Annotated in this window: 110 protein-coding genes and 3 pseudogenes (2 of these 113 only partly in view); 55 read left to right on the forward strand and 58 right to left on the reverse strand. The window is 68.1% G+C overall.

Annotated features, from left to right (window positions below; genetic code table 11):
• The 7 genes from C7H84_RS01330 to C7H84_RS01360 all read right to left on the reverse strand — a co-directional run.
• Nucleotides 1–9, reverse strand: the 5' end (the start) of a protein-coding gene (locus C7H84_RS01330; RefSeq protein ID WP_121857052.1) for a hypothetical protein. 609 nt of this gene lie to the left of the window's left edge; only the first 9 of its 618 coding nucleotides appear in the window; the start codon lies at nt 7–9; its stop codon lies beyond the left edge, outside the window.
• A gap of 112 nt (nt 10–121) precedes the next feature.
• A complete protein-coding gene (locus C7H84_RS01335) occupies nt 122–742 on the reverse strand; it encodes a hypothetical protein (protein WP_121857053.1) in 621 nt (206 codons plus the stop codon).
• A complete protein-coding gene (locus C7H84_RS01340) occupies nt 739–1,281 on the reverse strand; it encodes a hypothetical protein (protein WP_121857054.1) in 543 nt (180 codons plus the stop codon). The genes C7H84_RS01335 and C7H84_RS01340 overlap by 4 nt, the downstream gene beginning before the upstream one ends.
• Before the next feature lie 55 nt (nt 1,282–1,336).
• On the reverse strand, nt 1,337–2,467 hold the full coding sequence (locus C7H84_RS01345) for a poly(3-hydroxybutyrate) depolymerase (RefSeq protein ID WP_121857055.1): 1,131 nt from the start codon (nt 2,465–2,467) through the stop codon (nt 1,337–1,339).
• Nucleotides 2,468–2,627: 160 nt separating this feature from the next.
• On the reverse strand, nt 2,628–3,074 hold the full coding sequence (locus tag C7H84_RS01350; RefSeq protein ID WP_121857056.1) for a lysozyme: 447 nt from the start codon (nt 3,072–3,074) through the stop codon (nt 2,628–2,630).
• Nucleotides 3,058–3,759, reverse strand: a complete 702-nt coding sequence (locus C7H84_RS01355; RefSeq protein ID WP_240461942.1) for a DUF2589 domain-containing protein — start codon at nt 3,757–3,759, stop codon at nt 3,058–3,060. The genes C7H84_RS01350 and C7H84_RS01355 overlap by 17 nt, the downstream gene beginning before the upstream one ends.
• Before the next feature lie 222 nt (nt 3,760–3,981).
• Nucleotides 3,982–4,674 (reverse strand): DUF2589 domain-containing protein, encoded by a 693-nt coding sequence (locus tag C7H84_RS01360; RefSeq protein ID WP_121857057.1) that lies wholly within the window; start codon nt 4,672–4,674, stop codon nt 3,982–3,984.
• 295 nt (nt 4,675–4,969) lie between these two features.
• Between C7H84_RS01360 and C7H84_RS01365 the strand changes: the two genes are divergently transcribed.
• A complete protein-coding gene (locus tag C7H84_RS01365; protein WP_121857058.1) occupies nt 4,970–5,653 on the forward strand; it encodes a response regulator transcription factor in 684 nt (227 codons plus the stop codon).
• A 101-nt stretch (nt 5,654–5,754) separates the two neighbouring features.
• On the opposite strand, the gene C7H84_RS01370 is transcribed toward C7H84_RS01365, so the two are convergent.
• The 3 genes from C7H84_RS01370 to C7H84_RS01380 are packed head-to-tail and all read right to left on the reverse strand — an operon-like array spanning nt 5,755 to nt 8,332.
• Nucleotides 5,755–6,795, reverse strand: coding sequence for a hypothetical protein (locus C7H84_RS01370; RefSeq protein WP_121857059.1), 1,041 nt, complete (start codon nt 6,793–6,795; stop codon nt 5,755–5,757).
• Between the two features lies 1 nt (nt 6,796).
• Nucleotides 6,797–7,906 carry a hypothetical protein gene (locus C7H84_RS01375; RefSeq protein WP_121857060.1) on the reverse strand — a complete coding sequence of 370 codons (1,110 nt, stop codon included), beginning with the start codon at nt 7,904–7,906 and terminating at the stop codon, nt 6,797–6,799.
• Nucleotides 7,907–7,960: 54 nt separating this feature from the next.
• Nucleotides 7,961–8,332 carry a hypothetical protein gene (locus tag C7H84_RS01380; RefSeq protein WP_240461944.1) on the reverse strand — a complete coding sequence of 124 codons (372 nt, stop codon included), beginning with the start codon at nt 8,330–8,332 and terminating at the stop codon, nt 7,961–7,963.
• A gap of 386 nt (nt 8,333–8,718) precedes the next feature.
• Here C7H84_RS01380 and C7H84_RS01385 point away from each other — a divergent pair, with 386 nt between their 5' ends.
• Nucleotides 8,719–9,165, forward strand: a complete 447-nt coding sequence (locus tag C7H84_RS01385; RefSeq protein ID WP_121857061.1) for a hypothetical protein — start codon at nt 8,719–8,721, stop codon at nt 9,163–9,165.
• A 70-nt stretch (nt 9,166–9,235) separates the two neighbouring features.
• Here C7H84_RS01385 and lysA read toward each other — a convergent pair whose 3' ends face one another.
• On the reverse strand, nt 9,236–10,474 hold the full coding sequence (gene lysA / locus C7H84_RS01390; protein WP_121857062.1) for a diaminopimelate decarboxylase: 1,239 nt from the start codon (nt 10,472–10,474) through the stop codon (nt 9,236–9,238).
• Between the two features lie 108 nt (nt 10,475–10,582).
• Between lysA and C7H84_RS01395 the strand changes: the two genes are divergently transcribed.
• Both C7H84_RS01395 and C7H84_RS01400 read left to right on the forward strand, forming a co-directional pair.
• On the forward strand, nt 10,583–11,497 hold the full coding sequence (locus C7H84_RS01395) for a LysR family transcriptional regulator (protein WP_121857063.1): 915 nt from the start codon (nt 10,583–10,585) through the stop codon (nt 11,495–11,497).
• 87 nt (nt 11,498–11,584) lie between these two features.
• Nucleotides 11,585–12,184, forward strand: coding sequence for a GNAT family protein (locus C7H84_RS01400; RefSeq protein WP_121857064.1), 600 nt, complete (start codon nt 11,585–11,587; stop codon nt 12,182–12,184).
• 97 nt (nt 12,185–12,281) lie between these two features.
• On the opposite strand, the gene C7H84_RS01405 is transcribed toward C7H84_RS01400, so the two are convergent.
• The 4 genes from C7H84_RS01405 to C7H84_RS01420 form a co-directional block, all read right to left on the reverse strand.
• Nucleotides 12,282–12,854, reverse strand: coding sequence for a DUF4142 domain-containing protein (locus C7H84_RS01405; RefSeq protein WP_121857065.1), 573 nt, complete (start codon nt 12,852–12,854; stop codon nt 12,282–12,284).
• 429 nt (nt 12,855–13,283) lie between these two features.
• Nucleotides 13,284–13,907, reverse strand: coding sequence for an HAD hydrolase-like protein (locus tag C7H84_RS01410; RefSeq protein WP_121857066.1), 624 nt, complete (start codon nt 13,905–13,907; stop codon nt 13,284–13,286).
• A gap of 28 nt (nt 13,908–13,935) precedes the next feature.
• The gene (locus C7H84_RS01415) at nt 13,936–14,202 is read right to left on the reverse strand and encodes a Txe/YoeB family addiction module toxin (RefSeq protein WP_011354451.1); all 267 of its coding nucleotides are present in this window, start codon (nt 14,200–14,202) and stop codon (nt 13,936–13,938) included.
• A complete protein-coding gene (locus tag C7H84_RS01420) occupies nt 14,199–14,459 on the reverse strand; it encodes a type II toxin-antitoxin system prevent-host-death family antitoxin (protein ID WP_121857067.1) in 261 nt (86 codons plus the stop codon). The genes C7H84_RS01415 and C7H84_RS01420 overlap by 4 nt, the downstream gene beginning before the upstream one ends.
• Nucleotides 14,460–14,611: 152 nt before the next feature.
• Between C7H84_RS01420 and C7H84_RS01425 the strand changes: the two genes are divergently transcribed.
• Both C7H84_RS01425 and C7H84_RS01430 read left to right on the forward strand, forming a co-directional pair.
• A complete protein-coding gene (locus C7H84_RS01425; protein WP_121857068.1) occupies nt 14,612–15,055 on the forward strand; it encodes a GNAT family N-acetyltransferase in 444 nt (147 codons plus the stop codon).
• Between the two features lie 105 nt (nt 15,056–15,160).
• Nucleotides 15,161–15,379, forward strand: coding sequence for a DUF1653 domain-containing protein (locus C7H84_RS01430; RefSeq protein ID WP_121857069.1), 219 nt, complete (start codon nt 15,161–15,163; stop codon nt 15,377–15,379).
• 103 nt (nt 15,380–15,482) lie between these two features.
• Here C7H84_RS01430 and C7H84_RS01435 read toward each other — a convergent pair whose 3' ends face one another.
• Both C7H84_RS01435 and C7H84_RS01440 read right to left on the reverse strand, forming a co-directional pair.
• Entirely contained in the window at nt 15,483–16,694 is a 1,212-nt protein-coding gene (locus tag C7H84_RS01435; protein WP_121857070.1) for a crosslink repair DNA glycosylase YcaQ family protein, read from the reverse strand.
• A gap of 346 nt (nt 16,695–17,040) precedes the next feature.
• Nucleotides 17,041–18,429, reverse strand: a complete 1,389-nt coding sequence (locus tag C7H84_RS01440; protein WP_121857071.1) for an MFS transporter — start codon at nt 18,427–18,429, stop codon at nt 17,041–17,043.
• A gap of 318 nt (nt 18,430–18,747) precedes the next feature.
• Here C7H84_RS01440 and treA point away from each other — a divergent pair, with 318 nt between their 5' ends.
• Entirely contained in the window at nt 18,748–20,499 is a 1,752-nt protein-coding gene (treA, locus tag C7H84_RS01445; protein ID WP_121857072.1) for an alpha,alpha-trehalase TreA, read from the forward strand.
• A 92-nt stretch (nt 20,500–20,591) separates the two neighbouring features.
• On the opposite strand, the gene C7H84_RS01450 is transcribed toward treA, so the two are convergent.
• Nucleotides 20,592–22,100, reverse strand: coding sequence for a carbohydrate porin (locus C7H84_RS01450; protein WP_121857073.1), 1,509 nt, complete (start codon nt 22,098–22,100; stop codon nt 20,592–20,594).
• A 101-nt stretch (nt 22,101–22,201) separates the two neighbouring features.
• Nucleotides 22,202–22,470 (reverse strand): annotated as a pseudogene (locus C7H84_RS01455) (hypothetical protein).
• A gap of 1,068 nt (nt 22,471–23,538) precedes the next feature.
• On the opposite strand from C7H84_RS01455, the gene C7H84_RS36155 reads away from it, so the two are divergent.
• Both C7H84_RS36155 and C7H84_RS01460 read left to right on the forward strand, forming a co-directional pair.
• A complete protein-coding gene (locus tag C7H84_RS36155) occupies nt 23,539–23,694 on the forward strand; it encodes a hypothetical protein (RefSeq protein WP_162999186.1) in 156 nt (51 codons plus the stop codon).
• A 101-nt stretch (nt 23,695–23,795) separates the two neighbouring features.
• A complete protein-coding gene (locus C7H84_RS01460; RefSeq protein ID WP_121857074.1) occupies nt 23,796–25,442 on the forward strand; it encodes an Nramp family divalent metal transporter in 1,647 nt (548 codons plus the stop codon).
• A gap of 136 nt (nt 25,443–25,578) precedes the next feature.
• Here the strand turns inward: C7H84_RS01460 and C7H84_RS01465 are convergent, their stop codons facing one another.
• On the reverse strand, nt 25,579–26,484 hold the full coding sequence (locus C7H84_RS01465; protein WP_121857872.1) for a LuxR family transcriptional regulator: 906 nt from the start codon (nt 26,482–26,484) through the stop codon (nt 25,579–25,581).
• Between the two features lie 280 nt (nt 26,485–26,764).
• Here C7H84_RS01465 and C7H84_RS01470 point away from each other — a divergent pair, with 280 nt between their 5' ends.
• The 15 genes from C7H84_RS01470 to asnB all read left to right on the forward strand — a co-directional run bounded on the left by C7H84_RS01470 (nt 26,765) and on the right by asnB (nt 43,213).
• Nucleotides 26,765–27,598, forward strand: a complete 834-nt coding sequence (locus tag C7H84_RS01470) for an autoinducer binding domain-containing protein (protein WP_121857075.1) — start codon at nt 26,765–26,767, stop codon at nt 27,596–27,598.
• Between the two features lie 238 nt (nt 27,599–27,836).
• A complete protein-coding gene (sctV, locus tag C7H84_RS01475) occupies nt 27,837–30,050 on the forward strand; it encodes a type III secretion system export apparatus subunit SctV (protein WP_121857076.1) in 2,214 nt (737 codons plus the stop codon).
• Nucleotides 30,047–30,325 carry a type III secretion system export apparatus subunit SctS gene (sctS, locus tag C7H84_RS01480; protein ID WP_121857077.1) on the forward strand — a complete coding sequence of 93 codons (279 nt, stop codon included), beginning with the start codon at nt 30,047–30,049 and terminating at the stop codon, nt 30,323–30,325. Before sctV ends, sctS begins: the two co-directional genes overlap by 4 nt.
• Nucleotides 30,325–32,382, forward strand: coding sequence for a type III secretion system outer membrane ring subunit SctC (gene sctC / locus C7H84_RS01485; protein WP_121857078.1), 2,058 nt, complete (start codon nt 30,325–30,327; stop codon nt 32,380–32,382). The genes sctS and sctC overlap by 1 nt, the downstream gene beginning before the upstream one ends.
• Nucleotides 32,363–33,721 (forward strand): type III secretion system inner membrane ring subunit SctD, encoded by a 1,359-nt coding sequence (sctD, locus tag C7H84_RS01490; RefSeq protein ID WP_121857079.1) that lies wholly within the window; start codon nt 32,363–32,365, stop codon nt 33,719–33,721. The genes sctC and sctD overlap by 20 nt, the downstream gene beginning before the upstream one ends.
• Before the next feature lie 144 nt (nt 33,722–33,865).
• Nucleotides 33,866–34,087 carry a hypothetical protein gene (locus C7H84_RS01495; RefSeq protein WP_121857080.1) on the forward strand — a complete coding sequence of 74 codons (222 nt, stop codon included), beginning with the start codon at nt 33,866–33,868 and terminating at the stop codon, nt 34,085–34,087.
• A 124-nt stretch (nt 34,088–34,211) separates the two neighbouring features.
• Entirely contained in the window at nt 34,212–34,700 is a 489-nt protein-coding gene (locus C7H84_RS01500; protein ID WP_121857081.1) for a hypothetical protein, read from the forward strand.
• 55 nt (nt 34,701–34,755) lie between these two features.
• Entirely contained in the window at nt 34,756–35,640 is an 885-nt protein-coding gene (gene sctJ, locus C7H84_RS01505) for a type III secretion inner membrane ring lipoprotein SctJ (protein ID WP_121857082.1), read from the forward strand.
• Nucleotides 35,637–36,386 (forward strand): SctK family type III secretion system sorting platform protein, encoded by a 750-nt coding sequence (locus tag C7H84_RS01510; RefSeq protein WP_121857083.1) that lies wholly within the window; start codon nt 35,637–35,639, stop codon nt 36,384–36,386. Before sctJ ends, C7H84_RS01510 begins: the two co-directional genes overlap by 4 nt.
• A complete protein-coding gene (gene sctL, locus C7H84_RS01515) occupies nt 36,368–36,997 on the forward strand; it encodes a type III secretion system stator protein SctL (RefSeq protein WP_121857084.1) in 630 nt (209 codons plus the stop codon). Before C7H84_RS01510 ends, sctL begins: the two co-directional genes overlap by 19 nt.
• Nucleotides 36,994–38,385 carry a type III secretion system ATPase SctN gene (gene sctN, locus C7H84_RS01520; protein ID WP_121857085.1) on the forward strand — a complete coding sequence of 464 codons (1,392 nt, stop codon included), beginning with the start codon at nt 36,994–36,996 and terminating at the stop codon, nt 38,383–38,385. Before sctL ends, sctN begins: the two co-directional genes overlap by 4 nt.
• A complete protein-coding gene (locus tag C7H84_RS01525) occupies nt 38,378–39,139 on the forward strand; it encodes a hypothetical protein (protein ID WP_121857086.1) in 762 nt (253 codons plus the stop codon). The genes sctN and C7H84_RS01525 overlap by 8 nt, the downstream gene beginning before the upstream one ends.
• On the forward strand, nt 39,133–39,942 hold the full coding sequence (gene sctT / locus C7H84_RS01530; RefSeq protein WP_121857087.1) for a type III secretion system export apparatus subunit SctT: 810 nt from the start codon (nt 39,133–39,135) through the stop codon (nt 39,940–39,942). The genes C7H84_RS01525 and sctT overlap by 7 nt, the downstream gene beginning before the upstream one ends.
• Nucleotides 39,943–39,966: 24 nt before the next feature.
• Nucleotides 39,967–40,998, forward strand: coding sequence for an EscU/YscU/HrcU family type III secretion system export apparatus switch protein (locus C7H84_RS01535; protein WP_121857088.1), 1,032 nt, complete (start codon nt 39,967–39,969; stop codon nt 40,996–40,998).
• A gap of 247 nt (nt 40,999–41,245) precedes the next feature.
• Nucleotides 41,246–43,213 (forward strand): asparagine synthase (glutamine-hydrolyzing), encoded by a 1,968-nt coding sequence (gene asnB, locus C7H84_RS01540; protein ID WP_121857089.1) that lies wholly within the window; start codon nt 41,246–41,248, stop codon nt 43,211–43,213.
• A gap of 76 nt (nt 43,214–43,289) precedes the next feature.
• Here asnB and C7H84_RS01545 read toward each other — a convergent pair whose 3' ends face one another.
• The 6 genes from C7H84_RS01545 to C7H84_RS01570 form a co-directional block, all read right to left on the reverse strand.
• Complete coding sequence (locus C7H84_RS01545) at nt 43,290–44,096, reverse strand: lytic transglycosylase domain-containing protein (RefSeq protein ID WP_121857090.1); 807 nt, start codon at nt 44,094–44,096, stop codon at nt 43,290–43,292.
• Nucleotides 44,093–44,767: a type III secretion system export apparatus subunit SctR gene (gene sctR / locus C7H84_RS01550; RefSeq protein ID WP_057928844.1), complete on the reverse strand. Its 675-nt coding sequence runs from the start codon at nt 44,765–44,767 to the stop codon at nt 44,093–44,095. The genes C7H84_RS01545 and sctR overlap by 4 nt, the downstream gene beginning before the upstream one ends.
• Nucleotides 44,768–44,770: 3 nt before the next feature.
• Nucleotides 44,771–45,943 carry a type III secretion system cytoplasmic ring protein SctQ gene (gene sctQ, locus C7H84_RS01555; RefSeq protein WP_121857091.1) on the reverse strand — a complete coding sequence of 391 codons (1,173 nt, stop codon included), beginning with the start codon at nt 45,941–45,943 and terminating at the stop codon, nt 44,771–44,773.
• 451 nt (nt 45,944–46,394) lie between these two features.
• Nucleotides 46,395–46,793 carry a winged helix-turn-helix domain-containing protein gene (locus tag C7H84_RS01560; RefSeq protein WP_121857092.1) on the reverse strand — a complete coding sequence of 133 codons (399 nt, stop codon included), beginning with the start codon at nt 46,791–46,793 and terminating at the stop codon, nt 46,395–46,397.
• 530 nt (nt 46,794–47,323) lie between these two features.
• Entirely contained in the window at nt 47,324–49,534 is a 2,211-nt protein-coding gene (locus C7H84_RS01565; protein WP_121857093.1) for a xanthine dehydrogenase family protein molybdopterin-binding subunit, read from the reverse strand.
• Nucleotides 49,535–49,536: 2 nt separating this feature from the next.
• On the reverse strand, nt 49,537–49,998 hold the full coding sequence (locus C7H84_RS01570) for a (2Fe-2S)-binding protein (RefSeq protein WP_121857094.1): 462 nt from the start codon (nt 49,996–49,998) through the stop codon (nt 49,537–49,539).
• A 181-nt stretch (nt 49,999–50,179) separates the two neighbouring features.
• Between C7H84_RS01570 and C7H84_RS01575 the strand changes: the two genes are divergently transcribed.
• A complete protein-coding gene (locus C7H84_RS01575) occupies nt 50,180–51,106 on the forward strand; it encodes an AraC family transcriptional regulator (protein WP_121857095.1) in 927 nt (308 codons plus the stop codon).
• A gap of 335 nt (nt 51,107–51,441) precedes the next feature.
• Here the strand turns inward: C7H84_RS01575 and C7H84_RS36160 are convergent, their stop codons facing one another.
• Nucleotides 51,442–51,594: a hypothetical protein gene (locus tag C7H84_RS36160; RefSeq protein ID WP_162999187.1), complete on the reverse strand. Its 153-nt coding sequence runs from the start codon at nt 51,592–51,594 to the stop codon at nt 51,442–51,444.
• 89 nt (nt 51,595–51,683) lie between these two features.
• Between C7H84_RS36160 and C7H84_RS37035 the strand changes: the two are divergent.
• Both C7H84_RS37035 and C7H84_RS01585 read left to right on the forward strand, forming a co-directional pair.
• A pseudogene (locus C7H84_RS37035) lies at nt 51,684–51,929 on the forward strand (hypothetical protein); the annotation flags it as partial.
• A 38-nt stretch (nt 51,930–51,967) separates the two neighbouring features.
• A complete protein-coding gene (locus C7H84_RS01585; protein ID WP_121857096.1) occupies nt 51,968–53,389 on the forward strand; it encodes a sigma-54 dependent transcriptional regulator in 1,422 nt (473 codons plus the stop codon).
• Nucleotides 53,390–53,497: 108 nt separating this feature from the next.
• Here the strand turns inward: C7H84_RS01585 and C7H84_RS01590 are convergent, their stop codons facing one another.
• The gene (locus C7H84_RS01590) at nt 53,498–53,989 is read right to left on the reverse strand and encodes a hypothetical protein (protein WP_121857097.1); all 492 of its coding nucleotides are present in this window, start codon (nt 53,987–53,989) and stop codon (nt 53,498–53,500) included.
• Nucleotides 53,990–54,421: 432 nt separating this feature from the next.
• Here C7H84_RS01590 and C7H84_RS01600 point away from each other — a divergent pair, with 432 nt between their 5' ends.
• Nucleotides 54,422–55,099, forward strand: coding sequence for a response regulator transcription factor (locus C7H84_RS01600; RefSeq protein ID WP_121857098.1), 678 nt, complete (start codon nt 54,422–54,424; stop codon nt 55,097–55,099).
• A gap of 47 nt (nt 55,100–55,146) precedes the next feature.
• On the opposite strand, the gene C7H84_RS01605 is transcribed toward C7H84_RS01600, so the two are convergent.
• Nucleotides 55,147–56,700 carry a methyl-accepting chemotaxis protein gene (locus tag C7H84_RS01605; RefSeq protein WP_121857099.1) on the reverse strand — a complete coding sequence of 518 codons (1,554 nt, stop codon included), beginning with the start codon at nt 56,698–56,700 and terminating at the stop codon, nt 55,147–55,149.
• A gap of 256 nt (nt 56,701–56,956) precedes the next feature.
• On the opposite strand from C7H84_RS01605, the gene panE reads away from it, so the two are divergent.
• Nucleotides 56,957–57,895, forward strand: coding sequence for a 2-dehydropantoate 2-reductase (gene panE, locus C7H84_RS01610; protein WP_121857873.1), 939 nt, complete (start codon nt 56,957–56,959; stop codon nt 57,893–57,895).
• An 89-nt stretch (nt 57,896–57,984) separates the two neighbouring features.
• Here panE and C7H84_RS36165 read toward each other — a convergent pair whose 3' ends face one another.
• The 7 genes from C7H84_RS36165 to C7H84_RS01640 form a co-directional block, all read right to left on the reverse strand.
• Nucleotides 57,985–58,128 carry a hypothetical protein gene (locus C7H84_RS36165; protein ID WP_162840573.1) on the reverse strand — a complete coding sequence of 48 codons (144 nt, stop codon included), beginning with the start codon at nt 58,126–58,128 and terminating at the stop codon, nt 57,985–57,987.
• 274 nt (nt 58,129–58,402) lie between these two features.
• On the reverse strand, nt 58,403–58,987 hold the full coding sequence (locus C7H84_RS01615) for a nucleotidyltransferase family protein (RefSeq protein WP_121857100.1): 585 nt from the start codon (nt 58,985–58,987) through the stop codon (nt 58,403–58,405).
• A gap of 243 nt (nt 58,988–59,230) precedes the next feature.
• Entirely contained in the window at nt 59,231–59,626 is a 396-nt protein-coding gene (locus C7H84_RS01620; RefSeq protein ID WP_121857874.1) for a type II toxin-antitoxin system VapC family toxin, read from the reverse strand.
• Nucleotides 59,623–59,862: a type II toxin-antitoxin system Phd/YefM family antitoxin gene (locus tag C7H84_RS01625; RefSeq protein WP_121857101.1), complete on the reverse strand. Its 240-nt coding sequence runs from the start codon at nt 59,860–59,862 to the stop codon at nt 59,623–59,625. Before C7H84_RS01625 ends, C7H84_RS01620 begins: the two co-directional genes overlap by 4 nt.
• Nucleotides 59,863–59,981: 119 nt before the next feature.
• Complete coding sequence (locus C7H84_RS01630; protein WP_121857102.1) at nt 59,982–60,665, reverse strand: Fe2+-dependent dioxygenase; 684 nt, start codon at nt 60,663–60,665, stop codon at nt 59,982–59,984.
• Nucleotides 60,662–61,417 carry a tetratricopeptide repeat protein gene (locus tag C7H84_RS01635; RefSeq protein WP_121857103.1) on the reverse strand — a complete coding sequence of 252 codons (756 nt, stop codon included), beginning with the start codon at nt 61,415–61,417 and terminating at the stop codon, nt 60,662–60,664. The genes C7H84_RS01630 and C7H84_RS01635 overlap by 4 nt, the downstream gene beginning before the upstream one ends.
• Before the next feature lie 3 nt (nt 61,418–61,420).
• A complete protein-coding gene (locus C7H84_RS01640; RefSeq protein WP_121857104.1) occupies nt 61,421–63,664 on the reverse strand; it encodes a TonB-dependent siderophore receptor in 2,244 nt (747 codons plus the stop codon).
• 323 nt (nt 63,665–63,987) lie between these two features.
• On the opposite strand from C7H84_RS01640, the gene C7H84_RS01645 reads away from it, so the two are divergent.
• Nucleotides 63,988–64,227, forward strand: a complete 240-nt coding sequence (locus tag C7H84_RS01645) for an Arc family DNA-binding protein (protein ID WP_121857875.1) — start codon at nt 63,988–63,990, stop codon at nt 64,225–64,227.
• Nucleotides 64,224–64,643: a type II toxin-antitoxin system VapC family toxin gene (locus C7H84_RS01650; protein WP_121857105.1), complete on the forward strand. Its 420-nt coding sequence runs from the start codon at nt 64,224–64,226 to the stop codon at nt 64,641–64,643. Before C7H84_RS01645 ends, C7H84_RS01650 begins: the two co-directional genes overlap by 4 nt.
• 141 nt (nt 64,644–64,784) lie before the next feature.
• Here the strand turns inward: C7H84_RS01650 and C7H84_RS01655 are convergent, their stop codons facing one another.
• Nucleotides 64,785–66,077 (reverse strand): aspartate carbamoyltransferase, encoded by a 1,293-nt coding sequence (locus C7H84_RS01655; protein ID WP_121857106.1) that lies wholly within the window; start codon nt 66,075–66,077, stop codon nt 64,785–64,787.
• 236 nt (nt 66,078–66,313) lie between these two features.
• Here C7H84_RS01655 and C7H84_RS01660 point away from each other — a divergent pair, with 236 nt between their 5' ends.
• A complete protein-coding gene (locus C7H84_RS01660; protein ID WP_011659177.1) occupies nt 66,314–66,448 on the forward strand; it encodes an entericidin A/B family lipoprotein in 135 nt (44 codons plus the stop codon).
• Between the two features lie 90 nt (nt 66,449–66,538).
• On the opposite strand, the gene C7H84_RS01665 is transcribed toward C7H84_RS01660, so the two are convergent.
• The 3 genes from C7H84_RS01665 to C7H84_RS01675 all read right to left on the reverse strand — a co-directional run bounded on the left by C7H84_RS01665 (nt 66,539) and on the right by C7H84_RS01675 (nt 69,246).
• Nucleotides 66,539–67,087 (reverse strand): permease, encoded by a 549-nt coding sequence (locus tag C7H84_RS01665; protein WP_121857107.1) that lies wholly within the window; start codon nt 67,085–67,087, stop codon nt 66,539–66,541.
• Between the two features lie 195 nt (nt 67,088–67,282).
• Nucleotides 67,283–68,248 (reverse strand): DMT family transporter, encoded by a 966-nt coding sequence (locus C7H84_RS01670; RefSeq protein WP_121857876.1) that lies wholly within the window; start codon nt 68,246–68,248, stop codon nt 67,283–67,285.
• 203 nt (nt 68,249–68,451) lie between these two features.
• Nucleotides 68,452–69,246 carry an AraC family transcriptional regulator gene (locus C7H84_RS01675; protein ID WP_121857108.1) on the reverse strand — a complete coding sequence of 265 codons (795 nt, stop codon included), beginning with the start codon at nt 69,244–69,246 and terminating at the stop codon, nt 68,452–68,454.
• Between the two features lie 170 nt (nt 69,247–69,416).
• Between C7H84_RS01675 and C7H84_RS01680 the strand changes: the two genes are divergently transcribed.
• Nucleotides 69,417–70,250 carry a molybdenum cofactor biosynthesis F family protein gene (locus tag C7H84_RS01680; protein WP_121857109.1) on the forward strand — a complete coding sequence of 278 codons (834 nt, stop codon included), beginning with the start codon at nt 69,417–69,419 and terminating at the stop codon, nt 70,248–70,250.
• Nucleotides 70,247–71,056 (forward strand): SDR family oxidoreductase, encoded by an 810-nt coding sequence (locus C7H84_RS01685; protein ID WP_121857110.1) that lies wholly within the window; start codon nt 70,247–70,249, stop codon nt 71,054–71,056. Before C7H84_RS01680 ends, C7H84_RS01685 begins: the two co-directional genes overlap by 4 nt.
• A 140-nt stretch (nt 71,057–71,196) precedes the next feature.
• Here C7H84_RS01685 and C7H84_RS01690 read toward each other — a convergent pair whose 3' ends face one another.
• Entirely contained in the window at nt 71,197–71,874 is a 678-nt protein-coding gene (locus C7H84_RS01690) for a dihydrodipicolinate reductase C-terminal domain-containing protein (protein ID WP_121857111.1), read from the reverse strand.
• 330 nt (nt 71,875–72,204) lie between these two features.
• Between C7H84_RS01690 and C7H84_RS01695 the strand changes: the two genes are divergently transcribed.
• Nucleotides 72,205–72,918, forward strand: coding sequence for an SDR family NAD(P)-dependent oxidoreductase (locus C7H84_RS01695; RefSeq protein ID WP_121857112.1), 714 nt, complete (start codon nt 72,205–72,207; stop codon nt 72,916–72,918).
• Between the two features lie 33 nt (nt 72,919–72,951).
• Here C7H84_RS01695 and C7H84_RS01700 read toward each other — a convergent pair whose 3' ends face one another.
• The gene (locus tag C7H84_RS01700; RefSeq protein WP_121857113.1) at nt 72,952–73,362 is read right to left on the reverse strand and encodes a RidA family protein; all 411 of its coding nucleotides are present in this window, start codon (nt 73,360–73,362) and stop codon (nt 72,952–72,954) included.
• A gap of 122 nt (nt 73,363–73,484) precedes the next feature.
• Between C7H84_RS01700 and C7H84_RS01705 the strand changes: the two genes are divergently transcribed.
• Entirely contained in the window at nt 73,485–73,703 is a 219-nt protein-coding gene (locus C7H84_RS01705) for an oxidoreductase-like domain-containing protein (protein WP_121857114.1), read from the forward strand.
• A gap of 80 nt (nt 73,704–73,783) precedes the next feature.
• Here C7H84_RS01705 and C7H84_RS01710 read toward each other — a convergent pair.
• Nucleotides 73,784–75,243 (reverse strand): annotated as a pseudogene (locus C7H84_RS01710) (MFS transporter).
• Nucleotides 75,244–75,408: 165 nt separating this feature from the next.
• Here C7H84_RS01710 and C7H84_RS01715 point away from each other — a divergent pair.
• The gene (locus tag C7H84_RS01715; protein ID WP_121857115.1) at nt 75,409–76,281 is read left to right on the forward strand and encodes a LysR family transcriptional regulator; all 873 of its coding nucleotides are present in this window, start codon (nt 75,409–75,411) and stop codon (nt 76,279–76,281) included.
• A 53-nt stretch (nt 76,282–76,334) separates the two neighbouring features.
• A complete protein-coding gene (locus C7H84_RS01720) occupies nt 76,335–76,655 on the forward strand; it encodes a hypothetical protein (RefSeq protein WP_121857877.1) in 321 nt (106 codons plus the stop codon).
• Nucleotides 76,656–76,704: 49 nt separating this feature from the next.
• On the opposite strand, the gene C7H84_RS01725 is transcribed toward C7H84_RS01720, so the two are convergent.
• The gene (locus tag C7H84_RS01725; RefSeq protein WP_121857116.1) at nt 76,705–77,604 is read right to left on the reverse strand and encodes a LysR family transcriptional regulator; all 900 of its coding nucleotides are present in this window, start codon (nt 77,602–77,604) and stop codon (nt 76,705–76,707) included.
• A 99-nt stretch (nt 77,605–77,703) separates the two neighbouring features.
• Here C7H84_RS01725 and C7H84_RS01730 point away from each other — a divergent pair, with 99 nt between their 5' ends.
• Nucleotides 77,704–78,684 carry an NAD-dependent epimerase/dehydratase family protein gene (locus C7H84_RS01730; RefSeq protein WP_121857117.1) on the forward strand — a complete coding sequence of 327 codons (981 nt, stop codon included), beginning with the start codon at nt 77,704–77,706 and terminating at the stop codon, nt 78,682–78,684.
• Nucleotides 78,685–78,777: 93 nt separating this feature from the next.
• Here C7H84_RS01730 and C7H84_RS01735 read toward each other — a convergent pair whose 3' ends face one another.
• The 5 genes from C7H84_RS01735 to C7H84_RS01755 form a co-directional block, all read right to left on the reverse strand.
• The gene (locus tag C7H84_RS01735) at nt 78,778–79,479 is read right to left on the reverse strand and encodes a DUF2848 domain-containing protein (RefSeq protein WP_121857118.1); all 702 of its coding nucleotides are present in this window, start codon (nt 79,477–79,479) and stop codon (nt 78,778–78,780) included.
• 56 nt (nt 79,480–79,535) lie between these two features.
• Entirely contained in the window at nt 79,536–80,855 is a 1,320-nt protein-coding gene (locus C7H84_RS01740; protein ID WP_121857119.1) for an MFS transporter, read from the reverse strand.
• A 100-nt stretch (nt 80,856–80,955) separates the two neighbouring features.
• Nucleotides 80,956–81,645 carry a DUF4286 family protein gene (locus C7H84_RS01745; RefSeq protein WP_121857120.1) on the reverse strand — a complete coding sequence of 230 codons (690 nt, stop codon included), beginning with the start codon at nt 81,643–81,645 and terminating at the stop codon, nt 80,956–80,958.
• A 99-nt stretch (nt 81,646–81,744) separates the two neighbouring features.
• Complete coding sequence (locus tag C7H84_RS01750) at nt 81,745–82,794, reverse strand: LysR family transcriptional regulator (RefSeq protein WP_121857121.1); 1,050 nt, start codon at nt 82,792–82,794, stop codon at nt 81,745–81,747.
• 189 nt (nt 82,795–82,983) lie between these two features.
• Nucleotides 82,984–83,775 (reverse strand): SDR family oxidoreductase, encoded by a 792-nt coding sequence (locus tag C7H84_RS01755; protein WP_121857122.1) that lies wholly within the window; start codon nt 83,773–83,775, stop codon nt 82,984–82,986.
• A gap of 489 nt (nt 83,776–84,264) precedes the next feature.
• On the opposite strand from C7H84_RS01755, the gene C7H84_RS01760 reads away from it, so the two are divergent.
• From C7H84_RS01760 to C7H84_RS01810, 11 genes are all read left to right on the forward strand, one after another.
• Complete coding sequence (locus C7H84_RS01760) at nt 84,265–85,143, forward strand: neutral zinc metallopeptidase (RefSeq protein WP_121857123.1); 879 nt, start codon at nt 84,265–84,267, stop codon at nt 85,141–85,143.
• Between the two features lie 327 nt (nt 85,144–85,470).
• Nucleotides 85,471–86,202, forward strand: a complete 732-nt coding sequence (locus tag C7H84_RS01765) for a helix-turn-helix transcriptional regulator (protein ID WP_121857124.1) — start codon at nt 85,471–85,473, stop codon at nt 86,200–86,202.
• 226 nt (nt 86,203–86,428) lie between these two features.
• The gene (locus tag C7H84_RS01770; protein ID WP_121857125.1) at nt 86,429–87,931 is read left to right on the forward strand and encodes an aldehyde dehydrogenase family protein; all 1,503 of its coding nucleotides are present in this window, start codon (nt 86,429–86,431) and stop codon (nt 87,929–87,931) included.
• Between the two features lie 52 nt (nt 87,932–87,983).
• Entirely contained in the window at nt 87,984–89,324 is a 1,341-nt protein-coding gene (locus C7H84_RS01775; protein ID WP_121857126.1) for an aspartate aminotransferase family protein, read from the forward strand.
• A 272-nt stretch (nt 89,325–89,596) separates the two neighbouring features.
• Nucleotides 89,597–91,099, forward strand: coding sequence for an APC family permease (locus tag C7H84_RS01780; RefSeq protein ID WP_121857127.1), 1,503 nt, complete (start codon nt 89,597–89,599; stop codon nt 91,097–91,099).
• Nucleotides 91,096–91,695, forward strand: coding sequence for a DUF3156 family protein (locus tag C7H84_RS01785; protein WP_121857128.1), 600 nt, complete (start codon nt 91,096–91,098; stop codon nt 91,693–91,695). Before C7H84_RS01780 ends, C7H84_RS01785 begins: the two co-directional genes overlap by 4 nt.
• Before the next feature lie 60 nt (nt 91,696–91,755).
• Nucleotides 91,756–92,694 carry a helix-turn-helix domain-containing protein gene (locus tag C7H84_RS01790; protein ID WP_121857878.1) on the forward strand — a complete coding sequence of 313 codons (939 nt, stop codon included), beginning with the start codon at nt 91,756–91,758 and terminating at the stop codon, nt 92,692–92,694.
• 168 nt (nt 92,695–92,862) lie between these two features.
• Nucleotides 92,863–94,071, forward strand: coding sequence for a porin (locus C7H84_RS01795; RefSeq protein WP_121857129.1), 1,209 nt, complete (start codon nt 92,863–92,865; stop codon nt 94,069–94,071).
• Nucleotides 94,072–94,381: 310 nt separating this feature from the next.
• On the forward strand, nt 94,382–95,620 hold the full coding sequence (locus C7H84_RS01800) for an ABC transporter substrate-binding protein (protein ID WP_121857130.1): 1,239 nt from the start codon (nt 94,382–94,384) through the stop codon (nt 95,618–95,620).
• A gap of 34 nt (nt 95,621–95,654) precedes the next feature.
• Nucleotides 95,655–96,524, forward strand: coding sequence for a sugar ABC transporter permease (locus C7H84_RS01805; protein WP_121857131.1), 870 nt, complete (start codon nt 95,655–95,657; stop codon nt 96,522–96,524).
• Nucleotides 96,521–97,381, forward strand: a complete 861-nt coding sequence (locus C7H84_RS01810) for a carbohydrate ABC transporter permease (RefSeq protein WP_121857879.1) — start codon at nt 96,521–96,523, stop codon at nt 97,379–97,381. Before C7H84_RS01805 ends, C7H84_RS01810 begins: the two co-directional genes overlap by 4 nt.
• A gap of 9 nt (nt 97,382–97,390) precedes the next feature.
• Here the strand turns inward: C7H84_RS01810 and C7H84_RS01815 are convergent, their stop codons facing one another.
• Nucleotides 97,391–98,413, reverse strand: coding sequence for a LacI family DNA-binding transcriptional regulator (locus C7H84_RS01815; RefSeq protein WP_121857132.1), 1,023 nt, complete (start codon nt 98,411–98,413; stop codon nt 97,391–97,393).
• Between the two features lie 6 nt (nt 98,414–98,419).
• On the opposite strand from C7H84_RS01815, the gene C7H84_RS01820 reads away from it, so the two are divergent.
• Nucleotides 98,420–99,340, forward strand: coding sequence for a phosphatidylinositol-specific phospholipase C (locus tag C7H84_RS01820; RefSeq protein ID WP_162999188.1), 921 nt, complete (start codon nt 98,420–98,422; stop codon nt 99,338–99,340).
• A 151-nt stretch (nt 99,341–99,491) separates the two neighbouring features.
• On the opposite strand, the gene C7H84_RS01825 is transcribed toward C7H84_RS01820, so the two are convergent.
• A complete protein-coding gene (locus tag C7H84_RS01825) occupies nt 99,492–100,103 on the reverse strand; it encodes a LysE family translocator (RefSeq protein ID WP_121857134.1) in 612 nt (203 codons plus the stop codon).
• Between the two features lie 84 nt (nt 100,104–100,187).
• On the opposite strand from C7H84_RS01825, the gene C7H84_RS01830 reads away from it, so the two are divergent.
• Nucleotides 100,188–100,715 carry a GNAT family N-acetyltransferase gene (locus C7H84_RS01830; protein ID WP_121857135.1) on the forward strand — a complete coding sequence of 176 codons (528 nt, stop codon included), beginning with the start codon at nt 100,188–100,190 and terminating at the stop codon, nt 100,713–100,715.
• Between the two features lie 18 nt (nt 100,716–100,733).
• On the opposite strand, the gene C7H84_RS01835 is transcribed toward C7H84_RS01830, so the two are convergent.
• The 3 genes from C7H84_RS01835 to gcvA form a co-directional block, all read right to left on the reverse strand.
• Entirely contained in the window at nt 100,734–101,795 is a 1,062-nt protein-coding gene (locus C7H84_RS01835; protein WP_121857136.1) for an alkene reductase, read from the reverse strand.
• Nucleotides 101,796–101,866: 71 nt separating this feature from the next.
• On the reverse strand, nt 101,867–102,175 hold the full coding sequence (locus C7H84_RS01840) for a helix-turn-helix transcriptional regulator (RefSeq protein WP_121857137.1): 309 nt from the start codon (nt 102,173–102,175) through the stop codon (nt 101,867–101,869).
• 189 nt (nt 102,176–102,364) lie between these two features.
• Nucleotides 102,365–103,264 (reverse strand): transcriptional regulator GcvA, encoded by a 900-nt coding sequence (gene gcvA / locus C7H84_RS01845; RefSeq protein ID WP_121857138.1) that lies wholly within the window; start codon nt 103,262–103,264, stop codon nt 102,365–102,367.
• Between the two features lie 121 nt (nt 103,265–103,385).
• Here gcvA and C7H84_RS01850 point away from each other — a divergent pair, with 121 nt between their 5' ends.
• Nucleotides 103,386–104,090, forward strand: coding sequence for an SDR family oxidoreductase (locus tag C7H84_RS01850; RefSeq protein WP_121857139.1), 705 nt, complete (start codon nt 103,386–103,388; stop codon nt 104,088–104,090).
• 82 nt (nt 104,091–104,172) lie between these two features.
• On the opposite strand, the gene C7H84_RS01855 is transcribed toward C7H84_RS01850, so the two are convergent.
• The 3 genes from C7H84_RS01855 to C7H84_RS01865 form a co-directional block, all read right to left on the reverse strand.
• Nucleotides 104,173–105,312: a patatin-like phospholipase family protein gene (locus tag C7H84_RS01855; protein WP_121857140.1), complete on the reverse strand. Its 1,140-nt coding sequence runs from the start codon at nt 105,310–105,312 to the stop codon at nt 104,173–104,175.
• Nucleotides 105,313–105,428: 116 nt separating this feature from the next.
• Nucleotides 105,429–105,770 carry a cupredoxin domain-containing protein gene (locus C7H84_RS01860; protein WP_121857141.1) on the reverse strand — a complete coding sequence of 114 codons (342 nt, stop codon included), beginning with the start codon at nt 105,768–105,770 and terminating at the stop codon, nt 105,429–105,431.
• A 45-nt stretch (nt 105,771–105,815) separates the two neighbouring features.
• Entirely contained in the window at nt 105,816–106,760 is a 945-nt protein-coding gene (locus tag C7H84_RS01865) for a metallophosphoesterase (protein ID WP_121857142.1), read from the reverse strand.
• Nucleotides 106,761–107,227: 467 nt separating this feature from the next.
• Here C7H84_RS01865 and C7H84_RS01870 point away from each other — a divergent pair, with 467 nt between their 5' ends.
• Nucleotides 107,228–108,982, forward strand: a complete 1,755-nt coding sequence (locus tag C7H84_RS01870; protein ID WP_121857143.1) for an ABC transporter permease subunit — start codon at nt 107,228–107,230, stop codon at nt 108,980–108,982.
• Between the two features lie 11 nt (nt 108,983–108,993).
• The gene (locus tag C7H84_RS01875) at nt 108,994–110,340 is read left to right on the forward strand and encodes a nitrate/sulfonate/bicarbonate ABC transporter ATP-binding protein (protein ID WP_121857144.1); all 1,347 of its coding nucleotides are present in this window, start codon (nt 108,994–108,996) and stop codon (nt 110,338–110,340) included.
• A gap of 27 nt (nt 110,341–110,367) precedes the next feature.
• Here the strand turns inward: C7H84_RS01875 and C7H84_RS01880 are convergent, their stop codons facing one another.
• A protein-coding gene (locus C7H84_RS01880) for a MurR/RpiR family transcriptional regulator (protein WP_121857145.1) crosses the window boundary here: on the reverse strand, nt 110,368–111,242 show its 3' portion. The gene runs 4 nt beyond the window's last position; the window shows 875 of its 879 coding nt (coding positions 5–879); the start codon falls outside the window, past its right edge; its stop codon occupies nt 110,368–110,370.

Raw genomic sequence — 111,242 nt, forward strand, 5'->3', positions numbered from 1 at the left:
GATATCCACGTCGTTGCTCCTTGAGTTTGAAAAAAGCGGCAGTCGGTCTGCCGCACACCTTTCCCGCCGGCCCGGCCGCGAAGCCGTGCCGTCAAGCCGGTTCAAACGGATTCAGGCGGCGCTACGCGCGCACGATGTGCTCGAGCGAGAACGCGAACGGGTGCGCATCGGTGCCGCTGCCGCCGCCCGTCATCACGATGTCGGCCGCGGCGACGCCGGAGAGCGGCAGCAGCGTGTTCGCGCTCGACATCACCGCCGCGTGCAGCGCGCGGCTTTCCTGGACTTGCGACGCGACGCCGATCCACAGCGCCGGCGTGAAACGGAACACGGCCTTCTGCCCGGGCGCGACCGCTTCCTTCACGGCGATCAGCCGACCCGCGCTGTACGCGTTGACGTTCACCGCGCCGCGCCGCATCCGGTTGACGACCTCGATGTCGCCACTTGGCGCATCGGTCGGGTCGGGCACGAGCCGGCCGCGTCCGGTCGGTTGCGCGTCCACGACGAAGCGCACGCCGGCGGGCGCCGTGACGGGCGGCGAGAAGTTGCCGTGCTCGTCGCCCAGCGCGACGTCGATGTCGGTCGAGTAGTCGAACGGATGAAAGCAGTCGCGTCCGCAGTAACGGATCACCTTCCACGCGATCGCGAATGCGTCGAGGTCGGGGATCACGTCGCGCTGGAACAGCACGATTTCGCTGTTGCCGCAGTCGTTCGAGCGATTGACGAAGCGGAGCTTGATGTTCATGACGTTTGCTCCTCATCGGGCGTGCCGCGGTCGTCGCGCAGCGTGCGGTCGGCCCACTGCACGAGCGCCGGTGCGACGCCGTTCGCGAGCGACGCGACGTGCAGCGCATGCGCACGCGCCTGGGCCTGCAGGTCGCCGGCGAAGCGGCCGAGCGCCATCGCGGCATCGGTCGGCCCGCGCGTGCGGCCGAGATCGTCGAGGTATTGCGCGGCCGCATCGGCCATCGCCCCCGCATGCTGCAGGTGGCTCTGCGTGAAGCGCGTCGCGAGATCGGCATTCAGCGCCGCGAGCTCCTTGACCGCGGCGGCCGAACTGCCGAGCGCGAGCCGCTCGAGCTGGCCGCGCCACAGCGCGTCGGTCGCGGCCTGGCAGGCATCCGTGTAACGGTGGCCGGCGAGCAGCGCGGTGTGCGCGAACGCGCGCCACGCGGGGCCGCCGGGCGTGCCGCCGGTGCCGGTCGTCTGCGCGGCGAGCTTGCCGAACAGCTGGAGCGCGTCGGCGTGCGCGCGTTCCCATTGGGCGATGAACGTGGAGAACATGGCGATTCCTCGTGATGAAGGCGTGATGACGGCGCGACGGCGGCAGCCACGCGGATTACTGACGCGCGGCGCCGAGGCGCTGCACCATCCGCATCACGGCGGCCATCTGCGGCGCGTCGCGGCGGTAGAAGCCCGGATGAAGCGGATCGGTGCTCGTGTAGCCCCAGAAATCCCAGCAGCCGAGCGGATTGACGGCCGATTTCTCGACCTGCGGATAGAGCACGATCAGCCGGTTCGTATCGGCGATCTCGTTGTAGCCGACGCCGCGAATCATCCTTTCGCCGACGGTTGCGACGTTCTGCACGCAGCCGTGGAAGACGACGTGCACCGCACACGTCACGCGCTCGCAATCGGCGGGCACGTACACATAGCCGGTATCGCCGAGCGACGCGTTGCGCCGCTGATCGAACGCGCGCTGGTCGAACGCCAGCAGTTTGCCGCGTGCCTGCGCGACCGGCGGGTTGAGCGGCGTGTCGGGCGTGCCGTAGATCCAGCGCACGATGTCGTGCGCCTGCTGGAAGCCGCAGTTGTCGATGTACGGGCTCGCGTTCGCGCTGCACGCGTTGTCCTCGGGGCGGTTCGTGATGAACGCATGCCCGGCGTCCGGCGATTCGCGATACTGAAGGTTCGCGGCCGGCACCTGCGCGAGCGTGTAGAAGCGCGCGGTCTGGTCGACGACGCGCGTCGACACCACCGTATCCTTCGCGCCGCTGAACACGTAGATGCGCTGGCCGCGCAGCGCGGCCGGATCGTCGATTTCGCCGCGCTGCGCGAACGTGCGCGCGGCGCGCCACGCGTCGGCCGCGGACGGCGCCGGGCCGATCGGCTGCATGCACAGCGTGGTCGCGGCTACCGCCGGCGGGATCAGCTCGTTCACGCCCGCGCAATAGAACGGGCCGCCGGCGACGATGCCCGCGCCGATCAGCCGGCTCGAGAATGCGACGTCGAACTGCGCGGCCATGAAGCCGCCGGACGACAGCCCCGACACCGACGTGCGCTGCAGGTCGGCCGCGTAGGCGGGCAACGGATCGGCGGGAGCGGCGACGGCGGCGTGCGGTGCGACCGTCGCCAGGGCGGCAACGGCAACGGTGACGGCGACGCTGGCGGTCGCCAGCGCGCGGCGCAGCGCGTGCGAATCGGTGCGGCGGGGCGGCGTCGTGCGGCCGGGCGAGCGAGTGACGTTCATGCGGGACTCCTGGCGTGATGAGTGGCGAACGGTTGGAACGGAGCGAATGCGGCAAGACTTCAGCGACGATTTCAGCTTACGGACAGCCGACGTCATCCGAAATGGCGCGAACGACACGCGCGGCGACCCGTGACGTTCGGCCGGTGCCGCGTCACGGCGCTCATGACAGAAACAGCGCGCGTTCGGCCTGGCGGCGCTTGGTGAGCCCCGCGAGCGGCTTGCCGCCGGCCTTGTTCCACACAAGGAACTGGTCGGCCGCCCGCGCGCTCGCACCGGCGTTCAGGTAGCGCAGCAGCGTCGATGAGCGCAGCCGTCCCGCACCGAGATTGAAGACGAACGACATCAGCGCATCGAACTGCTGCTGTGTGACGGGCACGTGAAGCAGCTTGCGCAGGTTCAGCTCGGCGCCGCGCAGGTCGCGCCGCAGCAGCGCCTCCGCTTCGGCCGGCGTGAGCGGGCGCGTGAACCGTTCGTTCGGCAGGATCAGGTGCCCGTAGCCGATCGTCGGCTTGCCGACCGCGTCGAGATAGCGCGCGAGCCGCAGCCCCTCGAACTGCTTGATCAGCGCGATGCCCTGCGCACCGGTGCGTTCAGGCTGGTTCGCCATCATCGTTCTCCTTGCTGCCCGGCCGTGCGCGCGGCACCAGGCGATGCGTGTATTCGTCGATCACGCGCATGATCGCTTCGGGGGGCGGCAGTGATGCGAAGTGCATTTCGATGTCGATGTGCTCGGTGTCGCGCTGTCGCGCGTTGCCTTGCGCATCCTTTTTCGCGGAGCGCGGGGCGAACGTCACGTAGAAGCGGCCGCGCTGGTCGTCGTCGCCGGCGACGCCGCCGGCCGGCAGCGCCTCGGTGAAGTCGCCGCGCACGGTCAGGTGCACGATCATCCGGTCGAGCGCGAGCCCGCGCGGGGTGGCGAGCGCGACGAGCGGCACCGGCATCGTGTGTTCAGCGTCGAGCGCGACCGTGACTTCGCGCGGCGCGAGCAGGCCGTCGTCGCGCAGATCGAAAAACTGGTCGAGCACGGCCGTGTACTGATGCGCGAGCAGCTGGTTCGCCGCCGCGGCGGCGTGCTGCATCCCGCGTGCGATTTCGTCGAGCGCGATGCCGCGCGGCGGCGGGCGTTCGTCGTCGGCCGGGGAGCCGGGAGGCGGCGCGGGCGGTGCGGGTGGCGTAGGTGGCGCGGGACGCCCGTCGCCGGGGGCCGAGGCCGCCGGTGTGTCGTCCGGTGCCGATCCGGGGCCGGCCGGCGAGCCGGCGGCATCGCGCGGGGCGAGGTGCGCCGGATCCACGCCCGCCGTCGCCGCTCCAACGCTCCCCGCACCCGCACCCGCACCCGCGAAGCCGCGGCCGTCGGCCGCCGCCGTACCGGCCGGCGGCGGGACCGGCCCATCCGGCTCCGCTCGGGCGCTGCCGCCGCTGCCGCCGCCCGGACGCGTATCCCCGTCGTCGTGTCCGCCGCCGCCCGCGCGGCGCGACCGTCTGAAAAGCCTGAACATGGCCGCCCCGCGCGCTTACGCGTGCGCCGGCTGCTGGGCGCCCGCATCGGCCGCGGCGGGCGCCGCCGCCTTGCCGCCGGCTCCCGATGCGTCACCGACCAGTTGCCCGTCGGTCGGCGTCGCCGGCAACGGCTTCACGTCCTTCGCGTTGCCTTCGGTGACGACCGGCTTGGTCGCGGCTTCGGTCAGGAAGTCGATCACGCGCATCAGCGCTTCGGGCGGCGACTGGCGCTTCACCTGCGTATGGATCGAATATTTCGCGCGCGTGTCGGTGCTGCGCGTCTGCTCGGCCTTGTGCGACACGCGCCCGGACACGCTGACGCTGATTGGCCCCCAGCCGAATTTCGCCTGGAATTCGCCGCCGGCCTCCGTCGTCGACGACGACTTCTCCGACTGCGTGATCTCCATCTCGAAGTCGATCGTGCCTTCCTCGATTGCGATGATCGGGTGGACGATCGCCGCGAGCAGCGGGATGCGCATCGTCTTCTGCACGACGCCTTTCGACACGCCGCTTTCGTCGACCAGCGTCTCGTCGTAGTCGAACTGGACGGCCACGGCCTTGCCGCCCTGGATGCAGACCTGCATCAGGAAATCCGCGTAGCTCTTCGCGGCCTGCGTCTGCGCGCTGATCATCGCCTTTAACGGGCCGGCGATCATTTGGTCCATGGGTAATGCGTTAATCACTGAGCCGATGAAATTCGCGTCCATGAATAAACTCCTCTTCGTGTTGAAGACAACGGAAATTCGCTGTCGTTATTCACGTTAGAAAATTTAAGAGGTTTACCAAATATGACGTCCGTCACGTCCGGCGGCCCGGGCCGGCCCGCGACGGGCGTCGGCACGCGTGGCGCGACACGGCGTGGACGAATTAGGCCATTCGTCACGGAGCGACGGGCCTAGTGCGCGACTTGGAAAACAGCGGTAAAAAAACGCCGGGTAGGGAAGCAAAAAAAGGAAGCAAAAAAACCTAAACCGAGCATCCCGATTTCGAGGAAACCGCGCAATGAACGTTCTGATGATCGATAGCCCGCCGTTATTCGTCGCGGGTGTGGCGGACGTACTGTGTAAACGCGATGTCAACTGGCATGTGTGGTCGGCCCGCCGTCCCGAGGACGTCTTGCGCCTGCGCGACGCGTTGCTGCCCGAGACGGTCGAGGCAATCACGATCGAATGCGACGAGCACGCCGCGCGGCCGAGCTGGCCGAACGTGCTGCACGAGACGTTCGACGGCGCGCCGTGGCTGTGCGTCGTGGCCGCCGTGTGCCGCCGCACGATTGCCGATGCGCTGCTGGCGGGGGCGGCCGGCATCATCGACCGGCACGCGAGTGCCGACGAGTTCGCGGATGCGCTCGGCCGCGTCGCGGCCGGTGCGATTTACGTGCCGTCGAACGACGGCGGCGCGGCGCAGGCGCGCGCCGGTGCCGCGCCGGCGGGCGACGATCGCGCGTTCGAGCGCCTCACGCCACGCCAGCGCGACGTGCTGCGGCTGCTGGCCGAAGGCAAGTCGAACAAGCAGATCTGCCGTGTGCTGAACGTCGCGGAAGGCACGATCAAGAACCACCTGTATGCGCTGTTCCGCCAGATCGGCGTGAGCAACCGGACCGAGGCCGCGTTGTGGCTCGCGCGCCACGTGCCGGCCGAGCCGGCCGGGTTTCCGTTCACGCCCGCGTGCCTTCCGTCCGGCTGATGCGTTCGACGGGCGCACCGGTCGGCCCGGCGCGCCCCGGTGCGGCGGGCGACGACGGGCTTCGCGCCACGGCGGAAGCGGCGCGCAAGCGCGGCGTTGCGCTACTGTCGGGGCGCGTCGGGCGGAAACGGATCGTCCGCGGCCGACGGGGCGGGGTGGGCCGCGAGCATCGCGCGCGTGAATTCGGCGAGGCGCGCGCGGATGATGTCGGCGGACGCGGCACCGTCGAGCGATTGCTGCAGGTCGAGCAGACGGGCCGCCAGTTCGCCCTGCCACTGAGCGCGTTCGTTGGCGGCACGCGCGCGATTCGCGGCGAGCGCCGCGCCGACGTCGGTCGAGCGGTCGCCCTGCACCAGCGTCTCGAGCGTTTCGACGAGCCGTTGCAGCACGCGGTGCACGGCCGTCGCCGAGAAGCCGCCGAGCATCGCGAGCGCCGGCCGCCCGAAGCTGTGCATGCTGCCCTGTGCGAACAACTGCGCCGGCAGCATCTGCACGATGATCAGGCCGGCGATCACGCCGAGAATCAGCCGCGCGCCGTACGATGCGTCGTACTTCGGATCGTAGGTGGAGGCGGCGACGTAGTGGTGCGCCTGGAACAGCGTCGCGAACGAGGCGCCGAGTCCCGCGCAACACAGCAGGAACGTCGTGTTCCACAGCAGCTGCACGCCGTTGGATTGCAGAAAGCCGCGTTCGATGTTCTCCCCCGACACGTGCGGCGACAGGCTCGTCAGCACGACCGCGAGCAGGAAGCCGAGCGCCGATCCGGTCAGCAGCCGGATCAGCGGCACCGGGCCGAGCCACGCGAACGGGTGCGCCTGGCGCCGGTGCATGTCGAGCAGCGTGACGGCCTGCGGCGTCGCGGGGGCGACGAGCGTCGCGAGCTTGCGGTGGATCGCCGCGAGCGCGTGCTGCTGTGCGGGCGTCAACGATGTCACGGTCGATGCGCCGGCCGAAGCGGCGGCCGCGATCAGCGCGGCGAGCCGCGCGACGAGTTCGGGCTCGATCGGCAGCCCGTGATGGAGCGCATAGCGCGCCATCGCCTCGCATTCGTCGCACAGCTGCGCGGCGAGGCTGTCCGGCGCGTGCGGCGGCGCGGGCATCGCCGGCCGCGCGCGCCAGCGCCCGAAACGCGGGGCGCCCATGTCACGGTGTGTCGTCCGCGCCGGGTATGTCCATGTCGAACGCGTGGATCGCGACGCGTTCGCGCTCCGCGCTCGACAGGTGGTGCACGCACGGCGCTTCGTCGACGCGCTGCCAGTGGGTCCGGGTGCGGTCGACCGCGAACACGACGACTTCCTTCCGGCTGCGGCCGTCGTTGTGCGCGATGTACTGCAGCGAGTCGGGCACGTCGAACGCGCGATCGGTCGGATTCACGCCGGACGACAGCACGAAATCGAGCGCGAGCGCGCCGTCGTCCAGATGCGGCGGCTTGACGTCGTTGCCCGGATGCTGGCGCCATTTCAGGAAGTCGAGGCAGATGTCGATGCCGAACGGCGGCGCGTCGCCGAGCCGGTTGTCGAAGCTGTCCGACAGGTGCGGGCCCTGGTACGGCGACGACGGCGGCTCGGCCGTCGCGCTTTGCGGTGATACGTCGCTCGTCTTCAGCACGGTCACCAGCGTGCCGTCGCCGAGACGGAACGTGTGGGCGAGCGGCATGTCGAGCGCGTCGACCGACTTGCCGTAGTCGATCCAAGACGTATGGCGTTTCGGCCAGATTGCCGCGCGGCGCGAACCGTCTTCGTCGCCATCGCCATTTTCGCCGCGTGCGAGCGGTGGCAGGAAATTGGTCGTCACGAACGTGAAATTCAGCGACACGTACGGCCCCACGAGCGCGCCGTTATCGGGTACGTCGGCCGCCGCTTCGTGCTTGACGAGCATCGCGACGGTGCCGGGCAGGAACACGATCGGCCCGTACTGTTGCACCGGAAAGCGTTCCGCGACGGCGCCGATCGCGTGCCGTACGGGATCGAGCTGCAGGTCGACAAGCGCATGGAGTTCGTCGACGTCGCGCAACGCGTTCCACGGCACGTTCCAGTAGAACTCGGGCGCGGTGACGAACGTGACGCGCGGCGCGTCGTCGTCTTTCCCGTCACGGCGGACGGCTTCGAACGCACTCGACAGCGCACCGCTGAGGTGATTGATCGAGACCTGCTGCAGGCGCGCCGCGTATGCAGCGAGTTCCTCGTCGGGCGCGCGTACGGGTTTGCTGTCGCAAGCATAGCGCACGGATACGATTCGGACAGGCTGTTTCATGATGGTTTCCTCTTCCTTCGGGGTGGCGGCGCTCGAGGCCGGGCCGCGGCGGTTTCAGGCGGACGTGATGTCGGTGATCCAGAACCACGGGTTCGCGTACGGCCCGTCGACGACCTTGGCGACGGTCTGTCCGGGGCCCGCGCCGGCAGGCGTGCCGCCCGGGAACGGCCGTATGTCGAACACGAAGGCGGTGCCGCCCTGGCTGACGAAGCCGAGCGTGTACAGCGAGGCGTCGACGGCAGGCCCGTTCTTCGCGGCTTGCCACGCGAGGTTCCGCAGCAGCGACACGCGCGGCGCGCCCGGGTCGTCGCCGATCACGACGTCGACGGATTGCCGCGTCGCGCGCGTGCCGTTTTCGCGGATCGCGTCGCGGAGCGCCGCGAGGTCGTCCCGATAGTCACTTCCGGTGGTGAGTCGAAGTTGCACGATGTTTGCTCCGGTTGATCAGCCGGCGTGGCTCGGCCGTCGAGACGGCGCGCTGGTCGAGGCGAGCGCGCATCCGTGCAGCCACTTTGCGTGGCGCGCGGTGTGCGAACAATGCGGCGGAAGTCATGGCCCGACGCATGACCGAATGCACGGGGAGGCGCGCATGTCGTGCGCATGCCCGCGCGCCGCGTCACATGACCGACGTCACGGGGCGCGCGCTGAACGCACGGCCTATCGACGGTCGAATGCATGCGCGGCTAACGTGAGAGCACGCGATACGTCACCGGGCATGCGAGGCCGTGCATCGACGCTCGATGCGGTCGCGACGGAGCGTCCGGTGCGATGTCGAATCGGGCAATGAAAAACGGATGTAAAGGAGTGCGAAGATGAAGCTGATTGGATATCATGCGACGCGATCCGGGCATCGCGCATCGTTATCGGCGGGGCTCAGGCAAGTGGCATCCGGCTGGGATCCGGCCTCGGGTGGCGAGCTGGGCTACGGCTTCTACGTCATTGCCGACCTGGCGAAACCGAAGGCGCTGTACACGTATGGCTACGGCGTCGCGACCGCCGTGCATCCACCCGAGGGCGTTGACATCTGGGAGGTATGGTCCGACACCGAGCTCGATGCGCTCGCGAGTCATGCGGTGCCGAACGAGCAGCAGTGGGACAAGATCACGCCCGCTCTGTGCACGGATTACGACTGGCTCAGCAACGCGAACGAGCAGCCGCCCGTGCAGGTCAAGTTCAATCCGCGCGCCTATCCGCACCTGACGATCAAGCTGCATGAGACGCTGAGCACGGCGGAAGCGGAGCACCGCGCGTTCGACTGACCACGCGGCAAGGCGGGATCCGGCGGCGCAGGATGCCGGATCCCGCTGGGCGTCAGCCGTTTCGAACCGGTTACTCGAACGTTTCGAGCGCGAGCAGTTCGTTGATCGTCTGCCGGCGGCGGATCAGCCGCGGCGTGCCGCGATCGACGAGCACTTCCGGCGCAAGCGGCCGGCTGTTGTAGTTCGAGGACATCGATGCGCCGTAGGCACCTGCATCGTGCAGGAACAGCAGGTCGCCGATCTGCGGCTGCGCGAGCTTGCGGTGCGTGACCACGCCGCCTGCATCCTGCGTGAACACGTCGCCGGACTCGCACAGCGGCCCCGCGATCGCGATGTCGACGAGCGGCCGGCCGGCGGGCAGCGCGCCATCCTGCGCATGCACTGACACCGCGTGGTAGCTGCCGTACATCGACGGGCGCATCAGGTCGTTGAAGCCCGCGTCGATCAGCACGAAGTCGTGCTTCGGCCGACGATTCACGGCCTGGACTTCGGTGACGAGCGTGCCGGCTTCGGCGACGAGGAAGCGGCCCGGTTCGATCTCGATGCGCACTGCATGGCCGAGATGCCGTTCGATCCGCTTGCGCGCGGCATCCCACTGGCTGAAGTAGTGACCGACGTCGACGCGCGGCTCGCCGTCGCGATACGGAATCGACAGTCCGCCGCCGGCAGAGATCGCTTCGATGTCGTGGCCGAGCGACGTGACGAGGTCGACCATCGCATCGCACACTTGCGACAGGTGGCCGTAGTCGACGCCCGAGCCGATATGCATGTGGATGCCGACCAGCTTGAGCCCGTACTGGCGCACGATCTCGATCGCACGCGGCACGTCGTCGATCCAGATCCCGTGCTTGCTCTGCGGGCCGCCGGTGTTGGTCTTGTTGCTGTGGCCGTGGCCGAAGCCGGGGTTCACGCGCAGCCACACGCGGTGGCCGGGCGCATGCTCGCCGACGCGCGCGAGCATGTCGAGCGAACCGGCGTTCACGGTCACGCCGTGCTTCAGCACGGCCGCGAGCGTCGGGCGATCGATCAGGTCGGCCGTGAATACGACGCCTTCCGGCTCGCCTGCCGGGCTGAACCCGGCCGCGAGGCTGCGCTCGATCTCGCCGAGCGACACGGCATCGACGCACGCGCCTTCGTCGCGCATCAGCTTCAGGATATGCAGGTTCGAGTTCGCCTTCTGCGCGTAGCGGATCACGTCGAACTGGCGCAGTTGGGCGATGCGGTCGCGGATGACGTCGGCGTCGTACACCCACAGCGGGGTGCCGTATTGCTGGGCGAGCGCCGCGAGCTGGCGGGAATCGAGGGACATGGCGGAAGAATCGGATCGAATGAACGGATAGCGTGAATGATGCGCCTGAATGTCTATACAGTAAAATGCCTGTTTATCGACATTCGATTCATTTTTGATATAGACGTTATGCTCACTCACCGGCACATAGAGGTCTTCCGCGCGTTGATGGTCACCGGCAGCACGACGCGGGCCGCCGAGATGCTCTATACATCGCAGCCCACGATCAGCCGCGAGCTCGCGCGGATGGAGCAGGTGGTCGGCTTCGCGCTGTTCGAGCGCTCCCACGGCCGGCTGCGGCCGACGATGGCGGCACTCACGCTATTCGACGACGTGCGGCTCGCGTATGTGGGGCTCGAGCGCGTGGCGGCGACGGCCGCGCGGCTGCGCGAGTTTCGCGACGGCCAGCTGTCGGTGATTGCGCTGCCGGCGTTTTCGCACGCGATCCTGCCCGGCGCATGCCGACGCTTTCACGATGCGCATGCGGGCGTCAGCGTGTCGATCGCGACGCAGGAGTCGCCGGTGCTCGAGGAGTGGCTGACCGCGCAGCGCCACGATCTCGGGCTGACCGAACACGACGTCGCGCCGGCTGGCACCGTGCTCACGCCGCTGCTCGAAGTCGACGAGGTCTGCGTGCTGCCGGACGGTCATCCGCTGCTCGCGCAGCGCGCGATCGATCTTGCGGATCTCGCCGATCGTCCGTTCGTGAGCCTGTCGCTGAACGATCCGTACCGGATCCTGATCGACGAGGCGTTCGCGCAGCTCGGCGTCGCGCCGCGTTCGGTGGTCGAGACGCCGTCGGCCGTGTCCGTGTGCGCATTCGTGCGGCAGGGGCTCGGCGCGGCGATCGTCAATCCGCTGACCGCGCTCGATTTCGTCGGGCGCGACCTGCACGTGCGGCCGCTCACGCGCTCGTTTCCGTATCGTGTCAGCGTGATCGTGCCCGAGCACCGGCCGAAGAACCTGCTCGTCGACGCGTTCGCCGACGCGCTGCGCGCCGAAGCGAAGACGATTCGCCGACGGCTCGCCGCGTTGCCGGCCTGATGCCGACCGTATGATGGGCGTTGCGTCGCGCGGATTGTCCTCTTCATCCTCTTCATCCACTTCACTTTCACGGAAACGGAACCCGTCATGACCGACGCCGCATCGCCCCTCGCACAACCGACGCTCACCGGCGAGCGCATCGAACTGCGGCCGCTCCACGCATGCGACCGACAGGCGCTGCTCGATGCGGCGGCGGACGGCCAATTGTGGAATCTGAAGGTGACGGTCGTGCCGGGCGAAGACACGGTCGACGCGTATCTCGACACCGCGCTGCAAGGCCGCGCGGCCGGCACCGTGTTGCCGTTCGTGATCGTCGATCGCGCGTCGGGCCGGGCGATCGGCAGCACGCGCTTCTGGAAGATCGACCGCACGAATCGCAAGCTCGAGATCGGGCACACGTGGCTGAGCGCATCGGCGCAGCGCACGCGCGCAAATACCGAGGCGAAATGGCTGCTGCTCGCGTATGCGTTCGACACGCTGCACTGTGTGCGCGTGCAGTTCACAACCGATGAATTGAACGAGAAATCACGCGCGGCGATCCTGCGGCTCGGCGCGAAGCAGGAAGGGATCGTGCGTCACGAGCGGATCATGCCCGACGGCCGCAAGCGCAATTCGGTGCGCTTCAGCATCATCGACGACGAATGGCCCGAGGCGAGCGAGAGGTTGCGGGCGAAGCTCGCGACGTAACGCGCTGCGAGTGCCGCAGGCATCGCGCCGCCGGAGGGGGCGGCGGTGCGACGAGGGGGAAGCGGTGTGCCGCGCGTGCTGCGCGGCGAGGTCGTGCTTACTGCGCCGACGCGAGGTGATGACGCTGCGCGAGCTTCTGCGCGTCCGCGTAGTGCGCCTGCAGGATCGGCAGTGCCTGGCGTGCGACTTCCTTCAGCTTCGTGTCGCGGCCCGAAGCAATTTCGGCCTGGAATGCCGAGATCGTCTTCTGCTGGCCGGCGAGCGCGACCTGCTCGATGTACGCCTTGTCGAATTCCGCGCCGCGCAGGCTCTTGATGCTGTTGAGCACGCTCGTGTCCGGGTCGTTGGCCGGCACGTCGACGCCGCGCGGGCTCGCTGCGCGCATCGCCTGGATGATCTTCTCGTCGTCGGTCGACACGCGTTGCGCGAACGCCTTCACCTGGCTGTCCGACGTGCGCGCATCGGCGATGCGTGCGGCATCGTGCTGGGTCGACACCGTCTTCGTGCCGTCCGTGATGAAAGTCTGGTCGGCTTCGTGGATACGCGTTTGCGTCGCGGCGGCCGGTGCGGACGGCGCCGGTTGTGCGGTTTGCGCGGTCGCCGTCACGGCGACGAGAAGCAGGCCAGCGGCAGACAACGCAAGGCGCGAGATGTGGGGAAAGCGGTTCATGGGACCTCCTTTGAATCGGGGCTCTGATTAACGGGCGGATCGTGTGATCCGCAGCTGTGCGAGAGACCGGGCGCGCCCGGACCGGACTCGATGGCCGCTCTGCCGCGGCGGCGTTCGAAGTGTTTCCCGGCCCGACTGATTCTAGGAGAGCGCTCCGGTAGCAGGTGCAACCGCGCTGTGGTTTGTGTAACGGTTGGTAAGACGAATCGAAGCGTGCGCGCGCGGGCCGGTAGTGCGTACCTGTCGTGCCTGTCGTGGCGGAAATTTTTGCGTGCGCGATGTGCAGCGAGATGCGTGCGCATGCGTGCGTTTGCGCGTGTGTCATCGGCGTTTCATCGTCGTGCGGGTCGGGTGCGCGAGTTGCGCGATGCGGATACGGCGACACGCCACGTCATGTCGAATCGAGCGCGCGAAGCGCGCGCTACCCGATCACACGTGCTCGAGCAGCGCGTCGAGACTTGGCAGCAGCGGCGTCGCGCAATGCGCCTGCAACGCGTCGGGCGCCGTGTAGCCCCATGCGACGCCCTGGAATGCGATGCGCGCGCGGCGCGCCGCTTCGGCATCGCGGATCTCGTCGCCGACGTACAGCACGTCGGCCGGCTGCATGCCCGCTTCGCGCACCAGCGCGCGCAGGCGGCGCGCCTTGCCGAACAGCGGAATGCCGCACGCGAACGTATCGACGCAGCGGCTTGCGTGCCGGCCGAGCCGGTCGCGCACGATGTCCTCGGTGTTCGACGTCGCGATCGCGATGCGGATGCCGCGCGCGGCGAGCGCGTCGAAGGTCGCGTCGACGCCGGGGAACAGCTTCACGTGCGCAATGCGCGGGCGCATCAACCGGCGCATGTCGAGCGTCACGCGCGGCACCTTCCACATCGGCACTTCCAGCGCGCGAATGATCTCGCGCGCGGACATGCCGCGCAGCGCGGGGCGCATGTCGGGCGTCGCGTCGCGAAAACCGTGCAGGCGCGACGCGTCTGTCAGCGCCGCGAGAAAGCAGTCGAGCGAATCGGCGAGGGTGCCGTCGAAGTCGAACGCGATGAGTCGATAGGGCATGGAGCGAGGGTGCAGGATTGGGCTGCTGCTATTCGTAGTGGTAGCGGCAAGACACGATGCTGATCTGGAGATCGTCCGCTTCATAGACCAGACGGTTCGTGTCGTCGATGCGGCGCGACCAGAATCCGGACAGATTGGCCTTCAGCGGTTCGGGTTTGCCGATACCTTCGAACGGGGTGCGTTGGGCTTCGCGAATGAGCTGGTTGATGCGCTTGAGCGTCTTGCGGTCTTGCCCTTGCCAATAAACGTAGTCATCCCACGCGTCGGAAGTAAAGAGCACGCGGCGGACGCTCATTCATCGTCCCCCGCGAGTTTGTGCTCCTTGAGCTTGCCCTTGCGCAATTGCGCGATCGAGCGTTCCAGGTGTGCGACGTTGGCCGGCGAGCGGAGCAGGTGAACGGTCTCCATCAGACTGTCATAGTATTCCTGCGACATGATGACGGCATTCGGCGCGTCGCGACGCGTGATGAGCGTCACGTCTGCATCGTCGACGACCTGGTCGATGACGGTCTTCAGATTGCTGCGGGCATCCGAAAAATGAATCGTGCGCATGATGTGCCTGACCTGTACTAATAACGGTACAAGTATAGCATGGACAAAAGAATTGTACGGGTTGCTGTACATGTTGGGTTGCACATCCCTTGTTAGTCACCCCACACCGCGCTATCGTTTCCGCTCCGCCCCAAGCCATCCGGAGAGCCGACGTGCCTGCAACCCCATCCGCCGCGCTGAGATTTTCCACCGACAAGCGCGAGCTCGACATCGACACCATCTTCGATTTCCTGCACCACGACGCGTACTGGTCGCAGGGCATCCCGCGCGACGTGGTCGAGCGCGCGATCGACGGCTCGCTATGCTTCGGTGCGTACGTCGGCGACCGGCTCGTCGGGTTTGCGCGGCTCGTGACCGACCACGCGACATTCGCGTACCTGTGCGACGTGTTCGTGCTGCCGGCCGAGCGCGGCAACGGCTACGGCCGCGCGCTGATCGATCACATCTTCGCGCAGCCGATGCTGCAGGGCCTGCGGTGCATCATGCTGTCGACGTCGGATGCCCATGACTTGTATCGGCCGGTCGGCTTCGCGGCGCCATCGAAGCCCGAACTGCTGATGGAGATCCGCCGCCGCGACATCTACGCGAAACGCTGACGCGAGTCGATCGCGGTCGGGCGCATACGAGCGCATACGAGCGCATACGAGCGCATACGAGCGCATACAATACGCACTTTCGTTTTTGCAGAAGGGAAGCCCATCATGACCGAACAGGAAGCCGAACAGCTCGCCACGCATCGTCACTACAAGGGCGGGCTGTATCGCTATATCGGCGTCGCGCGTCATTCCGAAACCGAGGAATCGGTGGTCGTGTACGAGCATCTGTGGCCGCATTCGCGCGGGCTGTGGGTGCGTCCGGAAGCGATGTTCAACGAGAACCTGCCGGACGGCACGCCGCGTTTTCGCAAGCTGCGCGACTGAGCGTCCCCAGGCGCACGCGGCTGGCCGGTGCGCCGCCGCGTCAGCGACAGCGTGAGCGTGAGCAGCACGTGCACAGTCGCCGCCCGGCGCGAATGCGCCGGCCTTATGCGCCCGCCAGCGCCTTCGTCAACTCAGGCGGCGCGTTTGCGACCGTCACCTCCGGCGTGCCATGCCACGCCGCCAACCGCTTCACGGCCTTCGCGACGTCGGCCGCGAGCCCCGTGCCGAACCGCACGCCCGGCTCCACGTGCACCGTCTTCAATTCGAACGTGCCGAGCGCGCGATGCGCTTTCGCGTCGACGCGGCCGATCAACCGGCCGCGATGCAGCACCGGCAGACAGAAATAGCCATAGCGCCGCTTGTGCGCGGGCGTATAGCACTCGATCGTGTAGTCGAATCCGAAGAGCGTCGACGCGCGCTTGCGGTCCCACACCACCGGATCGAACGGCGACAGCAAGGTCGTGACCGTCGAGCGCAATGTATCGGCCGCGGCGGCCGGCAGCAGCGTTTCGAGCGAGCGATGCACGTACGTGGGCTCCGTCCAGTCGGCGATCTCGACTGGAATCAGCGCGCCGGCGTCCGCAAGCTGCTCCAGCTCCGCGCGATACGACCGGCGCGGCAACCGGTAGTAATCGGCCACCCAGTCCGCGCGCACGACGCCGAGCGCGCGGCACGTGTAGTCGAGCAGCGCGGGCAGCACCGCGCCGCGCGGCGGCAGGTCGCGTGCATCGTCCCAGCCGGGCAGCACGCGTTCGCGCACGTCGTAGATGCGCTGGAAATTGCGGCGCTCGGACACCATCAGTTCGCCGGTCGTGAACAGCACTTCGAGGTGCATCTTCTCCGGCTTGCGATCCCACCATCCATTGCCCTTCGCGCCATCCTCGCGGATGAAATCGGCCGACCGTACCGGGCCTTCGTCGCGAATTCGCGCGAGCATCCGCTCGATCTCCGCGCGGTTCTGCTCGTGCCAGTCGGCCGCGTATTTCCAGCCCATGCCAGAAGGATCGAGCATCTTGTAGCGCATCAGCCCGAATTGCTCGATCGGCAGGAAGCACGCTTCGTGCGACCAGTATTCGAAGAGGCGCGCCTCGGCGAGATGTTCGTCGAGCCACTGCGGCGCAAAGTCGCCGAGCCGGCTGAACAGCACGAGATACGGGCTGCGCGCGACGACGTGGATGGTATCGATCTGCAATTGCGCCATCCGGCGGATCGTGTCGAGCACGTCGGCCTTGGTGGCCTTGCGGCGGGGCGGGGTCAGCAGGCCCTGCGCGGCGAGATGCAGTGCGCGGGCGGCGGCGGGCGACAGTGTGAGCATCGTGACGGCGGCTGAGGGTGACGGTCGGGCACCACTTTAGCGCGAAAGCGCCGCACGCGTGCGACGTGCATGCGCGACGCGTCTGACAATGCTTGACAGATGCGCGGCGCGACTTTCCCTATAGTGCAGACATGGCGCGACGAAATGTGCGCGCAACGATTCGGCTTCCGACGCACATATGTCCATGGCACGCAGGAAGCAGATCCGGGATTCTCAACCCCCAACGAGAGACCCGGAGCCCTGAGCGGATATCCATACGGCTGTGCACCGGCCCCGTGTGGATGTCCGCTGATTTTTTTGTGTTCCGGCTTTTCGCCGCCTGCCTGTTTCCCGCCAGCCTGCTCGTTTACTGCCGCTTGCCGCGCGCGACTTCGTCGCCGGCGCCGGGCGGCAGTCGGCGCGTGATCGGAATCGACGCGAACGAACACAGCCCGACCACGACGAACGCGGGCCAGAAATCCGACCACACCATCGTCTGGTGCCCTTGCACCCAGTGCGACAGATGCAGCACGAGGCCCGCGACCGTCACGCCGAGCCCGAGCGACATCTGCTGCACGACGCTGCCGAGGCTCGTCGCGCGGCCCGCGTCGGCCTGCGAAATCTCCGCGTAGATCATCGAATTCAGGCTCGTGAACTGCAGCGCGGGGAAGATGCCGCCGACCAGCACGATCATCCAGATCGCCCAGGTCGGCATGCCCGGATGGAACACGCCGTACGCGGCGATCGCGAGCCCGGCGAACGCGGCGTTGTAGATCAGCACCGTGCGAAAGCCGAAGCGGCGCAGCGTATGCGTGGCCGTCGAGCGGCTCACCGCGCCGCCGAGCGCGGATGCGCAGGTGATCAGCCCCGAGTGGAACGCACTCATCCCGAGGCCTTCCTGCAGCGCGAGCGGCAGCAGGAACGGCACCGCGCCGAGGCCGATGCGGAACAGCGAGCCGCCGACCACGCTCGCGTGATAGGTCGGAATCTTCAGGAAGCTGAGGTCGAGCACCGGCCGCTCCTTGCGGCGCGCGTACGGCACGTAGAGCGCGAGCATCGCGAGGCCGACCGCGCACATCATGATCGCGTTGCTGCGCGACGTGAGCGAACCGTCGATCAGCGTGAGGCCCATCAGCAGCAGCGCGGCGCCGCTCGCCGACAGCAGGAAGCCGAACCAGTCGAGCGGGCCGGGATCGGGCTCGTGCGTGTTCGCGATGTGCTTGCTCGCGAGGTAGATCCCGTAGATGCCGATCGGCACGTTGATGAAGAAGATCATCCGCCAGTGCAGGTAGGTCGTGATGAAGCCGCCGACGAGCGGCCCGACCGTGGGCCCGAACAGCGCGGGAATCGCGAGGTAGTTCATCGCGCGCACGAGATCGGAGCGCGGCACCGCGCGGAAGATGATGATCCGGCCGACCGGCACCATCATCGCGCCGCCGACGCCCTGCACGAAGCGCGCGAACGTGAGCACGCCGAGCGAGTTGGAAGCCGCGCACATCAGCGAGCCGGCGACGAAGATGCCGATCGCGGTGCGGAACACGGAGCGCGCGCTGAAGCGGTCGGCGAGCCATCCGCAGATCGGGATGAATACGCCGAGGCCGACCACGTAGGCCGTGATCGCGATGTTGAGTGTGACGGGATTGTGCCCGAAGTCCCTCGCCATCGCGGGCAGCGCGGTGACGATGATGTTGGCGTCGACGCTTTCCATGAACAACGCACAGGCAACGATGAGCGGTGCTAGAAAGACGGGCGACATGGGCAGGGCGCGCGGTAAAGACGCCATTATGCCCACAATGTGGTCGTTGCGTCACGTGAGACAACGCTTGTTCCGCATGTTGCAACAGTCGTTCCTGTTAGCGTGCGTGAAAGAAGAGACGACTGTGCCCCGTGACATGACACACGACGCACGCGTTCGGGCACGGAACCGAAACTTGCGTGCGATGCGCGTTTCGTGCGACAGTCGAAACTCATCTGCGGATACAACGACGCGCATCGATCGACGGCCATCGAGACGAGCGCACGCGCGAACGAGACCCCTGCCGATCCACTCACCATCGAAAGGAGGGGACACGTCATGACGTCACGTCGTGCCGCATCGACCGCATCGCATCCTGCGTCATATCCTGTTTCACATCCCGCTTCATATCCCGCACCGGATCCGTCCGCGCCCGCGCCGCGTTTGCGCTGGGCCGCCGTGATGGCCGTCGCATACCTGGCCGTCGCCGGCTGCGCCGCGCAAGCCGACAGCGCGAACCACGCGGCCGCGCCAGCGGCCACCCATTCCGCCATGCCGGCCTCGGCCGCGTTCGCGAACCAGACCGCCAGCACGCTGCTGCCGCCGCCGAGCCAGCTCTACGGCGACCTGTTCGTCGCCGTGCAGACTGCGCAGCTGTATCCCGACCAGAAAACCTTCGTCGACGCGATACCCGATACCGATCCCGCGACGATCATGCAGTTGTATCAGCAACAGAAGTTGCAGCCGGGCTTCTCGCTGAAGGCGTTCGTCGACCAGCACTTCACGCCGCCGCCGGGAAGCGGCGTCACGCCGCCCGCGAACCAGACGCTGCGCCAGCACATCGACTGGCTGTGGCCGCAGCTCACGCGCACCAGCACGAAGGTGCCGCCGTACAGCTCGCTGATCCCGATGCCAAAACCGTACGTGGTGCCGGGCGGACGCTTCCGCGAAGGCTACTACTGGGACACCTATTTCACGATGCTCGGGTTGCAGGTGTCTGGGCGCGAGGATCTCGTCGACGACATGCTCGACAACTTCGCGCATCTGATCGACACGGTCGGCCACATCCCGAACGGCAACCGCACGTACTACGCCAGCCGCTCGCAGCCGCCGTTCTTCGCTTACATGGTCACGCTCGCCGCGCAGGCCGAAGGCGACAAGGTCTACCAGAAATACCTGCCGGCGCTGCGCAAGGAACATGCGTACTGGATGCAGGGCGAATCCACCACGCCGCGCGGGCAGGCCGCGCACCACGTGGTCGCGATGCCGGACGGCGCGGTGCTGAACCGCTACTGGGACGCGAGCGACACGCCGCGCGACGAGTCGTATCTCGAGGACGTGACGACCGCGAAGGCCGTGCCGAGCCGCCCCGCGAACGAGGTGTACCGCGATTTGCGCGCCGGTGCCGAAAGCGGCTGGGACTACAGCTCGCGCTGGTTCGGCGACGGCAAGACGCTCGCGACGATCCGCACCACGTCGATCGTGCCGGTCGATCTGAACAGCCTGATGTTCCATCTCGAGACGACGATCGTGAAGGGCTGCACGGTCACCCGCGACATCGCGTGCGTGACGGACTTCTCCGGACGGGCGGCGCGGCGCGCGGCCGCGATCAATCACTATCTGTGGAACCGTCGCGGCTATTACGGCGACTACGACTGGCAGTTGCGCAAGCCGCGCGACGCCGTGACCGCTGCCGCGCTGTATCCGCTGTTCACCGGCGTCGCGTGGCCCGAGCGGGCGAAGGCGACCGCGCGCGAGGTGCGCAAGACGCTGCTGCAGCCGGGCGGCCTTGCGACGACGACGGTGAACACGGGCCAGCAGTGGGATGCTCCGAATGGCTGGGCGCCGCTGCAGTGGATCGCGATCGAAGGGCTGCGTCGCTATGGCGAGCCGGCGCTCGCGAAGGATATCGGCACGCGCTTCCTGGCCGACGTGAAGCATGTGTATGCGACCGAAGGCAAGCTCGTCGAGAAGTACGCGGTCGAAGGCGCCGGCGAGGGCGGCGGCGGGGGCGGCGAATATCCGCTGCAGGACGGCTTCGGCTGGACCAACGGCGTCACGCTGAAACTGCTCGGGCTGTATGGCGAGTAGTGAGTGGCGCGTGCGGCGCGAACGCGCTTGAACGGGAACGGGCCGGAGCGCCGCGCAAGCGGTCGTCCGGCCCGTGTCGCATGCGCGGTGCGTCAGAACGTGATCGTCGTGCGCACACCGACCACCGTTTCGTCGCCGATGCGCGCGCCGGCCGCATTCGGGTTCGGGATGCCGCCGCCGGGCCGGAAGAAGTGCTGCAGGTCGGCCTGCAACTGCCACCACGGCGCGACCTGGTACTGGTAGGTCGCCTCGATCACCGTCTCCGCACGGCGCACCGGGTAACCGGGCGTCGTATAGGTGCCGGTGTCGCCGTCGAGCGCGCGTGCATGCGAGCCGATCTTCGCGTAGCCGACCGCGATGCCGGCCGTATCGTTGTCGCGTCCGGCGAACGGCGCCTTCAGCGTGACGCCCGCATTCGCCGCGAAATCGACGACGTTGCGATTGCCCGGCGCACCCATCACGCGTGCGAACACGCCGACCGAACGCGGACTGTCGGCCGACGGCCGCCATACCATCTGATCGGCGACCGCATAGAAGCCGTAGTTGCCGCGATGCGTTGCGGCTATCCCGTTGCTGTCCGGATTCGCGAGCGACAGCCCGTCGGTGCCGAAGCGCTGATCGTTCGCGTGCTGCGACTGATACCAGAAGCCGAGCTTGTACGTACCGGGCAGGCCGGCCGGTTGCGGTGCCTTCGGATCGGCGGGCGGCGCGTTCAGCGCGTACTCAAGCTCGCCGATCACGAATGCGCCGCTGCGCAGGTTGAAGTTGGTGCCGTGCGCGTTCAGCACTTGCGCGTCGCCGTCGCTGCGGCCGGCCGGATTGCCGTCGAACACGCCGACCATCGCGGTCCACGCGTCGGCCGGCTTCACGCGCAGCCGCACGCCGAGCGACGACAGCGGATACGCGGCGCCGCCGGCCGGCAGGTCGGCCGCGGGCAGCACGGGCCAGCCGAACGTCGCGTTCATGAACGTCGCCGCGTACTGGCTCACCATGAATTCCTGGTCGACGCTCTGCTGGCCGACCCGCACGTCGGCCTTGCCGTCGAGGAACGCCTGCTGGTACCAGAGCTCCCACAACCGCGTGGTCGAATTCGCCTCGATGCCGGTCGCGGTCTGCAGCGTCTGCAAATAGCGCTGCGAGAGGCTGGTGCCGTGGATCTGCAGCGCCGACACGTTGAACGTGCCGCCCGGCAGCCCGACCGCTTTCTCCGTATCGACGTTGAAGCCGAATTGCGTGACGCCCTGGTACGCACCGCCGCGCGCCGTGCCGCCCGCGGCGTTGTACAGGTATTCGCTGGTTTCCTGCAGGTTCAGCGTGACGCCGTGATCGCCGAGCACGTCGCGCAGGCCGCCCATGTTGCCGAGCAGGTTCGCGCGCTCCCACAGACCGGTGGGAGCAGGCGCGGCAGCATCGGTGGCCTGTTGTGCGGGGGCGGGTGCCGTATCGCCGGTGCGGGCGCCGGATGCCGGGTCGGCCGCCGCGGTCGCGGCGATCGGCGGCGACGATTGCGCGAACGCGGGCGCGGCGGCGAGCGACAGCAGCAACGCGGCGAGCGCATCGAAACATGGCGTGCGCAGAGCGGGTTCGAAACGATGCTTCATGTAGGCTCCGTTTTTTGGTTGATTAGTTTGATTGAAGAACTGGAAACGTGAATCGATGACGCGGGCGAAGGCGGCGCGCAAGCACGCGGCCGCCATGCCGCTTACGGCAGCCAGCCGCCGATCCGCCACACCTGCGCGAAGCCGAGGCGCGACGCGGCCGTGCACAGCAATGCGACGAGTGCGACGGCGACCGCCATCGCGCCGATCAGCAGGCAGTCGAGCGGGCGCGGCGCCGTCGGCAGATGCGCGAGCGCAGTGCCGCGCCAGCCGCCGAATGTGTGCGCGAGCGGTGAAAGGGGGAAACGAATGAGCGGTCGCACGCGACGTGAGCGAGTCGCTTGAGTCTGACCGCGAACGATTGAAGGAACATGACGACCTCCGTCCGGCCCGGCGCATGCCGGACGACGTGTTCGAGCGCGGGCGCATGACGCGCCTGCGATCGGCGATTGGAACGTAACGGAGCGTGCAACGGGCGAACCGGCAATGCCGGCCCGGGAGGAAGCGCGCTAACCCGACGAATGCGAGCTAGCGGCGAAAGACATGCGTCTGGCTGCTATCTCGCGATGGCTTGGCCGGCCTGGACCGGCATCGAACTGCAACTAGAGCATGCGTCCACGGAGGGACTCCCTTGATGAATTGGGGCGGATTGTAGTCGCGAGTTTTGCTGCGGTGCAAGCAGAAAACGTCGTTGCCCTGCGCATCGCCGCGCCGTCGTCGTATCGGCGCGCCCCGTCCGACGGGCCGTTCAACCGCCTGCCTGCGGCACGCGGGCACTGTTGCGCGCACGCATCGGCGGTGCGAGTCCGCCCGCGCATTGAAAGGTTTCGAAGCGTCATTCCGGGCGCGAATCTTTCAGCGTGCGAAGGCTCGAAAAAATATTCTCCGGCGGGCATTCCAAAGGGTTGACTTCCGTTTCTGCCGGTCCATAGAATCCGGCATCTTCACTCTTGGGGCCGCCGCCTTGGACGCCTGCAGTAGTCGATCTTCGTACGAAATTTCCGCCTGAGCGACCGACGTCCGCGCCTCATCGAAGCCGCCGTTTGTCCCCCAGGCAAACGGTGCGCGCAGCAGTATTCCGCAGTCACTCCCTACGTGCACCCTGATTCGCGCCGGTTTGCGTGATGCGTTTTCGCATGCGCGATCCGGTTTCGCCGCTGCCCGGTGCGCGGCCGCGTTCGCGCATGCGTTTCGCATGCGCTCGAACGGCGGCCCGCGTGCCGGACGGCGGCCAACCGTGTTCTCCGGAACACCGCACAGGAGCCGCCATGAACGACAGTGACAGTTGTCCCTTATGCCCGTTGCGCCAACAGACCCTTTTGAACCCGGGTCGCAGGGACACGCCGGCTCACTAGCCTGACATCACCGTCGTTCAGGCCCGGACTGGCCCCGCGCCCACCACGCGGCCGGCATGCATGCCGTCGCCGCCAGGAGCCAGACCATGAAATTCGGCCTTCTGCTGTCGAACCTCCCGCACGTCACGGAATCGCATCCGCACTACGACGCGATGCTGATGCTCGACGCCCGTCCGCGGGTGTTCTCCCGCTTGTTCTCCCGGTCGTTGAACCGGCTCAAGTCGTTGCTCCACTTCCACTGATACGCCGAGCGCGTCTCGGCATACGCATGCGGGCTCGTTTCGCGCGCGTATTCCAAGACCACATGCTTGCCGGATAAAAAATCAGCCGTACGGAATTCATCATGTCCACGCCATCCAACGTCTCTCCACCGATCGCCGTCGAACGCAGCGCCGTGCTCGACGAAGCCCACTTGGGCGACATCCGCGGTGCGCTCGGCACCATCGCGCATCACGACACCGCCGCGCGCGGCACGTGGTGGGCACGCTTGCGCACGCTGCTCGCGATCATCGGCCCCGGTCTCATCGTGATGGTCGGGGATAACGATGCCGGCGCATTCGGCACCTATACGCAGGCCGGCCAGAACTACGGCACGACGCTGTTGTGGACGCTGCTGCTGCTCGTGCCGGTGCTGTACGTGAACCAGGAAATGGTGCTGCGCCTCGGCGCGGTGACGGGCGTCGGCCATGCACGGCTGATCTTCGAGCGCTTCGGCAAGTTCTGGGGCGCGTTCAGTGTGATCGACCTGTTCCTGCTCAATGCGTTGACGATCGTCACCGAGTTCATCGGCATCACGTTCGTGCTGGCTTTCTTCGGGCTACCGAAGGTCGCGGGTGTATGCGTGGCCGCCGCGCTGACGATGGCAGCGGTGAGTACCGGCGACTTCAGGCGCTTCGAGCGGTTCGCGATCGTGCTGTGCGTGCTGAGCCTGCTGCTCGTGCCGGTGCTCGTGTCGATCCACCCGCCGGTCGCACAGATGTCGCGCGATTTCTTCGTGCCGGACTGGCCCGCCCACGCGAAGCTCTCCGACGTGATGCTGCTCGTGATCGGCATCGTCGGCACGACGGTCGCGCCGTGGCAGTTGTTCTTCCAGCAGAGCTACGTGATCGACAAGCGCATCACGCCGCGCTTCATGAAGTACGAGAAGGTCGATCTGTGGATCGGCATTGCGTTCGTGCTGATCGGCGCGGTCGCGATGATCGGCTTCAGCGCCGCGCTGTTCGGCGGTCATCCGGAATCCGGCAGCTTCAGCGACGCAGGCGGCGTGATCGCGGGCCTCGAGAAGTACGCGGGCCGCACGAGCGCGACGCTGTTCGCGGTCGCGCTGCTCGACGCGTGCATCATCGGCGCGGCGGCCGTGTCGTTGTCGACCGCGTACGCGATCGGCGACGTATTCAAGATCCGCCATTCGCTGCATCGCGGCGTGTCCGATGCGAAGGGCTTCTATCTCGTGTACTTCGGCATCGTCGCGGCCGCGGCCGCGCTCGTGCTGATTCCGGGCAGCCCGCTCGGCCTGCTGACGGAAGCGGTGCAGACGCTCGCCGGCGTGCTGCTGCCGAGCGCGACGGTGTTCCTGCTCGTGCTGTGCAACGACCGCCAGGTGCTCGGCCCGTGGGTCAATTCGACGAAGCTCAACGTATTCACCGGCGCGGTGATCTGGGTGCTCGTGCTGCTGTCGATCATTCTCACCGCATCGGTGATGTATCCGGACATCAGCGGCGAAGCGATCGTCGACGTGCTGGTCGGCGGCACGGTGCTCGCGATCGTCGGCTATCTCGCGACGGTTCTCATCCGCCGCAACAAGCGGGTCGTCGAGCCGGGTATCGACCGCTCGCTGCGCGCCACGTGGCGCATGCCGCCGCTCGAGTCGCTCGAGCCGCAGAACATGACGGTCGCGACGCGCGTCTGGATGGCCGTGCTGCGCGGCTATCTGGTGATCGCGGTCGGTCTCGTGATCGTCAAGGTCGTGCAGATGACGCTGCTGAAGTAACGGCACGCGTCTGCCAGGAAGCGGCGCCGGACCCGGCACCGCGCCGCAACCCGTCCATGCCGGCCCGCGAGGCCGGCATGGGCGTTTACTGGGTCGAACATCGCTGTCGAACAGCGGCGGTCGAACAGCGCGCGCGTCAGATCAGCTCGAGCTTCGACGTCAGGTACGTGAGCTGGATCCGGTTCGCGACGCCGAAGCGCTTGCGCAGCTTGCGCAGGTGATAGTCGACGTTGTGCGCACTGGTGTCGAGACGCCGGCCGATCTCCTTGTCCGACGCGCCTTCCGCGATACCCAGCAGCAGTTCCTGTTCGAACGGCGTGAGCCCGTTGATCGCGCGTTCGCGCGACGTCGCGATCAGTTGCGGCGATGCGAACTTGTGCACCGACAGCCCGATCGACAGCGCCTGCTCGATCGTCGCCGGCGTGATCCACTCGCGCGTGCGGCGCGGCGCGGTGAAGCTCATGAACGCATGCAGCCGCGTGCCGGGCACGGCCATCGAATACATGATGCCGCTGCACATGCCGTCGTCCTGCATCGTCTGCAGGAAACCGTCAAGCGCGGCCGGCGTCACGCACGGCGCGTCGTCGCGCTCGCGATGTTCGCGGCGCAGCTGCTGCAGGTCCCACACGATCGGCATGTTGCATACGCGCGCGCCGAGCGTGCGCGGATCGATGTCGTGATGGTTGTGCCGGACGTAGTCGCCGCGGTAGGTGGTCGGCGTGAACGCTTCGTGAAGATAGAGACTCTCGACGCGCTCTCGCGAGAACTCGAGCGCGAAATACGCGAACGTCGAGAAGCCCGTCAGGTGCAGCAGGCTTGCGACGATCCGGTTGCGTTCCGCCGTGCTCTGCGCGTGCGCAAGCGTATCGGCGACGCCGAGCTTCGGCGCGTTGGGCTGCGTGACGTCGCCGCGCTTGACGTCGTCGCACCACACGACCTGCACCGGGCGCGCTCTCGACGCGTCGGCGCAGGTGGCCGTTCGCCGGGGCGAACGGGACAAGGTTGGGGCGACCGCTTCTTCTTGCAATGCAATATCGGACATGAGCCATCCCTCGGAATCGACGCGCATCGCGTGGCGGCAGCCGTGTCGTGCACGGCGCTCGCGACGGTGCGATCGAGCATCTTTATGATATGCGCCGATCGTCATCCAGACGAAACGCGGGGGCATTGTACAAAAATGCCGGTGTGCGCGTAATATGCCGTAATACTAATCGCGGCGAAAGGTTCATGCTCGCACGCATATAGACACAACCAGAAAATCATAAAGAAAAGACCAGATCGTAACGGGGCACGTTCACATATTGGGAAAGGGTGGGCTGCTCATGACATATGCTGACGACGCGCCACGCGTCGAGTGGTTCTCGCAAGCCGATATCGCGGCGGCCGCCGCTTATTCAAAAGAAATACCCGCAATCGAGCGTGACGTTTTTACCGGCATTCAAATCGCGCCCGGTAAATCCGACCTCAATTCCGTCGATTTCGCGCAATGCCACGCGCGATTGCGGCAAATCGGTTTCAGTACCCTCGGTTACGGCGCATACGAGATGATCGGGCGGCGCATTCTGTGCGCGCATCTGCTGCGCGACCTTGCGCCCGCGACCTTCATGCAACCGTATATCGAGGGCATGCTCTACGAGAGCGACCCGCGGTTCGCGCAGGTGCGGCAGAGCGGCTTTCCGGTCGTGTGGCGGCTCGACGAGATCGAGGCGAGCGCGCAGGGCGGCGGCGATCGCAAGGTGCTCGCGCTGGCCGGCCATTTGCGTGCGCACGCAATGAACAGCGGCGTGATCTTCAGCCTGTCGGCGCCGCGGCTCGACCTGCGCGTCGCGGTGAACATCACGTCGGAGGCTCACGGCACCGAGTGGATCGACGATCGCGTGATCGGCGGCGCGCTGTCGGTGAGTCTGGCCGTGCACCGCGTCGCGCTGCCGTTTCTCGAGGCGCGCATCGCGCGGATGCGCGGCTTCGCGCTCGCCGACGAGCAGCAGCAGGTGCTCGATCGTCTAGTGCACGGGCTGTCCGACCAGGAGATCGCGAGCGCGCTGCGCACGTCGCTGCACAAGGTCGGACACCATATTCGCTCGCTCGAAAAACTGTTCAACGTCCAGAACCGCGCGCAGCTCGCGTATCTCGCCGCACGCCGTCTTCAGTCCTGATTCGGGCCGCCCGCGCGGCGGCCGCCGTCCGATGGAAGCGGTTCCGGCGATGCGCACGCGCACGCATCGCCGGGTTTCGTAGTCCGATCCGTTCGTCATACGAAAACCGCCGCGGCGCTACGAGGCGCGCCCCTTTCAACGCGGTTTCGCGTCGCTACACTCGTCCCATTCAACGGTCCGAGCGACACGGGGCATGACCGCCCGCGCCCGCCGGAAACAACGACAGGACGACGGCACGATGGCAGAACCGAAGGCGCTCCCCCGCGACTGGCAGCGGATCTTTTCCGCCGGCCGCAGCGTGTCCGGGCGGCGTCTCGGAGCGTCGCCGCGCGCCGACCTGTTCCTTGCCGCGTTCATCGTGTCGGTGGTGGCGCTGTTCATCCTGCCGCTGCCGCAGGCCGCGCTCGACGGGATGATCTCGCTGAATCTCGCGGCGAGCGTCGTGCTGCTGACGGTGTCGACCTACGTGCCGTCGGCGGTCAGCTTCTCGTCGTTTCCCGCGCTGCTGCTGTTCACCACGCTGTTCCGGCTCGCGCTGAACATCGCGTCGTGCAAGCTGATCCTGCTACATGCGAACGCGGGCCACGTGATCGATGCGTTCGGCCGGCTCGTGGTCGGCAACAACGTCGTGGTGGGCGGCGTGGTGTTCCTCGTGATCGCCGTCGTGCAGTTCATCGTGATCGCGAAGGGCTCGGAGCGGGTCGCCGAAGTCGGTGCGCGCTTCTCGCTCGACGCGATGCCGGGCAAGCAGATGAGCATCGACGCGGACCTGCGCGCGGGCATCATCAGCGCCGACGAAGCGCGCGAGCGCCGCGAGAAGCTCGAGCAGGAATCGCAGATGCACGGCGCGATGGACGGCGCGATGAAGTTCGTGAAGGGCGATGCGATCGCGGGCCTCGTGATCGCGTTCATCAACATCGTCGCGGGCATCGCGGTGGGCACGCTGATGCACGGGATGGATATCGGCGAGGCGCTGCAGCGCTACGCGATCCTGACGGTCGGCGACGGGATGGCGTCGCAGATTCCGTCGCTGCTGGTGTCGATCGCGGCCGGTATCGTGACGACCCGCGTCGCGACGCGCGACACGCGCCAGCGCCAGCTCGGCGAACAGCTGGGCGAGCAGCTCGGCGCGCATCCGCGCGCGCTGCTGATCGCGGCGCTGGTGCTGGCCGGGTTTCTCGTCGTGCCCGGTTTTCCGAAGTGGTCGTTCGCGCTGATCGCGTTCGGCCTCGGTGCGTTCGCGTTCACGCAATTGAAGCGCAAGACCACCGCGCCGAGCTTCAACCTGATTCATATCGCCGGACGCATCGGCGCGACCGATGACGGCCAGCCCGCGAAGGTGTCGCATGCGGCGGGCGTCACGTCGCTGATCGCGGTGTCGCTGTCGGACGATCTGCGCACGACGCTGAATCTCGCGCAACTGCAAACGGCGCTGTCGAGCGCGAAGGCGCGCGTCGACGCGGATATCGGCACCGTGTTCCCGCGCATCACGCTGAACGACGACGAAGGCGCGCCGGCCGGCACCTATCGGATCTATCTGCAGGACGTGCTGGCCGCGCATGGCGCGCTGAAGCCGGGCTGGCTGCTGTGGGACGGCGTCGCACCGCTGCCGGAACGCGCGGAGCGCCAGCCGGCCGAGGCGTTCGGTCCGTTCGCGACCGCGCTGTGGATCAAGCCCGACGGCGCGGCACCGGACGGCAAGTGGCTGACCAGCGAAGGCGCGCTCGCCGCGCACGTCGAACAGATCGTGCGCCAGCATGCGGACGAACTGCTCGGCATCCAGGAGACGCAGGCGCTCGTCCATCTCGTGCGCCGCGAGCATCCGGAGCTCGTCGGCGAGCTTACGCGCCTGGTGCCGCTGCAGCGCGTGACCGAAGTGCTGCGCCGGCTGCTCGCCGAGCAGGTGCCGATCCGCAATCTGCGCGTGATCTTCGAGAGCCTGATCACGTGGGCGCCGAACGAGCCGGACGACGTGATCGCGCTGGTCGAACTGGTGCGCGTCGACCTGCGCCGGATGATCACCGATCGCCATGCGGGCGCGGCGCGCCAGTTGCGCGTCGTGCTGTTCGAACAAAACCTGCAGGAGCGGATCGAGAGCGCGGTGATGCGCACGAAGCAGGGCAATTTCCTCGCGCTGTCGAGCGCGATCAAGCAGGACATCGGCGAGCAGGTGCGCGCGATCGTGCAGGCCGCGACGGCCGCGCAGGCGTCCGGCCCCGGCGGCCACGGCAACGCGCAAGGCACGCCGCGGCTCGCGGTGATGGTCGCGCTCGGCGCGCGCCGCTACGTGAAGACGATCCTGCAGCCGGTGCTGCCCGAACTCGCGGTGCTGTCGTACCAGGAGGTCGAGGAGGACGTGCAACTGCATACGATCGGCTGGGTGAAGAACCCGCCGGACGACGGCACGCTCGGCGCGGGCGCCGGCGTGCGTGCGCCGGGAGTCGTGCAATGACGAGCTCGACGATTCTCGACCTGACCCGCCAGGCGCTGATGCTGGTGCTGCTGCTGTCGCTGCCGATCGTGCTGATCGCCACCGTCACCGGCCTCGTCGTCGCGATCCTGCAGGCGGTCACGCAGGTGCAGGACGCCAACATCGGCATCGCGGTGCGGCTCATCGCCGTGATGGTCGCGCTCGTGCTGCTGTCCGGCTGGCTCGGCAGCGAAGTGCTGCGCTTCGCGCAGCAGGCGCTGGAACGCATGTTCGTTTCTTCCCCAGGAGTGCTTTGATGCGTCGACGCGTCGCCCCGATTCCGTTTCAACCGCGCCGCCTGCAACGGGCCGCGCTCGCCATGTGCGCGACCGCGCTGCTCACGGCCACGCTGTGCATGACGATCGCGCAGCCGGCCCGCGCGGCGGACCTGCGCTGGCGCAACAAGCCGTTCACGATCGTCGCGAACGGCAAGAAGATCGGCGACTTCATCCGCGAACTCGCGTCGTCGCAAGGCGTGACGGCCGTGGTCGATCCGAAGGTCGACGGCGTGATCAGCGGACGCTTCTCGGGCACGCCGCAGCAGACGCTCGATACGATCTGCTCGACCTACGGGCTCACGTGGTACTACGACGGCTCGTTCCTCTACGTCGATCCGGCCGACCAGTCGCAGACGCAGATGATCGCGATCCCGCCGAACGCGGCGGGCGAGATCGGCCGCGCGCTGCAGGCGATGCAGATTCCGGACAAGCGCTACACGCTCGTGATCAACGACCGCGCGAACAGCGTATACGTGGCCGGTCCGCGCCGCTACGTCGAGCTCGTGCGGCAGGCGGTCGGCTCGGTCGGCGATCCGTCGGCGAACGGCGCGCACGCGGACATTCGTGCGTTCCGGCTCAGGTACGGCTGGGCGTCCGACTTCACGATCAACCGCTCGGGCAAGGAAGTGACCGTGCCGGGCGTCGCGACGATCCTGCGCCGGCTGTTCGGCAAGGTCGGCGACACGGCGGCGGCGCCGTCGAGCACGCCGCTCGGGCAGGCGGCGCGCCAGGTGAAGCTCGGTTCGGGGCTGACGATCGCGGTGCCGCGGCTCGACTTCCCCGATATTTCCGGCGGCGCGCGGCAGGGCGGCTACGGCGGCGCGGACAGCAGCGCGGGCAGCGGCATCTCGCCGTTCTCGAGCGGTGGCGGCGGCGACACGCTGCCGCAGATCGTCGCCGATCCGGCGATCAACGCGGTGATCGTGCGCGACCTGCCGGAGAACATGTACCGCTACCAGTCGCTGATCAACCAGCTCGACGAGCGGCCGCGCATCGTCGAGATCAACGTGACGATCATCGACATCAACGAGGATTCGCTCGACAGCCTCGGGATCGACTGGCGCCTGCACACGACGCACGGCGACGTGCAGATCGGCAACGGCCAGAACCCGCTGAACGGCAACACGCAGTACAACGGCGCCGGCAATCCGCCGCTGACGTTCGGGATCGGCGCGTCGGAAACGGGGCAGACCGGCACCTTCATGCCGACCGGCATCGCGCTGACCGCGTCGATCGGCGGCTCGCTGCGCAATTACCTGCTCACGCGCGTGAATGCACTGGCACAGAAGGGGCAGGCGCAGCTGCGCTCGAAGCCGAAGGTGCTCGCGCTCGACAACACCGAGGCCATTCTCGAGAACCTCACGCAGTTCTACGTGCAGGTGCAGGGCTACCAGGATTCGTCGCTGTACAGCGTGACGACCGGCACCAGCATCAAGGTGACGCCGATGATCGTCGACGAGGCGATCCGCAACGCGGCGGCCGTGTCGGCGGTAGCCGTTCGCAACCCACAGAGCGTGATGATGTCGATCGACATCCAGGACGGCAACATCGTGCCGGGGCAGGCCGTGTCGAACGTGCCGGTGATCCAGCAGCGCAACATCGTCACCAAGACGATGATCGACGAAGGCAAGAGCCTCTTGATCGCGGGCTTCAACGACGACGAGGTGCGGCTGAACAAGAGCGGCGTGCCGTGGCTGTCGGACATTCCGCTGATCGGCAACCTGTTCAAGTACACCGACAAGTCGGGCAATCACATGGAGCGGTTCTACCTGCTGACGCCGCGCGTGGTGACGACCGCGTCGATGTATGCGCCGGACGGCTCGCCCGTGAATCCGGGCGCGGACAGCCCGGCCGATCCGAACGCGATGTCGATGTATCGGCCGCCGGACAACGATGTCGCGGTACCGCTGACGCCGAAGCCGCTGCCCGGCACGAAGTTCGGTCCGCCCGCACTGCCGCCGCCGCCGAAGGACACGGCGGCGCAGCCGGTGGCGTCGACCGCAGGAGCACCCGCCCATGTCGACGACCATCATTGATCCGCACGGCGACGGCGCATTGCCCGGCAGCGCGGCGGGCGCGGGGGGCGGTGCGGCCGCGCTCGCGTCGCCGTGGAACCTGTGCTTCCTCAGCGGGCCGATGTACGGACGCACTATGTCGCTCGCGCGCGGCGCGAACTGGGTCGGCACGGCGGCCGATTGCGAAGTGATCCTGCCCGATCGCGAGATCGGCGCGAAACAGGTGTGCCTGCAGGTCGGCGCGCTCGCGGTGACGGTGCAGAACCACGGCGACGACGGCGGCGCACCGGTGCTGTTCAACGACGAGCCGCTCGGCGCGGGCCGCCGCTCGATGACGCCGCAGGACGTCGTGACGATTGGCTCGATCAAGCTCGGCATCGCGCGGCACGCGCTGGCGAGCGTCGCCGTGCCGGACGAGGCCGGCGCGCCGGACGCCGCGCGCGAGGCCGCATGGCTCGGCTGGCTGACGGGCGGGCTGCGGCGTCTTGGCAGCCGGCGGCTCGTGATCGCGCTCGTCGCGCTGTGGATCGGCGTGCTGCTTGGCGCACTCGGCTACGGCTTCGTCGCGTGGTCGGGGCGGCTGCCGTGGCAGCACGAATCGGTGCTCGCGCGCACGCACCGGCTGCAGCAGCTGCTGCATGCGTATCCGGAGCTCGCGGTCGCGCCGCGCGACGACGGCGTGATCGTGTCGGGCTACGTGAGCGACCCCGCCGCGCGGGAACGCGTCGCGCAGATCGTCGCGGGCGTCGACAACGCGGCGCTCGGCAACATCTACGTGGTCAGCGATCTCGTCGCGACCGCGCAGACGTATTTCAGCGATACGGCGCTCACGGTCACTTATCTCGGCCGCGGCCGGATCGAATTGACGGGCGCGGCCGAGCGCGCGCAGATCGAGCCGCGCATCCGCAACTACATGAAGGACGCGCGCCCGGCGCTCGAAGTGGTCGACCACGTGCGCGACGCCGATGGCGCCGCGCCGCGCACCGCGACGACGCTCGGCGGCGTGGCCGGGATTCCGGAGATCACGACGGTATTCGCCGGCGACGGCGACCAGCGCTACATCGAGACGGTCGACGGCAGCCGCTATTTCGAAGGCGCGCGGCTGAAGGAAGGGCCGACCGTCGTGTCGATCGGGCCGGACGCCGTCGTGTTCGAGCGCAACGGCCAGCGCATCACGATGCCGCTCGGCGGTGCGTCGGCGAGCGCGCCGGAGCGGGCGCCGGCGGCGCCGGTGGCACCGCTCGCGAGCGGGGCGGCGGCGGGCGTCGCGCAGCCGGTGCCGGGGCCGACGCTGCTGCCGGATGCGCGGGCGACGCCGGCCGTCGCGGCAGCCGGCGCAACGAAGGGGGCGGCGCACTAGCGCCGCGACAGGATCTGCGCATCGCGACTCGCGCGGTGCGCGCATAACGCGACACGCCGCACGGATGCGGCGCGTCACGTCGCCGGCGGGGCATGGGGCCGCCGCCGGACAGTGGATGATGTTCTTTACGCAAAGGAGCGAATCATGGGTGCTTCAGCAGCCGGCAACGCGGGTGGTGCAACCGACACGAACCAGGTCCAGCAGCAGGCGGACGACCTGACCAAGACGCAGCTCGAACTGACGAAGATCAACTTCCAGGTCCAGCAGTCGACCGCGACGTTCGAAACCAGCAACGCAGTGACCGCGCAGGAGGGGACGGCGAATGCCCAGGTTGCGCAACACCTGAGCTCGGCCGGCCGCGCATGACGCCGGTCGCCGGCCGCGCCGTGCGTCGGCGCGCGCCGGGCGGCCCGTCGTGGGCGCTCGGCCGCGGCGGCGTGCGTGCCGGCCGGCTCGTTTGCGGATCTGCCAGCCAAGGAGGGCATGAATCATGTCAGTGACAGGCGTAGGCGCGGCGCCGCCCGGCGCGGCCGCGCTCGCGGGTGCCGCGCAGCAGGCGGGCACGGCGTCCGATCCGGCGCAGGTGCGCCAGTTCGATGCGCTGATGCAGCCGGGGGCGTCGCCGGCCGCGGCATCGCCATCGGCGTCGGGTGTCGCGATGTCGCGCGCGCCGGCCGATGCGGCGCCGGCGGTGCAGATGACGCCCGCGACGCCCGCGCAGGCGAACCATTCGTCGCTGGTCGAGCGGTTGCGCACGTACGGCAACGATCTCGACACGCGGTACGCGAACATCGACAAGCATCGCACCGAGATGCTGACGTCGATGGCGGACAACCGCAGCGATCCGCTGATGACGATGGTGAAGGCGATGGATTTCCAGTGGACGGCGACCACCACGATTTCCGAATACCAGTTGAGCCTGTCGGTCGCGCAGGCGGCGAACGGCTTCACGCACACGGTGCTGAAGACGCAGGAGTAGCGAAAGCCGGTGCGTGCGCCTGCAACCAGGCCGCGCGCCCTGAAGCGGACAAACGATGACGACGATCGATTCGACGCCGCGCATGCATGCGTGGCGCAGCCGGGCGGCGCGTGCGCTGCTCGCGGGACTGCTCGCGCTGCTCGCCGGCTGCCAGAAGGAGCTTTACTCGGGCCTGTCGGAGCGCGATGCGAACCAGATGGTCGCCGTGCTCGGCGATGCCGGCATCAGCGCGTCGAAGGACAACGACGCACGCGACACGTCGGATCGCAACGCGTGGCTGGTGAGCGTCGCGGACGGCGACATGCAGTCGGCGCTCACCGTGCTGCAGGCGAACGGGCTGCCGAAGCCGAGCTATGCGAGCCTCGGCGAACTGTTCCAGAAGCAGGGGCTCGTATCGACGCCGGCCGAGGAGCGCGTGCGCTACCTGTATGGCATCTCGCAGGACCTGTCGCGCACGCTGCAGGACATCGAGGGCGTGGTGGTCGCGCGCGTGCAGGTCGTGATTCCGGAGAACGATCCGCTCGCGGACAAGATCAAGCCGTCGTCGGCGGCCGTCTATATCCGCTACCGGCCCGGCGTCGACCTGCGGGCGATGGCGCCGATGGTCAAGGACCTGGTCGCGCACAGCATCGAAGGGCTGCAGTACGACAACGTGTCGCTGTTCCTGCAGCCGGCCGCCGCGCGCACGACGCGCGTCGACGGCATCGGCAGCGCGCTATCGGACATCCTGCGGCTGCGCTCGCCGCTCGGCTGGCTCGTGTTCGCGCTGATCCTGCTGACGTTCGCGGTGATCGCGCTGTCGGCCGCGCGGCGCGGGATGTTCGGCGCGCGGCTCGCCGCGGTGGTCGGCACGCCGCGCGGTGCGAACACGGCGGGCGGTGCGTCCGCTCAGGGCGGCGGCAGCCTGCGCACGCCGGACGGCGCGCGCGACGGCGCATGAGCGACCCGCATGCGCTGCCGCAGGGCGCCGCGCCAGACGCGTCGTCGCTGCCATCGCTGCCGTGGCTGCATGCGATCGCGCCGCCGCCTGCCGGGCGGCGCGCGGCGTTTCATGCGCTCGTCTGCGAATTCAACCTGCGGCCCGATCGCTATCTGCACGTGACGCGCGTGCCGGCCGACTGGCCCGCGCGCTATCGCTCGCCCGACGCGTTCGGCCCGGCCGGCCGCAAGCTGCTCGCGCGCCATCTGCTCGACGCCAACGGAGTCGCAGAACGTCACGACTTCGACGTCGCGAACCCGTGCGCGCGGCTCGCGCTGCTGCCCGGCGCGGCGCTCGAACAGCTCGCTTCGTATGCGGGGCTGCTGCTGCATCGCGGCTGGCTGCGCGACGCGCTGAACGTGCGGCGCATTCGCGCGGAAGTCGCGGCGAAACTCGGCGGCGATGCGCTGGAGCTCGCGCTGGAACGCGCGCCGGAGTTCGGCGCGCTCGCGGACACGCTCGAACCGTGGCGGGCCGATCCGGCTGCGCTGCCGGTCGTGATCCGCGCGCGCGGCGGCCGGCTGCTCGCGGATTTCATCGGCGTGGCCGGCGACGCGGTCGCGCGGCGCGTGCGCCTGAAGTTCAACCGCGCGATCGACGACGAAGCGCCGTACTGGCTGAACCGCGCGCAGCGCGACCAGTTCGGCGAATTGCTGTTCCTGTTTCTGATTCCCGAGAGGCTTGCGTCATGGGACTGGCTTTTCTGATCACGAGCGACAACCTGCAGCTGCTGTCGGAGCGCAAGGTGCTCAAGGAGCGCGAATACGCGGCGCTGCTCGACGCGTCCGCGGTGATCGCGACCGCGCGCGACGAAGCCGCGCGCATCGTTGCCGATGCGCAGCGCGAATTCGACAAGCGCCAGGCGGCCGGCTACGACGAAGGGATGCGCCGCGCGCAGCGCGAGCATGCGGCGCAGACTTATACGCAGGCGCTGGCCGCCGCGCGCACGATGGAATCGATGAAGGATTCGATGGCCGACATCGTCGTGAAGGCCGTGCGCGCGATCGTCGGCGAGATGGGCACGCAGAAGCTGTACGAGGCCGCGCTCGCGCGGATCGCGCCGCTCGTGCGCGACGAGCCGTTCCTGATCGTGCGGGTCGCGCCCGGCCGCCAGGACGAGATGCGCGACGCGCTCGACCATGCATTCGCCGGGCAGTCGAACCGTCAACGCATCCGCATCGTCGAGGACCCCAAGCTCGAACGTCATGCGTGCACGGTCGAGACGCCGTCCGGGCGCATCGACGCGAGCCTCGACCTGCAGATCGATGCGCTGCGCCAGGCGATCCGCCGCGACGCGCTGAAGGGCACGACGCGATGAACGCGCCGCTCGACGATCCGCAGCCGTTCGGCCGCGACGGTGACGGCGACGACGATGCTGCGCCGTTCGATCGCGGCCGCCTCGTCGGCGATCTCGACGCTGGGCTCGCGTTCTTCTCGCCGGTGTCGGTGCAGGGCCGCGTCAATCACGCGGTCGGGCAGATCCTCAACGCGACGGGCATCCGCGCGCGGCTCGGCGAAATCTGCGAGCTGCGCACGCCGAACCAGCCGACGCTGCTCGCCGAAGTGGTCGGCTTCTCGCGGCAGACCACGTTGCTCACGCCGCTCGGCGACGTGGCCGGACTGTCGCCGGAAACGACCGTCGTGCCGTCCGGGCGCGAGCACGTGTTTCCGGTCGGCGAAGCGCTGTTCGGCCGCGTGCTCGACGGGCTCGGCCGGCCGCTCGACGACCGCGGGCCCGTGACGGGCGCCGCGTGGGTGTCGACGCAGCAGGACCCGCCGAACCCGCTTGCGCGCAAGATGATCGACACGCCGTTTCCGACCGGCGTGCGCGTGATCGACGGCCTGATGACGCTCGGCATCGGCCAGCGCGTCGGTATCTTCGCGCCGTCCGGCGTCGGCAAGAGCACGCTGCTCGGGATGATCGCGCGCGGCGCGCAGGCCGACGTGAACGTGATCGCGCTGGTCGGCGAACGCGGCCGCGAAGTGCGCGAGTTCATCGAGCACAGCCTGTCGCCGGAGGTGCGCGCGCGCTCGATCGTCGTCGTGTCGACGTCCGATCGTCCGGCGATGGAGCGCGTGAAATCCGCGCTGGTGGCGACCGCGATCGCCGAGCACTTCCGCGATGCGGGCAAGCGCGTGCTGCTGCTGGTCGACTCGCTGACGCGCTTCGCGCGCGCGCAGCGCGAGGTCGGTCTCGCGAGCGGCGAGCCGCCGACCCGGCGCAGCTTCCCGCCGTCGACGTTCGCGGTGCTGCCGCGCCTGCTCGAACGCGCGGGGCAGGGCGCAACCGGGTCGATCACGGCGCTGTACACGGTGCTGGTCGAGGGCGATGAGGAATCCGATCCGATCGCCGAGGAAGTGCGTTCGATCCTGGACGGCCATATCGTGCTGTCGCGTAAGATCGCGCTGGCGAACCGCTATCCGGCGATCGACGTGCTCGCGAGCCTGTCGCGTGTGATGCCGCTCGTCGCGAGCCGCGCGCATCAGCAGGCGGCCGCGCGCGTGCGCGAGTTGATCGCGAAGTATCAGGAGATCGAGCTGCTCGTGCAGATTGGCGAGTATCGCGAGGGCAGCGACCGGCTCGGCGATCTCGCGCTGCGCGCGCGCGACGCGATCGGCGCGTTCTGCGCGCAGGCGTCGCACGAGGACGTGCGCTTCGACACGCTGCTTGCGAAGCTGACGAAACTCGCGAACGACCATGTCTGAAGCCGACGACCGCCTCGTGCTCGCGACGCTCGCGCGCCTGAAGCGCGTGCGCGAGATGCGCAGCCAGATCGCGCGGGTCGCGGCCGCGCGCCAGCAGGGTATCGCCGCGGAGAGCCGGCGCGCGCTCGACGCAGCGCACGCGCAACTCGCGCAGCAGGTCGCCGCGAAGGCCGCGATCCAGACGCGGCTCGCCGACGACGTGCGCGAAGCGCGCGCGCTGCAGAACGCCGCGGCCGATACGCGCACGTTCGATCGCCATATCGGCGTCGCGAACGCGTCGGTCAGCGAGGCCACGCACGTGCATCGCGATCACGAAGCGACGCTCGCCGACCTGCAGCGCGCCGCACGCAAGGCGAAGGCCGCCGAGGACAAGCTCGACAAGGCCGGCGAGAAGGCGCTGCACGCGCGCGCCGCGCGGGTCGAGCGCGACGCCGACGAGGTCGCGGATGCGCATGCGGTGCGGCGCTTCGCGACGGCCGGTGTGTGGGCGAGCGATGCGGACGGGCATGCTGCGGGGCCGGCGGAACTGGCCGCCGTGTTCGATGCGGAGATGGTGTCGCGACCGGCGGATGCAGACGCGGCGGACACGACGAACACCGCAGATACGACGGACACCGCAGACACGTCCGACGCCGCGGACACGTCCGACCCGGGCGCTGCAGCCGCCAAGACCGACCCGATCGCCGCCCCCGCCCCAGCACCCGCCGCTCCCGTCGACGACACCGCACGCGCCGCAGCGGAGCGCCGATGCTAGACCACGCGGCGAACTTCAACGATATCGCCGGCACGCTGCGACCGCTGCTCTATGTGATGCCGCGCCTGCTGCCGATCATGTTCGTCGTGCCGGTATTCAACGAGCAGATCATCACGGGCCTCGTGCGCAACGGCATCGCGGTCGTGATTGCCGCGTTCGTCGCGCCGGTGATCGACCCGGCGCAGGTCGCCGCGCTGCCGTTCCTGATGTGGTGCCTGCTGGTCGCGAAGGAAGCGGTGGTCGGCATGCTGCTCGCGGGCGCGTTCAGCGCGGTGCTGTTCGCGATCCAGGGCGTCGGCTACCTGATCGATTTCCAGACCGGCAGCGGCAGCGCCGCGTACTTCGATCCGATGGGCGGGCACGAGGGCGGCCCGACGTCAGGGTTCCTCAATTTCGTCGCGATCGCGCTGTTCGTCACCGCGGGCGGGCTGCAGGTGCTCGTACAGCTGTTCGCGCAGTCGTATGCGTGGTGGCCGATCGGCTCGCTCGGCCCGGATTTCTCGTCGATGCTGGAGACCTTCTTGGTGCGGCAGACCGACACGATCTTCGAATGGATGGTGAAGCTCGCCGCGCCGGTCATCATCGTGCTGGTGCTCGTCGAGCTCGGCATCGGCCTGGTCGGCCGCGCGGTACCGCAACTGAACATCTTCGTGTTCGCGCAGCCGGTGAAGAGCGCGCTCGCGGTGCTGATGATGGTGCTGTTCCTGCCGGTGGTGTACGCGTCGCTGCATGCGCTGCTGAGCCCCGACAGCGGGCTGATGGCGCTGCTGCGCGCGCTGTTCGCCGCGCACGGCGGCGCGTGAGCGCGCGCCGGAACCGGAGCCGCCATGGCCGAAAAGGACCAGAAGCCGACCGCGAAACGCTTGCGCGACGCGCGCCAGAAAGGCGACGTGCCGAAGAGCGCGGAAACGATTTCGTCCGCATTCTTCGTCGGCGTGTGCGTCGCGCTTGCGGTCGGGCTCGGCACGCTGTTCGCACGGCTGCAGGCGCTGTTCCGGCTCGTGTTCGACGCGGCCGGCGCGGCCGATCCGTCCGCGCGGCTCGCGGCGCTGATCGACGGCGCCGCGCGCGACTGGGCGACGCTGTCCGCGCAGATCGTCGCGGCCGGGCTGCTGGCGGGGCTGCTCGCGGGCTTCGTGCAGGTGGGCGGCGTGATGGCGTGGAGCCGCCTCGTGCCGCAGCTGTCGCGGCTCAATCCGGCCGAGGGGCTGAAGAACATGTGGTCGATGCGCAACCTCGTGAACCTCGCGAAGATGCTGCTGAAGACCGTGCTGCTGGTCGCGACGCTCGGCTGGCTGATCGTCGAGTCGCTCGATCCGTCGGTGCAGTCGGGCTTCACGCGGCCGATCTCGATCCTGGCGCTGATCGTGAAGCTGCTGATGCTGCTGTTCGGCTGGGCTGCGCTGATCTATCTCGTGATGGCGCTGATCGACATCGTGCACCAGCGCCACGAGTTCAACCAGAAGATGAAGATGTCGATCGAGGAAGTGCGGCGCGAGCACAAGGAAGACGAGGGCGATCCGCATATCGAGGCGAAGCGCCGGCAGCTCGCGCGCGAAGCGCAGTTCTCGTCGCTGCCCGACCGGATCGGCTTCGCATCGGTGGTCGTCTATTCGTCGAGCGTCGCGGTCGCGCTCTATTACGGCGGGATCGGCACGCTGCCGTGGGTGCTGGCGCGCGGCGAGGGCGAGGCGGCCGAGCGGATCGTGAAGCTCGCGCGCGACGCGCTGCGCCCGACGCTCGCGAATGCCGGGCTTGCGCACGCGCTGTACGAGAGCACGCCGGAAAAGGGCACGATCCAGCAGCAGCATTTCCGCGAGGTCGCCCAGTTGCTGAAGTGGGCGACCGGCGCACAGTGAGGGCACCGCCGGCGGGGGCGGATCGGGGCGGCGATTTCGATCGCGATGACGGGCGTGCCGCCGGCGGCGTTTCGTCTGACGGTGTGCCAGACGCTTGACGCGCCTTTTTTTCCGGTTTTCGCTCGCATTCACGGGCGAATTATTGCTGATTTATTTCTTCGTAATATGGCTCGACCGTCAGTCGGACGGCGGGCCGCGAGGTTGCGCCGCGCGTGACGGAACAGGTCAACACGAGCGGGACAAATCAATGTGCGGAATCGACGGCTTTCTGAATAGCGTCGCCTTCGATGAGGAGACAGCGCGCGGCACGCTCGCGCGAATGACGGCGAGCCTCGCGCATCGCGGGCCGGATGCGCAGGGGCTCTGGGTCGACCCGGAGGCCAGTATCGCGCTCGGCCACCGGCGGCTTGCGATCGTCGATCTGTCGGTCCATGGCCGGCAGCCGATGGCGTCCGCGTGCGGCCGCTACGTCATGGTCTTCAACGGCGAAATCTACAACCATCGCGAGCTGCGCGTGGAGCTCGAGCGCGCGGGTCGCGCCCCGGCGTGGCGCGGCCACTCCGACACCGAGGTGCTGATCGCGGCGATCGCCGCTTGGGGCGTCGACGCAACGTTGCGGCGCGCGACCGGCATGTTCGCGTTCGCGCTATGGAATCGCGCATCGCGGGTGCTGACGCTCGCACGCGACCGGCTCGGCGAGAAGCCGCTCTATTACGGGCGGATCGGCGACGCACTCGTGTTCGCGTCGGAGCTGAAGGCGCTGCGCGGCTATCCGGGCTTCGACGGCGAGATCGATCGCGATGCGCTGTGCCTCTATCTGCGCCAGTCGAGCGTGCCGGCGCCGCACACGATCTATCGTGGCATCAGCAAGCTGCCGCCCGGCACGTTCATCCAGTTCGAACATGCGCGCGACACGCCGCGCGCGCGTGCGTACTGGACGCTCGAGCAGGCGATCGAAGCGGGCCGCGAGCAGCCGTTCGACGGCAGCGCCGACGAGGCCGTCGAGCAGCTCGACACGATCCTGCGCCAGGCGGTCGCGCGGCAGATGGCAGCCGACGTGCCGCTCGGCGCGTTCCTGTCGGGCGGCGTCGATTCGTCGGCGATCGTCGCGCTGATGCAGGCGCAGTCGGCGCATCCGGTCGACACGTTCACGATCGGCTTTCACGAGGCCGGCTACGACGAAGCCGGCTATGCGAAGGCGGTCGCGCGCCATCTTGGCACTCGACACACCGAGTTGTACGTGACGGCCGACCATGCGCTCGATGTCGTGCCGAAGCTGCCGACCATCTACGACGAACCGTTCTCCGACGCGTCGCAGATTCCGACCTTCCTCGTGTCGGAGATGACGCGCCGGCACGTGAAGGTGAGTTTGTCAGGCGACGGCGGCGACGAACTGTTCGGCGGTTATACGCGCTACTTCCTGACGCCGCGGCTGTGGCGCAAGCTGCATCGCGTGCCGGCGGCGGTGCGCGCGCGGATCGCGGCCGCGCTGCATGCGCTGCGTCCCGATCATGCGGACCAGCTCGCGGCGGTCGCTCAGGGTGCGTGGAGCGGCGTGGAAGCGCGCGACTCGGCGACCCGCATCGGCGACCGGCTGCACAAGCTCGGCCACGTGATGACGGCCGAGAGCCGCATCGGGCTGTACCGTCTGCTGATGTCGTCGGTGCATCATCCGGAGCGCCTCGCGCTCGCCGGACAGGAGCCGCCGACGCCGCTCGATACCGTCTCCGCATGGCCCGCGAACCTGAGCTTCGCCGAGCAGGCGATGGCGATCGACACGCTCACGTACCTGCCCACCGATATTCTCGCGAAGGTCGATCGCGCGGCGATGGCCGTGAGCCTCGAGACGCGCATGCCGTTCCTCGATCATCACGTCGTCGAATTCGCGTGGCGCGTGCCCGCCGCGGTGCGGTTGCCGGAAGGGCAGCCGAAGGCGCTGCTGCGCCGGCTGCTGGATAGGTACGTGCCGTCGTCGCTGATCGACCGGCCGAAACAGGGCTTCTGCGCGCCCGTCGATCACTGGCTGCGCGGCGCATTGCGCGACTGGGCCGATGCGCTGCTGCAGCCGTCGCGGCTGCGCGACGAGGGCTTCTTCGATGCGGCGGCGGTCGAGCGGCTGTGGCACCAGCACCAGTCGGGCCGGATGAACTGGCAGCACCAGCTGTGGACGGTGCTGATGTTCCAGGCATGGCTGGAGGGGCAGCGCGCTGCATGAAACGGGATGACGCGGCGCGCCGCGCCGCGTCATGTCGTGCAGGTCACGCCGGTGTCGCGTCGACGCTCACCGACGCTTACTGATCGAGACACCGCACGCACAGCCGCCTGGCCTGGCTCGCCGGCAAGCCGCGACACATCATCACGACCGGGCGCGCATGGCACGACGGCGCGTCGGCCGATGCCGCGGGCGCTGCGAGCCTGCGCGCGCGTTCGGGCGGCGTCGTGGCGGCTGCTTCCATGCGCCGCTGCCGCGCCGGCGGCGGCACGTCGCGCACCACCGGAATCGGTTCGACGCCGCCTTCGCGCGCGTTGCGCTGCGCGCTCGCGACGACGCGGCTCACATAGCCGCTCGAGAACCCGGTCGTGAAGTTGCCGCTGTAGTAGCACGACAGCGCCGCGCGCAGCGCGGCCTGCGCGGGGCGGCCGGTGTTCGACGATCGCCCGAAGCATTCGGTCAGGATCGCGCCGCCCGCCCGCAGGTTGTGGCACGGCTCGAACATCGTCGAGTCGTCGAGGCCGTATTTCGCGAAATTGCGCTCGTTCACCTGCGCGAGGCCGACACTGTAGCTGAAGCCGCGTGCGGCCAGCTCGCTCGCGGTCGCGCGTGCTTCGTCGAGCGATGCGGGCTGGCGCGTCAGATGGCCGCCGACGACGCCGATCGCATACGGATTGAATCCGGACTCCGTGCGCACCAGCGCGGCGAGCGTATCGGGGTCGACGTTCGGCGCGCAGGCGCGCGCGAGCTGCGCGAAGCCGGCGGCGCTGCCGGCCGCGTGTGCGTTGCGCGGCTGCATGCCCGCGCAGGCGAGCGCCAGTGTCAATGTCAATGCGAGCACCGCACACAGGCTTGCCGCGGCGCCGCGCAGGCCGCGCGCGTTCATCCCGCCCCCGCCACGCGATACGACAGCACGAGCCCGTGCACGAGCAGCGACCAGCCGTCGAGCGCGACGAACAGCAGCAGCTTGAACGGCACCGAGATCGTCGTGGGCGAAATCATCTGCATCCCTAATGCAAGCAGGATGTTCGCGACCAGCAGGTCGACGACGATGAACACGATATAGATCACGAAGCCGATCTGGAACGCCTTGGTCAGCTCGGCGAGCGTGAAGCTCGGCACCAGCACGAGCAGGTCGTCGTCCTTGATGCCGTCCGCGCGATTCTTCGGCCATACCGACGTTGCGGTGCGCACGAAGAATTCGCGGTCGCGCTGCCGCGTATGCGACACCAGGAAATCCTTGATCGGCGGCAGCGCGGCATCGGCGAGCACGCCGATATCGGCGGTCGACAACTGCCCCGATGCATCGAAGTGGCGCGATTGCAGCGCATCGCGAATCGACATGCCGACCGGCGCCATGATGAACAGCGACAGGATCAGCGCGATGCCGTTCAGCACGAGGTTCGGCGGCACCTGCTGGATCCCGAGTGCGGAGCGCAGCAGGCCGAGCACGACCACGAGCTTCGTGTAGCTCGTCACCATCAGCGCGGCGAACGGCGCGATGCCGAGCGCGGCGATTACCGCGATCAGCGCGACCGGATTCGGCAGGCTGCCCATCGTTCAACGCTCGCGCGGCGCGGGCTGCGTCAGCGTGACGACGCGCACGCCGAGCTTCTGGCCGACCGCGATCAAGTGGCCGGTGCCGATCAGCATCCCGTTCGCGACGAGACGGATCACGCTCTGGTTGATGCCTTGCTGCAGTTCGATCACCGCGCCCGGCTGCAGCGCGCCGAGTTCGCCGAGCGGGATCGACGTGGGCGGCAGCTCGAAACGCAGGTCGACCGCGAGGCCGTCGAGCGTGCGCGGCGCATCGTCCGGCGCCGCGTCGTGCGCGGTCGCGGGCGGGGTGTCGGTGCGGGTCGGTTCCAAAGGCATCTCCCTGATTCGTTCGACGGTCAGCCGGGTTCCCGACGGCCGTCCGGTGATCTCCCACGCCGGCGCGGCCGGCACGCGCGCGACGCACAGCAGGTTCTGCTCGTGCGCGCGCCAGTGCTCGATCGCGATGATGTCGCCGGCGACGACGTCGGCCAGCTCGGCCATCGTCAGCTCGGTCCGGCCGATCTCGAACACCAGCGGCACCGGCAGGCTTGCATACGCGGCGCGCGTCTCGGGCCGTGCGGCCGGCGGCGCCGCGAAGAACACGGCGAGCGCGTCCGGCGCATCGAACAGCAGCGCGCCGTGACAGCGCCACGCGCCGTCGGCGCGCCGCAGCTCGCAGCGCAGCGCGGCCGGTGCGGTGCGCCACGCGGGCACGTTCGCGGGCGGCGGCAGCAATTCCACGCGTTGCCGTGTCGCGGCCTGCAGCACGGCCGCGAGCGGCGCGGCGAGATCGGCGAGCAGCGCCGCGCGAATCACGGCCGGGACGGCCGGGTCGGCCGCGTCGCCGAGCCATTCGGTTTCCGCGAGCGGATCGATCCACAGCGTGCCGGCCGCCGGGCCGACGACGAAACGGTACGCATGCGCGTCGGCCGCCGGCTCGGCATCGACGCGCCAGCGCACCTCGTACGCGTGTTCGCCGAGCGTGACCGGAACCGCGGCTGTCATGCCGTACGCATGCGACAGCCCGCGCGCGGCGGCGGGGGACAGGCGCGGCAGGTAGGGCGACGCGTCGAGCGCGATCGCGGCCGGCGGCGGCGGGATGGCCGGCGCGGCGGCGGCCGGGGTGGCAGCGGCGGGCGGGGCCCGGTTCGCGGCGTCGCCGGCGTCGGCATTCGTCAGGGACAGCGCAGGCACGGCGGGATCAGGGCGGATTCGGCGTTGGTTCGACGGTTGTTGTGGCCGGCGGCGGGGGAGGCACGCGGCTGCTGCGTCGATTGTAGGGACGGCGCCGGCCGCGTGCCGCGCCGGAATCCGTAGTCGTGTGCAGCGCGTGGGGCGGTGGGTGGCGATGGGCTACGAAGGCTGTTGCGCGGGGGGCGATGCGGTGGTGGTGCGGTGGCGATGTGGAGGTGCTGCGATAAGGCGATAAGGCGTGGCGATGAGGCGGTGCAGTGGTGTGACGGGCGTGGCCGCGACCGTCGGTGAGCGCGCCGCTATCACCGTTCCAAGAACACCCGCCGCCCGCCGGCGGTGCTCATGTCGCGGCGAGGCACGCGTGCCGGGGCCGCGAGACGCCCCGCGAGACGCCGCACGTCGAACATGCAGCGCAGCGGGTCGCGGAATCCTGGCGCCGCGCCGCGCCGCGTTACGCGTAGTCCGCGGCCAGTGCCGACTGCGGCGCGGCGCGCAGGATCGGCGCCGCGTCGTGGCGTTCGACGTGCGTCATGGCCGCGCCGAACAGCACCAGCCGATAGCCGACGGCATAGATCGGGATGATGCGCAGGTTCTTGTCGTGATCGAGCTGCAGCTTCGAACGGATGCGCGAGATGTGGGTGTCGAGCGTGCGTGACGACACGCCGAGCTCGCGGCCCCACACCGCTTCCTGGATCGCTTGCCGCGGCACGATCTTGTTCATGTTGTCGAGCAGGAATTCGACGACATCGAATTCACGCGGCGTGACGTCGACGACTTTATTGTCGATTTCGATCGTGCGGCGCACGAAGTTGATTTTTATATTGTCGATGTACAGGTATTTGCAATCCATGTTGGCCCTCGCATGTCCGTAAAGGAGTGTTGCGGGACATGTACTGCAACTTCCGGGCCAAGGACTCGCCCTCAGGAAACGACGGTGGAAGCGGGCAGGGCCGACGGCGTGCCAGCCTTGAATCTAAAAGAATTCTTAACGCTGGACCGCCGTGCTCTCATTGAAGGGTCCGAGCAACATTGAAGGATTGTTACGTAGCATCAAACCGGAACGTTACGGGCGTTACGGGCTGTGTAACGTTGCGCGACCGCGGGGACGTGCTCGCGCCTGCCGGGTTCGACTGGACCGCGAGCCTGCGGGGAACCCTACATCGAACCCTAAATGGAACCCTGCTCGGGCGAGTCGGTTTTCTAGATGAATCAAAGCGTTGGAGCGGTTTTTTGCCGACCTGGAACCCTACTTTGAACCGCACTTCGGCCCCCTGCATCGGAGCCGGCTTCACCGACATTTTCCCGCCGCGCCGGCAATAAAAAACCGGCCGCGTAACGTTCCCGTTACGCGGCCGGCCCGGCGTTTCTGCTACTCGCCCGTCAAGCCTTCGCGGTATCGCCCGAATCGAACGGCAGCACGTAGTGCCGCTTGCCGGTGGCCGCGAAGATCGCGTTGGCCACCGCCGGCCCGATCGGCGCGACGCCCGGCTCGCCGACCCCGGTCGGTGCCTCCGCCGACGGCACGATATGCACCTCGACCTTCGGCATCTCGGCCATCCGCAGCACGTGATAGCCGTCGAAGTTGCGCTGCTCGACCTGGCCGTCCTTCAGCGTGATCGCGCTGTGCAGCGCCGCGCCGAGCCCGAAGCCGATGCCGCCTTCCATCTGCGCGGCGACGATGTCCGGGTTGATCGCGATCCCGCAATCGACCGCGCAAACCACGCGTTCGACCTTCACCTTGCCGTCGGCGTCGACCGACACCTCGGCCACCTGCGCGACATAGCTCTTGAACGCCTCGGCCACCGCGATCCCGCGCCCGCGGCCCTTCGGCAGCGGCTTCGCCGGATCCCAGCCGGCCTTCTGCGCGGCCAGCTCGAGCACCGCGCGCATCCGCGGCTCCTTCGCGAGCAGGTCGCGGCGGAACAGGTACGGATCCTTGCCCGCCGCGTGCGCGGCTTCGTCGACGAACGCCTCGACCGCATACGCGGTGTGCGAGCTGCCGACCACGCGCCACCACAGCACGGGCAGGCCGACCTTGGTGGTGGTGAGCTCGACCGACACGTTCGGCACCTCGTACGGCAGGTTCGCCGCGCCCTCGACCGACGTCGCATCGATCCCGTTCTTCACCATGAACGCTTCGAACGGCGTGCCGGCGAGAATCGACTGCCCGACGATCCGATGGCGCCAGCCGACCAGCCGGCCGTCCGCGGTCAGCCCCGCATCGAGCTTGTGGAAGTACATCGGGCGATAGAAGCCGCCCTGGATGTCGTCCTCGCGCGTCCATTGCAGCTTGACCGGCTTGCCGTCCGCGCCGAGCGCCTTCGCGATCGACACGGCCTCGACCACGTAGTCCGACCACGCGTTCGCGCGCCGGCCGAAGCTGCCGCCTGCATACAGCGTGTGGATCTGTACCTGCTCGGGCTTCAGGCCCGCGACCTTCGCCGCATTGCCCTGGTCGACCGTCTGGAACTGGTCGCCGGCCCAGATCTCGCAGTTGTTCGCGCTCAGCTTGACGACCGCGTCGAGCGGCTCCATCGGCGCGTGCGCGAGGTACGGGAATTCGTACGTCGCGCTGACCTTGCGCGCCGCGCCGGCAATCGCCGCATCGGCATCGCCGTCTTTGCGCGCCGACGCGCCTGGCTTCGCGGCGAGTTGCCGGTATTCGCGCATCAGTTCGTCCGAGCCGCGCTTCTCCGCCTTCGTTTCGTCCCAGTCGATCTTCAGCGCATCGCGGCCCTGTTTCGCGGCCCAGAAGCCCGTCGCGACGACCGCGACGCCGCCCGGTACCTGCACGACCGAGACGACGCCCGGCACGGCCTTCGCGGCGGTTGCGTCGAACGATTTCACCGTCGCGCCGAAGCGCGGCGGGCGCTGCAGCAGCGCGACGCGCATGCCGGGGAAGGTGGTGTCGAGCGTGAAATGGGCGGTGCCGTTCGACTTGGCCGACGCGTCGACACGCGGAATGCGATGGCCGATCAGCTTGAAGTCGGCCGGCTGCTTCAGCGTGACCTTGTCGGGCACCGGCAGCTTCGATGCGTCGGCGACGAGCGTGCCGTACGCCGCGGTCTTGCCGGTCTTCGCGTGCGTGACGACACCGTTGGCGGTGGTCAGCTCGCCGGCCGGCACCTTCCAGCGCGCGGCCGCGGCCGACACGAGCATCGCGCGCGCCTTGCCGCCGGCTTCGCGCAACTGCTGCCACGAGTTCGACATGGCCGAGCTGCCGCCCGTGCCCTGCATCGTGCCGAACGCGAGGTTCGCATAGCGCTTCGCATCGGCCGGCGCGCTTTCCACGCGCACGCGCGACCAGTCGGCGTCGAGCTCTTCGGCGACGATCGTCGCGATGCCCGTGTACGCGCCCTGGCCCATTTCGACGTGCTTGGCGATCACGGTGACCGCGCCGTCGGGCGTGATGCGCAGGAACGCGTTCGGCGCGAAGTCGGCGGCGGGTGCCGGCGCGGCGAGCGCTCGGCGGCCGAGGCCGGCCCATTCGAAGCCGATCGTCAGGCTCACCGCGGCAGCTGCCCCCGCGGCCTTCAGGAACGTGCGCCGCGACGGACGCACCGAACCGGCATTATCGAGTTCGATCGTCATGGTCAGGCTCCCAGCGTCGCGGCCGCGTCGTGGATCGCGGCCCGGATGCGGGCGTAGGTCGCACAGCGGCAGAGGTTGCCGTTCATCGCGGCGTCGATGTCCGCGTCGGTCGGCTTCGGGTTCTGTTCGAGCAGCGCGGTGGCCGACATGATCTGGCCGGACTGGCAGTAGCCGCACTGCGGCACCTGCAGCTTCACCCAGGCGGCCTGCACGGCCTGCGCGGGCTTGCTCTGCAGGCCTTCGATCGTCGTGACGTGCTTGTCCGCGATGCCGGCGAGCGGCAGCACGCACGAGCGCACGGCCTGGCCTTCGAGATGAACGGTGCACGCGCCGCACTGCGCCATGCCGCAGCCGAACTTCGTGCCGGTCAGCCCCGCGTGCTCGCGGATCGCCCAGAGGACGGGCATCGACGGATCGGCGTCGAGCGTCACGCTCTTGCCGTTCAGGACAAACGTGGTGGGCATTGTGTTGTCTCCGTGGGGAAAACCCGGCATGCGCCGGTTTAGCCGCGAGTGTGCGCGACACGTCCCGTTTTGCGTCTACCCAATCCTGCAAATTTATTGAACAATCCTGCAAATCCCCGGCACGGCGCCGGGCGTTTCGCTATCCTCCCGCGATTCAGGGAAATGAAGCGAGGAACCCGCCATGGATATGACCGATATCGCGGCGTCGCGCGAATCCGGGCGGCGCGAACTGGCGTCGCTCATCGGCCGTTTCGCGCCGACGGACGGCTCCCATTCGACCGCCGTGCCTGCGCTGATGCTGCACCGACATACGCATCCGGTCGATCTCGGCTGCGGCGTGTCGCGCGCCGCACTCGTGATCGCCGCGCAAGGGGCGAAGCGCGTGATCGTCGCCGGCCAGGCCTACGAATACGACGCGCAGCATTGCCTGATTACGTCGATCGACTTGCCGATTCTCTCGCGCGTCACGCAGGCATCGCCGGCCGCCCCGTATCTGTGCCTGACGCTGACGCTCGACCTGGAACGCATCGTCGAGCTCGCGGCCGAGATGCGGCTGCCCGAGCCCGATGCCGGCTCCGAAGGCGAGGGCATCGCGGTCGGCGAGCTCACGCCGCCGCTGCTCGATGCCGCGCTGCGGCTGGTGCGTCTGCTCGATACGCCGGCGGACATTCCGGTCGTCGCGCCGCTGATCGAAAAGGAATTGCTGTACCGGCTGATGACGAGCGGGCAGGGCACGCGACTGCGGCACATGGCCGTCGCCGGCAGCCAGACGCACCGGATCGCGCGCGCGATCGAATGGATCCGCGATCACTACGCGGAGCCGATGCGCGTCGAGGCGCTCGCGCAGGCGGTGAACATGAGCGTGTCGTCGCTCCACCATCACTTCAAGCATGTGACCACGCTGAGCCCGCTGCAGTACCAGAAGCAGTTGCGGCTGCACGAGGCGCGGCGGTTGCTGCTGCGGCAGGGCGGCGATGTCGGTTCGGTGGCCGCGACCGTCGGCTACGAAAGCGCGTCGCAGTTCAGCCGCGAATACAGCCGGCTGTTCGGCGCGCCGCCGATGCGCGACGTCGTGCATCTGCGCAAGCGGGAACTGCTCGGTACCTGACGGGGGCGCCGGCCATTTCCATTGCATTGCGCGCGACACGCCGAAATCGGCGGCCCTCGGAATCCGCGTGCCATGCACGCCGCACGCACGCATGCGCGATCGCGGTGTCAGCGCATGCAGCCGCGCCGCGCATGTACTTTTGTTTCATGCATGAGCGAATTGCACGCGTCACGAGCCTGTTTCAGGATGACGTTCCTGGTCGCTATCCCGGCGGAAATGTTTCTCGCGCGTATCACATGCCGCCATCCGGCCGTTTAAATGCGATGGTTACACGCATTGAATGCAGGGCAATGGCATGAGCGATTCGATGCGCGCGGGAAGGCGGCGGACAACCGTCACACGCGGCGCGGGCGCTTCTCGGGTTTGAAACACCTGGTCACGAAGCCATGGCGCGACGGGTTTCGTGCCGCATTCGTCCGTTTTTTTACCGCCATCGCTTCGCGCTGTTCAACGATCGCCGCGAGACGCTGAATGTTGTCGCGATACATTCCTGAAACAAAACAGATCATTCCCCGCAAAAAGCCTGTGTATCGCAGGCGGTGCGCGACCCGCGGCGGTCGGTGGAATAACGCATGGCATGCCGCTTGCGGTATGGGTCACATCGGCGAGCGGTCGAGATGATGCCATCGAGATGTTGAACGAGCAGACCCTCGTGAACGCCGCGAGCGTCCAGCAGGCGCTGACGACACACGCTCGCCCGCACAACACGGCATGTGTGCCGATGATGGTCGGCGATCCGCAAATGATTTGCATGATGCCGGGGGAAGGGTACGCACCGTCGTGGCAGTCGCCGGTATACGGCCGCCGCGCACCGTTTCACGCCGCGTGCCGCGCCAGAAAACTGCAAGCGACGAGGCCATCGTGAACCATCGCTGTCCGATCAGACTGTCAGGCCCGCCGGAAGGCGAATGGGCCGCCTGCACGCCGCCGTTCGTCGCGCTCGGGCGTCACCATACCGTGCTGCCGCGCCCGCTCGTCTACCTGTCGCAGCGTCCCGACGCGGGGCTCGTCGACAGTCTCGCCGCGCGCGGCTGGGACGTGTGGCGCGCAAAATCCGTTGCGGACGCACTCAATCTGCTGAAGACGAATCGACTGCATGCGGGCATCGTCGATTTCGGCGACTTCGCGGCCCCCGACGTCGTGTCGTTCGAGGCGCTGCTGCGCGATCCGCGAATCGGCTGGGTCGCGCTCGCCGACCACGCGCGGCTGCGCGACGGCATCACCGCGCGCCTGATTCGCCAGTGTTGCTTCGACTACGTGCGCAATGCGACGGCCTACACGACGATCGGTTATCTCGTCGGCCACGCGTACGGAATGCTGAAGCTCGGAGAAGGCGATCCGGCCGCCGATGTCGCGCCGCCCGGCGGGGCGATGATCGGCTCGTGCGACGCGATGCGCCGCCTGTTCGCGACGATCCGCAAGGTTGCGAACACCGAGGCCGCCGTGTTCGTCGCCGGCGAATCGGGCACCGGCAAGGAGCTGACCGCGGCCGCGATCCACCAGCATTCGTCGCGTGCCGACGCGCCGTTCGTCGCCGTGAACTGCGCGGCCATTCCGTCGACGCTGCTGCAGGCCGAGCTGTTCGGTCACGAACGCGGTGCGTTCACCGGCGCGTACCAGCGCAAGATCGGCCGCATCGAGGCCGCGCACGGCGGCACGTTGTTTCTCGACGAAATCGGCGACATGCCGTTGGAGAGTCAGGCGAGCCTGCTGAGGTTCTTGCAGGAAGGCAAGATCGAGCGGCTCGGCGGCCATGCGTCGATTCCGGTGGACGTGCGGATCATATCGGCGACCCACGTCGACCTCGAGGCCGCGATGCAGGCGGGGCGATTCCGTGCGGACCTGTATTACCGCCTGTGCGTGCTGCGCATCGACGAGCCGCCGCTGCGCGCGCGCGGCCGCGACATCATGCTGCTTGCCGATCACATGCTGCGGCGCTATCGCGGCGACAGCGCGCACCGGATTCGCGGCTTCATGCCGTGCGCGATCGAGGCGATCCACAACTACGCGTGGCCCGGCAACGTGCGCGAATTGATCAACCGGATCCGCTTCGCGGTCGTGATGACCAACGGGCCGCTGATTTCGGCCGTCGATCTCGAACTGCACCCGTACACGTCGCCCCGGCCGCCGACGCTCGTCGAAGCGCGCCGTCAGGCCGAGCGGCTCACGATCGAGGAAACGCTGTTGCGGCATCGGCACCAGCATGCCGACGTCGCCGCGGAACTCGGGATTTCGCGCGCGACGCTGTATCGCCTGATGACCGCGCACGGGCTGCACGGCTGATGCCGGTTGCGTTCATGCGTTCGCGCGGTCGCGCGGTCGGGCCGCGGATGGCGGCTCCAGCTCCAGCTCGCGTGGCCACCGTCGGCTGCCGGCCCGATGGCCTCGGCGTCAGGCCGGCCGTTCGAAGCCGGATTCGACCCAGCGTGCGGCGCTGGCCTGGTTGAGCTTGAACCCGGCGGACACCTTCGCGTCGGCCAGCAGCTCGCCGTATGGGTCGAATGCCTTCAGTTGCGCATACGGCTCGAACTCGTCCGGCACGATGTCGAGCGTGACCGACACGTCCTGCCCGTCGTCGTCCTGGACCGTCACTTCCTTGTGCAGCAGCGCGCGGCGCTGCTGCTCGTGACGCATCAGCACTTCGGTCGCCGTCTTCACGAGCGTGCGGAACGCGTTCGCGTCCATCGGCTTCGGATTCTTCTTGTCGCGGCCCATCGTCCAGGGGCCGACGAGCGCGGGCTCGGATTCGCCGTCCTTGATCATCTCGACGGCCCAGCCGTCGTCGTCTTCGTTCTTGATGATGCGGGCCGTCCAGCCGTTGTCGCGCCAGAGGCCGCTTTCGTGGATGGTGGTGTCGTCGGATTGCAGATCGGATTCGGTCATGGGGAAGCGGGAGTAGGGGTGGCCGGCGTACGGGCAGCCGGCATACGGGCAACCGGCGTACGGGCAGCCGGCATGCAGCCACCACGGCGAACCGGCGGGGCGCGCGGCCGGAAGGCGCGCTGCCGTCGGCTGGTCGCCCGGAGTGGCATGCAAAGGGCGCAATTTTACCCCGCGGGCCGTCCGGGCGGCCTGCGTCGCCGCAACGTTGGCCGTCCGGCCGATTCCGGCTGCGGCCGAACGATCGAACCGGCGCAAATATCAAACTCGTATTACGTTCCCGCACGCCAATCTATACGCCGTCCGATATCCCGGCCGCGCGCCGCTTCCTAAAATGACGGTCGGGATAAAAATATCCCAAACGTCGATTCAACGCCGATCCGGCCGTGCACGCATTCCGCGCTGCGCGGCCCGGCGAACCTTCTGGAATTGCGCATGGGGAAATTCAGGATTCGCACTGTTTTCGCGTACGACTGGCCGTTGACGCTCGCAGGCATGGAGCACATTGCCGTCGACGCGTGCGCGATCGATCTCGTCGGCGTCTGCCGGACGCCGGAACAACTGATCGAGGCGCTCGGCAGCATCGGCTGCGACATCGTGCTGGTCGACTACGCAATCCGCGGCGACACGCAGATGGACGGCCTCGCGCTGTTCGACTGGCTGCGTCGCACGCACCCGAACATCGGAATCGTCGCGCTGGTGGGCAACGAGAATCCGGTGATCTTTCGCTCGATTCTCGCGCAAGGCGGCGCGAGCCTCGTCAGCAAGTTCGACGAGGTTGGTCACATCGTTACCGCGATTCATTCGAGCTACAGCGGCGGGCGCTATCTGTCGCCGCTCGTGCGGCGCGAACTCGATGCGCTCGCCGAACACGACCAGCCGCCGGTGAAGCTGTCGACGCGCGAAATCGAGGTGATTCGCCTCTATCTGGCCGGCGTGCCGATCAAGACGATCGCGCAGCGGCTCAACAAGGGCAAGCAGACGGTCAGTGCGCAGAAGATCAGCGCGATGAAGAAACTCGGCGTGACCAACGACATCGAGCTGGTTCAGCGAGCGTCCGGCCTCGGGCTCGGTGGCGCCCGAGCCGTGAGCCGGCCGGGCGGCGCGGGGTAGCGGCGGCAGAAGGGCGGAATTCGCCAGATTCCGTCCCGCGCGCGACGTCAGGCCGGCAATGCGAAGCGCGTAACCGCGTCGCGCAGCGCTTCGGCCTGGTCGCGCAGCGAGTGCGCGGCGGCCGCGGCTTGCTCGACGAGTGCCGCGTTCTGCTGCGTGACCTGGTCCATCTCGCCCACCGCGCGGTTGACCTGCTCGATCCCCGCGCTCTGCTCGCGCGACGCATGGCTGATCTCGTCGAGGATCTCGTTTACGCGCCGCACCGACTGCACGATCTCGGCCATCGTCTCGCCCGCATGCGTGACGAGCGTCGCGCCCTGCTCGACGGTTTCGTTCGACGACACGATCAGCGACTTGATCTCCTTCGCGGCGGTCGCCGAGCGTTGCGCGAGCGAGCGCACTTCGGCCGCGACCACCGCGAAGCCGCGGCCCTGTTCGCCCGCGCGCGCTGCTTCGACGGCCGCGTTCAGCGCGAGAATGTTGGTCTGGAACGCGATCCCGTCGATCACGCCGATGATGTCGCCGATCTTGTGCGAGCGGTCGGTGATCTCGTTCATCGTGCGCACGACGTTGTCGACCACCTCGCTGCCGCGCGTCGCGACCTGCGCGGCCTGGCCGGCGAGCGTCGCGGCCTGCGCGGCGCTGTCCGCGTTCTGCTTCACGTTCGCGGTCATCTGGTCCATGCTCGAGGCGGTCTGCACGAGCGCGGCCGCCTGTTCCTCGGTGCGCTGCGACAGGTCGGTGTTGCCCGACGCGATCTCGCCCGCACCGACATTGATGTTCTCCGTGCCCATCCGCACGCGCGACACCATGTCGATCAACCCGCTCTGCATCGTATGCAGCGCATGCAGCAGGCTGCCGCGGTCGTCATGCTTAACATTCACGCGCGCGGTGAGGTCGCCCTGCGCGATGCGCTGCGCGGCGTCCAGCGCGACTTCGAGCTCGCCGCCGAGGTTTGCGCGCACGCTTCTCAGCACGAGCACCATCACGGCGGTCGCGATCGCGCCGAGCACGGCCGTCATCACGAGCCAGCGGCCGACGCTCGCGAGCACGGCCGAACGCACGTCGTCCATGTACATGCCCGTCACGAGATACCAGTCCCACGGCGCGAAGCGCTGCACCGCGCTGGTCTTGTCCTGCGGCTTGTCGGCACCCGGCTTCGGCCACAGATACTCGACAAAGCCCTTGCCGCCTTCCAAGTTGCCGGCCTTCACGATCTCGACGAACAGGTGCTTGCCGTTCGGGTCCGCGAAATTCGATACGTCCTTGCCGTTGAGCTCGGCCTTGATCGGATGCATCACGATCACCGGCTTCGAATCGTTGACCGAGATATAGCCGTCGGTGCCGTGACGCATCGCGGCGATCGCCTCGAGCGCCTTCTGTTTGGCCTCGGCTTCCGGCAACGCGTTCTGCTGCGACAGCTTGTAGTAGTGGTCGGTGACGCTCGTCGCCTGCGCGACCAGCGACGCCAGCTGGTCGCGGCGGTCAGAGATCATCGACGCACGCGTCTGCCATGCGCCGATCCCGGCGATCACGAGCAGGCCGAGCCACAGGATGACGATCATCGAAGCGAGTTTCTGGTTCAGGGAAAGGGTGCGCATGGAGTGTGAGGTCGGTCGGTCGAACAGGCGCGCCGGAACGGCGTGACGGGATAAGTCTTTGACGGCGCGCGACGCAGGTTGCCGTAGGCGGGAAATCCCTTAGATACGGCGGACGCCCGATGCCACCGAGCGCGGCGCGGTCATCTATGCATATACATATTCGACGTCGCTATACTGTCGGGCGATGGCGGCTGCGCTGTTCGTCCGGCAGCCCGGGCAGAAGGGCGACGCCGAACGAACCCGAAAGGAGGCAACGATGCGAATTCTGGTGGTAGGAGCCGGCGCGGTCGGCGGATATTTCGGCGGCCGGTTGGCAGCGGCGGGGCGCGACGTGACGTTCCTGGTGCGCGACGGCCGCGCGGCCGCGCTCGCGCGCGACGGGCTCCTGATCCGCAGCCCGCGCGGCGACCTGACGCTCGCGAACGTGCAGACGCTGCGTGCGAGCGATACGGCCGCACCGTTCGACCTGGTGCTGCTGAGCTGCAAGGCGTACAGCCTCGACGATGCGATCGCGTCGTTCGCGCCGTTCGTCGGACCGTCGACGCTGATCCTGCCGATGCTCAACGGAATGCGCCATCTCGACGTGCTGCGCGAGCGCTTCGGTGCCGCGCAGGTGCTGGGTGGCCTGTGCGTGATCGCGGCGACGCTCGATCGCGAGCAGCGGATCGTGCACCTGAACGACACGCACGGCGTGTCGTTCGGCGAACTCGCCGGCGGCGATTCGGCGCGCGTGCGTGCGGTGGCCGACGTGCTCGGCGGCGCGGGCTTCGATGCGACGCTCAGCGACGACATCGCCGCGCGGATGTGGGACAAGTGGGTGTTCCTTGCGACGCTCGCGGCGAGCACGTCGCTGTTTCGCGGGTCGATCGGCGACATTCTCGCCGCGCCGGACGGCCGCCGCCTGCTCGAAACGATGCTCGCCGAATGCAGCGCGATCGCCGCGTACAACGGTCACCAGCCCGATCCGGCCGCGGTCGAGCGGATGCAGCGCATGGTGCTGACGCCGTCGCCGCTGACCGCGTCGATGTTGCGTGACGTCGAGAACCGTGCGCGGGTCGAAGCCGATCACGTGATCGGCGACCTGCTGGCGCGGCGCGATCCGCACGCGGCGGATGCGCTGTCGCTGCTGCGGATCGCGTACAACCACCTGAAGACGTACGAGGTGCGCGTCGCGCGGGAAAGCGCGGCCGCGTAGGGACGGTAGCGGCCGAGGTGTCGGCCGCGAGGTTGCGGCGCGCCGGTTGGTGAGCGCGCCGGCAAATGCGACACGGGCCGCACGCCCGGCTAAATGGGATCCTTGCTCGGCGGCCCGTCCGGTTGCTGCGGATTGTCGTGAGGATGTCCCGGCGGCGGTGGCGACAGCGGATCGTCTTCCGGGTCGCGGTTCGGGTCGGCCGGGGGCTCGGGCATCGGGGTCGTGTGGTCCATGGGGAACTCGCGCAATGCGTGACGGCGGTGGCGCGGCGGGTGCGCCTCGTCTCCGTTATAGGCAATCGGGCGACGGTTTGCTGCGCGATTCTCGCGGCGGCGGGCGGATGGCCGGCGATTCGCGCGCCCCTGCAGGTATCGCGCCGGCTCATGCGACGACAGCGATGTGCGATGTGCGATGCGCGATGCGCGGTGCGGCCTGCGAGCGTCTTGCCGGCATGCAGCGCGAAGCCGACGTCGATCAGCGCATCGCCGCCGCGCCGGTGAGCCGGTGTCAGCGCAGATCCGCGGGCGTATCGACGTCGCGCAAGATGCCGGGATCGTCGACGTCGAGCAGGTTCACCGGTGCGCTGGCGAACAGCGCGCGGGCGCCCGTATCGCCGTCGAGCGCGGCCAGCGCTTCGTAATGCAGGGCGGCGAAGCCGACGGGATGGCCGCGCACGCCACCATGTGCGGGTGCGACGATCGATGCGTCGTCGGCGTCGAGCGCGCGCGTGACCGCTTCATAGGTGGACGCTGCGATCCACGGCATGTCGCCGAGCGCGACCAGCCAGCCCGTTGCTTCCGGCGTCGCGCGCACGCCTGCCGCCAGGCTCGCGCCCATGCCGCGCATCGCATCGGGCGCATAGACGACCTGGCAACCGGCTTCGTTCAGCAGAGTCGCGAGTTTTTCGGCGCCGGGGCGCACGACGGCGATCACGTCCGCTGTGGCCGCGGCGAGATGACGGGCGGCCGCGACCGCAACCGGCGTGCCGTCGGGAAGCAGCGCGAGCAGCTTGCTGTGCAGACCGCTTGGGTCGAAGCGTTGACCGAGACCGCCGGCGAGCAGGACGCCGGTGGCGAGTGACGCATAGGACATCGGCGCGGGGGGACAAAGGCAGGTGGCCCGATTGTGCGGGAGCGGGCGGGGATCGGCAAGTGCGGATGTTACCGATCCGGCGGCGATGGCGTCGGAAAGAATGTCGAGGAGCGGGTAATTCGCATCGCCCTCGCAGTGCGTGTGGTGCGCCGGGTAATCCGTTGTGGGCGAACTTATCCGACGAATCGCCGCGGTAGGCCGCCGGAAGCGGGGTGTCGGCTTCGCCTGACGGTGGTGTGCGGCTTACCAGAGCGTCTTGACGTGCGCGTATGCGCGGATTTTTTCGTCACGGGTGACGAGCGGCGCACCGAGCCGCCGAGCGGTGGCAACGATCATGCGGTCGGCCGGATCCCTGTGGAACGCGCCGGGCAGCGCGGTGGACTTGGCGGCGATGTCTGCGTCGATCGGCACGAAGCGCATGCCGTCGATCTGCGCGACCGTGGCGAGCCACGCGTCGACGTCCATCGTCAGCGCGAGGCGCTCGTTGCGCACCAGCATCGCGATTTCCCATGCGGAAATTGCGGACGCAGCGAGCGCGCCTTCGCCGAGCGCACGATCGATTGCGCTTCGGGCCTTCTTGCTGAGCGACGGATCGCCCGCCACCCACCACACCAATGCATGTGTATCCAGCACGATCACCGCGACGCCTCCCAATCATCTTCCGCAATCGGATCGAGAGGATTGTCGTAGCGCATGACCGAGCCGCGCAATATGTCCAACGGCCGGGTTTCGCGTGCGCGGTACGGCCGGATTTCCAGCGCCGGCTTGCCGTGGTCGGTGACGATGAGGCTTTCACCCGACGCCTCGACGAGCCTGAAATATTCGAGTGCGCGAGCCTTGAATTCGGATTTCGATACGGGTGCGTGCGGCATCATGATATGAGCATGGTCATATGACAGTGGTCATTTTAGACGCGCATGGTGCTCCGATGCAAGCGACGGGGGCAGAGGCTTCGCGGTGTCTTGGCCCGCGATCGCGGCGTTATCGGCTCACCCTACGCATCCGCCCACTTCCTCAACAGGTTGTGATAAATCCCCGTCAATGAAATGACCATCGGGTCGCTCGCGCCTTTTTCCGCGGAAAGCGCCTGAATCTGCGTATCGAGCTGAAACAGCAGCGTGCGGTCGCCGTCGTCGCGCACCATGCTCTGGATCCAGAAGAACGACGCGACGCGCTCACCACGCGTCACAGGCATCACGCGGTGCAGGCTCGATGCCGGATACAGCACGAGATCGCCGGCCGGCAGCTTCGCGCGATGCACGCCATACGTATCCTCCACGCACAGCTCGCCGCCGTCGTACGCATCGGGTTCCTCGAGAAACAGCGTCGCCGACAGATCGCTGCGCACGCGAAAATCCGTGCCGCGCAGCAGCCGGATCGCATTGTCGACATGCGTGCCGAACGTCTCGCCGCCTTCGTAGCGATTGAACAGCGGCGGAAATACCTTCAGCGGCAGCGCCGCCGAAAAGAACAGCGGATGTCGCGCGAGCGCATCCTGGATCGCATCGCCGATCGCACGCGCGACCGGCGAATCTTCCGGCAACTGCCGGTTCCGTTTTGCCAGCGCCGACTGCGCGCCGGAAGTCGCGTTGCCGTCGACCCAGTCGGCGGTATCGAGCATCTCGCGGCATTGCGCGACCAGTGCCTTGGTCAGCACGCCGGGGATATGAAGCATCATGATTCACTTTCCATGCCGTAAGACGGCAACTGCAGCGCCGCCGCGCGCAACGCATCGAGCGGCGACGCTGCGAGATACGCGCGCATCTTCGCGACGAACGCAGGCGTTGCCGTGGCCGGCACGCGCGCGAGCCAGCGGAGCGCGTCGTCGATGCGCCCGCGATCGGCAAGCAGCCGCGCATAGTTGAACTGGCCACGAAAATCGCCGGCCTCGGCGGCACGGCGATAGTGGTCGAACGCGGCGTCGGTATCGGCGGCGACGACCCAGCCGTCCTCGTAGAAGCCGCCGATCAGGTTGATCGATTTCGCATGGCCGAGCGCGGCCGCACGGCGGAACCAGTCGAGCGCGGCGGTGCGATCCTCGTCGACGCCGCTGCCGAGCGCGAGCGCCGTCGCGTAGTTGTACATGCCCCAGTCGAGCCCGGCCTGCGCGGCGAGCCGATACCAGTACACGGCCACCGGCGCGCACGCGGCCGTTCCCCAGCCGAACTCGTAGCAGCGGCCGAGCATGTTCATCGCCATCGGGTGGCCGGCGCGCGCCGCGTGCCCGAACCAGCCGAACGCGGCGGCCGGATCGCGCGCGACGCCGTGTCCGTCGAGCAGGTACTGTCCGTAGACGGCCTGCGCATCGACGATGCCATTTTCGGCGGCCGCCGCGACCCACGCGGCGGCGCGCTCGGGCGGCCCCGCCAGGATGTCGGCGAACGCGCGCGGCGACACCGATGCGAGCGCCTTCAGCGAGACGGCCTCCATCGATCAGTAGCGCGCATTCAGCGTGACGAACGCCGACCGGCCCGGCGCGATCGACGCGTAGTGCGCCGGATACGCCTGATCGAAATACGTGCGGTTGAACAGGTTGTTCACGTTCAGCTGCAGGTCGAGCTTTTTGTTGATCCGGTATTGCGCCATCGCGTCGAAGCGCCAGTACGACGGCACCGCACGCAGGTTCGCCGGATCGCCGAACACTTCCGACATGTAGAACGCACCGCCGCCGACGGTGAACTTCGGCGTCACGTCGTAGTTCGACCACATCGTCAGGCTGTGCTTCGGCGTGTTCGGAAAGCGGTGGCCGTCGTTCGCGGCGTCCCTGCCGTTGTCGCGCAGTTCGCTCTTCATGTACGTGTAGCCGCCGAACACCTGCCACTGCTTCGTGATCTGCCCGGCGACACCGAGCTCGAGACCCTGTACGCGCTTGTTGCCGACCATCGCGTACTGGTTGTTCGGCAGCGTCACGCGCGCGTTCGTCGTGTCGATCTGGAACAGCGCGGCGGTCAGCGACAGCTTGTCGTTCAGCACGTTCCATTTCGTGCCGAGCTCGATGCTGCGGTTTTTCTCGGGCGCCATCTGGTCGGCGTTCGGGCCAACGCCGCCGCGGCCCGGCGTGAGCGACTGCGTTTCGCTGCCTTCGCCGAGCAGCATGCCGGCCGGCGTCGACGACGTCGCGTAAGACGCGTAGATGCTGCCGTTCTGCGCGGGCTTGAACACGAGGCCGGCCTGCCAGTTGAACAGCGTGTCGTCGCGCGTATAGGTCTTGCCGCCGTTCGCCTTGGTGTCGGTGAAGCGGGTCGAGTAGTCGTCGACGCGCACGCCGGCGTTCACCTGCCAGCGCGGCGTGAGCTCGATCGTGTCGAAGCCGTAGATCGACTTCGTCGTGGTGCGCGCATGCGCATAGTCGTTGTTGCGCGTGACGGAGCCGGCCCACGGATCGTTCGGGTTCGGCGACCACAGGCTCGTGCAGTTGTAGCCCGACGGCGCGCCGATGCCTTTCTGGCAGATCGTGCCCTTGTCGGTCGCGATCGTGTACGAATCGCGCTTGCCCCATTCGCGCGACAGCTCGATGCCGGTCGTGAAGCTGTGCCTGAACGGGCCGGTGCGGAATTCGCCGAACAGTTCGGTCAGGTTCGCGATGCTGTTGATCGAGCTGTTGCGGTTGTTGTTGCGGCGCCAGACACGGCCGTTGACCACGTTGCCCTGGCTGTCGTCCGGCTGCGTCCAGATGTAGTCCTGCGTCGATTCCGTGTAGCGCGTGGTGTTGCGCACCGTCAGGTTCGGCGTGATGTCGTGCTCGATCTTGATCGTGCTGATGTCCGACGTGGTCTTGCGGAAGTCGCGGTCGATCAGGCCGTAGAAGTTGTGACGGTCGACGGGCGCCGGATAGATCGTGTCGACGTTCGCGGGCTTGTTCGACGCCGTGTAGAAGTACGGAATGCCGCCGTCGGGCATGTCGTCCGTCTGCAGGTGGTAGTAGCTCGCGGTCACGCGCGTCGGCGTGCCGAGGCCGAACGCGATCGACGGCGCGACGCCCCAGCGCTCGTTGTTGACGGCGTCGCGGCCGGCGACGTCGTTGTTGTGGGTCATCAGGTTCAGGCGGAACGCGGCGTGATCGGCGAACTGCCAGTTGCCGTCGGCCGTGAAGCGGCGATAGCGGTCGGTGCCGAGGCCCGCGCTCGCGGCGGCCGTCGTGCCGAGGTGCGGCGCCTTCGTGATCAGGTTGATGCTGCCGCCTGCGCCGCCGCGGCCGCCGTACGCGCCGTCGGAGCCCTTGGTGACCTCGACGCGCTCGGTGTTGAAGATCTCGCGCGTGGTCGCGCCCGTGTCGCGCATCCCGTCGACGAACATGCTGCCCTGGGTGTCGTAGCCGCGGATGAACGGACGGTCGCCGAGCGGGTTGCCGCCTTCGCCGGCGCCGAACGTGATGCCGGGCACGGTGCGCAGCGCTTCGGTGAGTGTTGCCGCGCCGCTGTTCTGGATCAGTTCCTGCGGGATCACGGTGACCGACTTCGGGGTGTCGACGAGCGGCGCGGTGAATTTCGCGGACGCGGAGAAGTCGGCCTTGTAGCTGTGCTCGGTCTTGCCCTGGATCTCGATCGGCGCGAGATGGCCTTCGGTGCTGACGGGCGCGGGCGGCGGCGTGCCATCGGCGAACGCGGGACTCGCCGCGAGCACGCTGCACAGGGTGGTGAACTTGCCGAGCTTCAACTCTTCAGGACGGGACTTCATGGTGCGCTTCGACCTCGCTGTGTGGCCCCCGCGGATGACGTGCTACGGAAACGTGTACGCCGCCGGGGATTATTACGATTTGTTTTCAGCCCGCATTCTATGTAATTTTCTGTTGAATGAGAAGCGTTCTTGTTTGCGTTTGTAAGATGAAGGTTGACGAATGTTACGGAGGGGGCGAAAGCTTGTGGGGCGGGGAAGGATGACCGATTGGCCGAGTGTTGCGGGCGTGGCGGGCGGCTTACAGTGGTTGTATCTTCCCTCGTCCAAGATGACAGCAGAGTGATAATATGACTGCATTGAAAGCAAATTTGGTGAGGCGCATCATGCCCGTGATCACTGTTCGAAATCTGCCCGACGAGGTGCATCGCGCACTTCGAATCCGTGCTGCACAACATGGCCGCAGTACCGAGGCCGAGGTCCGCGACATCCTGGAGCAGGCTGTTCGGCCCGGAGGGCGGCCGAAACTGGGAACGTTGCTCGCTGATATCGGGCGAGAGGCCGGCGGCATCGATTTCGAGATTCAGCGCGACAACACGCCAACCGATCCGATGAGCTTCGAATGATCCTGGTCGATACCAACGTCATTTCCGAGCCGCTGCGGCGCGAGCCGAGCGCAGCGGTGATCGAATGGCTCGACGCGCAGAACGTCGACACGTTGTTTCTAGCCGCGATCAGTCTGGCGGAGATGCGATTCGGCGTGGCCGCGTTGGCGGTGGGGCGCAGGCGGGACTCGCTGCACCAAAGCCTCGAGCAGCGCGTCGTGCCGTTGTTTCGCGGCCGGATCCTGCCGTTCGACGATGCGGCCAGCCAGGCGTATGCGAGCCTTCGCGCGAAGGCGCGTGCGACGGGCAACGCGATGGCGCCCGCCGATGGCTTCATCGCGGCAATCGCCGCAGCGAACGGCCTGATCGTGGCCACGCGCGACGTCGCGCCGTTCGAAGCAGCAGGCCTGCGCGTGATCGACCCGTGGGCCAACTGACGCGGGGTTGGCTGCGCCTGCATTGCCTGCATCGAGCATGAAAAACGCGCCGTGCAAGGCGGCGCGTTGGGTGCGTTACGTCAGCGCGCGACCGGTGAACCGAAGCAATCCCAAGTCCGGCCGCGCAACACCGGGCTCAGATCAATCGATCCCGTGAAACACCGCATCCTCGGGCCCGAGGTATGCCGGCGGGCGCCACGTCGCGTCGCGCATCGAATGCTGGACGAGATTCTCGACGCCGAGCAGCACCGCGAAGATCGCCATCCGCACCGGAATGCCGTTGTCCGTCTGGCGGAAGATCGCAAGCCGCGGGTCGCGGTTCAGGTCGACCGACAGGTCGTTCGCGCCGGGCCGGCTGTCGCGCGGCAGCGGGTGCATGATCAGCGTGTCCGGCTTGCACGCGGAATCCACGAGCGCCTGGTTGATCTGGAAATCCGGCGTGTAGCCTTCGAACGACTCGTCGGTGAAGCGCTCCTTCTGGATGCGCGTCGCGTAGACGACGTCCGCGCCGCGCAGGCCGGCCGCGAGGTCGTTCGTCTGCTCGATCACGTGGCCGTTGGTCGCGATCTGGTCGATGATGTACGCCGGCATTTCGAGCGTCGGCGGCGACACGAGCGTGAACTTCAGCCCGCGGTACAGCGCAAGCAGCTTGACGAGCGAGTGCACGGTGCGGCCGTACTTCAGGTCGCCGACGAGCGCGATGTGCGCGCCGTCGACGATCTTGCCAAGCCGCGAGAACTCGCGCTGGATCGTATAGAGGTCGAGCAGGGCCTGGCTCGGGTGTTCGCCCGGGCCGTCGCCGCCGTTGATCACCGGCAGGTTGGTCGCGCGCGCGAATTCGGCAACCGAGCCTTTCTCCGGGTGGCGGATCACGAGTGCATCGACGTAGCCGGCCATCACGCGGCTCGTGTCGTAGATCGATTCGCCCTTGGCCATCGACGAGAACGTGAAGCCGGTCGTGTCGCACACCGAGCCGCCGAGCCGGCAGAAGGCCGCGCCGAACGATACGCGCGTACGCGTGCTGGCCTCGAAGAACAGGTTGCCGAGCACCGCGCCTTCGAGCACGCGCGAGATCTTGTGGCGGCGCGCGATCGGCTGCATCACGTCGGCGACGCGGAACAGCGCCTCGACCGAGTCCCGAGAGAACTGGTCCACCGAGATCAGCTGCGGCTTGCCTTCGAACAGGAATTGCTTCGCGAGGCCTTGTTTGTCTACGCTTTGCGTATAGTCTCCGCCATCCGGCGAGCGTTCGACGATTTCCGACACGAAGCGCTCGACGATCTCGGGCATCCCGCGCGATTCCTGCGAGTCGTCCGGCAACAACCAGGTATCCAGTGCACGACGGCTGACGCCGATGCGGCTCGCGAACGCTTCGCGGGTCATGTTGAGGCGGCGCATCGCGTCGCGCAGGAAGGCTTGCTGGGGAACGGTCATCGGTGGCACCCTGATGAAAAATATACGCGATGCGTATATTAGTTCGCAGGTGGGCGAAGTCAAGGAAAATCTGCGCGAGCGATTGCGCGGCCGCCCGCAACGTCGCCTCGGTCTCTACTGGCGCGCGGCAGCCGTCTCCGTATAATCAGGTCAGGCCCCGTGTCCTGCGCGCCGCAGGGCGCCACGCCGCACACGATTCGCCCGGTCGGGCTTGTTGATTCGAAAGGAGAACGAGAATGACGCGTACGATTGCTGCAGTGCTGCTGGTGGTGACCGCCGCGCTCGCCGGTTGCAATACCGTTGCAGGCGTGGGGCAGGACATTTCGAAGGGCGGCCAGGCGATCAGCGACTCGGCTGAAAAGGCCAAGTAAGCCGCCGGGTTCCGGTATGCAGAAGGCGCCGGCCCGTCCCGCGATTGCGGGGCGGGCCGGCGCCTTTTTTATCGTTCGCGGCGCGCGGCGTCAGGCGGTTTCCACGAACGCGTAGCGGCCGTCGACCTTGCGCGGCGTGAACCAGCCGAAATCCGGGAACAGCCGGTTGCGGACGAACCAGACGTAGCCGACGAGCACGACGGTCACCACGAGGCTCGGCACCGCGGACGACGGATCGTGCCCGAGAGAGGCAATGATCTTCGGCAGTTGCAGCAGCGACAGAATGATGAACGCGTGATACGCGCCGACGCGATGGGTCGCGAAGCCCCAGATGAACAGCAGCGACAGCGGCACCGTCACGGCGAGGAACAGCAACGACGCGCCCTTGCTGAGGGTCTCCACCAACAGCAGGTACGCCAGCCCGATGCTGATCAATAGTTGCGCGATGCCGAGCCCGACCAGGATGAGGGTGTGCACCTTGTTCTTCCGGCACAGCTCGGGGTCCGCGCGCGACGCGATCAGGCGTGCGAGCACGTGCTCCTTGAGCCCCTGTCCGGCCAGTTCGGCCAGCACGTCGGCTTTCCTCGCGCCCGCGGACAGGAGTGCCGCGATTCTTGTTTTGGCTTCCTTCTTGTTCATGTCGATGCGAATTATTGTTCGATGGTTGTCAAATGGCCCGGCCACGCGAATATTGCATCTTGCGCGACGGTGCGCAACGGTTTTGCCGCGCGCGGACACATTCCTACAGTCATTGTCGAGGTAGGGCTGCGGCGGGCTATCGAAAGACGGGTGGCGCCGTCGTGGACGCTCCGCGTGCCGCGCGCCGGACGCAGATCAATCGGTGCTGGTCGGTGCGCACGCTACCGATTTGGCAGTCAGCCTCGACCGCACGTCCGTTTCAGGTTCGCGTGCCGGCGATTCACGTCGCCGCGTCGCGCCCACCAGCATCCCGGCGACGACGAGTGCGATGCCGAGCAGTTGCGTGCCAACCAGCGTCTCGCCGAACAGCGTGACCGCGAACAGCACCGCCGACACCGGCGCGACCGCGGTGAACAGCGCGGCCTCGGTGCCGCTCGTGCGTGCCGAGCCCGCATACCAGCACAGGTAGCCGAGTACCGTCGGCACCAGCGCGTAATACGCGATCGCGGACACCGCGCCGACGGTCCAGCCCGCGGCCAGTTCGTGCCATTCGAACACGGCCGGCACCAGCGCGAGCGCGAAGCCGAGACCAGACATCGCCGTCGACAGCGCGAGCGGCGGCAACGGCGCCGACAACCGGCGGTTCAGCAGGATGAACACGGCTTCGCATGCGACGGCAGCCAGCACCAGTGCGTCGCCGGCGAGCGTGCGGAGCGATGGCAGCGCCTGGCCGGGCGCGAACGTGATGAACAGCACGCCGGCGGTGGCAAGTGCGGCCGCGCCCCAGTCGCGCGGCGTCTGCCGCTCGCGCAGCACGACGGCCGCGATCAGCGTCGACATCGCGGGCAACGTGCCGAGCATCACGCCCGCATCGACCGGCGACGACAGCTTCGTGCCGCTGATCAGCAGCACCGTATAGCCGACGCCGCCTGCCGCCGCCTGCACCACCAGCAACACGGCGTCGCGTGCGCAGACGCGGGGCCACCGCATCCGTTGCGCCCGCATCAACGCGAACAGCAATGGTGTCGCGATCAGGAAGCGCAGCGCCGTGGCCGCGAACGGCGGCAGGCCACCGGCCGCGAGGCGGCTCGCGATGACGGTGCTGCCGACGCCCGCCATCGCGGCGGCGAGATAGAGATAGCCGATCAGTCGTGTCTTCATGCGCCGCATCATCGCGTGCAGCGCTATGGGCGTCTTGAACGAAATTGCAGCGGCGTTACCGAACGCAGCGGAAGGCCACCAGTGTGCTGCAGCCTGTGTCTCCCGATGATCGGGCGTGCCGGCATCATCGGTCGTCGCCGCCGATTCGCAGCGATCGGCACCGTCGCGCGACCGTCGCTGTGTCTCGTCGACTGTAGTACCGGTCAGCCGGCCTGCGTGAAGCGTCCCGGCGTGATGCCGAACTGGCGTGCGAACGCGCGCGTCAGGTGGCTCTGGTCGGCAAAACCGGCTTCGGCCGCGGCATCCGCGATCGGCCGGCCGCTCGCGAGCAGTGCGCGAGCCAGCCGCGTGCGCGACTGCACCAGATACGCATGCGGCGTGATGCCCAACTCGCGCGCGAACCCGCGCAGCAACTGGAACCGGCTCACGCCGCTCAGGCTGGCGAGTTCCGCGAGCGAAACGGGCGTGGCGGGCGCCGCATCGAGCCGCTCGCGGGCCACGCGGATCGCCGGTGCGACACCGGCGGCCGGCAGCGTGCGATTCGCATGCCGCGCGAGCAGCCCGGCGACCAGCATCACGAGCGCCTCGTCGCGGGCGAGCGGCGGCGTGTGTCCCGCGACGATCCGCGCATGCAGCCGGCCGAAAGCGGCGGCAAGGCGGGCGTCGCGCACGGCCGGATGCGCGAGCTCGATACCGCCCAAGCCTTCTTCCGCCGCGACGCCCGCGACCAGCGCGGGCGCGAGGTACAGCATCCGCCAGCGCCGGCCCGTATCCGCGTCGATCGGCATGCCGTCATGCATTTCGCCCGGATTGACCATGATCGCGTCGCCGGCCAGCGCGTCGACCTGCCCGCGGCCGCTCCACGACCGGTGCGCGCCGCTGACGATCACGCCGACCCCGAATTCGTCGTGCGCATGCCGCGGAAATGCGCGATCGGACTCGAGGCTGATCGCCTCGATTCCTTCGTTGGTCCGTCGGTAATGGGTGACACGGTGCATGGGCGCTCCTCGCGCCGGCAGCGGCGCGGATCACGTGCACTTTAGCGCGTTCCGGCGCCGCGCGCCCTTCATCCTTTTGGCCGATACCGCGCGGCGCGCGCAGCCGGCACCATGTGCACATGAGCAGCGTACATGGCCCGCCGGGCCTGAGGCTGCGCGGGAGACGGCAGGTGGAACGACAGGATCCGGTATTCATTCAGGTTGGCGCGCTCGCGGACGGTTTCGCGCCGGACGCGAACATCCTCACGCCCGTGAACGCGCTCGTCGGGCGCTCGCTCACCCTCGGCGACGCATCGGGCGCGTGGCGCGTCTATACGTTCGACGCGGACGCGGTGCAATGGCGCGACGCGGCGACCGACACGGGCGGCCGTGCGCCGTGCCGCGTCACGCGGCTGCGCGACGACCTGTATTTCGTCGACTACATCGATCCGAACGCGCGCGCGACGTCGGTGAGCCTCGTGATCGACGTAGGCAGCGGTGTATGGACATCCGTGATCGGCACGCTGCCGACCGAAGCCGACACGCATATCGACGCGTTCACGCGTGTCGCGCGCGGGCTGCCGCTGACCGGCGTCGATGCGGCGTTCCGCCACGGCACGCTCGGCGGCCATGCGCAGCCGGGCGCGCTGCACGGGCCCACGCGCGAACTGATCGGCAAGCGGACGATGTACCGCTACAGCCCGACCGAGTGCTACGAGCACATCTACCTGAACGAGAACTTCTATGCATGGCAGTGCCTGCAGGGTGTCGAGGGCGGGCTCGCCGATGTGGACCGCTGCCATTACTTCAGGATCGCCGAGCAACTGTATCTGTTCGTATGGCGCGAGAAGGTGGTGCCGACGCTCGGCGTCGTGCTGATCGACCTCGCGCAGTGCAAGACGGACGGCAAGATCTTCGGTTATCAGGGCGGCGATTTCGGCTCGCTGTCGAACTTCCCGGTCGGCGCGCATGCGCAGGTGCTGAACGAAACCGTGCATCCGCTCGACGGCGAGGCGCCGCGATGAACGCCGTGCTCGGCAGCGGCAGGCTGCGCGCGGATTTCAGCGGTCGCGTCGTGCTGGTCACGGGCGCCGCGCAGGGAATCGGTGCGGCGATCGCGCGCCGTTTCGCGGAATCCGACGCGTTCGTCGCGCTCGCCGATCTCAACGGCGATGCGGCTGCCGCGCAGGCGGACGCGCTCGCCAGCGCGTGCGGCAATGCGCGTGCGTATCGCGTCGACGCCGCGAGCCGCGACGAACTCGTTGCGCTCGTCGCGGCGGTCGAGCGCGACGGTGGCAGGCTCGATGTCGTCGTTCACAACGCCGCGTATTTCCCGTTGGTCCCGTTTGCGCAGATCGATGAGCCGACGCTCGAACGCACGCTGTCGGTCAACCTGTCGGCGCTGTTCTGGCTCGCGCAGGCAGCGCTGCCGGCATTCGAGCGCGCGGGCACCGGGCGGCTGCTCGTCACGTCGTCGGTGACCGGGCCGCGCGTCGTCTATCCGGGGCTCGCGCACTACGCGGCGTCGAAGGCCGGCGTGAACGGCTTCATCCGCGCGGCCGCGCTCGAACTCGCGCGCCGCAACGTGACGGTCAACGGCGTGGAGCCGGGGATGATTCGTACGCCGGCGGCAAGCAATCTCGGCGATGCGTCGGTGGCCGCGCTGATCGCGCGCGACATTCCGCTCGCGCGAATGGGCGAGCCGGAGGACATCGCGAACGCGATGCTGTTTCTCGCATCGGCCGATGCGGCGTACATCACCGGGCAGACGATCGTCGTCGATGGCGGCGCGACGCTGCCGGAGAGCGGGGCCGTGCTGGGCGGCGGGTGACTGGCGCGCGATGATGGTGCAGGCGAAGGAAGGCGAAGGCGAAGGCGAAGGCCAACGCCAACGCCAACGCCAACGCCAACGCGCGGTTCGCCGGGCGTGCCGGCCGGTGCGTCGGCAGTCGGCCCCGCGCGGCGGCGCCCCTACAGCCAGCCGTTTTGAATGAACTCGACGATCGAGTAGCGGCGCGGTTCGAGCTCGTGCTGCCGGACGGCGTCGACGATGCGCGACACACCGTCCGCGTAGGGCGACGCGCCGTACACGCGCGATTCGAACTGCAGGCTGCAGGCGCCGTCCTCGATGACGATCCGGTGGAATGCATGGCGGCCGAGCTGATCGTCGGGAATCTGCAGCGTGTCGCGCTGCTCGGCGGCGTCGCGCACGGAACGGATATCGTGTGCGGGAACGCCGAGCGAGCGGCCGATGCCGACCGCGGTGCCGGGCACCGACGTCTTGCTGGCCTGATGCGACTCCGTCACGCTGATGCGACAGTCGCGAAACAGATGGCCGCTGGTTTCCAGCATGCTCATGAATTTGAGCATCAGGATGTTGGTGTTCGGGCAGAGCACGACCGGGAAGTCGTGCGCGCCGGTTTCGATATCGGAGCCGGTGGACAGCTCGACGAGCGGCGAGTGCGTGGCGCGGCAGAATTCGATCGCGGCGGGCAGCTCGCGGCCGGATCCGGCGTGCACGACGATCGAACGGGCATCGATGCGTGCGCGGTCCGACCACGCCATCACGCGACAGGTTGCCGGATCGAGCCGGTGAGAGCCGAGCAGTTCGGTTGCGAGCTTGCCGGTGCCTACGACGAGTACTTGCATGGGATGGATGGGGTGAGGTTCGAGTTTCGATTTGCAACCGGCGCAGCGCGTTCGAAAGACTGGCGACATCGCGGTGCCCGTTGTGCCGCGCAGCGTAGCGGCCTCGGCATTATGCCCGCGCGGACGCCCGAGTGCGGGCGCGCATCGGTTTCGCTCACACGTCGGTGCATCGACTTGGCGGATTCGTCGGCGCCCGCTCGTTCGCCGTGGTTCGCACGCAAGCGTGAACGGCGCTACGCTGTTGAAACGTCGAACGAGTCTGTCCGTGTCGCGGCCGCACGGCTCCGAACCGCGTATCATCCAACCCCCTCGACCCTGGAGAGCACATCGATGGAACATGACCTGGAAGGCAAGGCAATCGCGATTACCGGCGGATTCGGCCATCTCGGCGTCGCCACCGCGGCCTGGCTCGGTCAGCGCGGCGCGCGCGTCGCGCTGATCGGCCGCGGCGCCGCGCCCGACGCGCAGTCCTTGGCCGGCGTGCCGGCCGATGCGCTGTGCATCGGCGGCATCGACCTCGTCGATCCGCAGGCGGCCGCGCACGCGCTCGACACCGTGAATCGCGAATTCGGCCGCGTCGACGCGCTGCTGAACATCGCGGGCGCGTTCGTGTGGCAGACCATCGCCGACGGCGATGCGGCCACGTGGGACCGCATGTACGAGCTCAACGTGAAGACGGCGCTGAACGCGTCGAAGGCCGCGCTGCCGTACCTGGTGGCAAGCCAGGCCGGCCGCATCGTCAATATCGGCGCGGGCGCGGCGTTCAAGGCCGGCGCGGGGATGGGCGCGTATGCAGCCGCGAAGGCGGGCGTCGCGCGGCTCACCGAAGCGCTGGCGGCGGAACTGCTCGATCGCGGCGTGACCGTGAATGCGCTGCTGCCGAGCATCATCGACACGCCGCCGAACCGCAAGGACATGCCCGACGCCGATTTTTCGCGCTGGGTGCGGCCCGAGCAGCTCGCGGCCACGATTGGATTCCTGCTGTCGGCCGACGCGCAGGCGATTACCGGCGCGTCGATTCCGGTGAGCGGTCGGGTGGTGTAGCGAGGGAGCGGACTACCTGACGCGACTACGACATCAGGGCGTGCGAAATCTCACCCGCGGAATCTCCGCGACCGCCGCGATTTCGATCAGCAGATCGGGGTGGTAGAGCCGCTCGACCTGGACGGTCGTCGTCACGGGATAGGGCTCGGCGAAGAACGCCTTGCGAATGTCGCCGGCCTGCATGAACGCGTCGATGTCGGTTGCGTAGTGAACCAGCGAGATCACGTCCTGCATCTGTCCGCCCAGCGCGGCAAGCACGTCGCGAATGTTGACGAGCGTCTGCCGGACTTGCGCCCGCATGTCGCCGGCACCGACGACATGTCCGTCCCGGTCGAGCGCGACTTGCCCCTTCAGATGCACGATGCGGCCATCGCCCTGGATCACGGCCATCGAGAACGCGCCGAACGGCGCCCAGACTTCCGGCGGATTCACTGCTTCGGGCATGACGCGACTCCTGTTCGTCGACGGCGGATGGGCGGATGGACGGATGCCCGGACGCACGGTGCCGTGGCGGTGCATGGCTGCATGCCGCCGACCATCACTTTATACTGGCCGTTCAACCTCATATGACCGAAGCCGTGACCAAGCCTGCCCCTGCGGATTCTGCGGATACGCTGCCCGACGATCCGCGTCCGACCCCACCCGTCCAACCCGAACTGGAAGACTGCTGCAACAGCGGCTGCTCACCGTGCGTATTCGATCTGTACGACGAAGCGCTGGCGCGCTATCGCATCGAACTGGCCGAATGGGAGGCACGCCACGCGCAACAGAAGCAGCACTCGTGACGTGATCCCGTTACCGCCCGGCGGTGGAGCAGGCACCGTTTCAGTTTCACTGCCGCCAACGTGTTCCGAACCAAGTTGCGTCACGCACCGGCCCGCACCCGTCGATGCATCGGCCCCAACGCGGCCGACAACGCGACGCACACGAGCAGCACGGCCGTCAGCGCCCACATCGTTGCTCTGAACCCCTGCACGTAGTCGAGCGCACCGGGCTGCGCACCGAGCCGCGCGAAGAACAATCCGCCGAGCGTTGCCGCGCCGACGGCGGCACCGATCTGCAGCATCGCGGTGACCATGCCGGACGCGACTCCGGCGCGCGACGCGTCGACTTCCGCGAGCACGATCCGCACGACCGACGGCAGCACGAGCCCTTGGCCGATGCCGATCGCCGCGATACCCGCATAGAAGCCGGGGCCGGGCGCGTGGTCGCCGGCCAGCGCGGCGGCGGTCGCGACGCCGGCTGCGAGCATCGCGAAGCCGAGCGTGAGCACGCGATGGCCGCCGAACCGTTCGACGAGGCGCGGCATCAGCAGCGGGCTCGCGAGGAAGCCGATGCCGAGCGGCAGGATCGCCAGCCCCGACGCGAGCGGCGACCAGTTCAGGCAGCCCTGCAGATAGATCCCGTAGCTCAGGAAGAACGCGCTCAGCATGTAGAACAGGAACGCGAGCGTGAGCCCGAGCGCGACGATCGGGTTGCGCAGCAGGCGCACGTCGAGCAGCGGATCGCGACCGCCGGCGAGCCGGCGCGCTTCGACCGCCAGCAGCGCGCCGAGCATCGGCAGCGCGCCGACGACACACGCAACCATCCACAGCGGCCAGCCGGCCTCGCGTCCGTGCGTGAGCGGATAGACGAGCATCAGCAGGAACAGCGACAGCAGCACGGTGCCGGGCACGTCGATGCGCTGGCCGCGCGGCGGCCGGCTTTCCGGGATGAAGCGCCAGCTGCCGAGCAGCGCGAGGACGCCGATCGGCACATTGACGAGGAAGATCGCGCGCCAGCCGAGCCCGAACGGATGCAGGCTGATCAGCGCGCCGCCGCCGAGCTGGCCGATCACGGCCGCGAGGCCGAACACGAACCCGTAGAAGCCCATCACGCGAACCTGCTCCTGCGGGCTGAACACGCTGCGGATCGTCGCGAGCACCTGCGGCGCGAGGATCGCGGCGAACAGGCCCTGCAGCACGCGCCCGCCGACCAGCACCGCGCCGCTGCCGGCGAGCCCGCACAGCGCCGATGCGATGACGAAGCCGGCCATCCCGATCATGAACATCCGCTTGCGCCCGTACAGGTCGCCGAGCCGGCCGCCGGTGATCTGCACGACGGCGTTCGCGCACGCGTAGGCCGACACGACGAGTTCGAGCTCGGCCGGCCGCGCGCCGATGCCGTCGCGGATGGCCGGCAGGGCGAGATTCACGATGAAGTAGTCGAGCGGCGGCAGAATGGCGCCGACCAGCAGGACCACGAGCGCCCAGCCGTGATGGCTGCGCGGCGGGCCGCGGCGGCCGCGCCGGCTGGCGCGCAACGGGCGAGGGTGTTGTCGGTCATGAGCGGAGTCCGGAAGAATGAGGGCCGTAAGCATGCCGAATCCCGTATTGCGTCGAAACGGGTTCAGGCTGGCCGTTGAACCGATATTCTGCAAACCGCCGATGAATCGGAAAAGCGGGAATAGGTGGTAGCATCCATCGGGTTATTCGATGGATGGAGAAGGCGATGCGCGGTTTCGACCTGGATCAATTACGCACATTTGCGGCGGTGGCGGATGCGGGCAGCCTCACGGCGGCCGCGCCGCTGCTGCATCTGTCACAGTCGACGGTCAGCGAGCAGGTGCGCAAGCTCGAATCGCGCGCCGGCGTGCCGCTGTTCGTGCGCAGCAAGCGCGGCGTCGAGCCGACGCCGGCCGGCGCGCGCCTGCTGCAGCATGCACGGCGCATCGTCGCGCTGAACGAGGCCGCGTTCGACGAACTGCGCGGCCAGGCGATCAAGGGCGAGCTGCGCGTCGCGATCACCGACTACTACCGGACGCATGAAGTCGCGGGCCTGCTCGCGCGGCTGCGGGAGTGCTACCCGCAACTGAGCCTGCACGTGAGCGCGATGAAGAGCGCGGAGATCGAGGCCGCCCATGCGCGCGGGCAGATCGATCTCGGTGTCGTGATGAACCTGTCGAGCGGCCCGTTCCGGCCCGCGTCGGCCGATACGCGCTGGGTGCTGCGGCGCGAACCGCTGTCGTGGGTCGCGTCGCCCGCACTCGCCGAGCAGCTGCCCGCGCCGTTGCCGCTCGTGCTGCTGCCGGACGACTGCATGATGCATCAGATCGCGGTGCGCTCGCTCGACGAGCAGCACGCGCCGTACGTGCTGGTGCATAGCGCGTCGGGCGTCGCCGGGCTGCAGTCGATGCTCGCGGCGGGGCTCGGCGTCGGCTGCCTGTGCGCGTCGGCGATCGGCGACGGCCTCGTGCGGCTCGGCGCGAAATACCGGCTGCCGGCGCTGCCGGACGCGGTGTTCTCGCTGACGCCGCCGACGCCGGGCGAACGCGAGACGGTCACGCAGGCGCGCGAGGTGCTGTCGCGGCAGTTGCTGATGTGAAGTCGTGCCGCGCGATCGGCACGTTTCCGGGGAACCGGCAAGGGACGATACGCATGAACGACGAACTGAAAGGCCAGATGGCCGCGCGGCTTCAGCATGCGCTCGAGCGGGTGGTCGACGAGCGCTCGCTGATCCATTTCCTGCGCGTGCTTGGCCACGACTGGCACAAGGAGCGCCAGCTCGAGGCCGACGTGCCGTCGGCGCCGTACGCAGCGGCCGCGCTCGGCTGGGAAAACCGCTCGATCGGCGAGTACCTGGAGGCGATGGTCGACTGGGCCGAAGCGTCCGAGGAAGGGTTGCGCTGCTACGACCTGCCCGACAACCCATGGCGGCGCATCGCCGACATCCTGTTCGCCGGCAAGATCTACGAATAACGAATACCGCGCGCCGCGGCGATCCGCGTGCGCGGTCGGCGCGAACGGCCTAGTCGGGCGTGCCTTCCGCATACGCGCGCAGCCCGTTCGCCAGCGCATCGAACACGGCCCGGCAACGCGGGCTCGTGCGCAGATCCTCGTGCATGACCACCCAGGTTTCGAGTTTCATCGCGGGGGCGTCCGGCAGCACGCGCACGAGCCGCGCATCGCGTTGCGCGAGCCGGTTCTGGCAGAAGCCGATCCCGTAGCCCGCGCGAATCATCGCGAGATGCGCGAGATTGCTGTCGGTGCGCAGCGCGAACGCGTCGCGCCTCCAGAACGGCATCCCGCGCCCGGCTGAACGAATGAACGGCGTCACCGTATCGAAGCCGATCAGCGCGTGATGCGCGAGTTCGTCCATCGTCGACGGCGTGCCGTTGTGCGCCAGGTAATCGTCGCGCGCATGCAGCCCGACGTCGATCTCGCCGACGCGCCGCGCGACGAGCGCTTCCTGCACGGGCGGCGCCATCCGCACCGCGATGTCGGCCTCGCGGTTCAGCACGTCCTGGATGCGGTCGGTCGCCACCAGCTCGATCACGAGCCCCGGATGGTCGCGCCGCAACTGCGCGAGCATCGGTGGCAGCACCTCGACTGCGATCACGTCGCTGGCCGAGATCCGCACGGTGCCGCGCACGCCGGCGCCGTGGCTTGCGGCGGCCCGCTCGAACGCGGCCGCCGCGCTGCGCAGCGCCTCCGCATGGCCGCGCAGCGCGAGGGCCGCCTCGGTCGGCAGCAACCCCGACGGCGAACGCGTAAACAGCGTCTGGCCGAACGCGGCTTCGAGCGCCGCGACGTGGCGGCCGGCCGTCGGCTGCGTGATGCCGAGCGCGCGTGCCGCGCCCGACAGCGAGCCTTCCGTCAGCACGGCGAGGAAGGTGCGGTAGCGTTCCCAGTTCAGATCGATGGCCATACATAAATGTATAGCCGATCGGTTTTGTTAGGCAATTCCTTTGGAGGAGATCAATGGCCAGAATGCGTGCTGACAACGGTTCATTCACGGAGAACGGCAATGACGGCGAACGCAGGCGGAACGCAACGACAGGCACTCGTGCTCGGCGCGAGCGGGGGAATCGGCGGCGAGGTCGCGCGGCAACTGCGCGATGCCGGCTGGCAGGTACGCGCGCTCAAGCGCGGGCTCGACGCCGAGACGGTAGAACGCGACGGTATCTCGTGGCTGCGCGGCGACGCGCTCGACCGCGAGGCGGTGGTCCGCGCGGCACGTAGGTGCAGCGTGATCGTGCATGCGGTGAACCCGCCGGGCTACCGGAACTGGAGCGAGCAGGTGCTGCCGATGATCGACAACACGATCGCGGCGGCGACGGTGGCGCAGGCGACCGTCGTGCTGCCGGGGACGGTCTACAACTTCGGCCCGGACGCGTTCCCGGCGTTGCACGAAGAAGCGCCGCAGCACCCGGTGACGCGCAAGGGCGCGATCCGCGTCGAGCTGGAGCGGCGGCTGCAAGCGGCGACCGCACAAGGGGTCCGGACGATCATCGTGCGGGCCGGCGATTTCTTCGGCGCGCACGCGGGCAACAACTGGTTCGGGCAGGGCGTCGTCAAGGCCGGGCGGCCCGTGGCCGCCATCAGCGTGCCGGGCCGGCCGGGCGTCGGCCATCAATGGGCTTACCTGCCGGACGTCGCGCGCACGATGGTCGAACTGGTCGAACGACGCGACACGCTGGAGCCGTTCGCGCGCTTCCATCTCGGCGGCTACTGGGACGCGGACGGCACGCAGATGGCGCAGGCCGTGCGCCGCGTTGCGCAGCGGCACGGAATGCAGCCGACGGTGCGGCGGTTCCCGTGGTGGCTCGTGTGGGTCGCGGCGCCGTTCGTCACGACGATGCGCGAGATGCTCGAGATGCGGTACCTGTGGCGCGAGCCGCTCCGGATGGACAACGCGCGGTTGACCGCCGTGCTCGGTCGCGAGCCCGTGACGCCGCTCGATACGGCGGTGGAGGCGACGCTGGCGGGGCTGGGGTGCTTGCGATGACGGCGAGGGTGGCAGAGAGTGGTGACGGCGGTTAGCGGCGCGGTACGCGGTTCATGCCCTTTATTGCGTTGGCTGGCCATCGGCCGTCTTCCGTCACGCGACGACCGGCAACACCTCGACCGCATACCGGTGCCGCAGGCTGCGCCCGAGCACCGGATCGTGCAGTTCCATCTCGAACGCGTCGCCGTCTTCCATCGCCGCGATCGCGCCGTGCACGGCGACGGTCCCGCCGAACATCGCGCAGCGTGCGGGCATCGTGCGCCGATCGTCGAAGCGCTGCCACAGCGCAGCCGGCGCGAGCAGCCCGCTGACCGCGCCGTGCTGATACGCGACGCGTTCGCCGCGGGGCTTCACCAGCCACGAACGCATCTCGATCGCGTCCCAGTGAGCGGCGACGTCGGCATGACGCCACGCGTCGCGGCCCAGCGGTTTCGCGCACACCTGTTTCGATACCGCGACGCCGTACGCTTCGACTTCCCGATCCGTATGGTCGGAACCGAGCGTCACCAGCGTGCCGGCCGGGCTGTCGATCAGCACGCATTCGATTTCGCCGCCCGAGCGCGTGCCGAGCACGCCGATCGACGGCGCCTGCGTGAGCAGCGCGGGCGACACGCGATAGAAACACGGCGTGGTCGACGGCGGCGCGACGCCGAGCGCCGCGAGTTCGTCGATGTGCGCGCGGATCGCGGCCGGGTCGCGGCCGGCCCAGCCGGCAATCACGACGCGTTCGATCTCGACGTCGACCTGGGCCGGCGTGCCTTGCAAGGGCATCACGTTGAACGACAGGGCTTGCATGCTGATATCCGTTTGAGGTGCGAATGAATGACGGAGTGAGTCGGTCGACCGGACGCTCAATCGGCGAGCGGCCGGTGCGCGGTTTCGCGCGCGGCGAGCAGCGCGATCGACGTGACGACGAGCGCCGCGGTGACGTACAGCGACACGGCCGTCGTCGTGCCCGTCTCGCGGAACAGCGTGGCGATCACGAGCGGCGCGAAGCCGCCGCCGACGATGCCCGCGAGCGTGTAGGCGAGCGACGAGCCCGCATACCGCACGCGGGTCGGGAATTGTTCGGTGACGAACGCGCCTTGCGGGCCATACATCACCGCATGAATCACGAGGCCGATCGCGACGGCCGCGACGATCGGACCGGGCCGCGCCGAGTCGAGCATCGTGAAGAACACGAACGCCCACACGATCCCGGCGATCGCGCCGGCGAGATAGACCGGACGGCGCCCGAAGCGATCCGACAGCGCGCCGAAGAACGGCACCGCGAGCGCGTTGCAGGCCGTGCCGACCATCACGGCCGTCAGCGCGACCGGGCGCGACAGGTGCAGCACGGTCGTCACGTAGGTCAGCGTGAACACGACGATCAGCGCATACAGCACGTCGGAGCCGATCCGCGAGCCACCGGCGATCAGCAGGTGCCGCCAGTGACACTTCAGCACTTCGGCGACGGGCACGTCGGCCGTCGCATGCGATTCGGCGAGCTGCTCGAACTGCGGCGTTTCGTCGACGCCGCGGCGCAGCCAGAAGCCGAACACGACGAGCAGCGCGCTGGCCGCGAACGGCACGCGCCAGCCCCACGACAGGAAGTCGCCGGACGTGGTGGCCAGCGTCACGAGCGCGATGCAGCCGGTGCCGAGCAGCGTGCCGAACGACGGGCCGATCTGCGTCCACGACGCGGACAGCCCGCGCCGCTTCTGGTCGCCGTGCTCGACCGACAACAGCACCGCTCCGGCCCACTCGCCGCCGAGCGCGACGCCTTGCACGAAGCGCAGCGCGACGAGCAGGATCGGGCTCAGGATGCCGGCCTGCGCATAAGTCGGCAGCGCGCCCATCAGCGCGGTCGTCACGCCCATCAGCACGAGCGTGAGCATCAGCACCGCGCGGCGGCCGATGCGGTCGCCGAGATTGCCGAACACGAAGCCGCCGAGCGGACGCGACACGTAGCCGACCGCGTAGGTCGAGAACGCGAGGATCGTGCCGGCCAGCGGATCGACCGACGGAAAGAACAGATGGTTGAAGACGAGCGCGGCGAGCGTGTTGTAGATCGTGAAGTCGTACCACTCGAGCGACGTGCCGATCATGCTCGCGGTCGCGAGTCGGCTGTTGCGGACACGGCGGGGCGCGTGGGCGGCGGGCTGGGCGAGAGTGCTCATGGTGTCGGGCATGTCGTGAAGGATGGCGGGGTGGCGAGCGGCGCCTGATGCGCGGGCCGCGTGCGGTGCAGGCACGCGGCGGCCGATGTCGGGTCGCGGGCCGCGGTCGGGTTCAGGCGGGTAGTTCGGCTGCAGCCGCCGGCTGTGTTTCGGTATCGCGATGTGCAGCGGGCAGCGGCGCGGCGGCGCGCCACAGCAGGTCGAACGTGCGCACGTCGTCGTGGCCGGCGATCGCGGCGGCGACGCGGCGGGTGGCCGCGGCGTCGCTGCCTTCGATCAGCACGAGCGCGTCGGCGGCCGGGCGCGCGGCTGCATCGGCACCGATCGGCGCGGAGAGGTCCGGTGCGGTGCGGAACAGCCGCGCCGCATGAATGCCGGGTTCGCGCAGCGCCAAGTCGAAGCGTTCGCGCAAGTGCGGCACGTCGATACGGTCCGGCGGCAGCACGAACAGCGCGAGATGCATGCCCTCGCCGTCGCCGGCCTCGATCGTCAGGTCGCCGACGCGCCGCTGCGTGCCCGTCATGCGTTCGAAGTTCGCGAGCGACCAGGCGGTCTGCTGCGCGAACGCGCGCCGGTACGCATCGCTGCGGAACACGTCGAGCGCGTCGGTGACGTACAGCGCGAGGTACTTGCGCGGGCCGCCGTCGGTCGCGCGAAACCGCCGCGCATGCGTGAAGCCGGGAATCGCGACACGCTCCTGCATGTGCTCGCGGTCGTACCACGCATTGAAATCGGCTTCGTGCGCGGGGTCGATATCCGTCCAGACGCAGAGCTGGCCGTGCGGAAGGGAAAGACGGGTCATTGCGGGTTCCTTGCGACGCGGTGTGTCAGGAATTGCAGTGTCCCGAAGACGGGCCGCGCCCGTCCAACAAGAAAACAAATTCGCGGTGAACAGGTTTTCTTATGAGCGGCGCGGGAGGCGTTTCGCCGGCGCGGCGGATGGTGCGGATTTCGATGTGCGTTTTGCCGCTGCGGTGTTCGTTTTGGTCTTGGTTTTGGCCGCTGGTCGGGCCGGTGCGTTGTCGACGGAATCAGTCTTGACTGCCGATGCGCCGAGCGTCGCATGACTCGCCGCCGCCGACATCGCGCGGGCGACTTCGCTCGCCAGTTCTGCGATGCGCGCGGCGACCGGCAGGCCCTGCGTGCGATACGACGCGACGAGCGGCAGCGCGGGGAATTCGGGTTCGACGTCGAGCAGTTCGAGCGCGCCTTCCTGCAATTCGCGGCCGATGATCGCGGGCGGCAGCGCGGCCACGCCGAAGCCGTCGGCGACGAGCCGGATCATCGCGGCGACCGACGTGATGCAGTTGATGCTGGCCGGCCGTTCGACGGCCGCGAACAGCCGCTCGATCGTCGCGTGCGGCCCCGAGTGGCGCGAGAAGCTGATGATCGGGTACGCGGCGAGCCGTGCGACGTCGAGCCGTTCGCCGCCGAGCGCGAGACGCGGGCTCGCTGCCCAGCGCACCGGGAATTCGCACAGCGGCAGGTTCGTGAAGTCGGGGCCCGGCACCGGGTCGGTCTGCAGGATCAGGTCGACGCCGTCGGTGCTCAGCAGGCGGATCAGGTGCAACGTCGTGTCGCTCGTGATCTCGACGTCGAGGCGCGGATAGCGCTCGCGCAATTGCGCCATCAGCGCCGGAAACCAGCTGTGCACGATCGATTCGATCACGCCGATCCGGATCAGGCCCGCGTCGCTCGCCGCGTCGATGTCGCGCCGCATCTCGCCGTCGAGCCGCACGATCCGCTCCGCGTACGCGAGCATGCGCCGGCCCGCGGGCGTGAGCGTGGCCGAGCGCGTGTTGCGGTCCAACAGCCGCACGTCGAAGGCCTCTTCCAGCGACGCGATGCGGCTCGACACGGCCGCCTGCGTCGTGTGAAGTTTCTCGGCCGTGAGCCGGAAGTTTTCCAGCTTCGCGAGCCAGACGAAGGTTTCCAGAAACCGGATGTTCATCGAAGTCCGAACGGTGAGGCAGTGTCGCGCGGGGCGACGGGATCGGTCGATGTTAGCGGATTTCCGCGGCGGGAAACGCAGGGCGCGCGCTTCGCGCCAGAGCGGAGCGCCGGCGTGCCGGAGCACGCGCATGAAACGTCGTGCGGCCGACGGCCGCGAGCCGTCGCGCTGGTGGCGCGTTCCCGGACGTCACAGCTTGTCGAACGCGAGTGTCGGCACATCGACGACCATTGCGCCGCCGTCGGCGACGAGCGTCGCACCGGTCACGAACGACGCGTCCGGCGAAGCCAGGAACGCACATACGGTCGCGATCTCGTCCGGATCGGCGGCGCGCCGCAGCGGCACGTCGGCGCTGACGCGCGCGTACGCGCCGTCGAGCGTGTCGCCGTACGCTGACATCAGCGGTTCCATTTCCGCATCGGCCATCGGCGTGCGGACCCAGCCGGGACACACTGCATTCGCGCGCACGCCGTAGGGCCCGTAGTCGCGTGCGAGCGATCGCACGAGCCCGAGCAGTGCATGCTTGCCGACCGTGTAGCCGCATACGCCGGGCCCGGCCGCGAGCGCGGCGATCGACGCGACCAGCACGATGCTGCCGCGCTGCTCGATCAGGTCGGGCAGGCAGGCGCGTGCGCTGACGAACGCGGTGTCGAGATTCGCGTGCATCGCGTCACGCCACAGTGCGTCGTCGGTTTCGTCCGCGCGGCCCAGGCCGTGGCCGCCCGCGCATGCGACGAGCGAATCGACGGGGCCGAAGCGTTCTCCGATCGCCGGCAGGAAGCGGGCCCAGTCGGCCGTGCTCGCGGCGTCGCCGGCCAGTGCGAGGCCGCCGATCTCGGCGGCGAGCGCGTCGAGCGGTGCGCGACGCCGTCCGAGCAGCACGACGTGGTCGCCGCGGGCGGCGAAGCGGCGCGCGCACGCAGCGCCGATGCCGGTGCCTGCGCCGGTGATCGCGATCGTGCGGGGTTGCGGGTGCGTCATGTCGTTCTCCGGAAGGGGGGCGTTTCCGGTCACTTTAGGGGGCGTCGACGCACGCCGGTATCCGCCGAAAGGATGAACGCGGACTGGCCGGATGGCCGGCACCCGTTCCGTGCAACGCGGTCCTCCGGCGACCGCCGACCGCCAACCTGCAGCCGGCGAAATGGCACGTTAGCAAGATAGCGAAACACCCAAACACCGCCCCATTTTGCAAAGGCTGACGATGTTCGATGCCGAATCGCTCTATCCTCCGTATTTTTGCGATAAGTCGCGAAAGCCCGGCAAAATAGAGCAGGTGAGCCCGCGCATCGACGCGCGGCGCGCCGGCCGGTCGATTCCGTCGTGCAAGCGGAGCGGCCGCCGGCGAGATCGGCGTGAGCGTGCGCCCTATGCGGCTTAATCGCGTCCGCCGATGGTGGATGTCACGGTGACGGATCGCCCGGTTGCGCATCGCGCGGTCGGGCCATCGACAAGGACAGGGAGGGGCCGGCAATGAGGCTGGACGACGAAACAGAAAGCGCAAACGTAGAGGATCGACGCGGCGGCGGCGGGTTTGGCGGCGGCCGCGCGACGATCGGCATCGGCACGATCGTGGTCGCGCTGGCCGCGTCGTATTTCTTCGGGATCGACCCGCGCGTCGTGCTCGAAGGCGCATCGGCATTGCAGGGCCGGCAGCAGCAGTCGCAGCCCGCGCCCGCGCAGCGCCAGGGCGCGCCGGCGAGCGACCCGGGCGCGGTGTTCACGCGCAAGGTGCTCGGCAATATCGAGCGCACGTGGACGGGCGTCTTCAATACCCAGTTGCGCGCACAGTACGAAGCGCCGAAGCTCGTGATGTTCACGAACTCGACGCCGACCGCGTGCGGCACCGGCCAGACCGCGATGGGGCCGTTCTATTGCCCGGGCGACCGCAAGGTATATATCGATCTCGGTTTCTATGACGAACTGCGCAAGCGCTTCGGCGCGGGCGGCGATTTTGCCCAGGCCTACGTGATCGCGCACGAAGTCGGCCACCACGTGCAGAACCTGCTCGGCATTTCCGACAAGGTCGACGCCGCACGTCGTCGTTCCAGCGAAGCACGCTCGAACGCGCTGTCGGTGCGGATGGAACTGCAGGCCGACTGCTTCGCCGGCGTGTGGGCGAACAACGCGCAGCGCGCGAACCAGCATCTGATGGAACCCGGCGATTTCGAGCAGGGGTTGAAGGCGGCGGCCGCGATCGGCGACGATCGGCTGCAGCAGCAAGGCCAGGGCTACGTCGTGCCGGAGAGCTTCACCCACGGCAGCAGCGAGCAGCGCGTGTACTGGCTGCGGCGCGGGATGGAGTCGGGCGAGGTCAGTGCCTGCGACACGTTCGCCGCGAACGCGCACTGATCGTGACTGACACGACGGGGCGCACACACTCCGGCGCCTCGGTGTCGAGGCCGCACGCGCGGCCGTCCCGAACACTTCGCTGATTGTTCCGATCGCGCTGGATCGGTGCGAGCGATGTCTCGCGCCACCTTCGACGTCCATCGTGGACGGCACGCTGCACGGCGCATGATTGCCCGACGCAGATCCTGTTGGCGCGATACGACCTACGACCGGTGCGCCCACCGCTCACCGCTCGCAGACGACTTGCCGATTTGGGCTCACCGGCCCATTTCCGCGCCGGTAGGCTGGCCCGAACTTCGACGCGTTCGGCCGCCGGCCGCTCCCATCATGCCGACCTCATCCGTTCCCGCCGAGCACGAAGCCGCCGACTGGCAGCGCGCGCTGCGCGCGTGCGTCGACGCGTTCGACGCATTCGCGAGCCCGTCCGCGATCGTGTTCTACCGGCTCGACCTGAGCGGCGAGCCGGCCGATTTCGAACTGTTCGGGATGCCGGAAGCGATGCATCGCACCTACATCGCGCGTTACCGGATGCTCGACCCGCTGCATCCGTCGCGCTGCGCGGCAGGCGAACGCGCGGTCGTGACGCTCGCATCCCAATTGCCTGACGAGCGACGCGACGCGTCCGCGTACTGGACCCGCTTCCTGCGGCGACACGATGTGGCCGACGTCGTCGAGATCTGGCTGCGCGACGCTGCGGGCCGCACCGTCGGCGCATTTTCCCTGCTGCGCTTCGGAAACGGCGACGCGCGCGCCAACGGCGCGGCCGGCCCGTTCGCACCGGGTGAGATCGACGCGCTGGCCCGGCTGCAGCCGGTCGCCGAAGCCGCGCTGGGCCCGCTGCTGCGCGCGCGGCGCGGGATTCACCGCATCGATTGCGAGGAGCGGCTGACCTACCGGGAGGAACAGATCGCCCGCCTCGTGCGCGACGGCCGCTCGAACAAGGAAATCGCCCGCGATCTGGCGCTCGGCCAGCCGACCATCAAGACACACCTGATGCGCATGTACCGGAAGCTCGGCGTATCGAACCGCACCGAACTCGTCGGCGCATTGTTCCTGTAATTTTTCCGTACTCGTATTCACGCCGCGAGATTCATCTGACGATAACGCGGCGTTCTTGCGCCGCCGCATCACGCAGCTGCGCCATCGCGCTTCCATGTCACCCGCATTTCAACCGCCCACGCGCTGCCAATTTGCGCTCACCGGGCGCCTTCCCCCGTCGATAAAGTGGTCCGAAACCGCATGCCGACGCGCACGCGGCCCAGCCACGACAACTATCGAGACGCCCATGAGCACCACGAACTTCGTCGCCGTCAGCGACACCGTGCGCACCTTCGTCGCACGCGAATTCGGCCTCTTCATCGACGGTGAAATGCAGCCTGCACGCTCGCCCGCGCGGCTCGACGTATACGACCCGGCGACGGGCGAGCGGCTCGCGACGGTCGCGGATGCGAACGCGCACGACGTCGATCGTGCGGTCGCCAGCGCGAAGCACGCGTTCGACACACGCGTATGGAGCGGGCTGCGTCCGGCCGACCGCGAGCGCATCCTGCTCAAGCTCGCCGACCTGATCGAAGCCGACGCCGAAACGCTCGCCCAGCTCGAAACGCTGAACCAGGGCAAGTCGATCCACGTGTCGCGCGCGATCGAGGTCGGCGCGAGCGTCGAATACGTGCGCTACATGGCCGGCTGGGCGACCAAGATCACCGGCCAGACGCTCGACGTGTCGATCCCGTTTCCGCCCGGTGCGCGTTATACGGCCTATACGCGCAAGGAGCCGGTCGGCGTGGTCGCGGCGATCGTGCCGTGGAATTTCCCGTTGATGATCGCGGTGTGGAAGCTGATTCCCGCGCTCGCGGCCGGCTGCACGATCGTGCTGAAGCCGTCCCCTGAAACGCCGCTCACCGCGCTGCGCCTCGCCGAACTCGCGCGCGAAGCCGGCGTGCCGCCCGGCGTGTTCAACGTCGTCACCGGCGGCCGCGTCTGCGGTGCCGCGCTCGCGAGCCACCCGTCGATCGCGAAGATCTCGTTCACCGGGTCGACCGCGACCGGCAAGCTGGTCGGCGCGGCGGCCGTGCAGAACATGACGCGCTTCTCGCTCGAGCTCGGCGGCAAGAACCCGATCGTGATGCTCGACGACGTCGACGTCGCGCAGGCGCTCGACGGCGTCGCGGCCGGCGCGTTCTTCAACCAGGGGCAGGTGTGCGCGGCCGCGTCGCGCATCTACGTGCACCGCAGCAAGTTCGCGCAGCTCGCGGACGGCCTCGCGGGCGTCGCGCAGTCGATGAAGCTCGGCGCCGGCCTCGACACGACCGCGCAGATCAACCCGCTGGTGTCCGCGCACCATCGCGACAAGGTGGTCGAGCACATCGAAGGCGCGCGCCGCGCGGGCCTCACGTTCCTCGCCGGCGGCACGCCGGCCGACGACCTGCCCGGCTACTACGTGAAGCCGGCGGTGATCGCCGATCCGCATCCGGACAGCGCGATCGTGCGCGACGAGGTGTTCGGCCCGGTGATCGTCGTCGTGCCGTTCGACGATGCGGCCGACGCGGTGCGCCTCGCGAACGCGTCGCCGTACGGCCTCGCCGCAAGCATCTGGAGCAACGACCTGAAGCGCGTGATGAACCTCGTGCCGCAGATCGAGGCCGGCACCGTGTGGGTGAACTGTCACATTCCGCTCGATCCGTCGATGCCGTTCGGCGGCTACAAGCAATCGGGCATCGGCCGCGAGTTCGGCCAGTACGCGATCGAAGGCTTCACCGAAACCAAATCCGTCTGCATCGCGCACTGACGCGCGGGCCCATCCAACAACCGCAAAAACCGATCCCCAAGTGGAGACTGCAATGAGCTACAACGAAGCAAAGTTCTGGCACCCGATGCTGCACCCGAACGAGATGAAACAGCGCAAGCCGATCCGCATCGTGCGCGGCGACGGCTGCTACGTGTTCGACGAAACCGGCAAGCAGCTGGTCGACGGCGTCGCGGGCCTGTGGAACGTGAACGTCGGGCACAACCGCCAGGAAGTGAAGGACGCGATCGTGCGCCAGCTCGACGAGCTCGAATACTTCCAACTGTTCGACGGCATCTCGCACCCGCGCGCGGAAGAATTGTCGAAGAAGCTGATCGACATGCTGGAGCCGGAAGGGATGCGCCGTGTGCTGTACAGCTCGGGCGGCTCCGATGCCATCGAGACCGCGCTGAAGATCGCGCGCCAGTACTGGAAGGTGCGCGGGCAGGCCGACCGTACGAAGTTCATCTCGCTGAAGCAGGGCTATCACGGCACGCACTTCGGCGGCGCGTCGGTGAACGGCAACACGGTGTTCCGCCGCAACTACGAGCCGAACCTGCCGGGCTGCTTCCACGTCGAGACGCCGTGGCTGTACCGCAACCCGTTCACGCAGGATCCGGAGGAACTCGGCCGGATCTGCGCGGAAATGCTGGAGCGCGAGATCCAGTTCCAGAGCCCCGACACGGTCGCCGCGTTCATCGCCGAGCCGGTGCAGGGCGCGGGCGGCGTGATCGTGCCGCCGGCCAACTACTGGCCGCTCGTGCGCGAGGTGTGCGACCGCTACGGCGTGCTGCTGATCGCCGACGAAGTCGTGACGGGCTTCGGCCGCAGCGGCAGCCTGTTCGGCAGCCGCGGCTGGGGCGTGCGCCCGGACATCATGTGTCTCGCGAAGGGCATCTCGTCCGGCTACGTGCCGCTCGGCGCGACGGCCGTGAACGCGCGAATCGAAGATGCGTTCGCCGCGAACGCGGATTTCGGCGGCGCGATCATGCACGGCTACACGTATGCCGGGCACCCGGTCGCGTGCGCGGCCGCGATCGCGAGCCTCGACATCGTCGTGAAGGAAGACCTGCCGGCGAACGCGGCGAAGCAGGGCGCGTATCTGCTCGAAGCGCTTCGATCTTTCCCGGAACGCTTCCCGGCGGTCGGCGAAGTGCGCGGCAAGGGGCTGATGCTCGCGCTCGACCTCGTCGCGAACAAGCAGACCCGCGAGCCGATCGACCCGCTGTCGGGCTATGCGAACGCGGTCGCGGAAGTGGCGCGCGAGCACGGCGTGCTGGTGCGTCCGGTCGGCACGAAGATCATCCTGTCGCCGCCGCTCGTGATCCAGCGCGAGCAGCTCGACCGGATCGTCGACGCGCTCGCGGCCGGCTTCGAGGCCGTGCCGTTCGCATGACGGTATGACGGCGCGGCGGCGTGACGCCGTGAGCGTGTGACGACGAACCGGCGGCGGGGGGCGGGATAACCCGCTGCCCACCGCCGGTTTGCCGATTTGCGCTATGACCGGATTATTTTGCCTGCGTATTTTTTCGACATCGGAGCAGGATTGCAACGACAGGGGCCCGGGTGACGAAGCGCTGGCGCGCGGTTCCCCGGGCAGACCGTGGAGCATGGAGTCGGAGCGGACGCCGCAGTGGCGGCGCCGGCCGATACAGCAAGGAGACGAAGATGTCGGGATGGTCTGGAGTGACCGGCGCCGCGGGCGGGACGCCCGCCGGCGGGCCGGCTGAAGCGGGCGGCGGCACGGTGCTGAAGGCCGGTGCGGTCGGTTTTCCGACCGCGCTGGCGAGTGCCGTGGGCCTGATCATGGCGAGCCCGGTGATTCTCACCGCGACGTCGGGCTTCGGGATGGGCGGCTGGGCGTTCGCGGTCGCGATGATCATCGCGTTCGTGATGATGCAGGCGCAGGCCATGACGTTCTCCGAAGCCGCCGCGATGCTGCCGACGGCCGGCTCGGTTTACGATTACCTGTCGTGCGGGCTCGGCCGCTTCTGGGCGATCACCGGCACCATTTCCGCGTATTTCCTCGTGCACGTGTTCGCCGGCACCGCGGAGACGATCCTGAGCGGGATCATGGCGCTCGTGAACTTCGAATCGCTGAACGCCGCGTTCGAGAAGCACAACAGCTCGTGGCTCGTCGGCGTCGGCCTCGTGGTCACGTTTGCGATCACCAACATCATCGGCATCAAGGTGTTCAGCAAGCTCGAGATCGTGCTGACGGCCGGCATGTGGCTGTCGCTGATGATCTTCGGGATCCTCGGCCTCGCGGCCGCGCCGGCCGTGCATTTCGACGGCTGGTTCGGCGGCTCGGAAGTCGGCACGTCGGTGCCGGCCGTGCTGTCGCTGGTCGGGATGGCGATGTTCATGTTCGTCGGCTGCGAGTTCGTCACGCCGCTCGCGCCGGAGATGAAGGCGCCGGGCCGCACGATTCCGCGCGCGATGGCGATCGGCCTCGTCGGCGTCGCGATCTGCATGTTCCTGTACGGCGCGGCGATCCGCCGCCAGGTCGCGAACGTGCCGGTGAGCGCCGACGGCCTCACGCACCTGCTCGACACGCCGGGCGCGATTCCCGCGTTCGCGCTGCAGGTGCTCGGGCCGTTCGGCCGCATCTGGTTCGGCATCGCGTTCCTGTGCGCGGGCGCCGCGACGATCAACACGCTGATGGCCGGGCTGCCGCGGATCCTGTACGGGATGGCGATCGACGGCGCGCTGCCGCGCTGCTTCGCGTATCTGCATCCGCGCTTCAAGACGCCGGTGGTCGGCATCGCCGCGGCGGCGATCGTGCCGATCTTCCATGCATGGCTGATCAACGGCAACCTCGACAGCATCCTGCACCTCGTGCTTGCCGCGACCTGCGCGTGGGGTACCGCGTACCTGCTCGTCACCGCGTCGGTCGTGATGCTGCGCATCCGGCGGCCGGATTTGCCGCGGCCGTACCGTTCGCCGTGGTTCCCGCTGCCGCAGATCGTGTCGAGCGTCGGCATCGTGCTCGCGATCTGGTACATCACGCCGCCCGGCATGAACGCACGCGACATCTACGTGCCGTTCGGTGCGATGCTGGGGCTCACCGCGCTGTATGCGCTGTTCTGGACGCTCGTCGTGCAGCGCCGGCATCCGTTCAAGCCGGTGCCGGTCGAAGAAGTGCTGCGCAACGAGCACGTCGTATCGTGAGGGCCGCGCTCGCCCGGTGGCGCGCGGCGCCCGATGCGCCGCCGCCGGGTTACCGGCCCGGCGCGATCGCCGCGCGCGTGCTGGCCGACCTGGGCGCGGTGCGCGACGCGCATGCTGCGCACGACGTGGCCGGCGACGCCGCGGCGCAGTTGCCGAACGGCGTGCACGTAAGCATCGACGAAGGGGTCGACCGGCAGTTCCTGATGCATACGGTCAGCGTGCAGGTGTCCGTAACTGTGAGTGGTCCAGCCGGGCAGGGCCGCGCACGCGTCCAGCAGACCGGCTGGGTGCGATGTACCGGCGTCGCGGCCGAGCCATTGCCGGGATGCGACCCCGCATTCGTGCGGTCGGTGGCGGCGCTCGTCGCCGATCCGTCGCTCGCCGCCGCGCTGCGCCCGCTGCACCTGACCGACTGCACGATCGCCGCGCGCGACGGGCGCTGGACGCTTGCGGTCGTGCCGTTCGGCGGCAGCGAGGTCGTGAACCGGATGCCGTCGTTTCGCCGCTATGTCCGCCTGACCGGCGAGCAGGCCGCCGCGCTGTCGGCCGCGTGTCTTGCATTCGAAACCGCGCTACGCGGAATTTTGCGGGGGTAAGCTGTGACGTTGCGCGCCGTGCGGCCGCAACGCAGGTTCAGGGTTTCACCGGAGATGCCGATGCTGTTCCAGTCACGCTCACACGAAGACGTGCATGACCACGGGCTCGCGATCGCGGGTTGGCATCAGGTCTACCGCCAGATGACGCCGGGCCGGTTCAGGGGCACCGTCACGCAAGTGCTGTACGACGACTTCCATTTCTTCCGCGAGACGACCAATCGGCGTGTCGCGCAAACCGGGCTCGCACCGAGCGGGCGCACGTCGCTCGCGGTGCCGTTGTCGGTGCCGCTCGCCGGCACGTTCCAGGGTCAGCCGGTCGACGGCTATGCGCTGCTCGCGCTGCGCGCCGGCGAGGATTTCGAATTCCATACGCCTGAAGGGATGGGGCTGGTCGGCATCAGCGCCGCGTCGGACATGGTCGACGAGCTGTGCGAAGCCGAATTCGGCGCGGCCGGTGCGCGCAAGCTGCGGCACGTCACGCGGCTGTCGGACGAGCAGGGCGTCGCGCTCGGCGCGCGGCTGTCGTCGCTGATCGACGACGCGCAGCGCAACCCCGGCTGCCTCGAATACGCGGCCACCCGCAAGATGTTCCGCGATGCGATGCTCGGCATGTTCCTCGATGCGCTCGACCAGGGCATCGGCGCCGAGCGGCGCGACATCACGCATGCCACCTACAGCGATATCGTCAGCCGTTGCGAGAAGCACCTGCGCGACCGGCCCGAGGAGCCCGTCACCGTGCTCGAACTGTGCCGCGCGCTGCGCTGCAGCCGCCGCACGCTGCAGACGAGCTTCCAGCGCGTCGCCGACGTCACGCCCGTCGGCTATCTGCGCACGATCCGGCTGAACGCGGTGCGGCGCCTGCTGCGCACGACGTCCGCGCAGCAGCTCGGCGTCGGCGAGGCCGCCGCGAGCTGGGGCTTCACGCACCTCGGCTATTTCGCGCGCGAGTATCGCGACCTGTTCGGCGAGCTGCCGTCGCAGACCTTGCGCCCAGAGTGATTTCTCCGCGTGGCGACGGCGCCTTCGCGCGCGTCGTCCGTCGCCCGTTCGCTTCACCATTTGCTGATTTGGGATAGGGGTCCCGAATTTTCACTGGATAAAGTCCTGCCACCCATATCGACAACCCATCGGTTTGCAGTGCGAATCGATGACCACAGAGGGCGGGACATGAAGATCGGACGACGACTGGCCGCAGCCGCGGCCACGCTGGGTTGCATGCACGCACACGCGCAGGGTTCCGGCAGCGTGACGCTGTACGGCACCGTGGACACCGGCATCATCTATTCGACGAACCAGCAGTTCACGCGCGCCGACGGCAGCACGGGCGGCGGCCACGCGTGGCAGATGGGCGGCGGCAACCTCGTGCCGTCGCGCTTCGGCTTCCAGGGCGCCGAGCCGCTCGGCGGCGGCCTCAATGCTGTGTTTTCGCTCGAACAGCAGTTCATGTCCGCGAACGGGCAGGCGCTGCAGGGCGGCACCGCGTTCAGCCGGCAGGCGTGGGTCGGGCTGCGTCACGACTCGATCGGCACGCTCGGCCTCGGCCGGCAATACGACTCGTACACGGACATGCTCGGCGCGTACGTGTCGAGCAACAACTGGGCGACGCCGTATGGCTCGCATCTCGGCGACGTCGACAACCTGAATGCCGCGTTCAACTTCAACAACGCGGTGAAGTTCACCAGCGCGGACTTCAACGGCCTGACGTTCGGCGGCACGTTCAGCTTCGGCGGCCAGGCCGGCGATTTTTCCGCGAAGCGCGGCTATGCGGTCGCGGCGACCTACACGCGTGCGCCGGTGGCGTTCTCGGTCGGCTATCTCGACCTGAACCAGCCGCTCGACGCGGCCCTCGGCGGCGCGAGCGGCTATATCGGCGACTTCGCGTGCAGCAACGCGGGCGCGATGTACTGCCTGCTGCAGGACGCCGGCTCGATGCGCGCGTTCGGGGCGGGCGGCTCGGTGACGCTCGGCGCGGCGACGCTCGCGCTGACCTACACGCACACGCGTCTCGGCGACAGCCGCTATTTCTCGACCGGCGCGCAGCCGCGCACGCAGGCATTCACGTTCGACATCGGCGAGTTGAACGTCACATACATGTTCACGCCGGCGCTGCAGGGCGGTGTCGCGTACATCTTCAACGCCGCGCATACCGACGGGCGCGGCACGACGCGCTTCCATCAGGTGAACGTCGGCACGAACTACAGCCTGTCGAAGCGCACCGCGCTGTACGCGGTCGCGATCGGCCAGATCGCGAGCGGCACGGGGCTCGGCACCGACACGACCGGCAACGCGGCGAACTATGCGCAGATCCCCGTGCTCGCGAACAGCAATTCGAGCCGGCAGCTCGCGGTGATGGCCGGGATTCGTGTGAACTTTTGATGCTGGATGCTGGATGCTGGACGCTGGATGCGGCTTGTGGCGCGTGCCGCCATGCGGCCTTCGGGCGCGCGCGGCGGCACGGGTCGATTGATGGAAGACGATGCTTGAAATAAATCGTCCGTATGCTTGACTGAATGGACCCCGATCGACGCGACACGCGCGTCAGATCGGCCGGCTTGCGGCTTGCCACAATATCTTCACGGTCTGCGTGAACAATGGCGACGCCTCAGGCGACCCGACGTGTCGCCGGCGTTGCACACGTGTGCAACGCATGGCTGTTCCGCTCCATACGCCGATCGAGAGAGACCACATGACCCTGCTGAGCCGCCTGCGCACGCTGTCCGCCGTCGTTGCGCTGTCCTTTGCCGCCTCGCACGCCTTCGCGGCGGATCTCGTCATCGCGGGCCGCGACGACATCTACGGCAAGGGGCTGGCCGACGCCGTCGCCGGCTTCACCAAGCTGCATCCGGGCACCGACATCGAGCTGCTCAAGCTGCCGGGCGCGAACCTGTACCAGAAGCTGAAGCTGTCGATGCGCGAAGCCACCGGCACCTACGACCTCGTGATGATGGACGACACGTGGGCGCCCGAATTCATCGGCAACGGCTGGCTGAAGCCGCTGCCGGCCTCGCTGGCTGACGCCGATCTCGTGCCGTCCACGGTCGCGCTCGGCCGCAACGCGGCGGGCGCGCTGTACGCGCTGCCGATCGTCGGCAACGTCGAGATGTTCGCTTACCGGAAGGATCTGCTCGCGAAGTACAAGCTGCAGCCGCCGCGCAACTGGGACGACGTGCTGAAGATCGCGCAGACCGTCGGCGGCGCGGACAAGAGCGTGTCGGGCGTCGTGTTCCGCGGTACCAAGGGCAACCCGGTCGTGACCGGCTTCCTGCCGATCCTGTGGGCGTATGGCGGCGACGTGTTCGATCGTGCCGGCAACGTGACGATCGATTCGCGCGAGTCGCAGGCTGCGCTGAAGACCTTCCTCGCGCTGAAGGCATCCGCGCCGAAGGACGTCGACGTATACGGCGCCGCCGAAGTGCGCGACGCGCTGCAGCGCGGCACGGCCGCTCAGTCGATCGAGGTGTGGCCGGCATGGATTCCGGCGCTGGACGACCCGAAGCAGTCGCGCGTGGTCGGGCAGATTGCGCTGCAGCCGCCGCCCGGACAGACGGCCGGCCCGGCTCCGATGCTCGGTATCTGGCAGATGGGTATTCCGAAGGATGCGCCGCACGCGAAGCTCGCGCAGGACTTCCTGGCCTACCTGAGCTCGCGCGACACGCAAACGCGCCTCGCCGGGATCGGCATTCCGCCGACGCGCCGCAGCGTCTTCAACGATCCGTCGCTGGTGCGCCAGTACCGCTGGTATCCCGATCAGCTGAAGGCACTCGAGGCCGGCCGTGCGCGGCCGCGCGTGAACGACTGGCAGCAGGTCGAGAGCATTCTCGGCGATCAGCTGCAGCTCGCGCTGACCGGGCAGGCTGCCCCCGATGTCGCATTGCGCCAGGCGCAGCAGAAGATCGCGCAGGCGATGGCCGCGGCCGGCAAGTGACGGCCCGCCGTCACGCATTGCCCGGAATCCGCGCATGAAATCCCTCGGCCGCAGCCTGCCGTTCGTCGCGCTGCTCGGGCCCGCGCTGCTCGTGCTGGCCGCGCTCGCGCTGTATCCGGTCGCGCAGGTGCTGATCGACTCGTTCTGCCAGGTCGACTATGCGGCCGGCCGGCGCGCGTTCGCCGGGCTCGCGAACTATCGCGCGGTGCTCGGCGACGACGCATTCGCGGCCGGCTTCGGCAACACGCTGCGCTTCACGATCGTGGCGTCGCTCGTCGAGGTCGCGCTCGGCTTCGGCCTCGCGCTGCTGTTCGTGCGCGCGTTTCCCGGGCGGCGCATCGCGCTGCCGCTCGCGATCCTGCCGATGATGCTGTCCACACTCGTGTGCTCGGCGATCTGGCGCAACTGGCTCAATTTCGACGGCTTCCTGAATGCGCTGCTTGCCGCGTTCGGTGTCGAAGGCGTGCGCTGGCTGTCCGATCCGCATCTCGCGCTGTGGTCGCTCGCGCTCGTCGACGTGTGGCAGTGGACGCCGATGGCGTTCCTGATCGTGCTGGCCGGTCTGCAATCGATCCCGCAGGAACTGTACGAGGCCGCGCGCACCGACGGCGCGAGCGAATGGCAGTGCCTGCGCGACATCACGCTGCCGCTCGCCGCGCCGCAGATCGGCCTCGCGCTGCTGCTGCGCTCGATCGACACGTTCAAGCTGTTCGACAAGGTCTATGCGTTGACGGGCGGCGGCCCCGGCAACGCGACGCAGACGTTGTCTACCTACATCTACGACACGGGCTTCCGCTTCTTCAACGTCGGGCCGGCGAGTGCGGCGTCGGTGCTGATGCTCGCGGCGTCCGCGGTGCTGGTTTCGGGGTACGTATGGCAGACGGTTCGCAAGCGGCGCGCATGACGGCGCGATCGGCAGGCATCGCGCACGCGCGAACGGGTGCCGTATTCGGTCGCGCGGCGCCGTGGGCGTTGCGCGCCGTCGCGCTCGCGCTGTTGCTGCTGCCGTGCCTGTGGATGGCCGGCGCGGCCTTCATGCCGACGCTCGAGCGCCTCGATCATCCGCTGCGGCTCTGGCCGGCCGCGCCGACGCTCGAGCATTTCGCGTCGGTGTGGTCGAACGGGATCGGCGCGCCGCTCGCCAACTCGCTGCTGGTCGGATTCGGCACCACGCTGCTCGCGCTGACGCTCGCGTTTCCGGCTGCGTATGCGCTCGTCCGGCTGCGCTTTCCGGCGCGGCTCGACCTGCTGTTTTTGATGCTCGTCCTCGCATTGAAGCTGATGCCGCCGATCACGATCGCGGTGCCGCTGTTCGCGCTCGCGAAGCGGCTGCATCTGCTCGATTCGACGCTCGGGTTGATGCTCGCGTACCAGATCTACGCGCTGCCGATGGCGATCTGGATGCTGCTCGCGTTCGTGCGCGACGTGCCGGTCGAATACGAGGAAGCCGCGTGCATCGATGGCGCGGGCCTCGCGCGACGGCTCGTGCAGGTCGTGCTGCCGCTGTGCGCACCGGGGCTGATCGCCACGGCGATCTTCGTGTTCATCGCCGCGTGGAACGAGTTCCTGATCGCGCTGTTGTTCGTATCGACGCCAAGCCGTTTCACGCTGCCGCTCGCGATCGCCGGCTACGTGACCGAGAACGGCATCGACTGGGGCGACCTGATGAGCGCGGGGTTGCTGGCGTCGCTGCCGACGCTCGCCGTGGCCGGGTACGTGCAGCGCTATCTGCTGCGCGGCTTCGCCGGCGGTTTGAAGTGACGCGACGCGTTACGCGCAGCTGTGCCGAACCACGTGCGTGACCGGCACGACGCGCGTGCGCGATGCGCCGTCGAACGTCTGGATCCGGTCGGCCAGCAGGTTGACGGCCGCGTGTGCGAGGCCTTGCGTGTCCTGGCGCAGTGTCGTGAGCCGATACGCGTCGTATTCAGCGGCGGGGATGTCGTCGAAGCCGATCACGCTCAGGTCGTCGGGCACGCGCAATCCGAACGCATCGCGTGCGGCGTCGATCAAGCCGAGCGCGAGCAGGTCGGACGAGCAGAACACGCCGTCCGGACGCTCGCCCGTGTCGAACAGTTGCCGCGCGGCTTCGACGCCGCATGCATGCGTGTCGGAGTCCGTATCGATCACGCGGACGAGCGCCGCATCGAACGTGTCGCCGCGTTGCAGTGCCAGTTCGAACGCATGCGAGCGCGAACGCGCGCTGTAGCTCGCGGTACGCGGCCCGACGAACGCGAGCCGGCGCGCCCCGGCCCGCACGAGCCGTTGCGCGGCATGGGCGGCGCCCGCCGCGTTGTCGCTGACGACCACATCCGCGCCCGGCAGGTTCGCTTCCCGGTTGATCATCACGACGGGAATCCGGTGGTCGAGATATTGCTGCGCGACCGACAGCGGCGGCGACGCGGACGTCATCACAAGGCCCGCGATCCGGTAGCTGAGCAGCCGTTCGAGCGATTGCCGGACCTGATGCGGATCATCCGCATTGGTCACGAGCGGCGTGAACGCGCGTTGCCCGAGCGCGGCCATCAGGTCGGACAGCAGTCGCGCGCGGAATGGATTCTCGAACCCGGCCGTCACGACGCCGATCATGCTGCTGCGCTGCGTGATCATGTCGCGCGCGATCAGGTTGACCTGATAGCCGAGCGCGCGTGCGGCCACCATCACGCGTTCGCGCGTTTCGGGCGCGATGCTGGCCGTCGGCGAGAATGCGCGCGACACTGCCGAGCGCGACACGCCGGCCCGCACGGCGACATCCGACGCGGTTACCCACGGTTTTCTTTCCTTGTCAGTCATCGACTCATGATCCTTTCGCGACACGAAACTTCCACGCCGCTGGCCGACTGGATGTCGGCGCTCGACGGTGCGCGGCCGCTGCATACGCTGACCCTACCGGGCAGCCATGACACCTGTGCGTATACGGTCGAGGATTCGCTCGTGCGCACGCAGCACGCGCCGCTCGATGCGCAGCTCGCGCACGGCGTGCGACTGCTCGACATCCGCTGCCGGCACCGCAGCGATACGTTCGACATTCATCACGGCGGGATTGCGCTTGGTCTGTCGTTCGACGACGTGCTCGAGGACTGCACGCGCTTTCTCGCGGCACATCCGCGCGAATGCATCGTGATGTCGGTGAAGGATGAATGGCCTGCGCTGGCGTGCACGCGCGGTTTCGATGCGACGTTCGATGCGCATTGCGCGCGGCATCCGGGGTTGCGTTGGCATGTGGGCGGCGGGCTGCCGGCGCTCGACGACGTGCGCGGCGCGGTGGTGCTGCTGCGCCGCTTCCGCAGCAGCCGGCCGCTCGGCATCGATTTGACGGCATGGCCCGACAACGCGACGTTCACGATCGATCATCCGGATGCGGCCTTCGTGATCCAGGATGAATACCGTGTGCCGGTTGCCGGATCGATCAACTACAAGTGGCGGGCGATCGATGCGCTATTGAGCGGCATGCCGTCGCCGGAGAGCGGCCGCTGGGCCATCAATTTCTGCAGCGGGACGGGGATGGGCGCGAATCCGTCGGTGGTCGCGCGCGGCGATGGCCGGGTGGCGGGGATTCAGGCGCGGCTCGCGGAGCGGTTGCGTGCGGAGCCGGGTCCGTGCGGCGCGATGCTGCTGGATTTCTGCGACGACGATGATTGGGCGTTGGTGCGGGCGCTGGTTGAGTGCAATCAGCAGGCGCCCGGGGCGGGTGGCAGACGTAGGACAGTGGGGTGTTAGGCGAGCTCGCACTGAGTGTTTCGCGCTTCGTCAAACTTCATGACGAATCAGCGGGACACAAGCGTGCGTGTATCGAAGTGATACGTAGTCGCGGCGTGGACGGGCGGCATTGCACGCAAAAAAAGACGTCCCTGTCGAGCGCGATGTCGACTCACCGCGTCGCGATCGCCACCGCCGCGCTGGCCATCGCGGTCGCACTGGTGCGGTTCGCGATCCGCTTCGCGCGTGCCGACGTGAGAAGCGCTCGCGCACGCGAAGCGAGCAGCGACCAGAAGCAGTCGGCGAGGATCAGGATCGCGAGCATCGTGCCGACGAGCTCGGCCCACGCGACGACACCGACGTGCGTCAGATCGACAATGGTCGGCAGCAGCGCCAGATAGAACAGCATGATCTTCGGATTGCCAAGGGTCACCAGGGCGCCCGCGACGAACATGCGCCACGGCGACTGGCCGCGCGGCAGGTCGTCGGCCGTCGTGTCGGTCGGCGCGGTCCACATCTTCCACGCGAGGAACAGCAAATACGCGACGCCGAGCAGCTTCAGCACGAGCAGCCCCGTCTCGAACGTGCGCGCGAACGCGGACAGCCCGGCAACCGCCAGCGTGAGCCACAGCGCTTCGCCGATCCACATTGCGGCGAGGAACGGCAGCACGTCGCGCACGCCGTTGGTCAGCACGCGCGCGACGAGCGCGGCGACGCTCGGGCCGGGCGTGCCGGCGGTGACGAGCAGGGCGATGGCGAACACGGCGAGCGCGGACAGCGTCATGACGAACCTCGTGGGTACGAACGATCGAAAGGTATGAAGTTTCGATTATAGTGACGGCCGTTCCCGCCTGCCTACCTCGTCGTGATGACAGTTTCGATCCGGATTCGTCCCGCCACGCGGGAAGACGCGGCCGCGATGGCCGCCGTGGAAGTCGCCGCCGCCCAACGCTTTCGCGATATCGGCATGCCCGACATCGCCGACGGCGAGCCAACCGAGACGGTCGACGTGCTCGCGCGCATCGACGACGGTCGCGCGTATGTCGCGACGGACGAAGCGGGTGCGTGCGTGGGTTTCGCGTTCTACCGCCTGCTCGATCCGCAGCGGCTGTATCTGGAGGAACTGGATGTCGCGCCGTCGCATGCGGGGCAGCGGATCGGCGCGCGCCTGATCGAGCGGATCATGACGCGCGCCGCGCAAGACGGCATCGCACAGGTCGTGTTGTCGACGTTCCGCGATGCGCCGTGGAATGCACCGTACTACGCGCGCCTCGGCTTTCACATCGTCGATGATGCATCGCTCGACGACACGTTGCGCGCGATCCGCGCGCATCACGTCGCCCGCGGGCTCGACGAGACGCAGCGCGTGTTCATGCGCGCCGACGTGCGCGCATGAACGTGGTGCGGCCGGCCGTCAGGCCGCGTCGCTGAGCGCCGGGTAGTCGGTGTAGCCCGTTTCGCCTTCGGCGTAGAACGTCTCCGGCACCGGCTTGTTCAGCGGCGCGCCGAGTTCGAGGCGGCGCGGCAGGTCCGGGTTCGCGATGAACAGCTTGCCCCACGCGATTGCGTCGGCATTGCCGCTCGCGAGCGTGGCCTGCGCGGATTCGAGCGTGAACTGCTCGTTCGCGATCAGCGGGCCGCCGAACGCTTCCTTCAGACGCGGGCTCAAGTGGTCGCCCGAATACGCTTCACGCGTGAAGATGAACGCGATCTTGCGGCGGCCGAGTTCGCGCGCGACGTAGCCGAACGTCGCGGCCGGGTCGGAATCGCCCATCGTGTGCGCGTCGCCGCGCGGTGCGAGGTGCACGCCGACACGGCCCGCGCCCCACACGTCGATCGCCGCGTCGACCACTTCGAGCAGCAGGCGCGCGCGGTTCTCGATCGGGCCGCCGTATGCGTCGGTGCGATGGTTGGTGCTGTCCTGCAGGAACTGGTCGAGCAGATAACCGTTCGCGCCGTGGATCTCGACGCCGTCGAACCCGGCCTTCTTCGCGTTTTCCGCGCCCTTGCGGTATGCAGCCACGATGCCCGGAATTTCATCGAGTTCGAGCGCGCGCGGCGTCACGAACGGACGCTGCGGGCGCACGAGGCTCACGTTGCCGCCCGCGGCGATCGCGCTCGGCGCGACCGGCAGGTCGCCGTTCAGGAACATCGGATCGGAAATCCGGCCGACGTGCCACAGCTGCAGCACGATGCGGCCGCCGGCCGCGTGCACGGCCTGCGTCACTTGCTTCCAGCCTTCGACCTGTTCGTCGGACCAGATGCCGGGGGTGTCCGCGTAGCCGACGCCCTGCGGCGTGACCGAAGTCGCTTCGCTGATGATCAGGCCGGCCGACGCGCGTTCGGCGTAATAGCGGGCCATCAATGCGTTCGGCACGCGCGCTTCACCTGCGCGGGCACGGGTAAGCGGCGCCATCACGACGCGGTTCGGCAGTGTCAGGTCGCCGAGGGTAACGGGGTCGAACAGGGTGGGCATGGAGATAACCTCTTCACGAAAGGCGGGATGGCCGTCGCGTCGTGCGCGGCGTGCGGCCCGCATGGCCTGGGTCAGAGTTCGCGACGCACGGCGTCGAGAAATGCGTCGATGACGGCCTCGTTGCGCCGGAAGAACGCCCACTGGCCGATCCGCGTCGACGTCACGAGCCCCGCGCGCTGCAGCGTCGCGAGGTGCGCGGAGACGGTCGACTGCGACAGCCCGCAGCGCGCGTCGATCTGCCCCGCACAGACGCCGTGGTCGTACGGCAGCGTCTGCTCAGGGAAATGCGCGCCCGGCGTTTTCAGCCAGACGAGGATTTCCCGGCGCACGGGGTTCGAGAGCGCTTTCAGGATCGCGTCGATGTCGAGTTCGGTCGGCATGGAAGGGCGTGGTGTTCAGTCAAAAAATCGGTGCAACGGGTATCGTCGATGGCCGAATCATATATCGGAAAAAGGCGATATGTTGGATGACATTGTCGGCAGTGGGGTTGATCGACGGTCGGCATCCGGTCGCGCCCAGCGTCGCGGGACGGTGCCACATCGACCCCGAGCAGGCGAATGTGTGGTGGATCACCCGTTGCCGTACTGCGCAAACAGCCACCGCCGCATCGCCTCGAGCGCTTCCGAATGCGCATTGGCCTGCGGAAAGACGACATAAAACCCGAGCGACATCGGAAACGAAAAATCGAACACGCGCCGCAATCTGCCTTCCGCGATGTCGCGCTCGACGAGCGGCTCGCTGGTCAGCGCGATGCCTTGACCGGCGACCGCGGCGTCGATCGCAAGCAGCGACTGGCTGAATCGCGGCCCCTTCATCGGGTCCGCATGCCCCTTTCCGCCGAGTTTCTCGATGAATTCGGGCCACAGATCGTGCGCGTCGTGCAGCAGCGCATGCTTCGACAAGTCGGCGGGGGTGCGGATCGGCGGGCCGCTGTCGAGCAGTTTCGGGCTGGCGACGGCGAACACGTCGAGCGGAAACAGCAGCTCCGCGGCGAGGCCGGCCGGGAACGGCGGCTTGCTCAGCCGAATCGCGATGTCGACGCCGTCGGCGCGGAACGACGCCAGCCGTTCGTCGGCGATCACGCGCACTTCGATATCGGGATGCAGCCGACCGAAGTCCGACAGCCGCGGAATCAGCCACTTCGACGCGAACGACGGCGTCGTGCTGACCGCCAGGACCGTGGGGCGCTGGCTGAGGGCGTCCGTCGCGTCCGAGATGATCTGCAGCGCGCGCTGGACCGACGAAAAATACTCGAGCCCTTCGCGTGTCAGCGCGAGCCCCCTCGGCAGCCGCCGGAACAACTGAACTTCCACGACATCCTCCAGATGCCTGACCTGCTGCGCGACCGCGCCCTGGGTCACACCGAGTTCGTCGGCGGCCAGCCGGAAATTGAGGTGGCGCGCCGCGGCCTCGAATGCGCGAAGCGCATTGAGCGGCGGAAACCGGCGGGTACGCGAGAGAACCTTCATGCAGTAGAAATTCTACAGGGTGGATGGAGAAATCATCGTTCGACAAGCCGATTATAGAGTCCTAGAGTGCAGCTATTGACGACGATCAGCGGCGCTGAGCCGATCCATTCAGGAGAACAGCATGACTGTAGAGAAAGTGGCATTGGTGACGGCAGCGGGCAAGGGCATGGGCGCCGCGATCGCGCGAGAACTCGCGAGCAACGGTTATCGTGTCGCGCTGATGTCGCCGTCCGACAGCGCCGTCGAGCTCGCGAAGGAGCTCGGCGGGTTCGGCGTGGCGGGATCCGTCACCGAAGACGCCGACATCGAGCGCTTCGTGACCGAGACGCTCGCGAAGTACGGCCGCATCGACGCGGTCGTCAACAACACCGGGCATCCGCCGAAAGGCGACTTGCTGTCAATCGAGGACAACAAATGGCACGAAGGGCTCGACCTGATCGTGCTCAACGTCGCGCGCGTGCTGCGTCGCGTGACGCCGGTCTTCGTGAAGCAGGGCGGCGGCGCGGTGGTCAATATCTCGAGCTTCGCGGCCGACGCGCCCGAGCAGGCGATGCCGGTTTCGTCGGCGCTGCGCGCGGCGCTCAGTGCGTTCACGCGGCTGTACGCCGACCGGTACGCGAAGGACAACATCCGCATCAATTCGGTGCTGCCGGGCTTCATCGACAACTGGCCGGAGACGCCCGAGATCGTTGCCCGGATTCCGGTCGGCCGCTTCGGCAAGACACAGGAGATCGCGCAGACCGTGGCATTCCTGCTGTCGGAAGGCGCCGGCTACATCACGGGGCAGAACATTCGCGTCGACGGCGGGATCGTGCGGGCGCTGTAAGCCGGAGCGGATCGGGCAGCGCGACACGGGCGCGCGTCCCGGCTCGTCGGCCGATCGAGCGGGCGTTTCCGGCCACGCCCGGTCAGTTATGCCGCTCGCCGATCCGGTTCTCTTCCGGGCTCCATACGCTGAGTCCCTCCGTCGGGTCCATCGGCAGCTCCCACGGTCGCGCGGCGATCGCCTGCATCGCTGCGTCGAATCCGGCCTGCCGGCGCGCGGCGATGCCGTCCGGCGTGAAATCGATGTCCTTCCATTGATCGTCGCCGTCGAGCCGCGGCGCTGCGAGCTTGATCACGCGCATCGTGGTCTGGCAGCCCCACGCGGCGAGCGCCTGCACGTCGGCCGACGTGCGCTCCGCCTCTGGCAGCCGCATCACCAGTTCCTTGATGACATGGCGCAGCCGGTGAATCTGCTGTTGCCGCGCGATGTTGCTGTCCGTGCGGCTCGCGTACTGGATGTCCTTCTGCCGCTCCGACACCTGCCAGATGCTTTGCGGCTCGGGCCCGACCGGGTTCCACATCTGCACCGAGAAGATGATCGAGCTGCGGCGCGGCGCATCGTCGAGCACGACCTCGACCGGCGTATTCGAATAGACGCCGCCATCCCAGTAGGGCACGCCGTCGATCCGCACGGCCGGGAACGCGGGCGGCAGCGCGCCCGAACTCATGATGTGGTCGAGGTCGAGCGGCCGGTCGCGCGAATCGAAGTAGCGCATCATGCCGGTACACGCGTTGACCGCGCCAACGGTCAGCCGCGGCCGGCGCGCGTTCAGCAAGTCGGTGTCGATCAGCGACGCCAGCGTGTCGCGCAGCGGCTCGACCACGTAGTACGACGCGTGCTCGACGCCGACCCGTGCGAGCGGACCGAGCCACGCGGCGGGGTTCGGCCGGAAGAATCCCGGCAGGCCCGCGCCGATCACCGCGAGCTCGGCACCGATCTTGTCCCAGCTCGTCGGGAAGCCCGGCACGTTCACGGCGCTGCGTTCGGTCACGTGACGCCAGAATTCCGCCATGCGCTGCGCGCGCCGGCCGGGTGCGTTGCCGGCGATCAGCGCCGCGTTGATCGCACCGATCGACGTGCCGATCACCCAGTCGGGCTGGATGCCCGCCGCGTCCATCGCCTCGAATACGCCGAGCTGGTACGCACCGAGTGCGCCGCCGCCCTGAAGCACGAGCACGACTTGCCCGGGCAGCTTCGGATGTGCGGGTTGACTTGCCGTCATCGCTTTCCTCGTGGTCGGTGACGGCCGGTGCGTTCCGGCCGGTTGCAACCAGTGTAGGCGATCGGCGGGCGTCGCTCCGCGGTGTCGGCGCGTCGTGCGTCGTGCGCCGCGCCGCGTCATTCCACCGTGATGGTCTCCTTCATGTACGGATGAATCCCGCAGAACACCTTGTAGACCCCCGGCTTGTCGAAGCGGAACGAGTAGGTCTCGTCCTGGTCGAGTGCTTTCGAATGGAAGACGCCCGCGTCGTTGACGACCGTATGCGGTTCCCCGTCGAGGTTCTTCCACGTGACCGTCGTGCCGGCCTTGATCGTGGTCGCCATCGGCGAAAACATGAAATTGCGGATCGTCACGACCGGGCCGGCCGGGGTTTGCGCGAACGCGGCGAGCGGCGTGCCGGCGGCGGCCGCGCACAGGAGCAGCGCGGCCGTGCGCATCGAGGGCTTGAAAAAGGTCATGTCGGACTCCTTGCGTATCGGGTCTTGGGTCCCGGGTCTCGGGGATCAGGCGATCGTCGTGTCGTGCAGCGACGCGGCCACCGGATGGCCGGCGAAGTCGACGGTCGTCACGCCGAGCATCGCGGGCAGGCGGTCGCGCGGCACCGTGAGCGGCACGGGGCCCGGACCGTTGCCGGCCGTCGGCTGCGGGAATGCGGTGGAGCGTGCGGTGTGGAACGTCACGTTGCCCTCGACCTTCGACACGATCTGGTGGATGTGCCCGTTCAGCACCGTGACCGAACCGAAGCGGCGCAGCAGCGCCATCGTCTGCGGCGCGTCGCCGGTGCCCCAGCCCCACGGCTCGTAGATCGTCCACATCGGCATGTGCGAGAACACGACGATCGGCGTGCTCGACGACTGGCCTTTCAGGTCCTGCGCCAGCCACGCGAGCTGTTCGTCGCCGAAGCTGCCGAGCCCGTTCGGCTTGAAGTGCATCACGTTGACGAGCGCGACGAAGTGAACGCCCGCGTGATCGAAGCTGTAGTAGCCGCGGTTATCCGACGCCTTGCCGAACCGGCTGAAGTACTCGGCGCCCGAGCCGTCGGTCACGTCGTGTTCGCCGGGCACCGTGTGCAGTTCGGGCACGCGCAGGCCGGACAGCAATTGCGACGCGTGATCGAATTCCTCCGGCTTGGACAGGTGCGTGATGTCGCCGGTGTGAATCGCGAGCGCGGGCGCGGCCGGCATCCCGTTGACGAGATCGATCGTCTGCCGCAGCGTGGCCGCGACGTCCGGATTCGCGTCCTTGTTGAAACCGATGTGCGTGTCGCTGATCTGCACGAACAGCGGCCGGCCCGCATTCGCGGGAAGTGCGGTGCCGCTTTGCGCGAGCGCGAGATCGAACGGCGTCAGGATGCCGCCCGACAGTGTGAACAGCGTCCCGAGGCCGCCGAACGCCATGCATTGCAGGGCCTTGCGGCGCGACGGGCGGGTGGGATTCGATGAAGACATGTGAGCCTCGCATTCGTATGACGGAACCGGACGGCCGGATCGTCCTGGAATAAGCCGGCGCCTTCGCATGCCATACCGCTGCCGCGACGGTTTTATTCCCGCGAGTGACGACGGTCGACGCGACTGCTTGCGGGTGGCACGGCGACGACGGATCGCCGATCGATGACCTGTCAATGACCTGTCAATGTCTTGTAAGTGACACGACACATTTGCGTCATGCCCACCCGATAGCCTGCGACACCGAACCCCTCTCCGGAGCCCCTCATGCCGAATCTTGCGGCAACGGAATCCCGCGCTGCCGCCAGTCATCGCACGCGCACCCCCAGCCTCGCGCTGCCTTTTTCGACTGCCGGCGATCGTCCATCCGACTCGCGAGCGCCTGTTCCGAGCCGCATCCGCTGACGTGCTCATCGGCCGCGCGGCGCGCGGCCGGCCCATCGATTTTCAATTCGACCAAGACGCTACCGATGGATATCAGTTTCTTCCACCCGAACCGCACCGCCAACGCGTCTGCGTGGCGCGTGCTGCCCAACCGCTGGGATGCGGTCGCGTTTCCGCTGATCATCGGCATCCTCGCGATGGCGATCGTCGGCTTCCATCAGACGATGGCACCGATCGCGACGCTGCAGACGCAGAAGATCGCGCTCGATCCGTCGAACCTGCCCGAATACGCGCTGCGCACCACGCTGCGGATGCTCGCCGCGATGGTCGCGTCGCTCGTGTTTACGCTCGTCTACGGCACGCTTGCCGCGAAAAGCCGGCGCGCCGGCATGGTGCTGATCCCGATTCTCGACATCCTGCAGTCGGTGCCGGTGCTCGGCTATATCTCGTTTACGGTCACGTTCTTTCTCGCGCTGTTCCCGGGGCGTGTGCTCGGCGCCGAACTCGCGGCGATTTTCGCGATCTTCACCAGCCAGGCGTGGAACATGACGTTCAGCTTCTACCAGTCGCTGCGCACGGTGCCGCGCGACCTGAGCGAGGTGTCGCGCGGCTTTCACCTGACGTCGTGGCAGCGCTTCTGGAAGCTCGAGGTGCCGTTCTCGATGCCGGGCCTGATCTGGAACATGATGATGTCGATGTCGGGCGGCTGGTTCTTCGTCGTCGCATCGGAGGCCATTACCGTCGGCAACCAGACGATCACGCTGCCGGGCATCGGCGCGTATCTCGCGCAGGCGATCGCCGACAAGAATCTCGGCGCGGTGGGCTGGGTGATCGTCGCGATGTCGGTCGTGATTCTCGCGTACGACCAGTTCCTGTTCCGCCCGCTCGTCGCGTGGGCCGACAAGTTCCGGATGGAGAACACCGCGTCGGGCGATGCACCGCAATCGTGGCTGCTCGACATGATGCGCCGCACGCACCTGATCCATCAGTTGCTCGTGCCGGCCGGCTGGCTGCTGTCGCAGGCCGCGCGGATTCCGTTGCGCGTGCCGTCGTTCAAGGGCGTCGGCGCACGCGGTGCAGCGCGTCGCCGCTCGTCGCGCGTCGGCGACATCGCGTGGGCGGCCCTGGTGCTGCTCGGCACGGCGTATATCGCATGGCGCGTCGTCAGCTTCGTCGCCACCGGCGTGACGATGGGCGAGGTCGGTCACGTGCTGGTGCTCGGGCTGATCACGCTGCTGCGCGTGCTGGTACTGATCGCGATCGCATCGGTGATCTGGGTGCCGCTCGGCGTGCTGATCGGGCTGCGCCCGAAGCTTGCCGAGAAGATTCAGCCGCTTGCACAGTTCCTCGCCGCGTTCCCGGCGAACCTGCTGTTCCCGGTGTTCGTGATCGTGATCGTCCACTTCCATCTGAACGCGGACATCTGGCTGTCGCCGCTGATCGTGCTCGGTACGCAGTGGTACATCCTGTTCAACGTGATCGCCGGCGCGATGTCCTATCCGAACGACTACAAGGAAGCGACGAAGAATTTCCGCATTCGCGGCTGGCAGTGGTGGCGCCAGGCGATGCTGCCCGGCATCTTCCCGTACTACGTGACCGGTGCGATCACTGCATCGGGCGGCGCGTGGAACGCGAGCATCGTGTCCGAGTTCGTGCAGTGGGGCGACACGAAGGTCGTCGCGCACGGCCTCGGCTCGTACATCGCGCAGACCACCGCCGCTGGCGATTTCCCGAAGATCATTCTCGGCATTGCCGTGATGTCGCTGTTCGTTACCTTGTTCAACCGTCTGCTGTGGCGTCCGATGTACGCCTATGCGGAATCCCGGCTCCGTCTCGATTGAGAGTAAGCGCGATGCAAAATTCGACCGTAATCAACGCCCCTGTCCAGACGTCCCAGCCGCTCCAGCCGCCGCGCCTCGGAGAAGAAATTCTGCGCGTCGATCATGTGAACCGCGGCTTCAACAAGTCGCAGGGCGAATTGCTCGTGCTCGACGACGCGAACCTGTCGCTGCGCGAAGGCGAGATCGTCGGGCTGCTCGGCCGGTCCGGGTCGGGGAAATCCACGCTGCTGCGGATCATCGCCGGGCTGATCGAGCCGACCGGTGGTGAAGTGACGTACCTTGGCAAGCCGCTGAACGGCCCGGCCGAAGGCGTCGCGATGGTGTTCCAGACCTTTGCGCTGTTCCCGTGGCTGACCGTGCTTCAGAACGTCGAAGCAGGGCTGGAAGCGCTGGGTGTCGGCGCACGTGAGCGGCGCGAACGCGCGCTCGCCGCGATCGACCTGATCGGCCTCGACGGCTTCGAGAACGCGTATCCGCGCGAGCTGTCGGGCGGGATGCGTCAGCGCGTGGGCTTTGCGCGTGCGCTCGTCGTCGACCCGACGATCCTGCTGATGGACGAGCCGTTCTCCGCACTCGACGTGCTGACCGCCGAAACGCTGCGTACCGACCTGCTTGATCTGTGGACGCAGGGCCGGATGCCGATCAAGTCGGTGCTGATCGTCACGCACAACATCGAGGAAGCGGTGTTCATGTGCGACCGGATTCTGGTGCTGTCGTCGAACCCGGGCCGCGTGATCGCCGAGATCAAGGTACCGTTCAAGCACCCGCGCAACCGTCTGGACCCGGATTTCCGCAAGCTCGTCGACGACATCTACGCGAAGATGACCGCGCGCCAGACCAACGAGGCGACGAAGAAGGGGCTGGAGCTCGGCAGCTGGATGCCGCGCGTGTCGACCAACCTGATGGCCGGCCTGATCGAGACGCTCGCGATGGCGCCGTATCATGGCCGCGCGGACATGCCGGAAATCGCGCGCACGCTGCATCTGGAAGTGGACGAGCTGTTCCCGATTGCCGAAGTGCTGCAGCATCTCGGTTTCGCGGACGTGCGCGAAGGGGACGTGTTCCTGACGCCGCCCGCGCGCGTGTTTGCTGAGTTCGGCACGCAGGAGCGCAAGCTGATGTTCGCGGATCATCTGCTGAAGCACGTGCCGCTGGCTGCGCGGATCCGGAAGGTGTTGAACGAGCGCCCGGGCCACCGCGCGCCGCGCGTGCGCTTCGAACAGGAGCTGGAGGATTTCCTGTCGGATGAGGCAGCGGAGGAAACGCTCGATGCAGTGATCGACTGGGGGCGGTACGGGGAAGTGTTTTCGTATAACGACAAGACGGAAGTGTTCAGTCTTGAGGACGTCGAGAGTTGACACCCACGCCCGAATGACCCGCGAACCTCATTCGGGCAAATCCCACTGATTCGAATCCTGCTCGATCCCGCCCGTACTAAGCCCCTCGATCTTCTCCATCCGCTGCCGTGCGAGCTCAGGCATCCGGTTCGTCACCCCGATCACGAGCGCTTCCGCAAGCGCGAGCGCGGGCACGTTGGTCTGCAGCATCGCGAACGGCCGCCCCTCGATCCGCAACTCGATTTCGGCGAACGCGCTGATCGGCGAGCGCCATTCATCGGTGATCAGCAGCACGCGCACGCCGAGCTGGTGCGCGGCCTGCGCGAACCGGATGCTGTCCTTCTGATAGCGGCGAAAATCGAAAATGACGAGCACGTCGTTGCGCCCCATGTCCGTCAGCGTGACCGACGCGAGATTCACGTTCGGCTCGATGTACTGCACATGCGGGCGCGCATGCGCGAGCGTAAAGGAAAACAGCGACGCGAGCGGCGCGGTATAACGCCCGCCGCCGCAGAACACGCGGATATCGGGATCGGCCAGCAGCGCCACCGCGGCGTCGAACGCCGCCGCATCGAGTCCTTCGATCGTCGTCGCGAGCGACTGCGAGAGCCGCTGGAAGATCGCCGCGTGGCTGTCGCGCATCCCCGATTCCGAGTGGAACGCGTCCATCCGCGCGAGCGGCGAATTCATCGCGGTGTCGATCTCGTCGTGCAGCGCCTGCTGGAACGACGAGTAATTCGGGAAGCCGATCCGCACGACGAAGCGGAACACGGTCGGATCGCTGACTTCGGCTTGCTTCGCGAAGCTCGCGATCGGCCCGAGCCCGAGGCTCGGATAGCGATCCAGGAGCGCATGCGCGACCTTCTGTTCCGACGGCGTGAAGCTATCCATCTGCGATAGCAGCAACGCCCTGATGCTTGTCC

The organism is Burkholderia sp. Nafp2/4-1b (genome assembly GCF_003635165.1).
Classification (GTDB): domain Bacteria; phylum Pseudomonadota; class Gammaproteobacteria; order Burkholderiales; family Burkholderiaceae; genus Burkholderia.

Excerpts from the sequence above, each read along its gene's own strand:
- C7H84_RS01335 (WP_121857053.1), bottom strand. The coding sequence starts at position 742 with ATGAACATCAAGCTCCGCTTCGTCAATCGCTCGAACGACTGCGGCAAC.
- C7H84_RS01340 (WP_121857054.1), bottom strand. The coding sequence starts at position 1,281 with ATGTTCTCCACGTTCATCGCCCAATGGGAACGCGCGCACGCCGACGCG.
- C7H84_RS01345 (WP_121857055.1), bottom strand. The coding sequence starts at position 2,467 with ATGAACGTCACTCGCTCGCCCGGCCGCACGACGCCGCCCCGCCGCACC.
- C7H84_RS01350 (WP_121857056.1), bottom strand. The coding sequence starts at position 3,074 with ATGGCGAACCAGCCTGAACGCACCGGTGCGCAGGGCATCGCGCTGATC.
- C7H84_RS01360 (WP_121857057.1), bottom strand. The coding sequence starts at position 4,674 with ATGGACGCGAATTTCATCGGCTCAGTGATTAACGCATTACCCATGGAC.
- C7H84_RS01365 (WP_121857058.1), top strand. The coding sequence starts at position 4,970 with ATGAACGTTCTGATGATCGATAGCCCGCCGTTATTCGTCGCGGGTGTG.
- C7H84_RS01370 (WP_121857059.1), bottom strand. The coding sequence starts at position 6,795 with ATGGGCGCCCCGCGTTTCGGGCGCTGGCGCGCGCGGCCGGCGATGCCC.
- C7H84_RS01375 (WP_121857060.1), bottom strand. The coding sequence starts at position 7,906 with ATGAAACAGCCTGTCCGAATCGTATCCGTGCGCTATGCTTGCGACAGC.
- C7H84_RS01385 (WP_121857061.1), top strand. The coding sequence starts at position 8,719 with ATGAAGCTGATTGGATATCATGCGACGCGATCCGGGCATCGCGCATCG.
- lysA (WP_121857062.1), bottom strand. The coding sequence starts at position 10,474 with ATGTCCCTCGATTCCCGCCAGCTCGCGGCGCTCGCCCAGCAATACGGC.
- C7H84_RS01395 (WP_121857063.1), top strand. The coding sequence starts at position 10,583 with ATGCTCACTCACCGGCACATAGAGGTCTTCCGCGCGTTGATGGTCACC.
- C7H84_RS01400 (WP_121857064.1), top strand. The coding sequence starts at position 11,585 with ATGACCGACGCCGCATCGCCCCTCGCACAACCGACGCTCACCGGCGAG.
- C7H84_RS01405 (WP_121857065.1), bottom strand. The coding sequence starts at position 12,854 with ATGAACCGCTTTCCCCACATCTCGCGCCTTGCGTTGTCTGCCGCTGGC.
- C7H84_RS01410 (WP_121857066.1), bottom strand. The coding sequence starts at position 13,907 with ATGCCCTATCGACTCATCGCGTTCGACTTCGACGGCACCCTCGCCGAT.
- C7H84_RS01415 (WP_011354451.1), bottom strand. The coding sequence starts at position 14,202 with ATGAGCGTCCGCCGCGTGCTCTTTACTTCCGACGCGTGGGATGACTAC.
- C7H84_RS01420 (WP_121857067.1), bottom strand. The coding sequence starts at position 14,459 with ATGCGCACGATTCATTTTTCGGATGCCCGCAGCAATCTGAAGACCGTC.
- C7H84_RS01430 (WP_121857069.1), top strand. The coding sequence starts at position 15,161 with ATGACCGAACAGGAAGCCGAACAGCTCGCCACGCATCGTCACTACAAG.
- C7H84_RS01435 (WP_121857070.1), bottom strand. The coding sequence starts at position 16,694 with ATGCTCACACTGTCGCCCGCCGCCGCCCGCGCACTGCATCTCGCCGCG.
- C7H84_RS01440 (WP_121857071.1), bottom strand. The coding sequence starts at position 18,429 with ATGTCGCCCGTCTTTCTAGCACCGCTCATCGTTGCCTGTGCGTTGTTC.
- treA (WP_121857072.1), top strand. The coding sequence starts at position 18,748 with ATGACGTCACGTCGTGCCGCATCGACCGCATCGCATCCTGCGTCATAT.
- C7H84_RS01450 (WP_121857073.1), bottom strand. The coding sequence starts at position 22,100 with ATGAAGCATCGTTTCGAACCCGCTCTGCGCACGCCATGTTTCGATGCG.
- C7H84_RS36155 (WP_162999186.1), top strand. The coding sequence starts at position 23,539 with ATGAAATTCGGCCTTCTGCTGTCGAACCTCCCGCACGTCACGGAATCG.
- C7H84_RS01460 (WP_121857074.1), top strand. The coding sequence starts at position 23,796 with ATGTCCACGCCATCCAACGTCTCTCCACCGATCGCCGTCGAACGCAGC.
- C7H84_RS01465 (WP_121857872.1), bottom strand. The coding sequence starts at position 26,484 with ATGTCCGATATTGCATTGCAAGAAGAAGCGGTCGCCCCAACCTTGTCC.
- C7H84_RS01470 (WP_121857075.1), top strand. The coding sequence starts at position 26,765 with ATGACATATGCTGACGACGCGCCACGCGTCGAGTGGTTCTCGCAAGCC.
- sctV (WP_121857076.1), top strand. The coding sequence starts at position 27,837 with ATGGCAGAACCGAAGGCGCTCCCCCGCGACTGGCAGCGGATCTTTTCC.
- sctS (WP_121857077.1), top strand. The coding sequence starts at position 30,047 with ATGACGAGCTCGACGATTCTCGACCTGACCCGCCAGGCGCTGATGCTG.
- sctC (WP_121857078.1), top strand. The coding sequence starts at position 30,325 with ATGCGTCGACGCGTCGCCCCGATTCCGTTTCAACCGCGCCGCCTGCAA.
- sctD (WP_121857079.1), top strand. The coding sequence starts at position 32,363 with ATGTCGACGACCATCATTGATCCGCACGGCGACGGCGCATTGCCCGGC.
- C7H84_RS01495 (WP_121857080.1), top strand. The coding sequence starts at position 33,866 with ATGGGTGCTTCAGCAGCCGGCAACGCGGGTGGTGCAACCGACACGAAC.
- C7H84_RS01500 (WP_121857081.1), top strand. The coding sequence starts at position 34,212 with ATGTCAGTGACAGGCGTAGGCGCGGCGCCGCCCGGCGCGGCCGCGCTC.
- sctJ (WP_121857082.1), top strand. The coding sequence starts at position 34,756 with ATGACGACGATCGATTCGACGCCGCGCATGCATGCGTGGCGCAGCCGG.
- C7H84_RS01510 (WP_121857083.1), top strand. The coding sequence starts at position 35,637 with ATGAGCGACCCGCATGCGCTGCCGCAGGGCGCCGCGCCAGACGCGTCG.
- sctL (WP_121857084.1), top strand. The coding sequence starts at position 36,368 with ATGGGACTGGCTTTTCTGATCACGAGCGACAACCTGCAGCTGCTGTCG.
- sctN (WP_121857085.1), top strand. The coding sequence starts at position 36,994 with ATGAACGCGCCGCTCGACGATCCGCAGCCGTTCGGCCGCGACGGTGAC.
- C7H84_RS01525 (WP_121857086.1), top strand. The coding sequence starts at position 38,378 with ATGTCTGAAGCCGACGACCGCCTCGTGCTCGCGACGCTCGCGCGCCTG.
- sctT (WP_121857087.1), top strand. The coding sequence starts at position 39,133 with ATGCTAGACCACGCGGCGAACTTCAACGATATCGCCGGCACGCTGCGA.
- C7H84_RS01535 (WP_121857088.1), top strand. The coding sequence starts at position 39,967 with ATGGCCGAAAAGGACCAGAAGCCGACCGCGAAACGCTTGCGCGACGCG.
- asnB (WP_121857089.1), top strand. The coding sequence starts at position 41,246 with ATGTGCGGAATCGACGGCTTTCTGAATAGCGTCGCCTTCGATGAGGAG.
- C7H84_RS01545 (WP_121857090.1), bottom strand. The coding sequence starts at position 44,096 with ATGAACGCGCGCGGCCTGCGCGGCGCCGCGGCAAGCCTGTGTGCGGTG.
- sctR (WP_057928844.1), bottom strand. The coding sequence starts at position 44,767 with ATGGGCAGCCTGCCGAATCCGGTCGCGCTGATCGCGGTAATCGCCGCG.
- C7H84_RS01560 (WP_121857092.1), bottom strand. The coding sequence starts at position 46,793 with ATGGATTGCAAATACCTGTACATCGACAATATAAAAATCAACTTCGTG.
- C7H84_RS01565 (WP_121857093.1), bottom strand. The coding sequence starts at position 49,534 with ATGACGATCGAACTCGATAATGCCGGTTCGGTGCGTCCGTCGCGGCGC.
- C7H84_RS01570 (WP_121857094.1), bottom strand. The coding sequence starts at position 49,998 with ATGCCCACCACGTTTGTCCTGAACGGCAAGAGCGTGACGCTCGACGCC.
- C7H84_RS01575 (WP_121857095.1), top strand. The coding sequence starts at position 50,180 with ATGGATATGACCGATATCGCGGCGTCGCGCGAATCCGGGCGGCGCGAA.
- C7H84_RS36160 (WP_162999187.1), bottom strand. The coding sequence starts at position 51,594 with ATGTATCGCGACAACATTCAGCGTCTCGCGGCGATCGTTGAACAGCGC.
- C7H84_RS01590 (WP_121857097.1), bottom strand. The coding sequence starts at position 53,989 with ATGACCGAATCCGATCTGCAATCCGACGACACCACCATCCACGAAAGC.
- C7H84_RS01600 (WP_121857098.1), top strand. The coding sequence starts at position 54,422 with ATGGGGAAATTCAGGATTCGCACTGTTTTCGCGTACGACTGGCCGTTG.
- C7H84_RS01605 (WP_121857099.1), bottom strand. The coding sequence starts at position 56,700 with ATGCGCACCCTTTCCCTGAACCAGAAACTCGCTTCGATGATCGTCATC.
- panE (WP_121857873.1), top strand. The coding sequence starts at position 56,957 with ATGCGAATTCTGGTGGTAGGAGCCGGCGCGGTCGGCGGATATTTCGGC.
- C7H84_RS36165 (WP_162840573.1), bottom strand. The coding sequence starts at position 58,128 with ATGGACCACACGACCCCGATGCCCGAGCCCCCGGCCGACCCGAACCGC.
- C7H84_RS01615 (WP_121857100.1), bottom strand. The coding sequence starts at position 58,987 with ATGTCCTATGCGTCACTCGCCACCGGCGTCCTGCTCGCCGGCGGTCTC.
- C7H84_RS01625 (WP_121857101.1), bottom strand. The coding sequence starts at position 59,862 with ATGATGCCGCACGCACCCGTATCGAAATCCGAATTCAAGGCTCGCGCA.
- C7H84_RS01630 (WP_121857102.1), bottom strand. The coding sequence starts at position 60,665 with ATGATGCTTCATATCCCCGGCGTGCTGACCAAGGCACTGGTCGCGCAA.
- C7H84_RS01635 (WP_121857103.1), bottom strand. The coding sequence starts at position 61,417 with ATGGAGGCCGTCTCGCTGAAGGCGCTCGCATCGGTGTCGCCGCGCGCG.
- C7H84_RS01640 (WP_121857104.1), bottom strand. The coding sequence starts at position 63,664 with ATGAAGTCCCGTCCTGAAGAGTTGAAGCTCGGCAAGTTCACCACCCTG.
- C7H84_RS01645 (WP_121857875.1), top strand. The coding sequence starts at position 63,988 with ATGCCCGTGATCACTGTTCGAAATCTGCCCGACGAGGTGCATCGCGCA.
- C7H84_RS01650 (WP_121857105.1), top strand. The coding sequence starts at position 64,224 with ATGATCCTGGTCGATACCAACGTCATTTCCGAGCCGCTGCGGCGCGAG.
- C7H84_RS01655 (WP_121857106.1), bottom strand. The coding sequence starts at position 66,077 with ATGACCGTTCCCCAGCAAGCCTTCCTGCGCGACGCGATGCGCCGCCTC.
- C7H84_RS01660 (WP_011659177.1), top strand. The coding sequence starts at position 66,314 with ATGACGCGTACGATTGCTGCAGTGCTGCTGGTGGTGACCGCCGCGCTC.
- C7H84_RS01665 (WP_121857107.1), bottom strand. The coding sequence starts at position 67,087 with ATGAACAAGAAGGAAGCCAAAACAAGAATCGCGGCACTCCTGTCCGCG.
- C7H84_RS01670 (WP_121857876.1), bottom strand. The coding sequence starts at position 68,248 with ATGAAGACACGACTGATCGGCTATCTCTATCTCGCCGCCGCGATGGCG.
- C7H84_RS01675 (WP_121857108.1), bottom strand. The coding sequence starts at position 69,246 with ATGCACCGTGTCACCCATTACCGACGGACCAACGAAGGAATCGAGGCG.
- C7H84_RS01685 (WP_121857110.1), top strand. The coding sequence starts at position 70,247 with ATGAACGCCGTGCTCGGCAGCGGCAGGCTGCGCGCGGATTTCAGCGGT.
- C7H84_RS01690 (WP_121857111.1), bottom strand. The coding sequence starts at position 71,874 with ATGCAAGTACTCGTCGTAGGCACCGGCAAGCTCGCAACCGAACTGCTC.
- C7H84_RS01695 (WP_121857112.1), top strand. The coding sequence starts at position 72,205 with ATGGAACATGACCTGGAAGGCAAGGCAATCGCGATTACCGGCGGATTC.
- C7H84_RS01700 (WP_121857113.1), bottom strand. The coding sequence starts at position 73,362 with ATGCCCGAAGCAGTGAATCCGCCGGAAGTCTGGGCGCCGTTCGGCGCG.
- C7H84_RS01705 (WP_121857114.1), top strand. The coding sequence starts at position 73,485 with ATGACCGAAGCCGTGACCAAGCCTGCCCCTGCGGATTCTGCGGATACG.
- C7H84_RS01715 (WP_121857115.1), top strand. The coding sequence starts at position 75,409 with ATGCGCGGTTTCGACCTGGATCAATTACGCACATTTGCGGCGGTGGCG.
- C7H84_RS01720 (WP_121857877.1), top strand. The coding sequence starts at position 76,335 with ATGAACGACGAACTGAAAGGCCAGATGGCCGCGCGGCTTCAGCATGCG.
- C7H84_RS01725 (WP_121857116.1), bottom strand. The coding sequence starts at position 77,604 with ATGGCCATCGATCTGAACTGGGAACGCTACCGCACCTTCCTCGCCGTG.
- C7H84_RS01730 (WP_121857117.1), top strand. The coding sequence starts at position 77,704 with ATGACGGCGAACGCAGGCGGAACGCAACGACAGGCACTCGTGCTCGGC.
- C7H84_RS01735 (WP_121857118.1), bottom strand. The coding sequence starts at position 79,479 with ATGCAAGCCCTGTCGTTCAACGTGATGCCCTTGCAAGGCACGCCGGCC.
- C7H84_RS01740 (WP_121857119.1), bottom strand. The coding sequence starts at position 80,855 with ATGCCCGACACCATGAGCACTCTCGCCCAGCCCGCCGCCCACGCGCCC.
- C7H84_RS01745 (WP_121857120.1), bottom strand. The coding sequence starts at position 81,645 with ATGACCCGTCTTTCCCTTCCGCACGGCCAGCTCTGCGTCTGGACGGAT.
- C7H84_RS01750 (WP_121857121.1), bottom strand. The coding sequence starts at position 82,794 with ATGAACATCCGGTTTCTGGAAACCTTCGTCTGGCTCGCGAAGCTGGAA.
- C7H84_RS01755 (WP_121857122.1), bottom strand. The coding sequence starts at position 83,775 with ATGACGCACCCGCAACCCCGCACGATCGCGATCACCGGCGCAGGCACC.
- C7H84_RS01760 (WP_121857123.1), top strand. The coding sequence starts at position 84,265 with ATGAGGCTGGACGACGAAACAGAAAGCGCAAACGTAGAGGATCGACGC.
- C7H84_RS01765 (WP_121857124.1), top strand. The coding sequence starts at position 85,471 with ATGCCGACCTCATCCGTTCCCGCCGAGCACGAAGCCGCCGACTGGCAG.
- C7H84_RS01770 (WP_121857125.1), top strand. The coding sequence starts at position 86,429 with ATGAGCACCACGAACTTCGTCGCCGTCAGCGACACCGTGCGCACCTTC.
- C7H84_RS01775 (WP_121857126.1), top strand. The coding sequence starts at position 87,984 with ATGAGCTACAACGAAGCAAAGTTCTGGCACCCGATGCTGCACCCGAAC.
- C7H84_RS01780 (WP_121857127.1), top strand. The coding sequence starts at position 89,597 with ATGTCGGGATGGTCTGGAGTGACCGGCGCCGCGGGCGGGACGCCCGCC.
- C7H84_RS01790 (WP_121857878.1), top strand. The coding sequence starts at position 91,756 with ATGCTGTTCCAGTCACGCTCACACGAAGACGTGCATGACCACGGGCTC.
- C7H84_RS01795 (WP_121857129.1), top strand. The coding sequence starts at position 92,863 with ATGAAGATCGGACGACGACTGGCCGCAGCCGCGGCCACGCTGGGTTGC.
- C7H84_RS01800 (WP_121857130.1), top strand. The coding sequence starts at position 94,382 with ATGACCCTGCTGAGCCGCCTGCGCACGCTGTCCGCCGTCGTTGCGCTG.
- C7H84_RS01805 (WP_121857131.1), top strand. The coding sequence starts at position 95,655 with ATGAAATCCCTCGGCCGCAGCCTGCCGTTCGTCGCGCTGCTCGGGCCC.
- C7H84_RS01810 (WP_121857879.1), top strand. The coding sequence starts at position 96,521 with ATGACGGCGCGATCGGCAGGCATCGCGCACGCGCGAACGGGTGCCGTA.
- C7H84_RS01815 (WP_121857132.1), bottom strand. The coding sequence starts at position 98,413 with ATGACTGACAAGGAAAGAAAACCGTGGGTAACCGCGTCGGATGTCGCC.
- C7H84_RS01820 (WP_162999188.1), top strand. The coding sequence starts at position 98,420 with ATGATCCTTTCGCGACACGAAACTTCCACGCCGCTGGCCGACTGGATG.
- C7H84_RS01825 (WP_121857134.1), bottom strand. The coding sequence starts at position 100,103 with ATGACGCTGTCCGCGCTCGCCGTGTTCGCCATCGCCCTGCTCGTCACC.
- C7H84_RS01830 (WP_121857135.1), top strand. The coding sequence starts at position 100,188 with ATGACAGTTTCGATCCGGATTCGTCCCGCCACGCGGGAAGACGCGGCC.
- C7H84_RS01835 (WP_121857136.1), bottom strand. The coding sequence starts at position 101,795 with ATGCCCACCCTGTTCGACCCCGTTACCCTCGGCGACCTGACACTGCCG.
- C7H84_RS01840 (WP_121857137.1), bottom strand. The coding sequence starts at position 102,175 with ATGCCGACCGAACTCGACATCGACGCGATCCTGAAAGCGCTCTCGAAC.
- gcvA (WP_121857138.1), bottom strand. The coding sequence starts at position 103,264 with ATGAAGGTTCTCTCGCGTACCCGCCGGTTTCCGCCGCTCAATGCGCTT.
- C7H84_RS01850 (WP_121857139.1), top strand. The coding sequence starts at position 103,386 with ATGACTGTAGAGAAAGTGGCATTGGTGACGGCAGCGGGCAAGGGCATG.
- C7H84_RS01855 (WP_121857140.1), bottom strand. The coding sequence starts at position 105,312 with ATGACGGCAAGTCAACCCGCACATCCGAAGCTGCCCGGGCAAGTCGTG.
- C7H84_RS01860 (WP_121857141.1), bottom strand. The coding sequence starts at position 105,770 with ATGACCTTTTTCAAGCCCTCGATGCGCACGGCCGCGCTGCTCCTGTGC.
- C7H84_RS01865 (WP_121857142.1), bottom strand. The coding sequence starts at position 106,760 with ATGTCTTCATCGAATCCCACCCGCCCGTCGCGCCGCAAGGCCCTGCAA.
- C7H84_RS01870 (WP_121857143.1), top strand. The coding sequence starts at position 107,228 with ATGGATATCAGTTTCTTCCACCCGAACCGCACCGCCAACGCGTCTGCG.
- C7H84_RS01875 (WP_121857144.1), top strand. The coding sequence starts at position 108,994 with ATGCAAAATTCGACCGTAATCAACGCCCCTGTCCAGACGTCCCAGCCG.